The following is a 115,343-nucleotide window of genomic DNA, read 5'->3' as shown; positions in this document are numbered from 1 at the left end:
ATAAAGTAGAAGTGGCGATTTTCCAATCCAATATCTATGAACAAGTTGAAGGGAAATTTGACCATGTTATTTCCAATCCGCCTATTCGAGCGGGTAAACAAGTTGTTCATAAGATTATCGAAAAGAGCAGAGATTTCTTGAAAGATGGAGGTGATTTAACCATTGTCATTCAGAAAAAACAAGGTGCCCCAAGTGCCAAAAGCAAGATGGAAGATATTTTTGGAAATTGTGAAATTATAAAGAAAGACAAGGGATATTATATCCTTAGAAGTGTGAAAAAATGAGAGCGGTTGATTTAATTCAAAAGAAACGAGATGGTCAGGAACTGACTTCAAATGAAATCAAGTGGCTAGTAGAAGGCTATGTGGCAGGAACTGTTCCAGACTATCAGATGTCTGCCTTTGCTATGGCGGTTTATTTTAAAGGAATGACCACACGAGAGATTTCTGACCTGACGATGAATATGGTCAAGACAGGTCAAGAGTTTGACTTGTCAGCTATCAATGGAGTTAAAGTTGACAAGCATTCTACGGGTGGAGTTGGGGATAAGGTGACCTTGATTTTAGCCCCTTTAGTAGCCAGTTTTGGTGTTCCGGTCGCAAAAATGAGCGGTCGTGGGCTAGGACACACTGGTGGGACCTTAGATAAGTTGGAAGCAATTAAGGGTTACCAAGTGGAGCGCAGTCAAGAAGATTTCATTCGTCAGGTACAGGACATTGGTGTATCTGTCATTGGGCAATCAGATCAGCTTGTTAAAGCGGATAAACTTCTCTATGCCCTCCGTGATGTGACCGCAACTGTCGACACGATTCCTTTGATTGCGAGTTCGGTGATGAGCAAGAAAATTGCTGCTGGGGCGGATGCCATTTTGCTAGACGTGACTGTTGGTGAGGGTGCCTTCATGAAGACTGTCGATGAGGCGCGTGAATTGGCTCAAACCATGGTCGATTTGGGTAAGGCTGTTGGTCGAAAGACAGTAGCGGTTATTACTAATATGAGTCAACCCTTGGGACGAGCCATTGGCAATCGTCTCGAAATTCTTGAGGCAATCGAGATTCTCCAAGGAAAAGGTCGAGAAGATATCAGTCACTTTATTTGTGAACTAGCTCAGATTATGCTTAGTTTGGCAAATGTTGAGAAGACAGTGGAAGAAGTACGTCAACACCTTGAAAACGGCCAAGCGCTGGCTAAGTTTGAAGAAATGGTAGTAGCTCAAGGCGGTGATTTAGAAGATCTCTATCGCCCAGTCAAGGTGGCGCATGTAGTAGATATCCCTGCTCAAGAGTCAGGTGTCATTTCAGCCCTTCCAGCGATGGAATTTGGTCTCTATGCCATGAGATTGGGAGCTGGTCGCGCAGTCAAGTCTGATGATTTAGACTATGAAACTGGAATCGTTTTTGAGAAGAAGGTTGGTGACTCCGTTCAAAAGGGAGAAATTGTCGCAAAAGTTTATACAAATGGAAAAATTTCCCCTCAACTAGTTACAGAATTCCAAAAATATGTTAAAATAAATGATAGAGTGAAACGTTTGCAGGAAATAATTGAAATCATCTCATGAAAAAGAGAGGAATCCGAATATGAAATTAAACAAATACATTGATCATACGTTTTTAAAACAAGATGCCAGTCAAGAACAAATTGATTGTTTGCTATCTGAAGCGCGTGAGTATGATTTTGCTAGTGTTTGTGTCAATCCCACATGGGTAAAACATGCGAAAACAGGACTAGAAGGCTCAGATGTAAAGGTTTGTACAGTAGTTGGTTTCCCCTTGGGAGCGACAACTTCAGCTGTAAAAGCTTTTGAAACCAAGGAAGCTATCCAAAATGGTGCAGATGAGATTGATATGGTTATCAATGTCGGTGCCCTCAAATCAGGAAATCTTGATTTGGTTGAATCGGACATCCGTGCTGTTGTAGAAGCAAGTGATGACAGGTTAGTGAAAGTCATTATTGAAGCTTGCTTGTTGACAGACCAAGAAAAAGTTATAGCTTGTCAACTATCCCAAAAAGCAGGAGCTGACTTTGTCAAAACATCCACTGGATTTTCGACAGGTGGTGCCACTATAGAGGATGTTAAGTTGATGCGTAAAACAGTTGGACCAGATATGGGAGTTAAGGCGGCTGGTGGAGCTCGTTCATATGCGGATGCTCTTGCTTTTGTGGAAGCAGGCGCTACTCGTATTGGAACATCAGCTGGTGTGGCAATTTTAAAAGGAGAATTAGCAGATGGCGACTACTGAGTTGATTGACTTAGCAATTGAAACCAGCAAGCAAGCCTATGTACCCTATTCTCATTTTCCTGTTAGTGCTATTCTAGTGGTGAAAGATGGTAACGTTTATACAGGTGTTAATATTGAGAATGCTAGCTATTCTTTAACAAACTGTGGAGAGCGTACAGCTATTTTTAAAGCAGTTTCCGAAGGGCAAAGAGAGTTTTCAGAGTTGATTGTCTATGGACAGACTGAAAAACCTATATCACCATGTGGCGCTTGTCGCCAAGTGATGGCTGAATTTTTTGAAAAAGATCTAAAAGTGACACTTGTCGCTAAAGATAAATCGACGGTCGAGATGACGGTCGGGGAATTGCTTCCATACTCTTTTACAGACTTAAACTAGTCTGAGTCGCTCTCTGAGTGACGCGGTCCTTGTGGCCAACCAATCCATACTTGCAACATCGTTGCACATCTTATTTAGGAGGTTCAGTAATGAACAAGAAACAATGGCTAGGCCTTGGTCTAGTTGCAGTGGCAGCAGTTGGACTTGCTGCATGTGGTAACCGCTCTTCTCGTAACGCAGCTTCATCTTCTGATGTGAAGACAAAAGCAGCGATCGTAACAGATACTGGTGGTGTTGATGACAAATCATTTAACCAATCAGCTTGGGAAGGTTTGCAAGACTGGGGTAAAGAACACAATCTTTCAAAAGATAAAGGTTATACTTACATCCAATCAACAAGTGAAGCTGACTACGCTAACAACTTGCAACAAGCGGCTGGAAGTTACAACCTAATCTTCGGTGTTGGTTTTGCCCTTCACAATGCGGTTGAAGAAGCAGCAAAAGACCACTCTGACTTGAACTATGTCTTGATTGATGATGTAATCAAAGATCAAAAGAATGTTGCGAGCGTAACATTTGCTGATAACGAAGCAGCTTACCTTGCAGGTGTTGCTGCAGCTAAAACAACTAAAACAAAACAAGTTGGTTTTGTGGGTGGTATCGAATCTGAAGTTATCTCTCGTTTTGAAGCAGGATTCAAGGCTGGTGTAGCATCAGTAGATTCTTCTATTAAGGTACAAGTTGACTATGCTGGTTCATTTGGTGATGCTGCTAAAGGTAAGACAATTGCAGCGGCACAATACGCAGCTGGTGCAGATATTGTTTACCAAGTAGCTGGAGGTACAGGTGCTGGGGTTTTTGCAGAAGCAAAATCACTTAACGAAAGCAAAAATGAAAACGAAAAAGTTTGGGTTATCGGTGTTGACCGTGACCAAGAAGCAGAAGGTAAATACACTTCTAAAGATGGAAAGGAATCAAACTTTGTTCTTGTATCTACTTTGAAACAAGTTGGTACAACTGTAAAAGATATTGCTAACAAGGCAGAAAAAGGTGAATTCCCTGGCGGACAAGTTATTGTCTACTCATTGAAAGATAAAGGGGTTGACTTGGTAACAACTAACCTTTCTGAAGAAGGTAAAAAAGCCGTTGAAGATGCAAAAGCTAAAATTCTTGACGGTAGTGTAAAAGTTCCTGAAAAATAATAGATGGAAGTCATTTCTTAGGAAGCGGCCATCGGTCGCTTTTTTAAGAGTTGAGACAAAGTCATTTTGTCTCAGTAAAGCTTGCTACTAGACAAATTAGCAAGTTTTATTGAAATAAAATAAACCTCGGAAAGGAAAAGCATATGGCACACGAAAATGTCATTGAGATGCGTGATATTACCAAGGTGTTTGGTGAATTTGTTGCCAACGACAAAATCAACCTGCACCTACGAAAAGGTGAAATTCATGCGCTTTTAGGAGAAAATGGAGCGGGTAAGTCCACTCTGATGAATATGCTGGCAGGACTTCTCGAGCCAACCAGTGGTGAAATTGCGGTGAATAGTCAAGTTGTCAAACTAGATTCACCTTCTAAAGCTGCTAGTCTAGGAATTGGGATGGTTCACCAACATTTTATGTTGGTTGAAGCTTTTACAGTAGCTGAAAATATCATTTTGGGGAGTGAAATCACTAAAAATGGTGTGCTAGATATAGCTGAAGCTACTAAAGAAATCAAGGCTCTTTCTGAACGTTATGGCTTAGCTGTTGACCCTTCTGCCAAGGTGGCAGATATTTCCGTTGGTGCTCAACAACGTGTAGAAATCTTGAAGACACTTTACCGTGGGGCTGATATCCTGATCTTTGACGAACCAACGGCTGTCTTGACTCCGTCAGAAATTGATGAGTTGATGGCTATTATGAAAAATCTTGTTAAAGAAGGAAAATCAATTATCTTGATTACCCATAAGTTGGATGAAATTCGTGCAGTTTCTGACCGCGTTACAGTTATCCGTCGTGGGAAATCAATTGAAACCGTCGAAATCGCAGGGGCTACCAATGCTGATTTAGCAGAAATGATGGTAGGACGTTCCGTTTCCTTTAAAACAGAGAAACAAGCCTCTCAACCAAAAGAAGTGGTCTTATCTATTAAAGACTTGGTGGTCAATGAAAACCGCGGTGTTCCAGCTGTTAAAAATCTGTCCTTGGATGTTCGTTCTGGAGAGATTGTTGGTATTGCAGGGATTGATGGAAACGGTCAGTCTGAACTGATTCAAGCCATCACAGGTCTTCGCAAGGTTGAATCTGGTAGCATCGAGCTAAAAGGAAATTCAATTGTAGGCTTGCACCCACGACAAATTACAGAACTAAGTGTTGGGCACGTTCCAGAAGACCGTCACCGTGATGGTTTGATTTTGGAAATGATGATCTCTGAAAATATTGCCCTTCAAACCTACTATAAAGAACCACATAGTAAAAATGGAATTTTGAACTATTCAAATATTACTTCTTATGCTAAAAAGCTAATGGAAGAATTTGATGTTCGTGCTGCCAGTGAATTTGTGCCTGCAGCTGCACTTTCAGGAGGAAATCAACAAAAAGCAATTATTGCTCGTGAAATTGATCGTGATCCTGATCTCCTTATCGTCAGCCAGCCAACTCGTGGTTTGGATGTCGGTGCCATTGAATATATCCACAAGCGCTTGATTGAAGAGCGTGATAATGGCAAGGCTGTCCTTGTTGTCAGCTTTGAACTAGATGAGATTTTAAACGTCTCAGACCGTATTGCCGTTATCCACGATGGTAAGATTCAAGGTATTGTATCACCAGAAACAACCAATAAACAAGAACTGGGTGTCTTGATGGCTGGTGGAAACTTGGGAAAGGAGAAGAGTGATGTCTAAAAAATTACAACAAATTTCGGTTCCCTTGATTTCTGTCTTCCTAGGAATTTTACTTGGAGCCATTGTCATGTGGATCTTCGGCTACGATGCTATTTGGGGCTATGAAGAATTGTTCTATACAGCCTTTGGTAGCCTGCGTGGGATTGGTGAAATTTTCCGTGCCATGGGGCCTTTGGTCTTGATTGGTCTTGGTTTTGCTGTTGCCAGTCGTGCAGGTTTCTTTAACGTCGGGCTTCCTGGTCAGGCTTTGGCTGGTTGGATTCTTAGTGGTTGGTTTGCCTTGTCGCATCCAGATATGCCACGTCCCTTGATGATTCTAGCAACTATCGTGATTGCCTTGATTGCTGGTGGGATTGTCGGAGCGATTCCAGGTATTCTTAGAGCCTATCTAGGGACGTCAGAGGTTATCGTAACCATCATGATGAACTACATTGTCTTGTATGTAGGAAATGCCTTTATCCATGCCTTCCCTAAAGACTTTATGCAAAGTACAGATTCGACCATTCGTGTTGGGGCTAATGCAACCTACCAAACACCTTGGTTGTCTGAGTTGACTGGTAATTCGCGGATGAATATTGGTATTTTCTTTGCTATCATTGCCGTTGCAGTTATTTGGTTTATGCTCAAGAAAACAACTCTTGGTTTTGAAATCCGTGCGGTTGGTCTCAATCCATATGCCTCAGAATACGCTGGTATTTCTGCCAAACGAACGATTATCCTCTCAATGATTATTTCAGGTGCTTTAGCAGGTCTTGGTGGAGCTGTTGAAGGGCTTGGGACCTTCCAGAACGTCTATGTTCAAGGGGCATCTTTAGCTGTCGGATTTAACGGTATGGCGGTTAGTCTGCTTGCGGCCAACTCACCAATCGGTATTCTCTTTGCAGCCTTCCTGTTTGGTGTTCTCCAAGTTGGAGCCCCAGGTATGAATGCGGCGCAGGTGCCGTCTGAGCTTGTCAGCATTGTAACAGCTTCTATTATCTTCTTTGTCAGTGTTCATTATCTTATTGAACGCTTTGTCAAACCGAAAAAACAAGTTAAAGGAGGTAAGTAAAGATGTCTATTACAACCTTGCTCACCCTCTTGGTGTCTTCTATGCTGATTTACTCAGCCCCCCTCATCTTTACAAGTATTGGTGGTGTTTTCTCTGAACGTGGTGGTGTGGTAAACGTCGGCCTTGAAGGAATTATGGTTATGGGTGCCTTTTCTGGAGTCGTCTTTAACCTTGAATTTGCAGAACAATTTGGAGCAGCAACTCCATGGCTATCTTTGCTTGTAGCAGGATTGGTAGGGGGAATCTTTTCTATCATCCACGCAGCAGCAACAGTTCATTTCCGTGCAGACCATGTTGTCAGCGGTACTGTCTTGAACTTGATGGCGCCAGCCTTGGCTGTTTTCTTAGTGAAAGTTCTTTATAACAAAGGACAAACCGATAACCTAAGTCAGACTTTTGGACGCTTTGATTTCCCAGTCTTGGCGAATATCCCAGTTATCGGTGATATCTTCTTCAAGTCAACTAGTCTACTTGGTTATCTGGCCATTGCCTTCTCATTCCTTGCTTGGTTTATCCTCTTTAAGACTCGCTTTGGTCTTCGTCTCCGCTCTGTAGGTGAACATCCTCAAGCAGCGGATACCTTGGGAATCAATGTCTACAAAATGAGATATTTAGGGGTTATTATTTCAGGTTTCCTAGGTGGAATTGGCGGAGCGATTTATGCTCAATCAATCTCAGTTAACTTCTCAGTGACAACTATTGTTGGACCTGGGTTTATCGCCCTTGCTGCGATGATCTTTGGGAAATGGAATCCAATCGGAGCCATGCTATCTAGTCTCTTCTTTGGACTTTCGCAAAGTTTGGCTGTTATTGGCTCTCAATTGCCATTCTTACAAGGAGTGCCTGCGGTTTACCTTCAAATCGCACCGTATGTTTTGACCATTCTAGTCTTGGCAGTCTTCTTTGGAAAAGCAGTCGCACCAAAAGCAGATGGTATCAACTATATCAAATCAAAATAAGTATACAAAAAAACGTCAGTACAAAACTGGCGTTTTATTTATTAGGGTGTTGATGGGTTAGGTTCAATCCCCAAGGGACAAGATTTTCAGTTTTATTTTTGATACGTGTGATATTATCCTTGTGACGAATGATAATCAAGCTAGCAAGTGCTAGGATAATCAGAATGAAGAGAGGGTCATAGCTGCTTAGGATAAATCCAAATAGTGGAAATAGTAGGACTCCTATAACGGCTGCGGCTGAAGCAGTAACGCTGGACAAGGAAATCATACTACCAAGATAGAGGGTTCCAAAGAATACAATTGCTAGATAGAGACAGAAAACGGGAGCAAATCCGAAAACAACTCCAGCACTGGTTGCAACAGCCTTACCACCTTTAAAGCCTGCAAAGATAGGGAAGGTATGTCCAATGACAGCCAAAAGTCCAAAGATAAGAGGCGAAACACCTTGCAGATGAAACATAATTGGAAGAAGGGTTGCTAGGGTTCCTTTGGAAAAGTCAATCACAAAGGTCGCCATACCCGCTTTTTTTCCTAAGATACGGAAGGTATTGGTTGTTCCAGTATTTCCAGAACCATGCTCTCGCAGATTTATTTGAAAGAAAATTTCTCCGATCCAAAGACCAGAAGGAATCGAACCTAGCAGATAAGCTAAAATTAATAATACAAATGTCATCATATACCTATTATACCATGAAATAGTGTAGAAATGATGAGAATATCCTTTAAAATTGTGACAGCTGAACGGGAAAACTTTGCAAAATCCCTAGAAAACCTGTAGAATAGAAAAGATGAACAAATAGGAGGTTCCTTGTGTCAAAAAAGGAAATCAATATTAATAACTACAATGATGATGCCATTCAGGTGCTAGAAGGGTTGGATGCTGTCCGTAAACGTCCGGGGATGTATATAGGATCGACTGATGGGGCAGGTCTCCATCACCTAGTTTGGGAAATCGTCGACAATGCAGTTGATGAGGCCCTGTCTGGATTTGGTGATCGCATTGATGTGACCATTAATAAAGACGGGAGTTTGACTGTGCAAGACCATGGTCGTGGGATGCCGACTGGGATGCACGCTATGGGAATCCCAACAGTTGAGGTAATCTTTACCATTCTTCACGCCGGAGGGAAATTCGGTCAGGGTGGCTACAAGACATCTGGTGGTCTCCACGGGGTTGGTTCTTCTGTTGTAAATGCTCTATCTAGTTGGCTGGAGGTTGAAATCACCCGTGATGGGGCAATCTATAAGCAACGTTTTGAAAATGGTGGAAAACCTGTCACTACCTTGAAGAAAATCGGTACAGCGCCCAAGTCTAAAACAGGTACCAAAGTTACGTTTATGCCTGATGCGACCATCTTTTCTACGACAGACTTCAAGTACAATACTATTTCAGAACGCCTCAATGAGTCAGCCTTTCTCTTAAAAAATGTGACCTTGTCTCTGACAGATAAGCGAACATATGAAGCAATCGAATTCCATTATGAGAACGGGGTACAAGACTTTGTTTCCTACCTTAATGAAGACAAGGAAACCTTGACACCAGTTCTGTACTTTGAGGGGGAAGATAATGGTTTCCAAGTGGAAGTTGCCCTCCAGTACAATGATGGATTTTCAGATAACATTCTATCCTTTGTCAATAACGTTCGTACTAAAGATGGTGGAACGCATGAAACAGGGCTCAAGTCCGCCATTACTAAGGTTATGAATGACTATGCGCGTAAGTCAGGTCTTCTCAAGGAAAAAGATAAAAACCTTGAAGGTTCCGACTATCGTGAGGGATTAGCGGCCGTTCTTTCTATCCTTGTTCCTGAAGAGCATCTTCAGTTTGAAGGACAAACCAAGGATAAACTAGGGAGTCCACTAGCTCGTCCAGTTGTGGATGGGATTGTGGCTGATAAGTTAACCTTCTTCCTAATGGAAAATGGAGAATTAGCTTCGAATCTTATTCGCAAGGCTATCAAGGCGCGTGATGCGCGCGAGGCGGCACGTAAGGCGCGTGATGAGAGTCGAAATGGTAAGAAGAACAAGAAAGACAAGGGCTTGTTATCTGGAAAATTGACCCCAGCCCAGTCAAAAAATCCAGCTAAGAATGAACTCTATCTAGTCGAGGGGGACTCTGCCGGTGGTTCTGCCAAACAAGGTCGTGACCGTAAGTTTCAGGCTATTTTGCCTCTTCGTGGGAAGGTCATCAATACAGCCAAGGCTAAGATGGCAGATATCCTCAAAAACGAAGAAATCAACACTATGATTTATACCATCGGTGCAGGTGTTGGAGCGGACTTCTCTATTGAAGATGCCAACTATGACAAGATCATTATCATGACCGATGCGGATACCGATGGTGCCCATATCCAGACCTTGCTCTTGACCTTTTTCTACCGCTATATGCGTCCTCTTGTCGAGGCAGGTCATGTCTATATCGCCCTTCCACCTCTTTACAAGATGTCAAAAGGAAAAGGCAAGAAAGAAGAAGTGGCCTATGCTTGGACGGACGGTGAATTAGAAGAACTCCGCAAACAATTTGGTAAAGTCGCTACCCTCCAACGCTATAAAGGTCTTGGTGAGATGAACGCCGACCAGCTCTGGGAAACAACCATGAATCCAGAAACTCGTACCCTCATACGTGTTACAATCGAAGACCTAGCCCGCGCCGAACGCCGTGTCAATGTTCTCATGGGAGATAAGGTCGAACCACGCCGTAAGTGGATTGAGGATAATGTCAAGTTTACGCTGGAAGAAGCGACAGTGTTTTAATGAAAGAAAATAATATGTTAGTAAACTGGAAATTAGAGTCGGATGTGAATGACTATGTGAAAAAGCAGTTTGAAAATCTTGGTTTGAAAAAATTGCAGGATTATAATGAAGAATCTGCTATGAGTGCTTATCTCAAAGAGGCGCTTAAGGGAGCGGCTAAGACGCAAACTAAGACTAATTTTGGAAAACCAGATTTTCATATTGAAAAATACAAACAAGTTCCTATCTTGATTGAAGACAAACTCAAATTGTCTAAGCTAGTTGCTCAAACAAAGGACGGTATTAAGTTTGATGATAAATCAATTAGTGATTTTGCAGTGAATGGGGCTTTGCATTATGCGAGGGCAGTTATTGATAGTGGTAAATATCATGAAGCCGTCGCAGTTGGTGTTGCAGGAGATAACGAAGAAAATGTGACTATCAAAGTTTATTATGTCTTTGGTTCTGCTCCTAATGCCTATAAAGAGCTATCAAAGGTAACGACTTTTGATTTTTTGGAAAATGAGTCCACCTTTGAGACATTCTACAAAGATGCTATTTTGAGCGAAGAAGAAAAACACCAAATTCTGATTGATAGTCAAGCGACCTTGCAAGGCTATGCTAAAAAGCTCAATAAATTGATGCACAACCATAATATCACAGCTCCTCAACGGGTGCTTTATGTGTCTGGTATGCTATTATCTATGCAGGATATCGTAGATTGTAAAGGCAACAAGGTTGATGAGGGGTTAATACCTGATGATTTAAAGGGTGTACAGTCTGAAACCAAGCGTGATGGTAAGAAAGTAGTTGATCAAATCAAGGCTTTCCTAGATGAACGCGAAATCAATGAAGACAAGAAAACTCTCATGTTGGCTTCTTTCGGAGAAATTTCCAAAGATAGCCAACGAGACGAGTTAACTAACAATGACAGAGAAGTAGCCCAACTTCTCCCTCAAAAGGAAAATTCTGTTACCAAGCAAATCTTCACTTTTATCTATGAAAATATTTTCAAATCCATTGATGGTTTGGGTGGGCATATCGATATTATGGGGGAGATGTACTCCGAATTTCTCAAGTACGCTTTGGGAGATGGAAAAGAAATTGGTATTGTCCTGACCCCTCCGTATGTTACCAAAATGATGGCGCAAATTCTGGGGATAACAAGTGAGAGCAAGGTTATGGATTTGGCGACTGGTTCAGCTGGTTTCCTCATTTCAGCGATGGAGTTGATGATAGATCATGCAAATACCAGTTTTGGGAAGGGAACTTCTCGAGCCAACGATGAGATTGCAAAGCTCAAGAAAGATAATCTACTAGGAATAGAACTAAATGCAGAGATGTATACATTAGCGACAACCAATATGATTCTTCGTGGAGATGGGTCTAGTCGAATTGAAAAAGGTTCTGCCTTTAATCGTCCTGAGAGTCTATTTTCGGATTTTAGAGCTAATCGTGTCTTGCTGAATCCACCTTTCTCTTATGAAGAAAATGGTCTTCCTTTTATAGCTTATGGTTTGGATAAGATGGAGCGTGGTGGCCTAGGTGCCATTATCATTCAAGATAGTGCTGGTTCTGGTAAGGCAACAAAGACAGCTCAAGCTATTTTGAAAAAGCACACCCTGCTTGCCTCTATCAAAATGCCTGTGGATCTTTTTGTTCCCATGGCAGGAGTCCAGACTTCTATCTACATTTTTAAGGCTCATGAGGCACACGATTACGACCAGACGGTTAAATTTATTGACTTTAGAAATGACGGTTTTAAACGTGCTAAACGGGGTATTTCAGAGGTTGATAATCCTATCCAACGTTACCAAGATGTAATTAAAATTTATAAGGCTGGTACGAGGGCAGAGGTGAGTAAAGAACTTTGGGATTTGGATGCTATCTTTATCGAGGACTTTATCACTGACAAGGGTAATGATTGGAATTTCGAACAGCACCAGATCATTGATACAAAACCAACCTTGGACGATTTTAAAAAGACTGTTGCTGACTACTTAGCTTGGGAAGTGGAACAACTCCTGAAAAACAAGGGGGAAGATAGCTCAAAAAAAGCCTAAGCCCCAGACTCGCAAAGTTAGAAGATGACTTTGTCAAAGCTGGGGGAGAGTTTAAAGAATATAAAGTATCCGATTTATTTGATATTGTATCGGGGAATCAGCCGTCCCTTCGTAATCGTTTTAATGTAAAGGAAGAAGGAATGGTCAATACAATTACTGGAGCAACAACTCGAAATGGGATAAATTTTTATTCGTATAGCGATTTTAGTTATAATCATGAGTTGACAATATCAAAAGATGGTGAGTATGCAGGAACAGTTTTCTTACAGACAGAACCTTTCATTGTCGGAGGACACTGCATGGGGATTTTTGCTAGTAAAAACTATAAAACAATGTCTGATGAGAGTAAACTATATATTGCAGCTCTTATTAATAAAGTACGTCCGATGTGGGCCGGTAATGATAGACCTAGCGTACAAAAATCTCGTCTTGAAAAATTAGAACTGGAATTACCATTTTTAAATAACGAATTAGTATTTTCATATATGGAAAACTATATCAAAGCGCTCGAGGCTGAACGCATCGAGACGCTCGAGGCTTATCTAACTGTAACAAATCTTAGAGACTGTCATCTTACAAAAAATGATGAAAAAGTACTTGACAAGTTTGCAAAACTTTCCGATACTAAGAGTGGAGTAGAGGAGTCGGAGGTATTCCGACTTTCTCAGGTATTTAACTTATCCAGTAGTAAAAAGAAATTCAATGCAAATATGATTGAGTTTGGAGGAAAATTTCCTTATGTAGCTCGTGGAGATAGTAACAATGGGATTCGAGGTTATATTACAGAGAGTGAAGAATTTCTCAATTCTGCCAACACAATTAGTTTTGGCCAAGATACGGCAACGATGTTTTATCAAAAAGAACCCTATTTCACAGGAGATAAAATTAAGGTATTGCGCACTAAAGAAGTAGAATTGGATAGGTATAAAGCTCTTTATTTAATTACTTCATTAAGAAAGAGTTTCTCTACATTTAGTTGGGGAAGTAGCTCTTTTAATGAAAAAGTATTAAAAGAGACAGATGTTAAGCTTCCTATCAAAAACAATCAAATCGACTATACATTTATGTCTGATTTTATTCGAGCAGTGGAGAAATTAGTTATCAAGGATTTAGTCATCTGGGCTGACAAAAAAATTGCTACGACTAAGGAAGTAGTAGCAAGATAGTTCAGGACAAGTTGAGTTTTGATAACAGCTGTTTATTTACAACTTACAAAAAGTTTACATTGAAAAAAGTAAGAAGGAGTATCTAGTGAATGGTGAATAAGAAACCTAAAGGAGCGGCAAAGATTAGATTGTTCAAAATAAGTCATGCAGAGTATGGGAAAATACTTGATGTGTTGGATGCGAAAACATCTATTTTGGATGTAAGAAATATGATTTCTAATAGAGAGCCTGATTATGAGTATTTTATTCCTGAAGTGATATTTTCATTGGATAAAGAGGCTAAGGAAAATGGTTTCTATTTTAGCGGACTCAACGGAGATTTTGCTTACTTACCAAGGGTTACTACAGACATTGTAGAGTTTAAGTTGCCAGATGAACTGAAAGAACATATTGCTAAAGGACACCCTGTTTTCTATACAAAATGGCGTTAATAAGGGGAAAACATGATATTGAAAAATAAACTAGGCATTACAAACTCAGCCCAGCTGGCAGATGCAGAAGAAAAACTGACAAAAAACAAGCAGCCCTGCTTTTTCAGACAGGAGATTTGTTTAAGATGGAAGTTGGTACATTTTTAGGGCTGTCAGCGATTCACTATTATCTTTTTTCAGGCATCTATGATTTCGCTGGAAAGATCCGTGATGTTACTATTGCAAAGGATAATTTTCAATTTGCGCCTCGTATTTTTTAGAGCAATCCTTGCAGTATATTGACAAACTTCCTCATGACAATTTTGATCAAGTGGTTGATAAGTATGCGGATATGAACATTGCCCATCCTTTCCGTGAGGGAATGGATGTGCCATGCGTATTTGGTTAGATTGTATGCTTCGTGAGAAGCTGGGCAAAGTGGTAGATTGGAACGCCATTGATAAGGATGAGTACCTGAATGCCATGAAGCGTAGTGCAGTATCGACTGGAGAACTCAAGTATTTACTTCTCAATAACTTGACGGATAACCTCACTCAGACCAGTTTCTTTAAGGGAGTGGATGCTTCATACTACTACGAAGGATATAGCCTTTACCAGACAGGAGAGTTATAGTATAAAAGCTATCCAGTAAAAAGAAGAAGCAGATACCTAGTAACCTATAAAACGAGAAGGTACTGACATGAGAGCTGAAACAGAAATACTAGATCTGATTTTACAAACTGCCAAAACTTTACAAGTCGAAGCTGTCGCTATGTCTGGTTCGCGAGCTTGTCCAAAAGCTCCAAAAGATGAATTTCAAGACTACGATGTGGTCTATATTGTGGATGATTTTGATAATCTGACAAGTGACCTTTCTTGGTTGGATCAGTTTGGCAAACGAATCATTGAGCAAGAGGTTGTTCTTGACCATCGTCGTCTTTATCTCATGCTCTTTGAAGATGGCAATCGTATTGATTTGACTCTTTGCCCTAAAGAACACATTCAAGAATGGGTGGATAGTGAAGCTGGTTATACAGTTTTAGAAGATAAGATGGGATTGTTTGAAACCTTTTCTCCTAGTCCAGAGCGTTTCTGGATACACACAGCTAGTGAGACAGATTTTAAAGATTCCTGCAATGAATTTTGGTGGATATCGACTTACGTGGGCAAAGGAATTTGTCGCAAGCAACTTATCTATGCGACGAACCATCTCTACGGTATTTGTCAACAAGAATTGTTGAAGATTTTGGCTTGGCAAATGGCAAATGATAGGGGAGCGGTCGACATCGGAAAGAACTACAAGTATCTCTTTAATTACTTACCTGCTGAGAAGGAGAAGGTGTTCTCAAATCTTCTTGACTTCTCAAGTTTAGATAAAATCACTCAGTCGCTCTTTTCCACTATGGCTGTCTTTAATCGGGAAGCACAAAATTTAGCTCAAAAAATGGGATTTGACTACGATAAAGAAATCGCTGAAAGAATGATTTAGTATGCTGAGGAGAGATTGAAGAAGTTTGGAAATGATTAGAAAAATGAGAAAGCGAGAGGAGAAGACTCATGATTGAAAAAGTGGAACGCCTCATTACAGAGATTAATCGTATTCATCGAGAATATTCTAAAGATTATTTTGAAACGGGTAAGGTGGAGAAAATCAATCTCAAGCATACCTTTTCTAAAGTTCCGACGAAAGCGATTTTGTCCTACCGTTTGAACTTACATGAGTCAATTAATGATTATCTGATGAAGGCGGATGTCCAAGATATTGCCTATGTTTATCGTGTCAAAACTTCTGAGTCTATTTTAGATAAAATTACACGTTTTTCTGATCGTCAAGAGGGCTATCCTGTGAATTCCATTCTTAATGATATTTTTGGTGCTCGTATGATTTTAAGTTCCAAAGAGATAGCTCATGTCATGGAGAAACTAGATGATTGGCAAGAGCTGTACGGACTAAAAAACTGGTATTTACGTAACAAAGATGGCTATGTAGGTATTCATATCTATTTTAAAAATAAAAGTAATTTTTATTACCCATGGGAACTCCAACTCTGGGATAAGAAAGATGTAGATAGCAATATCGTCAGTCATATCAAGTATAAGCGAGGATTTGTGAAATAGACATTTCAAGTGGAAATGACGATACAGGAATTGGATGAAATTCACTCACCCTATATTTTTCTTTTTCCATAATATTTACTCTCCATTCTTTGAAAGGAGTTGAACACGCCTTAAATGCTGTGTGAAAAATCCTTACTAACTGATGCAACAAATTTTAAACACATTAAATTACAGAAAGGATAGTTTGGTTATTTTTAGTAACTGAACACGGGACTAATTTCTTAGAAAAAAAGATAAATCGCCTTGGGTTCATCAAACCCTACATCGATTTCCTATTTTTCTACAGAGATTTTCGGCAGACCAAAACGTCCCTTTGTATCTTATATGAGTAATATCCAAAACATGTCCCTAGAGGACATCATGGGAGAGCGCTTTGGTCGCTACTCCAAGTACATTATTCAAGACCGAGCTTTGCCAGATATTCGTGATGGCTTGAAGCCGGTTCAGCGTCGTATTCTTTATTCTATGAATAAGGATGGCAATACCTTTGACAAGAGCTACCGCAAGTCGGCCAAGTCTGTCGGGAATATCATGGGGAATTTCCACCCACACGGGGATTCTTCCATCTATGATGCCATGGTTCGTATGTCTCAGGACTGGAAAAACCGTGAGATTCTAGTTGAAATGCACGGTAATAACGGTTCTATGGACGGAGATCCGCCTGCGGCAATGCGTTATACCGAGGCACGTTTATCTGAAATTGCTGGGTATCTTCTTCAAGATATCGAGAAAAAGACAGTTCCTTTTGCATGGAACTTTGACGATACTGAGAAAGAACCCACTGTTTTGCCAGCAGCCTTTCCAAACCTCTTAGTCAATGGTTCGACTGGGATTTCTGCTGGTTATGCCACAGACATTCCTCCCCATAATTTGGCTGAGGTTATCGATGCTACAATTTACATGATTGACCACCCAACAGCCAAGGTGGATAAACTCATGGAATTCTTGCCTGGACCAGACTTCCCTACAGGGGCTATCATTCAGGGTCGTGATGAAATTAAAAAGGCCTATGAAACTGGGAAAGGGCGCGTGGTCGTTCGCTCTAAAACTGAGATTGAAAAGTTAAAAGGTGGTAAGAAGCAAATCGTTATCACTGAGATTCCTTATGAAATCAATAAGGCTAATCTAGTCAAGAAAATCGATGATGTTCGTGTTAATAACAAGGTGGCAGGTATTGCTGAGATTCGTGATGAGTCTGACCGTGACGGTCTTCGTATCGCTATCGAACTAAAGAAAGAGGCGAATACGGAGCTTGTCCTCAACTATCTCTTCAAATACACCGACCTACAAATCAACTACAACTTTAACATGGTGGCGATTGACAATTTCACACCTCGTCAGGTAGGCATTGTTCCAATTTTGTCTAGCTACATTGCCCACCGTCGTGAAGTGATTCTGGCCCGTTCACGCTTTGACAAGGAAAAGGCTGAGAAACGCCTTCACATTGTTGCAGGTTTGATTCGCGTGATTTCGATTTTGGACGAAGTCATTGCCCTTATCCGTGCTTCTGAGAACAAGGCTGACGCTAAGGAAAACCTCAAGGTCAGCTATGATTTTACAGAAGAGCAGGCTGAGGCTATCGTTACCTTGCAACTTTACCGTTTGACCAATACAGACGTGGTTGTTTTGCAGGAAGAAGAAGCAGAACTCCGTGAGAAGATTGCCATGCTTGCGGCGATCATCGATGATGAACGTACCATGTATAATCTCATGAAGAAAGAACTCCGTGAGGTCAAAAAGAAATTTGCGACACCACGTTTGAGCACTTTAGAAGACACTGCGAAAGCAATCGAGATTGACACAGCTAGTCTTATCGCTGAAGAAGACACTTACGTCAGTGTAACAAAGGCAGGTTACATCAAGCGTACCAGTCCACGTTCCTTTGCAGCTTCCACCCTGGAAGAAATTGGCAAACGTGATGATGACCGTTTAATTTTTGTTCAATCTGCCAAGACAACGCAACATCTCTTGATGTTCACGACTCTTGGGAATGTCATTTATCGACCAATCCATGAATTGGCAGATATACGTTGGAAGGACATCGGAGAGCATCTGAGCCAAACCATCACAAACTTTGAAACGAATGAAGAAATCCTTTATGTAGAAGTCTTGGATCAGTTTGATGATGCGACAACTTATTTTGCAGCGACTCGTCTTGGTCAAATCAAACGCGTAGAACGCAAAGAATTCTCTCCATGGCGGACCTATAAGTCTAAGTCTGTCAAGTATGCTAAGCTCAAAGACGAGACAGACCAGATTATAGCAGTGGCTCCGATTAAACTTGATGATGTACTCTTGATTAGCCAAAACGCTTATGCCCTTCGTTTCAATATCGAGGAGGTTCCGGTTGTCGGAGCCAAGGCTGCGGGTGTCAAGGCTATGAACTTGAAAGAAGATGATGCACTTCAGGCTGCCTTCATCTGTAATACCTCATCCTTCTACCTCTTGACCCAACGTGGAAGTTTGAAACGCGTTTCCATTGAGGAAATTCCAGCGACCAGCCGTGCCAAGCGAGGTCTACAAGTCTTGCGTGAGTTGAAAAACAAACCGCACCGTGTCTTCTTAGCAGGAGCAGTTGCAGAGCAAGGACTTGTAGGTGATCTCTTCAGTACAGAAGTAGAAGAGAACGACCAAACTCTGCTTGTCCAATCGAATAAAGGAACAGTCTATGAAATCCGATTGCAAGACTTGAGTCTGTCAGAACGTACTAGTAATGGAAGTTTTATCTCAGGTACCATTTCAGATGAGGAAGTTTTCGATGCTTACCTCAAAGAAGTTTTTAAAGAGGACAAAACAAATTCGTAAAAAGAATCAGTCCAGAGGGCTGATTCTTTTATGTTGAAAAAAATTTCAGAAAATTACAAATAATACTTGAAATTTTACTAGAAAAGTGTAGAATAAAACACATAGTTTGAATAGTATAAAGGAGAAACACATGACAGTTGCAATTGATTGGGCAAACCTTGGATTTTCTTATATGAAATTACCTTATCGCTATATCGCTCATTACAAGGATGGTCAATGGGATCAAGGAGAATTGACAGAGGATGCGACCTTGCATATTTCAGAGTCTTCTCCAAGTCTTCACTATGGACAGCAAGCATTTGAAGGATTGAAAGCCTATCGTACGAAGGATGGCAGTATTCAACTTTTCCGTCCTGATGAAAATGCCAAGCGTCTGCAACGTACCTGTGATCGTCTCTTGATGCCCCAAGTTCCGACAAAAATGTTTGTAAATGCTTGTAAAGCAGTTGCCCGCGTAAATGAAGAATACGTTCCACCATATGGAACAGGTGGAACCCTTTATCTTCGTCCTCTCTTGATTGGTGTCGGAGATATCATCGGGGTAAAACCAGCAGAAGAGTATATTTTCACCATTTTTGCTATGCCAGTTGGAAATTACTTTAAAGGTGGTTTAGTTCCAACCAACTTCTTGATCCAGGATGAATACGACCGTGCAGCTCCACATGGTACGGGTGCGGCTAAGGTTGGTGGGAACTATGCTGCGAGTCTTTTGCCAGGTAAGTTGGCCAAATCACGTCATTTCTCAGATGTTATCTACCTAGACCCATCTACACATACAAAGATTGAAGAAGTCGGATCAGCTAACTTCTTTGGAATCACGGCAGACAATGAATTTGTTACACCATTAAGCCCATCAATCTTGCCATCTATTACCAAGTACTCTTTGCTTTACCTGGCAGAGCACCGCTTGGGCTTGACACCGATTGAAGGCGATGTCCCAATCGATAATTTGGAGCGTTTTGTAGAGGCAGGAGCTTGTGGTACAGCAGCAGTTATTTCTCCAATTGGGGGGATCCAACATGGCGATGATTTCCATGTTTTCTATAGCGAAATAGAAGTAGGTCCTGTTACACGTAAACTCTATGATGAATTGACCGGTATCCAATTTGGTGATGTGGAAGCACCAGAGGGATGGATTGTCAAAGTGGATTAAATAAAACAGGCTAAGTTCCGCTGGTTTTACTCATGCTTGATTTCATCGCTTTTGTAGTCGAAAGGAATCGAAAAAAGAGGGCACAAAATCCCCTCATCTGAAAGCATTTCAGATTAAGTTCCGCTATGGTGGAAGTTAGAGTGAGACGTTTGAATGGGGTTGAAGGTTCGTTTTTAGAACCTCTGTTGAAGTAATTTAGAAGATTGACAGCCGTCTTCTGCAGGTATTTTAGAAATGCCGAGAAGCTTAGGAATCCCTTCTCCGTAAGTAAAGGCAAAGAGTTCATAGGCTGACTTTCCATTCAAAGCAGCTTGTTTGACACTGTTGACATGCGAACAGAGGAGATGGATGTCCTCTTGAATGAAGTTGTCAAAAGAAGTTCCTTTAGGTAGAAGGTCGCGAATCAGCGTGTGATTTTTCTCAATTCTCCCTTTCTGGTCAGAGCGATTAGGGTCACAAAAGAAAAGTTTACTTTCTCCTCGAATATCCATTTCGATGTCATCGCCCCTGGCAAACTCTCCACCATTATCTGTCAGAATGACGGGAAAGAGTTGGAAAAAGTCTTTGTTCGCTTCGTAAAGAGTGTTCTTAATATCATGAGGTGTTTGGTAACCGCAAGGGCAGTTTGATTCTCCAGCAGCCTAGCGAAGATAAAGTTACAGAAGGAAAGATTGAAGGTGACTAGGATTTTACCTCCCATTCTGCCCATAACCGTGTCCATTTCCAGCCATGAGTCTAGTTGATTCAGGGCTAAATAGATTTGAAAATCCTCAGAGGAACGGTTTTTTAGCTTCTTTAGGGATGGAAGGTAGCTTATTTTTCCGTCTTTCTTTAAATTTAACGGCTCTGGCTAGGTCAATAGGAGCGATAGATAGGTATCCTTTTCGGAGTCCCAGAAAGTCTGAGAATTGAGAGGAGTTCCTTCACGAGCCTCGACAAGAGTTTGTTCGTATTGTTGAGGACAAGGAAGGTTATCACATGTAGATTCTCTAACTTGTCTGTTTCGTTTGACTTCTTTTGAAACAGTAGTTGGGTCTTTTAGAATGGATTGTCCAATAGTTTTGAAGGTTTCATCGCGCTCTAAGCCTAGTTGGACATCATTACGGTCTGAAAGGGTAAGGTGTTTCTGTTTGGTCAGAGTAGATCTCATTTCTAACTCAAACGTCTCACACTTAATTCCACCATAAAAATCCGTTTTAGACGAACTTCCACTTCGGTCAGGAAAGTGGAAGTTACTTTGAGAAGTTACCAGTTTTTGAATTGTTTGAAAAATTCTAAAAATAGCCTTGACAAGTAGTTGAAAAATGATATAATTTAAACATTCAGAAAGTAATTATGCTCATTTTTAAGAGAGTCTGTGGTTGGTGAAAGCAGATAGATGAAAGTGATGAAATTGGGCTGAATGTTATTAAGAATTTGAAATCATAAAAATTCGGTGAGCACACCTTACAGTGCAATTCGTTATTGCGATAAAGAGCGATAGGGATATTTCCTATAATTGAGGTGGCACCGCGCATCGACGTCCTCACACAAGTTTTTTGTGTGAGGACTTTTTTGATGGTGAGGAAAGATATTGGAGTTTAAACGATGGCGTCGCTTGTTTTGAGTGAAAAGAGTATTATACAAGTGATTTAAAAGGAGAAAAAGTATGAAAAATAAATGTTTAATGGGAATTATCGCTGGATTAGCAGTATTGGTAGTGGCTAGCTTGATTTATTCATCAATGAACAAGCCTGCAGCTAAGGAAGAGCAAAAGGTTGCTAAGGTTGGTGTCCTTCAGTTTGTTAGCCACCCATCCTTGGACTTGATTTACCAAGGGATTCAAGATGGACTAGCTGAAGAAGGCTATAAGGACGACCAAGTAAAAATCGACTTTATGAACTCAGAAGGTGATCAGAGCAAGGTTGCAAGCATGAGTAAACAATTGGTGGCAAACGGGAATGACCTTGTTGTTGGGATTGCAACACCAGCTGCTCAAGGACTTGCTAGTGCTACAAAAGACCTACCTGTTATCATGGCTGCTATTACAGACCCAATCGGTGCTAACTTGGTCAAAGATTTGAAAAAACCAGGTGGCAACATCACGGGGGTATCAGACCATAACCCAGCTGAACAACAAGTAGAGTTGATTAAAACCCTCACACCAAATGTCAAAACAATCGGAGCTCTTTACTCAAGCAGTGAAGATAACTCAAAAACACAGGTAGAAGAATTCAAGGCTTATGCTGAAAAAGCAGGTTTGGCAGTCGAAACCTTTGCCGTTCCATCAACAAATGAAATTGCTTCAACAGTCAATGTTATGACAAGCAAGGTTGACGCTATCTGGATTCCAATCGATAACTCTATTGCTTCGGCCTTCTCAACTGTTGTATCAAGCAACCAATCAGCTAAAAAACCAATCTACCCAAGCGCAACTGCCATGGTAGAAGCTGGTGGTTTGGCATCAGTTGTAGTTGACCAACACGACCTTGGTGTGGCAACAGGTAAAATGATTGCGCAAGTCTTGAAAGGTGCAAAACCAGCTGATACTCCAGTCAATGTCTTTTCAACTGGCAAATCAGTTATCAACAAAAAATTGGCACAAGAACTTGGAATCACCATTCCTGAATCAGTTTTAAAAGAAGCAGGACAAGTGATTGAATAATTTATAACGGAGGAGTTGGGGACATCTTCTCCAATTTTTTACAATAGAAATCGTATAGAAAAGGTTAAGAAACAGATGATATTATCTATTATTTCTCAAGGATTTGTCTGGGCTATTTTAGGTCTGGGAATCTTTATGACATTTAGGATTTTGAACTTTCCAGATATGACGACAGAGGGTTCCTTCCCTCTTGGGGGAGCTGTTGCTGTCACTTTGATAACGAAAGGCGTGAATCCATTTTTAGCGACACTTGTTGCTGTAGGAGCAGGTTGTTTGGCTGGAATGGCAGCAGGACTTCTTTATACAAAAGGGAAGATCCCAACCTTGCTCTCAGGGATTTTGGTGATGACTTCCTGTCACTCTATCATGCTCTTGATTATGGGACGTGCAAATTTAGGACTGCTTGGAACAAAGCAAATTCAGGATGTTTTGCCTTTTGCTTCAGATTTGAACCAACTCTTGACAGGTCTTATCTTTGTCAGTCTTATCATTGCTCTCATGCTCTTTTTCTTGGACACCAAACTCGGACAAGCCTATATTGCTACAGGTGACAATCCTGATATGGCTAGAAGTTTCGGGATTCATACTGGACGCATGGAGCTCATGGGATTGGTCTTATCAAATGGTGTGATTGCCCTTGCAGGAGCTCTCATTGCCCAGCAAGAAGGGTATGCCGATGTATCTCGAGGAATCGGGGTTATCGTTGTGGGGCTTGCAAGTCTGATAATTGGAGAAGTTATCTTCAAAAGTTTGAGCTTGGCGGAGCGTCTGGTTGCCATCGTTGTAGGGTCTATTGCTTATCAGTTCCTCGTCTGGGCAGTTATTGCGCTTGGCTTTAATACAAGTTACCTTCGTCTATATAGTGCCGTTATTTTAGCAGTCTGCCTCATGATTCCTACATTTAAGCAAAACATCTTGAAAGGAGCCAAGTTAAGTAAATGACAGCAATTGTAGAATTAAAAAATGCAACCAAAGTCGTTAAAAATGGCTTTGATGAAGAAAAGATTATTTTAAATGATGTTTCCTTAGAAATTTTCGAACATGATTTCATTACCATCCTAGGTGGAAATGGAGCTGGAAAGTCAACGCTTTTTAACACCATTGCAGGTACCTTACCTTTAACAAGTGGAAGTATCCGAATCATGGGGGAGGATGTGACGCATTTTTCACCCGAAAAGCGGGCTAAGTACTTGTCTCGTGTTTTTCAGGATCCTAAGATGGGTACGGCTCCCCGTATGACGGTGGCGGAAAATCTCTTGATTGCCAAGTTTCGTGGTGAGAAGAGAGGACTCCTTCCTAGAAGGCTTTTAAGTCACCGCGAGGAGTTTCAGGCAACCATTGAAAAAGTGGGAAATGGCCTTGAAAAACATCTCGACACTCCTATTGAATTTCTATCAGGTGGACAACGTCAGGCCTTGAGTCTCTTGATGGCAACCTTGAAACGACCAGAGTTGCTCTTGTTGGATGAACACACAGCCGCCCTTGACCCCAAAACGAGTGTGGCCTTGATGGAATTAACAGGTGACTTTGTCAACAAGGATCATCTAACAGCCTTGATGATTACCCACCATATGGAAGATGCATTGAAGTATGGAAATCGTCTGATAGTCATGAAGGAAGGCCGTATCATCCAAGACCTCAATAAAGAGGAAAAATCTAAGATGAAAATTTCAGACTACTATCAATTATTTGAATAGATGAGTTAAATAATCATCAAAAAATAGTGAAGAAAAACTTAGAAGTCTGGAGGTGTTTCTGAGTTTTTTATCTTCCATTTCAATCTGGAAAATATAGCAAAGAGAATTCCGTAAAGCGTATGAAATGGTTTACTTTTTTTCAGAAATAAGCTATACTAGTTAACGTAAAACTATGATAAGATGGAGGTATTGTGTATGGTTGACAAGCAAGTTATTGAAGAAATCAAAAACAATGCCAACATTGTGGAAGTCATAGGCGACGTGATTTCTTTACAAAAGGCTGGACGGAACTATTTAGGGCTCTGTCCTTTTCATGGTGAGAAGACCCCCTCTTTCAACGTTGTGGAAGACAAGCAGTTTTATCATTGCTTCGGCTGTGGTCGTTCAGGAGATGTTTTTAAGTTCATCGAAGAATACCAAGGTGTGTCCTTTATGGAAGCCGTTCAGCTCTTAGGGGAGCGCGTCGGTATTCAATTAGCCATGCCTGTCCAGTCTCGTCCTCAACAGGCTTCGCCTCATCAAGCTTTATATGATATGCATGAAGAAGCTGCCCGTTTTTATCATGCAATTCTCATGACGACCAAGATGGGAGAAGAAGCAAGGGCTTATCTCTACAAACGTGGATTGACGGATGATGTTCTGAAGCACTTCCAGATTGGACTGGCTCCAGCAGAGAGAACCTATCTCTACCAACGTTTATCTGACAAGTTTGAGGAAAAGGATTTACTGGATTCGGGTTTGTTTTATCTGTCAGATGGCAATCAATTTTATGATACTTTTTTCGGGCGTATCATCTTTCCTTTGACCAATGACAAGGGGCAGGTTATTGCCTTTTCAGGTCGTATCTGGCAAGAAACGGATACTCAGACTGCCAAGTATAAAAATAGTCGTTCGACTGCAATTTTTAACAAGAGTTACGAATTGTATCATTTGGACAAGGCAAAAAAGGGAACAGGTAAGGTCACAGAGCTCTATCTGATGGAAGGCTTCATGGATGTGATTGCAGCCTGCCGTGCTGGTATAGAAAATGCTGTGGCTTCCATGGGAACAGCTTTAAGTAAGGAGCATGTTGACCACCTCAAACGCTTTACCAAAAAAATTGTTCTCAGCTATGATGGTGACAAGGCAGGACAGGCAGCGACAGCCAAGGCATTAGAGGAGTTAAAAGACTTTTCAGTGGAGGTTGTTCGAGTACCTGATGCCATGGACCCAGATGAGTATTTGCAAAAGAATTCTGCTGAAGATCTGGCTTACCTTTTAACAAAGACTCGGGTCAGTCCTATAGAGTTCTATATTCACCAGCTCAAGCCTGAAAATAGTGATAACTTACAGGCACAAATTGAGTTCATTGAAAAGATAGCTCCCTTGATCGCCAAGGAAAAGTCTATCACTGCCCAGAATTCTTATATCCACATTCTGGCGGATAATCTACCTTCCTTTGATTACCAGCAGGTGGAGCAGATTGTAAATGAAAGTCGAATTGTTCAAAGGCAGGAGAGAGTCAAAGAGGAGCAACCTCCGGCAGCGATTAGTTTACCTGTAACGCGGCAACTGACAGCAGTCATGAGAGCAGAGGCTCATCTCCTCTATAGGATGGCTGAGAATCCAGTTGTTTTGAATGATTATCGATTAAGAGAAGATTTTTTCTTTGATACCCCAGAATTTCAGATTCTTTACGAATTATTAAGTGAGCAGGGAGAAATCGGCTCAGAGGAGCTTTCTCATCAGACGCCTGAAGTTGAAAATGCTTGGTACCAAGTGCTTAGCCTGGATTTGCCAGCTGAGATGTCGCCTCAGGAGCTAGTAGAAGTCGAAGCGACTCGGAACCGAGCCCTCCTCAGCAAGGACAACTTAAGAATTAAAAAGAAAGTGCAGGAAGCTAGTCATGTAGGAGACACAGACACAGCCTTGGAAGAATTGCAACGATTTATTTCCCAAAAGAGAAGAATGGAGTAATAATGGCAACAAAACAAAAAGAAGTAACGACAATTGATGTGCAAGTAGCAGACTTTATCCGTAATCACAAAAAGACAGGAACAGCAACAGACGACGAAATCAATTCAAGTCTGGTTATTCCTTTTACCCTTGATGCAGATGGCATTGAAGACCTTTTGCAACGGATTCAGGATGCTGGAATTTCTATCACAGATAACGAAGGAAATCCAAGTGCGCGTGTGCTTAGTGCAGAAGAAGAGCCAGAACTCAGTGATGAGGACTTGATTGGCTCAACTTCTGCCAAGGTTAATGACCCTGTCCGTATGTATTTGAAGGAAATCGGGGTTGTTCCTCTCTTGACCAACGAAGAGGAAAAAGAATTGGCTCTTGCTGTTGAGGCAGGTGATATTGAAGCCAAACAACGTCTTGCCGAAGCCAACCTTCGTTTGGTGGTTTCCATCGCTAAGCGCTACGTAGGGCGTGGCATGCAGTTTCTTGACTTGATTCAAGAAGGAAACATGGGCTTGATGAAGGCTGTGGACAAGTTTGACTATTCAAAAGGGTTTAAGTTTTCTACGTATGCAACTTGGTGGATTCGTCAGGCAATCACTCGTGCCATCGCCGACCAGGCCCGCACTATTCGTATCCCTGTTCACATGGTTGAAACCATTAATAAGCTTGTCCGTGAACAGCGTAATCTTCTTCAAAAATTGGGACAAGATCCGACACCTGAACAAATCGCTGAACGTATGGATATGACACCTGATAAGGTGCGTGAAATCTTGAAGATTGCCCAAGAACCAGTATCGCTTGAAACACCGATTGGTGAAGAGGACGATAGCCATCTTGGGGACTTTATCGAAGACGAAGTGATTGAAAATCCAGTAGACTACACAACTCGTATCGTCTTACGTGAGCAGTTGGATGAAGTCTTGGATACACTCACAGACCGTGAAGAAAACGTCTTGCGCCTTCGTTTTGGTTTGGACGACGGGAAAATGCGTACTCTTGAAGATGTTGGTAAAGTCTTTAACGTGACTCGTGAACGTATCCGTCAAATCGAGGCCAAGGCTTTGAGAAAATTGCGCCAACCAAGTCGCAGCAAGCCCCTTCGTGATTTTATTGAAGACTAAGAGTGAGGAATAATATGGCTTATACAGAAGAGCAAATTGAAACGATTAAAACTCGTATTTTGACTGCCTTGGAAGAGGTCATCGACCCTGAGTTGGGAATTGATATTGTCAACCTAGGTTTGATTTATGAGATTCGTTTTGATGGTGAAACAGGTCACACGGAAATTGATATGACCTTGACAACTATGGGCTGCCCACTGGCTGACCTCTTAACAGACCAGATACACGATGCAATGACAGAGGTGCCTGAGGTAACCAATATCGAAGTCAAGTTGGTCTGGTATCCAGCCTGGACGGTTGAAAAAATGAGTCGCTATGCGCGTATCGCCCTAGGAATTAAGTAATCTATTGAAAAATTGCGAGAGACGATTGGAAAAGAGAGGGGCTCCTCCATTTTCCTCTGGTCTCTTCTTTCTTTTACTGATTTTCTTGAAATAAAATGGTATAATGAGTAGTATGGAAAACAAAAAATTGCGTATTAATATGCTAAGTTCAAGTGAAAAAGTGGCTGGTCAAGGAGTGTCAGGAGCCTACCGTGAATTGGTGAGTCTCCTTCATCGTGATGCCAAAAATCAGTTGATTGTTACGGAGAATCTTTCTGTAGAGGCAGATGTAACCCACTTTCACACCATTGATTTCCCTTATTATTTATCCACATTTCAAAAGAAGCGCTCTGGGAGAAAAGTTGGCTATGTGCATTTCTTACCTGAGACACTCGAGGGGAGTTTGACAATTCCATTTTTCTTAAAAGGAATAGTCAAACGCTATGTTTTTTCCTTTTACAATCGGATGGAACACTTGGTGGTGGTCAATCCCATGTTTATCGAGGATCTAGTTGCTGCGGGTATTCCACGAGAAAAAATAACTTATATTCCCAATTTTGTAAATAAGGGAAAATGGCATCCATTGCCAGCTGACCAAGTAGCAAAACTTCGTCAGGAAATGGATCTCGCCAAAGATCAGTTTGTCGTGGTTGGTGCGGGTCAGGTTCAGAAACGAAAAGGGATAGATGACTTTATCCGTCTTGCTGAAGAATTGCCAGAAATTACCTTTATCTGGGCTGGTGGTTTTTCATTTGGTGGAATAACAGATGGTTATGAACGCTATAAGAAGATTATGGACAATCCACCTAAAAATCTAATTTTCCCAGGTATTGTGTCACCGGAGAGGATGCGGGAACTGTATGCTTTAGCTGATTTGTTCTTACTACCTAGCTATAATGAACTATTCCCTATGACCATCTTAGAGGCAGCTAGTTGCGAGGCTCCTATTATGTTAAGGGATTTGGACCTGTATAAGGTTATTCTTGATGGAAATTATCGTGCTACAAGTGATGTCTCTGAGATGAGAGAAGCAATCCTAGAATATAAAGAAAATCCTGAGGCGTTGAAAGAATTGAAAGAAAAAGCGAAAAGGATATCTAAGCAGTATTCAGAAGAGCGTTTACTGGGAATTTGGTTAAAATTTTATCGGGAACAGGCTGATCTAGGTAAAAAGTGAGGTAATCTATGCGAATTGGTTTATTTACAGACACCTATTTTCCTCAGGTTTCCGGGGTTGCGACCAGTATTCGAACCTTGAAAACAGAGCTTGAGAAGCAAGGTCATGCAGTTTTTATCTTTACAACAACAGATAAAGATGTGAACCGCTACGAGGATTGGCAAATTATTCGAATTCCGAGTGTCCCTTTCTTTGCATTTAAGGATCGACGATTTGCCTATCGTGGTTTTACAAAGGCACTTGAAATTGCCAAGCAGTATCAGCTAGATATCATTCACACCCAGACAGAATTTTCACTTGGATTATTAGGGATTTGGATTGCACGAGAATTGAGAATTCCTGTTATCCATACCTACCATACCCAGTACGAAGACTATGTGCATTATATTGCTAAGGGGATGTTGATTCGTCCAAGTATGGTAAAATATCTGGTACGTGGTTTCCTTCGTGATGTAGATGGAGTAATCTGTCCTAGCGAGATTGTTCGGGACCTTTTATCTAAATACAAAGTGAAGGTTGAAAAACGTGTCATTCCAACCGGAATTGAGCTAGCTAAGTTTGAACGACCTGAGATTAAAGAGGAAAACTTGCAAGAACTTCGTTCGAAGTTAGGTATTCAGGAAGATGAGAAAATGTTACTGAGCCTTTCGCGTATCTCCCTTGAGAAGAATATCCAAGCAGTCCTAGATGCTTTTGCTGAAATATTGAAAGAAGAAGACAAGGTGAAGCTGGTTGTTGCTGGAGACGGTCCTTATCTGGACAGTCTGAAAGAACAAGCAGAGAAATTAAACATACAAGAACATGTGATCTTTACAGGTATGATTGCTCCAAGTGAAACAGCCTTGTACTATAAGGCGGCAGATTTCTTCATCTCTGCCTCTACTAGTGAAACCCAAGGATTAACTTATCTAGAGAGTTTAGCCAGTGGAACGCCCGTCATTGCTCATGGCAATCCTTATCTTGATAACCTGATCAGTGACAAAATGTTTGGAACCCTCTACTATGGAGAACGAGAACTTGCAGGAGCTATTCTTGAAGCATTGATCGCTACCCCTGATATGTCTGAACAAAAGTTGGCGGATAAGTTGTACGAAATTTCGGCTGAAAACTTTGGGAAACGAGTTCATGAGTTTTACCTTGATGCCATTATCTCAAATAACTTTGAACATGAATTGCATGATGGAAAACCTGTTAGTCAGCGCTTTTTGAAAACGATTTTATATCTACCCCAACAGGCTGTTACAAGTCCAGTAAAAGAGTCTAAGCGTATTTTGCGGGCTTCTCGGAAGCAATTATCCAGCATCAGAGATTATTGGAAAGATGAATTCAAATAATAGAATAAGAGGAAAATACTATGAAAAAATTAATGCGAAGTGGAAAAAACCAAATAATTGGTGGAGTTTGTGCAGGAGTTGCCCATTATTTTGATATTGATCCAACAATTGTTCGTGTTGTTTGGGGTGTTCTTGCATTTTGTTATGGAGCAGGAATCCTTGCTTACATCATTTTATGGGTGGTTGCCCCCGTTTCGACAGACTATTAAATTAGAATTATAAAGTGAAAAGGAGAAGTTATGGCTTTTGGAGATAACGGAAAACGTAAAAAAACATTGTTTGAGAAAGTGACACTTGTTGTCGTGCTTATCATGTTGTTTGTAACCCTTGCTGGTATTTTTGCGACAGCGCTTGGAGCATTTAGCAGCTTCTAAGCAAGCTGCGAGGATAGAAACAATAACTAATGACTGGGTTCTCCCAGCCTTTTTAAAGTGAGAAGAAATATGAGTATGTTTTTAGATACAGCCAAGATTAAGGTCAAGGCTGGTAATGGTGGCGATGGCATGGTTGCTTTTCGCCGTGAAAAATATGTCCCGAATGGTGGCCCTTGGGGAGGTGATGGTGGACGTGGAGGTAACGTTGTTTTTGTTGTAGATGAAGGCTTGCGTACCTTGATGGATTTCCGCTATAACCGTCATTTCAAGGCTGATTCTGGTGAAAAAGGAATGACCAAAGGAATGCACGGACGTGGTGCAGAAGACCTTCGTGTTCGTGTGCCACAGGGAACTACTGTACGTGATGCAGAAACAGGTAAAGTCATTACAGACTTGATTGCACATGGTCAAGAATTTATCGTGGCTCATGGCGGTCGAGGTGGTCGTGGGAATATCCGTTTTGCAACACCCAAAAATCCTGCGCCTGAAATCTCTGAGAATGGAGAACCGGGTCAAGAACGTGAGTTACAACTGGAATTGAAGATTCTAGCTGATGTTGGTCTAGTCGGTTTCCCATCTGTCGGAAAGTCAACTTTGCTTAGTGTCATTACTTCAGCCAAACCAAAAATCGGTGCCTACCACTTTACGACGATTGTCCCTAATTTGGGTATGGTTCGTACACAGTCAGGTGAATCTTTTGCAGTAGCTGACCTTCCAGGTTTGATTGAAGGGGCTAGTCAAGGTGTTGGTCTTGGAACCCAGTTTCTCCGTCATATCGAACGTACACGAGTTATCCTCCATGTCATCGATATGTCAGCTAGCGAAGGACGTGATCCTTATGAGGATTACCTTGCTATCAATAAAGAATTGGAATCCTACAACCTTCGTCTCATGGAACGTCCGCAGATCATCGTAGCCAACAAGATGGATATGCCTGAAAGTCAGGAAAATCTTAAAACTTTCAAGGAAAAGTTGGCAGCAAACTACGACGAGTTTGAGGAACTTCCAGCTATCTTCCCTATTTCTGGATTGACCAAGCAAGGTTTGGCAACTCTTTTAGATGCAACAGCTGAATTGTTAGACAAGACTCCAGAATTTCCGATTTATGATGAATCCGATATGGAAGAAGAGGCGTACTACGGCTTTGACGAGGAAGAAAAGGCCTTTGAGATTAGTCGTGATGATGATGCGACATGGGTACTTTCTGGTGAGAAACTCATGAAACTCTTTAACATGACCAACTTTGACCGTGACGAATCAGTTATGAAGTTTGCTCGCCAGCTTCGTGGTATGGGGGTTGACGAAGCTCTTCGTGCACGTGGATCCAAAGATGGCGACTTGGTCCGAATCGGTAAATTTGAGTTTGAATTTGTAGACTAGGAGATTGATATGGGAGATAAACCGATATCATTCCGAGATGCAGATGGAAATTTTGTATCTGCAGCAGATGTGTGGAATGAAAAGAAACTAGAAGAATTGTTTAATCGTCTCAACCCTAAACGTGCTCTTCGATTAGCACGTACAAAGAAAGAAGAGACACAGTCCAAGAAATAAAAAATTCCCGTGATTTTTTGATCACGGGATTTGTGTTATTCACCAAAGAAAAATGGTGGTGCGTATTTTTTTAAGCTTTCAAAACAAGCTCGCGCTTTTGCAGCATCTTCACAGATAATCATGCAGACATCATCTCCACAAAGCGTTGCAACGACATCTGGAAAGTCCAAGGAATCAATTACAGATCCAAACGATTGGGCTAAACCGGGTAAAGTTTTTAAAATAACTTGGTGTTGGACAGGACGCAACATAACAAGAGCATCTTCCATATAATTTTCAAGACGTTTTTCCCACTTGGAGATAGAGCCTGTATTTAGCGCGTAGTAAGAATTATCTTCTTCTCGTACTTTTGAAAGGTTCATGGTTTTGATATCGCGTGATAAGGTTGCCTGTGTAACTTGGATATCATTTTCCGCTAACAAGGCTTGTAATTCCGCTTGGGTATGGATTTTATTTTTTGAAACGAGGGCACGAATAAGTTGGTGTCTGTGTTCTGATTTGTTCATAAGTGTTAATAGCTCCTTTTATGAGGGAATAGTGATAGTGGACTGTGCTAAATCAACAGTCAAGTGATAGTCTGTATTATCTCGAATTGTAATCTCAAAATCTGTTGTGTAGAGAACCAAGCGGAGAGTGTCTCCTTCTTTAAGTTTGTAAATAGTTGGTTGGAGCTCTAGCTTGAAGTCCATCCATTCATTTGGTTGGATTTTTTCGATTGTCAAGAGATCATCTCGGTTTTGAAGATTGAGGTAGCCTTTAGTGATGACACGTTGGGCACTTGGATTGAATGGCAGTTCACAGAGATTTTCTAACATGTGGTAACGACCATTGTCAATCGTTCGAACTGATTGAACTACTGGATAGGGTTGAAGGTACTTCTGTTGTCCTAGTTGGAGGACTTGAGCAGACAATAAGCCCTTGCTTATGCTTGATTTGACACGAAGTTTCAGCTCCACTCGCCCATTTAAGTGAATATCTTGATTTACTGGAAGGTCAATGGTAATCTGATTAGCTTTTCCTTGGTAAAGTTCTGTGTTGAAAGTCTGGTAAGTCTTACCATAACGCTCAAAATCTTTTTGATCATACTGGTTTTGAATCACCTTTTCTTCAGTTCCAAGTGGGAAAGTATGCAGTTTATTCTGTTTGCCAAAGTCGTCAATGCTCTGCCATGTTTGCGGTTCAGTATTGTCCTGCCAGATGACAGTAGGAAGTTGATAGCTTGAGTCAAGTCCTAACAATTTCTTACTTAACAAGGCATTCATGGACTCGCGGAAGTCAATCGACTGCCAGTTGTTCATATAGACATGGGCGCCATGATGGAAAAAGAGGTGCTTGTTGATATGAGGTGGAAGAGCATGAAACATCTGGTAAACATGAAGAGGTTTGACATTCCAATCCTGAGAACCATGCGTAAAGACGACTTCAGCTTGAACCTTGTGAGCATTGAGCAGATAGTTGCGGTCATGCCAAAACTGGTTGTAGTCACCAGTCTTGCGATCTAATTGTTCTTTTACCTTCTCTAAGTCTGCCTGATGAGCTTCATTACCACGAATATAATCACCAGCTAGGAGATTACGGGAGTAGGTCAATTCGGCAAGTGAGTCAAAATCCTCACCCGGATAACCACCTGGGCTAGTCACCAGACCATTTTCTCGATAGTAGTTGTACCATGAGGAGATACCCGCTTCTGCGATGATGACTTCTAAGCCATCAACACCAGTGGTCGCAAGACCATTAGACATGGTCCCTAGATAGGAAATCCCTGTTGTTGCGACTTTGCCGTTTGACCAGTCAGCCTTGACTTGACGTTTGCGCGTGTGGTCCGTGAAAGCACGACAACGACCATTGAGCCAATCAATGACATTTTTATAAGCTTCAATCTGCTGGTAGTCCCCATTGGTCATGAGACCTTGGGAATCCCTGGTTCCAACACCCGATACATAGAGATTAGCAAATCCTCGTGGGAGGAAGTAGTCGTTGAGAGTGTATGAGCTATTGATATGAGCTAACTTTTCTTCAGCTTCAGAGACGAGTTCAGCTTGGTCGATAGGCTCGACTAAATTCAGCTTGGGCTCCTCAAGCTCGATGGTGTGGGCAGGTTTGACCTCAAGTTCCCCTTCCATTTTGTAGAGAGCTTTATCGCTAGCTTTGACGTTGGTCCCTTGGTGGTAAGGGCTGGTAGTCATAACTGAAGGAATCTGTCCATCATAACGCGGGCGAATAATGCTGACCTTGACTAAGTCAGGGAGACTGTCTTTATCAGTATCCACACGACTCTCGACGTACACAACTTCACGAATGACATCATGAGTAGAGAAGGTCGCCAAGCTCTTACCGTTAAAGTAGTGGTAGTGATTGTCTTCTAAAATGAGTCCGTCACTAACAAGTTGGTCGATGAACGTATTTCCTTTTTTAGTTCGCGTATTGAGCAATTGATAGAGATTTTCGATGAGATCTCCATAAACAATAGGAAATCCAGTTTCTTTACGGAATTGTTCGGCGTCCTCAAAGTCAACAAGATAGTTAAACCCTAAAAGTTGAAAAACTACCGTGTAGAAAACATCAGCAGTTAATTCACGCTCTGATTGGAAAAAAGTTAATAGATCTGTTTCGTTATCCGTAGCCAAAGTGGATAAGGCATAATCCGTGTTAGAATAAGTGAAAAAACTCCATCGGATGAAGTCCTCAAATTGCTTTTTTAAGGGCAGTTGAGGTGACAATTCCAGACCAAGGCTTGCTAATTCATCTAATTGTTGAGAACTAGAGGTCGGAAGATAGCTAAATTGATTAAAACGCATGATTCTCTCCTTTGAAAACAGACTGCATTTATTATATCAAAAAATAAGGAAAAATGGAATAAATAAACTTTAATGCAAGAAATTTCGTGAAGCGGAATACCTATTTAGTAAGTTATTATAAAACGGTGAATAAATACTATAATAAAAAGCCCTTTCTTAGAATTTTTTATATGTGAAATTGCATATAGAGTCCAACTTTATTATACTTTACTTAGTATAAAAATGTCTAAAATGATATTCAAATCCATCTTATAATATTAAAAATTAAAGGGAAGAAAGACGGAGAGGTTATAAATGCTGATGTTGAAAAGAAAGCATCCGAGTTTCTTCAATATCCAACTTAAAATGGTATAATAGTAGTAAAACGAAAGCAAGGAGGAGAAGAAATGATTGCGCAGCTCGACACCAAGACTGTTTACAGTTTTATGGAAAGTGTGGTTTCGATTGAAAAATATGTACAAACAGCTAAAGAGTATGGCTATTCTCACCTTGCTATTATGGATGTGGATAATCTCTATGGAGCCTATCATTTTTTAGAAGTTACTCGAAAATATGGAATCCAACCTTTAATTGGTCTAGAAATGAACTTGATTATAGACGAGAAGGCGATTTCTTTCCGTTTTCTAGCCCTATCCACTAAAGGTTATCAAGAGTTGATGAAGTTATCCACTTTAAAAATGACTGGACGGAAAAATTGGTCTGACTTCACCTCCCTCCTCGAAGATGTGGCCATTATTGTTCTCTATTTTAATGGAATCGAACAGCTGGATTTGGGGCATGATTATTTTATCGGTGTCAGTCCAGATACTCCTCAAGAAGTCTTTACCAGGCCGATTCTTCCACTCTATCAAGTCAACTCTTTTGAAAAAGAAGACCTACAAGTTTTGCAAATATTGTCGGCAGTCAAGGACAATGTCAGTCTTAGGGAAGTGGATGTGCATTCACAACAAGGGATTTTTTTACCTGCTTCAGATTTAGAAGCTCGATTTAAAAATCGCTTCCCTCAGGCGCTTGCCAATCTACAAGGTCTGATAGAGAATGTAAGCTATCAAATCGACTCAAGTTTAAAACTCCCTCGCTTTAATCCTGCAAGACCAGCAGTAGAAGAACTTCGAGAGAGGGCTGAGCAAGGCTTGAGTGACAAGGGGCTAACCTCAGCTATCTATCGAGAGCGGCTGAATGAAGAGTTGGCTGTGATTCATGATATGGGCTTTGATGACTATTTCCTTGTGGTTTGGGATTTGCTCCGTTTTGGACGTTCACAAGGCTACTATATGGGAATGGGGCGTGGTTCTGCTGTGGGTAGTCTGGTGGCCTACTCACTTGACATTACAGGGATTGATCCGGTTGAAAAGAACCTGATTTTCGAACGCTTTTTAAATCGTGAGCGCTACACCATGCCTGATATTGATATCGACATCCCTGACCTTTATAGACCAGAGTTCATTCGCTATGTTCGTGATCGCTATGGTAGTCAACACGCGGCACAGATTGTCACTTATTCGACCTTTGGAGCAAAACAAGCGATTCGTGATGTTTTCAAACGCTATGGCGTTCCAGAGTACGAATTAACAAATATTACGAAAAAAATCAGTTTCCGAGATACGCTAACGACGGCCTATGAAAAGAATTTGCAATTTAGACAGGTCATCAATAACAAGATTGAATACCAAAAAGCTTTTGAGATTGCTCGAAAGATAGAAGGTTATCCTCGTCAGACCTCTATCCATGCGGCTGGAGTCGTTATGAGTGACCAAGACCTAACGGACTATATCCCGCTCAAATATGGTGAGGATATGCTGATCACCCAGTATGATGCTCATGCAGTTGAAGCAAATGGCCTTCTAAAAATGGATTTCCTAGGTCTGCGTAACTTAACTTTTGTCCAAAAAATGCAGGAATTACTGGCTGAGTCAGAAGGTGTTCATATGAAAATCGAAGAGATTGATTTGGAAGACAAAGCAACCCTGGCCCTCTTTGCTGCTGGAAATACAAAGGGGATTTTCCAATTTGAACAACCTGGTGCCATTCGACTCTTGAAACGAGTTCAGCCACAAGTCTTCGAAGAGGTAGTAGCCACAACCTCCCTCAATAGACCAGGAGCAAGTGATTATATCGATAATTTTGTGGCTCGTAAGCACGGCAAAGAAAAGGTGACGGTGTTGGACCCAGCCCTAGAGGATATTCTCTCATCAACTTATGGTATCATGCTCTATCAAGAACAGGTCATGCAGGTTGCTCAGCGATTTGGAGGCTTCAGTCTTGGTAAAGCTGACATTCTCAGACGAGCCATGGGTAAGAAAAATGCTAAAGAGATGCATTTAATGAAGGAAGATTTTATCACAGGAGCTATGAAACTTGGGCATACAGAAGAAAAAGCCAACCAAGTTTTTGCAGTGATGGAAAAGTTTGCGGGCTACGGATTTAACAGATCCCACGCCTATGCCTACTCAGCGCTGGCTTTCCAGCTAGCTTATTTCAAGACGCACTATCCTGCTATTTTCTTTCAAGTCATGTTGAACTATTCCAGCAGTGATTACATTGTGGATGCATTGCAGATGGGCTTTGAAGTAGCCCCGTTAGCAATCAATAGCATTCCCTATCACGATAAAATTGCTCAGAAGAAAATCTATCTTGGCCTAAAAGCCATTAAGGGCATGCCAAGAGATTTTTCTTACTGGATCATCGAAAATCGTCCTTTTTCAAGTGTGGAAGATTTCGTCACACGTCTCCCCAAGAATTACAAGAAACTGTCGCTTTTGACTCCTTTGGTTGAACTAGGGCTTTTTGATGAATTTGACAAGAATCGTCAGAAAATCTTAGTGAACCTACCAAACTTATTTGTCTTTGTTGAGGAGTTAGGTGGACTCTTTGCAGATACAAACTATAGTTGGACTGAAGCTGATGATTTTACAGAGGCGGAGAAATTTTACAAGGAGCAGGAATTGATTGGGGTAGGTATCAGTGCCCATCCTCTCCAAACTCTTGCCAAACAAGCCCTATATCCGACGACCCCGATCGCTAATCTAACCGAGGGGGATCAAGCCACTCTTCTAGTTGAAGTGCAAAAACTAAAGGTGATTCGAACCAAGAAGGGCGAGAATATGGCCTTTCTACAGGTTCATGATAGTAAGTCTCGGATGGATGTGACTGTATTTTCGGATCAGTATCGAAAATTCGCCTCTATCCTATCTGAAGGGAAATTTTACTATATCAATGGGAAGGTTCAATCTCGAGATGGTCGTTTGCAAATGATTGCACAAGATTTGAAAGAAGCAGTGGCGGAACGATTCTGGATTCAAGTTGAAAATCATGAATACGATAAAGAGATTTCAAATATCCTAGAACAATACAAAGGCTCAATTCCTGTGATTATCAGGTATGAAGAGGAGCAAAAAACAGTTGTTTCTACACGGCATTTTGTAAAAAAAGAGCTTGCCTTACAGGAGAAATTAAAGGAAATTACCATGAAAACGATTTATCGCTAAAAATACGAAAAATAGAAGAATTTTCGATTTAAATGTGGTATAATCAGTAAGAATGTTAAAAGGAAAAGGAGCAAAAACCAAATGAAACGTATTGCTGTTTTGACCAGTGGTGGAGACGCCCCTGGTATGAATGCTGCCATCCGTGCAGTAGTTCGCCAAGCAATCTCAGAAGGAATGGAAGTATTTGGTATCTATGATGGATACGCTGGTATGGTTGCCGGCGAAATTTATCCACTTGATGCTGCTTCAGTAGGAGACATCATTTCCCGTGGTGGTACTTTCCTTCACTCTGCTCGTTACCCTGAGTTTGCACAACTTGAAGGTCAACTTAAAGGGATTGAGCAGTTGAAAAAACACGGTATCGAAGGTGTCGTTGTTATCGGTGGTGACGGTTCTTATCACGGAGCTATGCGCTTGACTGAGCATGGATTCCCTGCTATCGGACTTCCAGGTACAATCGATAACGATATCGTAGGCACTGACTTTACAATCGGATTTGATACTGCAGTTACTACTGCAATGGATGCAATCGATAAGATTCGTGATACATCATCAAGTCACCGTCGTACTTTTGTTGTTGAAGTAATGGGACGTAATGCTGGTGATATCGCACTTTGGGCAGGTATTGCAACTGGTGCTGATGAAATCATTATCCCTGAAGAAGGCTTCAAGATGGAAGATATCGTAGCTAGTATCAAAGCTGGTTATGAATGCGGTAAAAAACACAACATCATCGTTTTGGCCGAGGGGGTTATGTCTGCCGATGAATTCGGTAAGAAACTCAAGGAAGCAGGAGATACTAGTGACCTTCGTGTGACTGAGCTTGGACATATCCAACGTGGTGGTTCACCAACCGCTCGTGACCGTGTATTAGCGTCACGTATGGGAGCACATGCTGTTAAACTTCTCAAACAAGGAATCGGTGGTGTTGCTGTTGGTATCCGTAACGAAAAAATGGTTGAAAACCCAATTCTTGGAACAGCAGAAGAAGGAGCCTTGTTCAGCCTAACAGCTGATGGCAAAATCGTTGTTAACAACCCTCACAAAGCTGACCTTGGACTTGCTAGCTTGAACAAGAGCTTGTCATAATCAACTTTAACTAATCTGGTAAAATGACCATAAAAGGTCAAATTATATAAAGGAGTCACAAATCATGAATAAACGTGTAAAAATCGTTGCAACTTTGGGTCCTGCGGTTGAAATCCGTGGTGGGAAAAAATTCGGTGATGACGGATACTGGGGTGAAAAACTTGATGTTGAAGCTTCAGCAAAAAACATTGCTAAATTGATTGAAGCGGGAGCTAACACTTTCCGTTTCAACTTCTCACACGGTGACCACCAAGAACAAGGTGAACGTATGGCAACTGTTAAACTTGCAGAAAAACTTGCAGGTAAAAAAGTTGGTTTCCTTCTTGATACTAAAGGACCAGAAATCCGTACTGAATTGTTCGAAGGTGAAGCTAAAGAGTACTCATACAAAACTGGTGAAAAAATCCGTGTTGCAACTAAACAAGTAATCAAATCAACTCGTGAAGTGATTGCTTTGAACGTTGCCGGTGCTCTTGACATCTATGATGACGTTGAGGTTGGTCGCCAAGTATTGGTTGACGATGGTAAACTTGGTCTTCGTGTGGTTGCTAAAGATGACGCAACTCGTGAATTTGAAGTTGAAGTTGAAAACGATGGTATCATCGCTAAACAAAAAGGTGTGAACATCCCTAACACTAAAATTCCTTTCCCAGCTCTTGCTGAACGCGATAACGACGATATCCGCTTTGGTCTTGAACAAGGTATCAACTTCATCGCGATTTCATTCGTACGTACTGCGAAAGACGTTAACGAAGTTCGTGCAATCTGTGAAGAAACTGGAAACGGACATGTTCAATTGTTCGCTAAAATCGAAAACCAACAAGGTATCGACAACTTGGATGAAATCATCGAAGCTGCTGATGGTATTATGATCGCTCGTGGTGATATGGGTATCGAAGTTCCATTCGAAATGGTTCCAGTTTACCAAAAAATGATCATCACTAAAGTGAACGCAGCAGGTAAAGTTGTTATCACAGCAACAAACATGCTTGAAACAATGACTGAAAAACCACGTGCAACTCGTTCAGAAGTATCAGACGTATTTAACGCTGTTATCGACGGAACTGATGCAACAATGCTTTCAGGTGAGTCTGCAAATGGTAAATACCCACTTGAGTCAGTAACAACAATGGCTACAATTGATAAGAACGCTCAAACTCTTCTTAACGAATACGGACGTTTGAACTCAGATACTTTCGAACGTAACTCTAAGACAGAAGTTATGGCTTCAGCTGTAAAAGATGCTACAAATTCAATGAACATCAAATTGGTTGTTACCCTTACTAAGACTGGTCACACAGCACGTTTGATTTCTAAATACCGTCCAAATGCTGATATCTTGGCATTGACATTCGACGAATTGACAGAGCGTGGATTGATGTTGAACTGGGGTGTTATCCCAATGTTGACTGAAACTCCATCATCAACAGATGATATGTTCGAAATTGCTGAACGTAAAGCAGTTGAAGCAGGACTTGTAGAATCTGGTGACGATATTGTTATCGTTGCAGGTGTACCACTTGGAGAAGCAGTTCGCACAAACACAATGCGTATCCGCACAGTACGTTAATCTAACATTAAAACCTATCATTTCAGGCTGAACAGCTTGAGTGATAGGTCTTTTTTATCAAAATGAGATTGTATTTAGTAAATAGGAATGGGAAAAACTGAAAATTATGGTATAATAGAATGAAAAGACCTTTTTAGTAAATTTTGAAAGAGTAAAACATGAGAAAAATTGTCATCAATGGTGGACGTCCATTGCAAGGTGAGATCACCATTAGTGGTGCTAAAAATAGTGTTGTAGCGCTTATTCCAGCTATTATCTTATCAGATGATATTGTCACTTTAGATTGTGTTCCAGATATTTCAGACGTTGCTAGTCTTGTCGAAATCATAGAGATGATGGGGGCGACTGTTAAGCGTTATGATGATGTCTTGGAAATTGATCCAAGAGGTGTTCAAAACATTCCTATGCCTTATGGTAAGATTAATAGCTTACGTGCTTCTTATTATTTCTACGGAAGTCTTTTAGGTCGCTTTGGTGAAGCTACAGTTGGACTTCCTGGTGGATGTGATCTGGGGCCTCGTCCGATTGACCTTCACTTAAAAGCCTTTGAAGCCATGGGTGCCAAGGTCAGCTATGAGGGAGATAATATGAATTTATCCGCTCAAGGTAAGGGACTTCATGGCGCGAGTATTTACATGGATACCGTCAGCGTTGGTGCAACGATTAACACTATGATTGCTGCGGTTAAAGCTAAGGGACGTACTGTCATTGAAAATGCGGCTCGTGAACCAGAAATTATCGATGTTGCTACCCTTTTGAACAATATGGGGGCTCACATTCGTGGTGCAGGGACTGATATTATCATTATTGATGGTGTCGAGAAACTTCATGGGACTCGTCACCAAGTCATTCCAGACCGTATCGAAGCCGGGACCTATATTTCACTTGCTGCAGCGGTAGGAAATGGAATTCGCATTAACAACGTTCTCTATGAGCACTTAGAAGGCTTTATCGCCAAACTGGAGGAAATGGGCGTTCATATGACGGTCTCAGAAGACAGTATCTTCGTTGAAGAACAGTCTGATTTGAAGGCCATCAATATCAAAACAGCTCCTTATCCTGGATTTGCAACCGATTTGCAACAGCCTATCACGCCACTTTTACTAACTGCCCAAGGTCGTGGAACCATTATTGATACGATTTATGAAAAACGTGTTAACCATGTTTTTGAATTAGTAAAAATGGATGCGGATATTACGATTACGAATAATCATATTATCTACAACGGTGGTCGTAGGTTGCACGGTGCAAGCGTAAAAGCAACAGACTTGCGAGCTGGTGCAGCGCTTGTTATTGCTGGCTTGATGGCTGAAGGTAAAACTGAAATTACAAATATTGAGTTTATCCTGCGAGGCTACTCAGATATTATTGAGAAATTACGTAGACTCGGAGCGGATATTACACTCATTGAAGACTAAACCGTCGAGGTGATTATGAATATTTGGACCAAATTAGCAATGTTTTCTTTTTTTGAAACGGAGCGTTTGTATTTGCGTCCTTTCTTTTTTAGTGACAGTCAAGCGTTTTTCGACATTGCTTCGAACCCTGAGAATTTGCAGTTTATTTTTCCCAGCCAATCAAGTTTGGAAAAAAGTCAGTATGCACTTGCTAACTATTTTATGAAGGCTCCTCTAGGTGTTTGGGCAATTTGTCTCCAAAAAAATCAGGAAATGATTGGCTCCATTAAATTTGAAAAGATTGATGAAATCAAAAAAGAAGCAGAAATTGGTTATTTCTTAAAAAAAGATTTTTGGTCACAAGGTTATATGACAGAAGTGGTTACCAAGCTATGTCAGCTTTCCTTTGAAGAATTTGGTTTAAAACAATTATCCATCATCACTCATCTGGAGAATCAGGCTAGTCAAAAAGTAGCCTTAAAATCGGGTTTTAGTCTCGTCCGACAGTTTAAGGGGAGCGATCGCTATACACGAAAAATGAGGGATTATCTTGAATTGCGATATATAAAAGGAGAATTCAATGAGTAAACACCAGGAAATCTTGTCCTATCTGGAAGAGTTGCCAATTGGGAAAAGAGTTAGTGTTCGCAGTATCTCTAATCACTTAGGTGTTAGTGACGGCACCGCCTACCGAGCTATCAAAGAAGCTGAAAATCGTGGCATCGTTGAAACTCGGCCACGTAGTGGAACCATACGAGTTAAGCCAAAGAAAGTGGCTATTGAACGGCTAACATATGCTGAAATCGCTGAAGTCACTTCCTCTGAAGTTTTAGCCGGCCAGGAAGGGCTAGAGAGAGAGTTTAGCAAATTTTCCATTGGAGCCATGACAGAGCAGAATATCCTATCCTATCTCCATGATGGTGGTCTTGTGATCGTAGGTGACCGTACTCGTATTCAACTTCTAGCCTTGGAAAATGAAAATGCGGTCCTCGTGACAGGTGGCTTTCATGTTCAGGACGATGTTCTTGAGTTGGCCAATAAAAAAGATATTCCAGTCCTGAGAAGTAAACATGACACTTTTACAGTAGCGACCATGATTAACAAGGCCCTTTCAAATGTTCAAATCAAAACCGATATTCTGACAGTTGAAAAGCTCTATCGTCCCAGTCATGAGTATGGTTTTTTGAGAGAAACCGATACAGTCAAAGATTATCTAGACTTGGTACGTAAGAACAGAAGTAGTCGTTTTCCAGTCATTAACCAACACCAAGTGGTAGTTGGAGTTGTTACCATGCGAGATGCGGGGGATAAATCACCTGGCACAACGATTGATAAGGTGATGACGCGCAGTATCTTCGTAACAGGGTTAGCGACCAATATTGCCAATGTCAGTCAACGAATGATAGCAGAAGACTTTGAGATGGTTCCGGTAGTCAGAAGCAACCAAACCCTACTTGGTGTCATAACGCGACGAGATGTCATGGAAAAGATGAGCCGTTCCCAAGTTTCTGCTTTGCCGACTTTCTCAGAGCAAATCGGGCAAAAACTATCTTACCATCATGATGAAGTCGTCATAACTGTTGAGCCCTTCATGTTGGAGAAAAATGGTGTCCTTGCTAATGGAGTTTTGGCTGAAATCCTCAACCATATGACTCAAGATCTCGTTGTGAATAGTGGACGTAATCTCATCACTGAACAGATGTTGATTTATTTCTTGCAGGCTGTACAGATAGATGATACTCTGCGGATTCAGGCTCGTATTATTCACCACACAAGACGCTCAGCTATTATTGATTATGATATTTATCATGGTCATCAGATTGTTTCAAAAGCAAATGTTACGGTTAAAATTAATTAGAATCTAGGAGAAAAAATGATAACTTTAAAATCAGCACGTGAAATCGAAGCCATGGACAAGGCTGGTGATTTCCTAGCAAGTATCCATATCGGCTTACGTGATTTGATTAAGCCAGGCGTAGATATGTGGGAAGTCGAAGAGTATGTTCGTCGACGTTGCAAAGAGGAGAATTTTCTTCCTCTACAGATTGGCGTGGATGGCGCAGTCATGGATTACCCCTATGCCACTTGTTGTTCTCTCAACGACGAAGTTGCTCATGCTTTTCCACGTCATTACATCTTGAAAGATGGAGACTTACTCAAGGTTGATATGGTTCTAGGCGGTCCGATTGCCAAATCAGACCTTGATGTATCTAAACTTAACTTCAACAATGTTGAACAGATGAAAAAATACACCCAAAGCTATACTGGTGGTTTAGCTGACTCATGTTGGGCTTATGCTGTAGGTACACCGTCCGAAGAAGTGAAAAACCTGATGGACGTGACCAAGGAAGCTATGTATATAGGGATTGAGCAAGCAGTTGTCGGAAATCGTATCGGTGATATTGGTGCAGCAATTCAGGAATATGCTGAAAACCATGGTTATGGTGTCGTACGTGATTTGGTTGGTCATGGTGTTGGTCCAACTATGCATGAAGAGCCAATGGTTCCTAACTACGGTATTGCAGGTCGTGGACTCCGTCTTCGTGAAGGAATGGTACTAACCATTGAACCTATGATCAATACTGGAGATTGGGAAATTGATACAGATATGAAGACTGGCTGGGCTCATAAGACTATTGATGGTGGCCTATCTTGCCAATATGAACACCAGTTCGTGATTACCAAAGATGGACCTGTTATCTTGACCAGTCAAGGTGAAGAAGGAACTTATTAGAACGATAAAAGGGAGCTTAGCTCCTTTTTTTGTTCCAAATGTAGATAAAATAAACAAGCGTAGCAAACTTCTTACAATTTTTTTCTTTTATAGTAAAATAAGATTAGAATTTTGAGAAAGTAGGTAATTCGTTGGAGTCGATTATATTTCTAGTATCCGTTTTTTTAGCAGGTATTCTGTCCTTCTTTTCACCCTGCATCTTTCCTTTGCTACCTGTCTATGCTGGTATTTTACTGGATGATCAGGGAAATTCGAAAAGCTTTCGCTTTTTTGGAAGAGACGTTGCATGGTCAGGCTTAATCCGGACCTTGTGCTTTATTGCAGGAATCTCCCTCATTTTCTTTATTTTAGGATTTGGAGCTGGATTCCTAGGGCACGTGCTCTATGCAGACTGGTTTCGTTATGTTATGGGGACAGTCATTATTCTTTTAGGGCTTCACCAGATGGAAATCTTGCATTTCAATAAACTGGAGGTTCAAAAGACAGTCACCTTCAAACAATCAAAGTCTAATCACTATCTGTCAGCCTTTTTACTTGGGATAACCTTTAGTTTTGGTTGGACCCCTTGTATCGGACCAGTCTTAAGTTCAGTCTTGGCCCTAGCAGCTTCAGGTGGCAATGGTGCTTGGCAAGGTGCCGTGTTAACATTAGTATACACATTGGGAATGGCCCTTCCTTTCATTGTTTTGGCCTTGGCTTCGGGCTGGATTATGCCCTATTTTAGTAAATTAAAACCTCATATGATCCTACTAAAGAAAATCGGGGGAGCTTTGATTATTTTGATGGGATTATTATTAATGCTAGGGCAGTTAAATGTCTTGTCAGGAATTCTTGGATAAAAGGAGAAAAAATGAAAAAAGTTATTTTTGCTGGATTGAGCCTCATGTCTCTATTTCTATTGATTGCCTGTGGTGAAAAAGAAACCAAACAGACAAGCAGTCCAAAACACCCTGCTGTACAACAAATCGCAGTCGGTAAGGATGCACCAGACTTCACCTTGCAGTCCATGGATGGCAAAGAAGTGAAGTTATCAGACTATAAAGGGAAAAAAGTTTATTTGAAATTCTGGACTTCTTGGTGTGGACCATGTAAAAAAAGCATGCCTGAGTTGATGGAATTAGCTGCCAAACAAGATCGAGACTTTGAAATCTTGAGTGTCATTGCACCAGGTCTACAAGGTGAAAAAACAGTTCAAGACTTTCCAAAATGGTACCAAGAACAAGGTTACAAGGATATTCCAGTTCTATATGATACGCAAGCAACTACCTTCCAAGCCTACCAAATTCGTAGTATTCCAACGGAATACTTGATTGATAGTCAAGGTAAAATTGGGAAAATTCAGTTCGGTGCTATTAGCAATGCAGATGCAGAAGCGGCTTTTAAAGAAATGAAATAAAGAAAAAATCGCGATTGTTCGCGATTTTTTTTATAGTTTTTCATTGATAAAGCGGATAAATTGATTCCACCAAACCTTCAAAAAGAAGGCTTTTTCTACTTTCTTTTCAGAGACCATTTCAAAAGAAGGTTTTTCAGAAGTGAGATAACCTTGACCGACCAAATCCTGATCGTCATAGGTTAGAGTACCGACAACCTTGCCTTCTTCCAGTGGGGCTATTTCTGATTTTGGTGTGAATTGAAGAGCTGATGTTGTTTCACTTCCAACTCGTTGGACGATTGCAATATCTGACTTAGCAATTGCAGCTACCTTATCTTCTTTCCCATCAAGGACTGTCACTTTACTATCTTTATAGGTTTCGCCTTTCTGAACGACAGTTTTTAAAGCAAAGTTCGCAGAAACATAATCTAAAAGTGAAGAAGTTGCAGTAAAACGTGCATAAGGGTTGCTATCTTGCTGGTCTGCATTTAAAACAACCGTAATGATACGCATCCCTTTCTCAACAGTTGTTCCAACGAAAGAAGCACCGGCTTTGTCGGTAGTACCTGTTTTCAAACCGTCGACACCACCACGATAGGCTGGCATTCCTTCCAACATATAGTTGGTTGAGTGGATTTCAAGTCCAGCAAAAGTAGAAGTTGGCTTTTTGGTGATTTCTAAAACTTGAGGATAATCTCGGATGAGATTACGAGCGACGATTGCAACGTCATAGGCACTCAACTTGTTTTCATCATCTTTTTTAGAACCAGGATAGATATTATTGCCAAGGGTCTCATTATTTAAACCAGTAGTGTTTACAATAGTTGCATCTTGAATTCCCCATTCAAGAAGTTTAGCCCTCATTTTGTCTACAAAGTCTTTCTCAGAACCAGCAATCTTTTCTGCTAGCGCAATCGCAGCACTGTTGGCACTGGATACCAGGGTTGCTTCAAGCAACTCTTCGACAGTATAATTACGGGCTTCCATAGGGACGTTACTCGCCTCAGAATTGGTTGTAAGTTTGTAAGGATAGTCCGAAATATCGACAGGTGTAGATAGGCTGATGGTTCCTTGTTCCAAGGCCTCATAGACCAAATAGACTGTAACAAGTTTGGTAATAGAAGCAATTTCTACAGGCTGATTTGCATCTTTTTCGTAGAGGATTTTTCCAGTTGTAGCCTCGACAGCAATGGCATGTTTAGCAGCAACATCAAACTCCTGAGCAGAGACAGTAGAAACTGTTCCAAAAACAAAAAGTGTTATAAAAGATAGAATTATTTTTTTCATATTAGCTTTATTTTATCATAAAGAAAAAAATATTCTCGCTTTTATACTAAAGCCATCTTATCTTTTGAAGAAATATGATAAAATAAATAAAGGAGGATGCCTATGTTCCGTAGAAACAAATTATTTTTTTGGACAGCTGAAATTTTATTATTAACACTGATTTTCTATCTTTGGAGAGAGATGGGAGCGATTATTACTCCCTTCGTGACGGTTGTGAATACCATTATGATTCCATTTTTGCTTGGAGGATTTTTTTACTACATTACCAATCCAGTCGTTACTTTCTTAGAAAAGAGATGTAAGATTAATCGTCTAATTGGTGTCTTGGTCACTCTCTGTGCTTTAATTGGTGCCATCGTTGTTGGGGTAGTCTACCTCTTACCGATTCTGATTAATCAGTTGACTAGCTTGATTATTTCTAGTCAAAATATCTATAGTAGATTGCAGGATTTGGTTATTGATTTGTCGATGAACCCTATTTTCCAGAATATTGATATTCAACAAACAATTCAACAGTTAAATCTCTCCTATGTGGATATCCTACAGAATATTCTTAATAGCGTCAGCAACAGTTTAGGAAGCGTCCTTTCAGCCTTGTTTAGCACGGTTCTGATTCTCATTATGACCCCCGTCTTCTTGATTTATTTCTTGTTAGATGGACATAAGTTGCTGCCTATGTTGGAACGAACTGTCTTAAAACATGATAAATTAAATCTCTCTAGCCTCTTAACCAATCTCAATGCAACTATAGCGCGCTACATCAGTGGAATTGCAATTGATGCCGTTATTATCGGATGTTTAGCCTATATTGGTTATAGCGTTATCGGATTAAAGTACGCTCTTGTTTTTGCTATTTTCTCTGGAATCGCAAATTTAATTCCTTATGTTGGTCCAAGTATTGGCTTGATTCCGATGGTGATTGCCAATGTGTTCACAGATCCTCATCGTATGTTGATTGCGGTTGCTTATATGCTCATCATTCAGCAGATTGACGGAAATGTTCTCTATCCACGTATCGTTGGAGGGGTTATGAAAGTACACCCGATTACGATTTTGGTACTTCTCTTATTGTCAAGTAATATCTACGGCGTCATAGGGATGATTGTAGCAGTGCCAACCTACTCTATTCTCAAAGAAATCACTAAGTTTTTGGCGAAATTATATGAAAATCATAAGGAAGCTAAAGAACTGGAAAAATCAGAATCCATTTAGAATCAGGGAAACCTGATTTTTTTGTGAACATAATACCGCTAGAATGAAATAAGCTTGAATTGTATAAAGAAGCAAAAGAACAGCACTTTGTAAGATTCAGATTAATTCACAAAATATGTGTAAAACACTTGCAATTTAGCAGAAATTTGATAAAATAGTAAGGAAAGTTAGACTGTATTGCCTACTGTCTATCTATAAAATATATTTTATTGGAGGCTTTTACTCAAATGGCAAAAGAAAAATACGATCGTAGTAAACCACACGTTAACATTGGTACTATCGGACACGTTGACCACGGTAAAACTACCCTAACTGCAGCTATCACAACTGTTTTGGCACGTCGCTTGCCTTCATCAGTTAACCAACCTAAAGACTATGCGTCTATCGATGCTGCTCCAGAAGAACGCGAACGCGGTATCACAATCAACACTGCGCACGTTGAGTACGAAACTGAAAAACGTCACTACGCTCACATCGACGCTCCAGGACACGCGGACTACGTTAAAAACATGATCACTGGTGCCGCTCAAATGGACGGAGCTATCCTTGTAGTAGCTTCAACTGACGGACCAATGCCACAAACTCGTGAGCACATCCTTCTTTCACGTCAGGTTGGTGTTAAACACCTTATCGTCTTCATGAACAAAGTTGACTTGGTTGACGATGAAGAATTGCTTGAATTGGTTGAAATGGAAATCCGTGACCTCTTGTCAGAATACGATTTCCCAGGTGACGATCTTCCAGTTATCCAAGGTTCAGCTCTTAAAGCCCTTGAAGGTGACTCTAAATACGAAGACATCGTTATGGAATTGATGAACACAGTTGATGAGTACATCCCAGAACCAGAACGTGACACTGACAAACCATTGCTTCTTCCAGTCGAAGACGTATTCTCAATCACTGGACGTGGTACAGTTGCTTCAGGACGTATCGACCGTGGTATCGTTAAAGTCAACGACGAAATCGAAATCGTTGGTATCAAAGAAGAAACTCAAAAAGCAGTTGTTACTGGTGTTGAAATGTTCCGTAAACAACTTGACGAAGGTCTTGCCGGAGATAACGTAGGTGTCCTTCTTCGTGGTGTTCAACGTGATGAAATCGAACGTGGACAAGTTATCGCTAAACCAGGTTCAATCAACCCACACACTAAATTCAAAGGTGAAGTTTACATCCTTACTAAAGAAGAAGGTGGACGTCACACTCCATTCTTCAACAACTACCGTCCACAATTCTACTTCCGTACTACTGACGTTACAGGTTCAATCGAACTTCCAGCAGGTACTGAAATGGTAATGCCTGGTGATAACGTGACAATCGACGTTGAGTTGATCCACCCAATCGCCGTAGAACAAGGTACTACATTCTCTATCCGTGAGGGTGGACGTACTGTTGGTTCAGGTATGGTTACAGAAATCGAAGCTTAATTCGATTAAGTTCCCAGAAGAACAATTATTTAAGTCAGACACTAAAAGAATCTTGCCTCGCAAGGTTCTTTTTTGTTCTTGGCTAAATTCCCAAACTAAGTTCCACCGCTAGTATAAGTGGAACTTAGTCTGAAAAAATTCTAAAAGCCAGTGGAAATCCGTGTCAGGGTAAGTTCCGCTATGGTGGAAGTTGGTGTGAGAAATTACCTTTTTTATTCTTGATCTATTTAAAGTGCTCCTACTCTAGCAGTATAATCGTTTTTTTGGTATAATAAAAGTTATGGAAATCGAAAAAACCAATCGTATGAATGCGCTCTTTGAATTTTATGCGGCGCTTTTGACAGATAAGCAAATGAATTATATCGAGCTCTACTACGCTGATGATTACAGTCTTGCTGAGATTGCTGAAGAGTTCGGTGTCAGTCGTCAGGCTGTCTATGACAATATCAAGCGGACAGAAAAGATTCTGGAAGATTATGAGATGAAATTGCACATGTACTCGGACTACATTGTCCGTAGTCAGATTTTTGACCAGATTTTGGAGCGCTATCCCAAGGATGACTTTCTGCAGGAGCAGATAGAAATTTTAACAAGCATTGATAATAGAGAATAAGAGGTAGAAAAATGGCATTTGAAAGTTTAACAGAACGTTTGCAGAACGTCTTTAAAAATCTACGTAAAAAAGGAAAAATCTCTGAATCTGATGTCCAAGAGGCAACCAAAGAAATTCGCTTGGCCTTGCTTGAGGCCGACGTTGCCTTGCCCGTTGTAAAGGACTTTATCAAGAAAGTTCGTGAGCGTGCAGTCGGGCATGAAGTCATTGATACCCTTAATCCTGCGCAACAAATTATTAAAATCGTTGATGAGGAACTGACAACCGTTTTAGGTTCTGATACAGCAGAGATTATCAAGTCACCTAAGATTCCTACGATTATCATGATGGTTGGTTTGCAGGGGGCTGGTAAAACAACCTTTGCTGGTAAATTGGCTAACAAACTTAAGAAGGAAGAAAATGCACGTCCTTTGATGATTGCGGCAGATATTTATCGCCCAGCTGCCATCGCCCAGTTGAAAACACTTGGGCAACAGATAGATGTTCCTGTCTTTGCACTTGGAACAGAAGTACCAGCTGTTGAGATTGTACGTCAAGGTTTGGAACAAGCCCAAGCTAATCATAACGACTATGTCTTGATTGATACGGCAGGTCGTTTGCAGATTGATGAGCTCCTCATGAATGAGCTTCGTGACGTGAAAGCACTGGCTCAACCAAACGAAATTCTGCTCGTCGTTGATGCCATGATTGGTCAAGAAGCTGCCAATGTTGCGCGTGAGTTTAATGCTCAGTTGGAAGTGACTGGGGTTATCCTTACTAAGATTGATGGGGACACTCGTGGTGGTGCTGCTCTATCTGTTCGTCACATTACTGGAAAACCAATCAAGTTTACTGGTACAGGTGAAAAGATTACAGATATCGAAACCTTCCACCCAGACCGTATGTCAAGCCGTATCCTTGGCATGGGGGATATGCTCACTCTGATTGAGAAAGCTTCTCAGGAATACGATGAGCAAAAAGCCCTTGAAATGGCTGAGAAGATGCGTGAAAACACCTTTGATTTCAATGATTTCATTGATCAGTTGGATCAGGTACAAAACATGGGGCCAATGGAAGACTTGCTCAAGATGATTCCAGGTATGGCCAACAATCCAGCCCTTCAAAACATGAAGGTGGATGAGCGTCAGATTGCGCGCAAACGTGCTATTGTGTCTTCAATGACACCTGAAGAACGTGAAAATCCAGATTTGTTAAATCCAAGCCGTCGCCGTCGTATCGCTGCAGGTTCTGGAAATACCTTTGTCGAAGTCAATAAATTCATCAAAGACTTTAACCAAGCTAAACAGCTTATGCAAGGTGTCATGTCTGGAGATATGAACAAGATGATGAAGCAAATGGGAATCAATCCAAACAACCTTCCTAAAAATATGCCAAATATGGGAGGAATGGATATGTCTGCCCTTGAAGGAATGATGGGACAAGGTGGCATGCCTGACTTGTCAGCTCTTGGCGGAGCAGGAAGGCCAGATATGAGCCAGATGTTTGGTGGCGGGCTCAAAGGTAAAATCGGTGAATTTGCTATGAAACAATCCATGAAACGCATGGCGAATAAAATAAAAAAAGCGAAGAAGAAACGCAAATAAAAAAAGGAAAGCAGAACTGCTTTCCCTGCATATAAAAAGAACTCTGAGTCAGATTCAGAGTTCTTTTTAAGTGTGACTGGCCTATTCCCACTCAACGGTTGCAGGTGGTTTACTTGTAATATCGTAGACGATACGGTTAACGTGATCCACTTCATTTACGATACGTACTGAGATTTTTTGAAGCACTTCCCAAGGAATCTTGGCAAAATCAGCTGTCATACCATCGATAGAAGTGATCGCACGAATGGCGATGGTATAGTCATAAGTACGACCATCACCCATAACACCGACTGAACGAACGCCTGTATTGACTGTGAAGTATTGCCAGATATCGCGGTCAAGACCAGCTTTAGCGATTTCTTCACGAAGGATTGCATCAGACTCACGAACAGTTTCTAGTTTTTCTTCAGTGATTTCACCCATAACACGGATCGCAAGTCCTGGTCCTGGGAATGGTTGGCGCCACACGATGTGGTCTGGCATACCAAGCTCTGTACCAAGAGCACGAACCTCATCCTTGTAAAGAGTATTGAGTGGTTCAATCAATTCAAACTGCATGTCTTCTGGTAGGCCGCCAACGTTGTGGTGTGACTTGATAGTCTGAGCTGTATCCGTACCAGACTCAATCACGTCTGTATAAAGAGTTCCTTGAGCAAGGAATTTCACATCTTTGAGCTTGCTTGCTTCGTCATCAAAGACGTAGACAAACTCATTACCGATAATTTTACGTTTTTGTTCAGGGTCAGAAACACCAGCAAGTTTATCAAGGAAGCGTTTTGCAGCGTCTGCTTTAACAATATTCAAACCAAACTTACCACCAAGCATGTCCATAACTTGGTCAGCTTCGCCCTTACGGAGAAGGCCATGGTCTACAAAGATACAGATCAATTGATCGCCGATCGCTTTTTGGAGAAGAACTCCAACAACAGAAGAGTCAACACCACCTGATAGACCGAGAAGAACACGCTTGTCGCCTACAGTTTCACGGATTTTCTTGATCTGCATGTCGATGAAGTTGTCCATTGACCAGTCACCCTTAGCTTTACAGATGTTAAGGGCAAAGTTGCGAAGGATATCATTTCCGTATACAGAATGGCGCACTTCTGGGTGGAATTGGATACCATAGATGTGCTTTTCTGGATTTTCAATAGCTGCATAAGGACAGTCAGCAGAAGTACCAGTACGAACAAAATCAGCTGGAATCTCTGTAACAGCATCGCCATGGCTCATCAAAACAATCTGTTCTTCAGGAGTCCCTTCAAAGAGGGCAGAAGTGGTATGAGTAAGTGGTGATTGGCCATACTCGCGGTTACCAGCATCACCTGCAGGAACAACTTTTCCTCCAAGTTTATGAGTTAAAAGTTGCATACCGTAGCAGATTCCCAAAATTGGAATCCCAAGTTCAAAAATTTCTGGGTCAATATCAAATGAACCATCTTCGTATACAGAGTTTGGTCCACCAGAGAGGATGATTCCTACAGGGTTTATCGCACGAACCTCTGCAGCTGAGATTTTGTGACTTTTTAGCTCTGAAAAAACACCAATTTCACGAATGCGGCGTGAAATCAGCTGGTTGTATTGGCTACCATAGTCCAGCACGATGATTTTTTCGACATCTTGCAAATCAGTTGAAATGTTGCTCATCTTTTTCCTTTCTCGAAAGAAATATCTTTTTCAATATTTTATCACAAATAGGGGCGAATTACCAACTAAACAAGGCAAAGTTTGACTTTTTCTTAGCAAATACGGTACAATGGAGAAAATAAAGAAAAGAAGTGAGAATCATGTTACCAGCTTATATGAAAATCCACGATCAGATCAAAAAGGATATAGATGAGCATCATTGGAAAATCGGAGAGAGACTTCCAAGTGAGCGAGATTTAGCGGAACAGTTTCAAGTTAGCCGGATGACATTACGCCAAGCTATCTCACTCTTGGTTGAGGAAGGAGTTTTGGAGCGTCGTGTAGGAAGTGGGACTTTTGTCTCTAGCACTCGTGTCCAAGAAAAAATGCGAGGAACAACCAGTTTTACGGAGATTGTCAAATCTCAGGGGAAAATACCTTCCAGCCAACTCATTTCTTACAGAAGAACCATTCCAAATGAGCAAGAGGTCGCAAAGCTGGGGATTACTCCAACAGAGAATATTGTCCGCATGGAACGGGTGCGTTACGCTGACCAAGTTCCACTAGTCTATGAAGTCGCATCCATTCCTGAGAAATTTATTAAGGATTTCAAAAAAGAAGAAATCACCAGTCATTTCTTTCAAACCTTGCAGCAGCATGGCTACCGGATTTGCAAATCCCAACAGACCATTTATGCGAGATTGGCTAAGGAAAAGATTGCTCACTATCTGGAAGTTGAAAAGGGGCATGCGATTTTAGCCTTGACTCAGATTTCTTATCTTGAAGATGGGACAGCTTTTGAATATGTAAATAGTCAATACGTGGGTGAACGCTTTGAATTTTATCTTGAAAATAACTAGTTTAGAAGGGCTAGTTTTTTGTTTTCTTAAAAGATTAGAATTGTCAAAACAATCTGTCTAGGCTTGATTTTATCCATTATTTACTATAAAATGAGAAGGAAAAACGTCAAACTTTTATATTGCAAATAGGAGAAACATGACAAAAACATTAAAACGTCCTGAGGTTTTATCGCCTGCAGGGACTTTAGAGAAGCTAAAGGTAGCTGTTCAGTATGGAGCAGATGCTGTCTTTATTGGTGGTCAGGCCTATGGTCTTCGTAGCCGTGCTGGAAACTTTACTTTTGAACAGATGGAAGAAGGAGTCCAGTTTGCTGCCAAGTACGGTGCCAAGGTCTATGTAGCTGCCAACATGGTTATGCACGAAGGAAATGAAGCTGGTGCTGGTGAGTGGTTCCGTAAACTGCGTGATATCGGGATTGCAGCAGTTATCGTATCTGACCCAGCCTTGATTATGATTGCAGCGACTGAAGCACCAGGTCTTGAAATCCACCTCTCTACCCAAGCAAGTGCCACTAACTATGAAACTCTTGAGTTTTGGAAAGAATTGGGCTTGACTCGTGTCGTTTTGGCGCGTGAGGTTTCGATGGAAGAATTGGCAGAAATTCGCAAACGTACAGATGTAGAAATTGAAGCCTTTGTCCATGGAGCTATGTGTATTTCCTACTCAGGACGTTGCACTCTTTCAAACCACATGAGTATGCGTGATGCCAACCGTGGGGGTTGTTCACAGTCTTGCCGTTGGAAATACGACCTTTACGACATGCCTTTTGGTCAAGAACGTAAGAGTCTTAAAGGTGAAATTCCAGAAGAATTTTCAATGTCAGCCGTTGACATGTCCATGATTGACCATATTCCAGATATGATTGAAAATGGTGTGGATAGTCTAAAAATTGAAGGTCGTATGAAGTCAATCCACTATGTTTCAACTGTGACCAACTGTTACAAGGCGGCTGTGGATGCTTACCTTGAAAGCCCAGAAAAATTTGAAGCTATTAAACAAGACCTGGTAGATGAGATGTGGAAGGTTGCCCAACGTGAATTGGCAACAGGTTTCTACTATAGTACACCTACAGAAAATGAACAGTTGTTTGGTGCACGTCGTAAAATTCCTGAGTACAAGTTTGTCGCTGAAGTGGTTTCTTATGATGACGCAACGCAAACAGCAACCATTCGTCAGCGGAATGTCATCAACGAAGGCGATCAAGTTGAGTTTTACGGACCAGGTTTCCGTCATTTTGAAACCTATATCGAAGATTTACATGATGCCAAAGGAAATAAAATTGACCGTGCTCCAAATCCAATGGAACTCTTGACAATCAAGGCTCCGCAACCTGTTCAGGCAGGTGACATGGTCCGCGCTCTCAAGGAAGGTCTTATCAATCTCTATAAGGAAGACGGGACCAGCGTCACAGTTCGTGCCTAGAGAAGGAAAAGTGAATGATTCAAGCGCAAGGATTGTTGGTAGATGATGAAGGTAGATGTATTCATTATCATAGCGAAAAGGACATTGTTTCCCTCCAGTGTTATGAGTGTAAAAAATACTATGCTTGCTATCAGTGCCACAATGCTATAGAAACGCATTTGTTTTCACCCTACCCCTTGACGCTTGCGGAGGATCGACCGATTTTATGTGGGGCTTGTAGGGGGACAATAACATTTCAAGAATATCAAAAGCAGATAGCCTGCCCTTATTGTAAATCTCCATTTAATCCAGGGTGTAAACAACACTATTCCTACTATTTCAAATAAAATGAATCGATCCAAGTTTTAAGCTTGGATTTTTCAATTTATTTCGGAAAATATAGAAAAAGTGGAGACACATTTTTCCATAAAATGAGAAACTTATCTATACAGTGGTATAAAAATAGCAAAAATAGAAATAAATCATATGAAACGCTTCCAACGTAAGTAAAAAGTTGACAAAAACAAATTTTAGGACTAAACTAAGTAAGTAAATTTTAAATAAAAGGAGAATTCATCATGAATTTAACATTTTTCGGTCTATGTCTTGCCTGTATGGGTGTATCTCTTGCAGAAGGATTTTTGATGAACGGTTTGCTTAAATCTGCAGCACGCCAACCAGATATTATTGCTGAATTGCGTAGCTTGATGATTATGGGGATTGCCTTTATTGAAGGAACGTTCTTGGTTACCCTCGTCTTTTCATTCATCATCAAATAGACAAACGGAACGAGAAGAAAGGGGAGGATTTTAGATGGAAGAAAGTATTACTCCAACCATCTCTATTGGTCCTGTTACCTTTGATTTGACCATGTTAGCCATGACCTTGTTGATTGTGGGAGTTATTTTTGTCTTTATTTATTGGGCGAGTCGCAATATGACCTTGAAGCCCAAAGGAAAGCAAAATGTACTTGAGTATTTCTATGACTTTGTTATTGGATTTACAGAACCTAACATTGGTAAAAGCTACATGAAAGACTACTCGCTCTTTTTCCTTTGTCTATTTCTATTTATGGTACTGGCAAATAACCTCGGTTTGATGGCTAAGATTCAGTCTGCAGATGGAACCAATCTTTGGACATCTCCAACTGCAAATTTACAGTATGACTTGGCCTTATCATTTGGTGTTATTCTATTGACACACATTGAGGGTATTCGTCGTCGTGGGATTAAAAAATATCTAAAAGCCTATATCACACCTGGCTTTATGACTCCCATGAACATCTTAGAAGAGTTTACCAACTTTTTATCACTTGCCTTGCGGGTGTTTGGAAATATTTTTGCAGGAGAGGTGATGGCTAGTTTGCTGATTGGTCTATCTCACCAAGCTCTCTATTGGTATCCAGTTGCTTTTGGTGCTAACTTGGCTTGGACAGCCTTTTCTGTCTTTATTTCCTGCATCCAAGCCTATGTGTTTACTATGTTGTCTTCTATGTACCTAGGAAATAAGATAAATGATGGAGAAGAGTAGAAAGGAGTAACTGATGCACGTTACAGTAGGTGAATTGATTGGTAACTTTATTTTAATCGCTGGCTCTTTTATTCTTTTGCTAGTCTTGATTAAAAAATTTGCATGGTCAAATATAACAAGTGTTTTCGAGGAAAGAGCAGTAAAAATCGCTACTGATATTGACAGTGCTGAACAGGCACGTCAAAAAGCAGAAGCCTTAGCTCAGAAACGTGAAGATGAATTGGCAGGTAGTCGCAAAGAAGCCAAGACAATCATTGAAAATGCAAAGGAAACAGCTGAGCAAAGTAAGGCTAGTATCTTAGCAGATGCTAAACTAGAAGCAGGACGCTTAAAAGAAAAAGCAAACCAAGAAATTGCTCAAAACAAAGCTGAAGCTTTACAAAGCGTTAAGGGTGAGGTCGCAGATTTGACCATCAGCTTGGCTGGTAAAATCATCTCACAAAACCTTGACGGTCATGCCCATAAAGCACTCATTGATCAGTATATCGATCAGCTAGGAGAAGCTTAATGGACAAGAAAACAGTAAAGGTAATTGAAAAATACAGCATGCCTTTTGTCCAATTGGTACTTGAAAAAGGAGAAGAAGACCGTATCTTTTCAGACTTGACTCAAATGAAGCAAGTTGCTGAAGAAACAGGTCTGCCTTCTTTTTTAAAACAAGTGGCAGTAGACGAGTCGGATAAGGAAAAAACAATTGCTTTTTTCCAAGACTCTGTGTCACCTTTAATACAAAACTTTATCCAGGTTCTGGCCTACAATCTACAAGCAAATCTTTTTTATGATGTGCTTGTAGATTGCTTGAACCGACTTGAAAAAGAAACAAATCGATTTGAAGTGACGATTACTTCAGCTCATCCTTTAACAGATGAACAAAAGAGTCGCTTGCTCCCTTTGATTGAGAAAAAAATGTCTCTGAAAGTAAGGAGTGTAAAAGAACAAATCGATGAAAGTCTCATTGGTGGTTTTGTCATTTTTGCCAATCACAAGACAATTGATGTGAGTATTAAACAACAACTTAAAGTTGTTAAAGAAAATTTGAAATAGAAAGTGGTGTTCTTTTGGCAATTAACGCACAAGAAATCAGCGCTTTAATTAAGCAACAAATTGAAAATTTCAAACCCAATTTTGATGTGACTGAAACAGGTGTTGTAACCTATATCGGGGATGGTATCGCGCGTGCTCACGGCCTTGAAAATGCCATGAGTGGAGAGTTGTTGATTTTTGAAAATGGCTCTTATGGTATGGCTCAAAACTTGGAGTCAACAGACGTTGGTATTATCATCCTGGGTGACTTTACAGATATCCGTGAAGGCGATACAATCCGCCGTACAGGTAAAATCATGGAAGTCCCAGTAGGTGAGAGTCTGATTGGTCGTGTTGTGGATCCGCTCGGTCGTCCAGTTGACGGTCTTGGAGAAATCCACACTGATAAAACTCGTCCAGTAGAAGCGCCAGCTCCTGGTGTTATGCAACGTAAGTCTGTATCAGAACCATTGCAAACTGGTTTGAAAGCTATTGACGCCCTTGTACCGATTGGCCGTGGTCAACGTGAGTTGATTATCGGTGACCGTCAGACAGGGAAAACAACCATTGCGATTGATACAATCTTGAACCAAAAGGGTCAAGATATGATCTGTATCTACGTAGCGATTGGACAAAAAGAATCAACAGTTCGTACGCAAGTAGAAACACTTCGTCAGTACGGTGCCTTGGACTACACAATCGTTGTGACTGCCTCTGCTTCACAACCATCTCCATTGCTCTTCCTAGCTCCTTATGCTGGGGTTGCTATGGCAGAAGAATTTATGTACCAAGGGAAGCATGTTTTGATCGTTTATGATGATCTTTCAAAACAAGCGGTAGCTTATCGTGAACTGTCACTCTTGCTTCGTCGTCCTCCAGGTCGTGAAGCTTTCCCAGGGGATGTTTTCTATCTTCACAGCCGTTTGCTTGAGCGCTCAGCTAAAGTTTCTGATGACCTTGGTGGTGGATCAATTACAGCCCTACCATTTATCGAGACACAAGCAGGAGATATCTCTGCCTATATCGCAACCAACGTGATTTCTATCACTGATGGACAAATCTTCCTTGGTGATGGTCTCTTCAATGCGGGTATTCGTCCAGCCATCGATGCGGGTTCATCTGTATCACGTGTAGGTGGTTCTGCGCAAATCAAAGCCATGAAGAAGGTTGCTGGTACACTTCGTATTGACCTTGCTTCATACCGTGAGTTGGAAGCCTTCACTAAGTTTGGTTCTGACTTGGACGCAGCAACACAGGCTAAGTTGAACCGTGGACGTCGTACCGTTGAGGTCTTGAAACAACCTGTTCACAAACCATTACCTGTTGAGAAACAAGTAACCATTCTCTATGCTTTGACACATGGTTTCTTGGATACTATTCCAGTAGATGATATTGTTCGTTTCGAGGAAGAGTTCCATGCCTTCTTTGATGCTCAACATCCAGAGATTTTGGAAACCATTCGTGATACAAAAGACTTGCCAGAAGAAGCAGTCTTGGATGCTGCGATTACAGAGTTTCTCAATCAAACCAGCTTCCAATAAGAATAGAGGTGTCAGATGGCAGTATCTCTAAATGATATTAAAACAAAAATCGCCTCAACAAAAAATACGAGTCAAATCACTAATGCCATGCAAATGGTCTCGGCTGCTAAGCTAGGTCGCTCTGAAGAAGCAGCTCGTAACTTCCAAGTTTATGCTCAGAAAGTTCGCAAACTTTTGACAGATATTCTTCATGGTAATGGAGCTGGTGGTTCAATCAATCCGATGTTGATTAGCCGTCCCGTGAAGAAGACAGGCTATATCGTCATTACTTCAGATCGCGGTTTGGTTGGAGGGTATAATTCTTCTATTCTGAAAGCCGTTATGGAGTTGAAGGAAGAATACCATCCAGACGGTAAAGGTTTTGAAATGATCTGTATCGGTGGAATGGGAGCTGACTTCTTTAAGGCTCGTGGTATTCAACCACTTTATGAACTACGTGGCTTGGCAGACCAACCTAGCTTTGATGAAGTTCGTAAGATTATTTCAAAAACTGTTGAAATGTATCAAAATGAACTTTTTGATGAGCTCTATGTCTGCTACAACCACCATGTTAACACGCTAACTAGTCAAATGCGTGTGGAGCAAATGCTTCCGATTGTTGACTTGGATCCAAATGAAGCGGATGAAGAGTACAGCTTGACTTTTGAATTGGAGACAGGCCGAGAAGAAATTTTGGAGCAATTGTTGCCTCAGTTTGCAGAAAGTATGATTTATGGTGCCATTATCGATGCCAAGACAGCTGAAAATGCTGCTGGTATGACAGCCATGCAAACAGCGACAGATAATGCTAAGAAAGTCATTAATGATTTGACAATTCAGTATAACCGTGCCAGACAGGCGGCGATTACACAAGAAATTACAGAAATCGTAGCAGGAGCTAGTGCCTTAGAATAGGCTTTAGTCCAGCTCGTATGAAAATGAACTTATACTCAATGAAAATCAAAGAGCAAACTAGGAAGCTAGCCGCAGGCTGCTCAAAACACTGTTTTGAGGTTGCAGATAGAGCTGACGTGGTTTGAATTTGATTTTCGAAGAGTATTAGGACCTAGTTGAGCTAGGAACCGACAGTATCTTATATAGAATAGGAGAAGGAGATGAGTTCAGGTAAAATTGCTCAGGTTATTGGACCCGTTGTCGACGTCTTGTTCGCAGCAGGGGAAACACTTCCTGAGATTAATAATGCACTTGTCGTCTACAAAAATGACGAAAGAAAAACAAAAATCGTCCTTGAAGTAGCCTTGGAGTTGGGTGATGGTATGGTCCGTACTATCGCCATGGAATCAACAGATGGGTTGACTCGTGGAATGGAAGTATTGGACACAGGTCGTCCAATCTCTGTACCAGTAGGTAAAGAAACTTTGGGACGTGTCTTCAACGTTTTGGGAGATACCATTGACTTGGAAGCTCCTTTTACAGAAGACGCAGAGCGTCAGCCAATTCATAAAAAAGCTCCAACTTTTGATGAGTTGTCTACCTCTTCTGAAATCCTTGAAACAGGGATTAAGGTTATCGACCTTCTTGCCCCTTACCTTAAAGGTGGTAAGGTTGGACTTTTCGGTGGTGCCGGAGTTGGTAAAACCGTCTTAATTCAAGAATTGATTCACAACATTGCCCAAGAACACGGTGGGATCTCAGTATTTACTGGTGTTGGGGAACGTACTCGTGAAGGGAATGACCTTTACTGGGAAATGAAAGAATCAGGCGTTATCGAAAAAACAGCCATGGTATTTGGTCAGATGAATGAGCCACCAGGAGCACGTATGCGTGTTGCCCTTACTGGTTTGACAATCGCTGAATACTTCCGTGATGTAGAAGGTCAAGACGTTCTTCTCTTCATTGACAACATTTTCCGTTTCACGCAAGCAGGTTCAGAAGTATCTGCCCTTTTGGGTCGTATGCCATCAGCCGTTGGTTACCAACCAACCCTCGCAACAGAAATGGGTCAATTGCAAGAACGTATCACGTCAACCAAGAAGGGATCTGTAACCTCTATCCAAGCTATCTATGTGCCAGCGGATGACTATACTGACCCTGCGCCAGCAACAGCCTTCGCTCACTTGGATTCTACTACAAACTTGGAACGTAAGTTGGTACAATTGGGTATTTATCCAGCCGTTGACCCACTTGCTTCAAGCTCACGTGCCTTAGCACCTGAAATCGTTGGAGAAGAGCACTATGCAGTTGCTGCTGAAGTAAAACGTGTCCTTCAACGTTACCATGAGTTGCAAGATATCATTGCTATCCTTGGTATGGATGAGCTTTCTGATGAAGAAAAGACCTTGGTGGCTCGTGCCCGTCGTATCCAGTTCTTCTTGTCACAAAACTTCAACGTTGCGGAACAATTTACTGGTCAGCCAGGTTCTTATGTTCCAGTTGCTGAAACTGTTCGTGGCTTTAAGGAAATCCTTGATGGTAAACATGACCACTTGCCAGAAGATGCCTTCCGTGGTGTAGGTTCTATCGAAGATGTGATTGCAAAAGCTGAAAAAATGGGATTTTAAGAGGTGATCTATGGCTCAGTTAACTGTCCAGATCGTGACACCAGATGGCCTCGTCTATGATCACCATGCCAGCTATGTATCGGTTCGAACTCTGGATGGTGAGATGGGGATCTTGCCACGACATGAAAATATGATTGCGGTTTTAGCAGTTGATGAAGTAAAGGTAAAACGTATTGATGATGAAGAACACGTGAACTGGATTGCAGTAAACGGAGGTGTTATTGAAATTGCCAATAATACCATCACAATCGTTGCGGATTCTGCAGAACGTGCTCGTGATATCGATATCAGTCGAGCAGAACGTGCCAAACTTCGAGCAGAGCGTGAAATTGAAGAAGCACAAGATAAACACTTGATTGACCAAGAACGTCGTGCTAAGATTGCACTGCAACGTGCCATTAACCGTATTAATGTCGGAAAAAGACTATAAGAAAAAAATGAACTTGATAACTCAAGTTCATTTTTTATGTTTTCTTAAGGGACAAAACTGATGCAGACCGCTTCTGGAACATGGAAGTCGTTGGAAAGTTCTGCAAGACGACCAGTTTCAGGATTGCGTTTAAAGACGGTTGCATTATCTGAATCTTGGTGAACTGCAATTAGAAATTCTTGGTCAGGAGTAAGATTGAAATCGCGCGGATTTTGTCCATGGCTGGGCACAATTTCTAATAATTCCAGACTACCATCAGCTAGGATGCTAAATACAGCAATAGAATTATGACCTCGGTTTGATGCATAGAGATATTTACCATCTTTTGAAAGACGAATGGCAGCAGTAGCATTAAATCCCTCGTATCCATCTGGTAAGGTTGAAATAACTTGCATGCATTCAAATTCACCAACACCATCGTAAATCAAGACTTCAATGGTACTGCTGAGTTCACAGATGAGGTAGGCAATCTTATAATGATGATGGAAAACGATGTGGCGAGCACCTGCTCCAGCTTGGCTGTGATAAGTGTAGAGTTTACTTAGTTTTCCTTTTGGGCTAACACCGTAGGTCGTTACTTCATCCGTGCCTAGATCACATGTGACGAGATACTGGTCAGGTGTTAGATCCGTAAAGTGTACATGTGGGGAAGATTGGTTTTCATGAGGCCCTTGTCCGCTATGCTGATCTAGATCTGTTTGGATGAGGCTACCATCCGATTGACGTTTATAAACTAGAACTTGACCTTTATGATAGTTGGCCCCATAAACGAGACCACGCTTTTCATCTACTGCCACATAACAATGAGGAGCGCCTTCTTCCACCACATGATTTAATAAGGTGCCGTCGGTCTTGTAAGCAGCGATTCCACCCAAACCATCCTGGCTCCCTACGGTGTATAAGTGTTGCTGTTGGTCAAAGGCAAGGTAGGTCGGACTTGGTTCAGTAGCAAAGAGTTCAAGATTTGCAAGCTGGCCTGTTTCTGTATCAAAATCTGCCTTGTAAATCCCTTGGGAAGTACGACGTGTATAAGTTCCAAAATAAACAGTTTCTTTCATGTCCATACCTCTTCATAATGATAAATTTATTATACCACAAAATGAAATTCTTAACTGACTTTCATCATTTTTTGAAAATTACAGAAAACATCTTAGGGAGATTTATTTAGTTTTTACCTTGCTTTCAAAAATCAAAGTGATATAATAATCATATATTTGATTTAAAGGAGTGTTTTATGAAAAAACGTATTTTTCTAACGGCTGCAGTAGCAGTGTTGTCATCAGCGCTACTAGCAGCTTGTTCGTCTGGTGGTAAAAATGCCAACCAACCTGTGACTTATACTTATGTCTTCTCATCGGATCCCGCAACTTTGGACTACACAGTTTCTGGAAATTCCAGTACCAAACAAGTGACTGGTAATGTCATCGATGGTTTGCTTGAGAATGACCAATATGGAAATCTTGTACCGTCTGTAGCAGAGGACTGGAGTGTTTCTAAAGATGGTTTGACTTATACCTATAAAATCCGGAAAGGGATTAAGTGGTACACTAATGAAGGCGAAGAATATGGTGAAGTAAAGGCTCAGGATTTCGTGACAGGTTTGAAACATGCTGTCGCGAAGAAATCACAAGCCCTTTATCTCGTACAGGATTCAATCAAAGGGTTGGATGATTATATTAACGGGAAAACAAATGATTTTTCTACTGTTGGAATTAAGGCGACAGATGATTATACACTCGTTTATACGCTTAATAATCCCGAATCTTTCTGGAATTCCAAGACAACGATGGGCATTTTAGCACCAATCAATGAAGACTTTTTGGCCTCTAAAGGGGATGATTTTGGTAAACCTACTGATGTTACAAGTATTCTATACAATGGTCCTTACCTTCTGAAAGGTCTCACATCGAAATCTTCAATCGAGATGACAAAAAACCAAAACTATTGGGATAAAGGAAACGTCTTTATTGATGATATAAAATTGACTTTCTTTGATGGTCAAGATGCAGACTCTCTTGGTCGTGGTTTTGATGAAGGACACTACCCAGCAGCTCCGCTCTTTAAGAATTCTGCAAACTATGAGCGATTCAAAGAAAAATACAAAGACAATATTGTGTATGGTCAACAAAGAGGAGGTAGCTACTACATTTCAACTAATATTGACCGTGTAGCCTATAACCATACTTCTAAAACAAGGGACGAAGAAAAGACATCTACTAAGAAAGCTTTGTTGAACAAAGATTTCCGTCAGGCCTTGGCTTTTGGAGCAGATCGTAAGGCTGCTGTCTCTCAAGTATTTGGTGATGAAGTTGCCCCTCGTAAATTACGTACTAGCTTTACACCTCCAACATTTGTTCAAATTGGGGATCAATCTTTTGGTCAAGTAACAAAAACAGAACTTGACAAGTTGGATACTGCTTGGAGCGATGTTAGCTTAGATGATGCACAAGATTCACTTCATAATGTAGAGAAAGCTAAAACTAAACTTGAAGCGGCTAAGAAAACTCTTCAAGCCGACGGTGTTCAGTTCCCTATTCATTTGGATTTACCAGTTTCCTCTACTCAAACAGATTTTGTACGTCAAGCTCAATCGTATAAACAATCAATAGAGGAAGCTCTTGGAGTTGAGAATGTCGTGGTTGATATCCAACAAGTTTCTGATGATGAATTGGGAAGTATGACCGTTCTTGCAACTTCAAAAGACAATATCGACTGGGATATCAATCCAAACAGTGGATGGAGCCCAGACTATGCAGATCCATCAACCTATCTTGATGCATTTGATCCAACATCTGGACCAACTCTTCTTGGAGCACTTGGTATTGCACCAGGATCAGATAGTTCAGCCATTAAGGCAGTAGGATTGGATAAATACAAAGAATTACTTGATGATGCTAACAGTGAGAAAACAGATCTTGAAAAACGTTATTCAAAATATGCTAAAGCTCAAGCATGGTTGACAGATAGTGCTTTGATCATCCCTGTTAACTCTGATGGAGCCCAAATGCTTGTTACAAAGAAAGTTCCAGGAACAGGAGCAGATGGTTGGGTCGGTGATAAAACAGGCGAAAACAGTTATAAATATCTGAAGATTCAAGATAAGATTGTGACAAGTAAAGAGATGGAAGAATTCCGTAAGAAATTTGCTGAAGAAAAAGCAAAATCAAACGAAGAATACCAAAAACAACTATCAAGTCATATTAAAGATTAAATAAATCTCCTTAATTTGATTTGCACCCTAATAGTTAGATAGAAAAAATCTAACTTTTGGGGTGCAGTTCAATAGAGGAGGTTTTTCTTTTTGTCTATTCATGTAAGCACTTTAAAAAAGAGTTATTTTAGTCTAAAAATGGTATAATGAGAGAATGACAGAAAGGATGTATTTATGGAACATAAAGAGAAACATTTTAGCCTATCTTGGTTCTTCAAGTGGTTTTTAGATAATAAAGCTATTACTGTATTCTTGGTGACCTTGTTACTGGGCTTGAACCTTTTCATTCTAAGTAAGATTAGTTTTATTTTTTTACCAGTTTTAGATTTTCTAGGAGTTGTCATGTTGCCAGTTATTTTATCTGGTTTACTTTATTATCTCCTCAATCCGATTGTTGACTGGATGGAGAAACACAAAATCAATCGTGTTCTTGCCATTAGTATTCTCTTTGTTATAATTGGTCTCTTTATCATTTGGGGACTAGCTGTTGCTATTCCAAATCTGCAACGCCAAGTCTTAAATTTTGCGAAGAATGTGCCGACATACCTTGAAGATGCTGATAAGGTAATCAATGACCTTGTAACCAAACGTTTGCCAGATGATTTTAGACCGCAGTTGGAGCAGGTTCTTGCGAATATTTCTACTGAGGCGACGATGTGGGCGAGCAAAATCTCTTCCCAAGCCGTTAACTGGGTGAGTGCTTTTGTCAGTAGTGTATCCCAGGTTATTGTAGCGGTCATTATCGTACCTTTCATGCTCTTTTATCTTTTACGCGATGGGAAAGGTTTGCGAGATTATTTGACCAAGTTTATTCCCACGAAGTTAAAGGAACCAGTAGGACAAGTTTTGTCAGATGTTAATAAACAGTTGTCAAACTACGTTAGAGGGCAGGTCACAGTTGCTATTATCGTAGCGATTATGTTTATTATCTTCTTTAAGATTATTGGTCTCAGATATGCTGTGACCCTGGGGCTCACAGCTGGTATCCTCAATCTAGTACCTTACCTAGGTAGTTTTCTAGCTATGTTGCCTGCTCTGGTTTTGGGCTTAATAGCGGGTCCTGTCATGCTTTTGAAAGTAATCGTTGTCTTTATTGTTGAACAAACGATTGAAGGTCGCTTCGTTTCTCCGCTTATTTTAGGTAGCCAACTAAACATCCATCCGATCAATGTCCTCTTTGTTCTCCTAACTTCAGGATCTATGTTTGGTATTTGGGGAGTCTTGATGGGAATCCCTGTCTATGCCTCTGCCAAAGTCGTTATCTCAGCTATCTTTAACTGGTATAAAAAAGTCAGTGGTTTGTACGAAGAAGAGGAGGAAATCAAGAGTGAACAATAGTCAACGCATGCTCCAAGCTTTGGATGACCAAGATTTAAGCAAAGCGGATCAGTATTTTCACAAAGCCCTCGAAACAGATTCAAGTGAAGTTCTTTATGAACTAGCAAGCTATCTAGAGGGAATTGGCTTTTATCCTCAAGCAAAAGAAATTTACCAAAATATTGTTGCAGAATTTCCAGAAGCGAATCTGAACTTAGCAAGCATTGCTAGCGAGGATGGCAATGTTGAAGAAGCCTTTGCTTACCTTGAGGAAATCACATCTGAAAGTGACTGGTATGTATCGGCCTTGGCCTTGAAGGCAGACCTCTATCAGTTGGAAGGATTGACAGATGTAGCACGCGAAAAGTTACTGGAAGCCTTAAATTACTCAGATGATGCCTTATTAGTTTTTGGTTTGGCTGAGTTGGATACTGAGTTAGGAAATTATCAGGAAGCCATTCAGGGCTATGCTCAATTAGACAATTGCTCCATCTATGAGCAAACGGGTGTCTCAACCTATCAACGAATTGGCTTCGCTTATGCCCAGTTAGGTAAGTTTGAAGCTGCAACTGAATTCTTAGAAAAAGCTTTAGAATTAGAATACGATGACCAAACTGCCTTTGAACTGGCTAGTCTTTACTTTGATCAAGAAGAGTATCAAAAATCTGTTCTTTACTTTAAGCAGATTGATACCATTTCACCAGATTTTGAAGGATATGAGTATGGTTATAGTCAAGCCTTGCATAAGGAACATCAGGTGGAAGAGGCCCTTCGTATCGTTAAAAAAGGACTGGAGAAAAATCCATTTGAAACTCGGCTCTTACTAGCTGCTTCTCAGTTTTTGTATGAATTGCATGATTCTAGTGCTGCAGAGCAGCTCCTCCTTACTGCTAAGGATGATGCAGAGGATACAGAAGAAATTTTTCTTCGCCTTGCAACTATTTATATGGAACAGGAGCGGTATGAAGATATCATCGCTCTCCAAAGTCAAGAACCTGAAAATCTCTTGACCAAGTGGATGATTGCATGCTCATACCAGGAAATCGAGGATTTAGATAAGGCCTATGAGCTCTATCAGGAATTATCGCCTGACCTCAAGGATAATCCCGAGTTTCTGGAGCAGTATAGCTATCTCTTGCGTGAATTGGGATATTTTGAAGAAGCAAAGGTACAAGCTGAAGCCTATTTAAAACTCGTTCCAGATGATGTTCAAATGCAAGAACTCTTAGAAACACTTTAAAAGTTATCTCTCTAAAAACGTATCCGTCAATTTGTCAGATACGTTTTTTTGGAAGAAATAGAATTTTTTTACAATTACTCTTGCTAAATTGTTTATTTATGCTATAATAGGAACAATTATTTTTAGGAGGTGCAGTATGTCTTATATGTTTGAGATATTACCAAGTTTGTTAAACGGTGCAAGTATGACACTTCAGGTCTTTGCTCTGGTTTTAATTTTTTCAATTCCCTTAGGTATTGTCGTTGCCTTTGCTTTGCAAGTCCGTTGGAAACCCCTCCATTATCTCATTGACCTTTATATTTGGGTAATGCGAGGGACTCCTTTGCTCTTGCAATTAATCTTTATTTACTATGTGCTCCCTAGTATTGGGATACGTTTAGATCGTTTGCCTGCTGCTGTGATTGCTTTTGTATTGAACTATGCAGCCTACTTTGCAGAAATCTTTCGTGGTGGGATCGAAACCATTCCAAAAGGGCAGTACGAGGCTGCTAAGGTCTTGAAGTTTAGTCCATTTGACACAGTGCGCTATATTATTTTGCCTCAGGTTACAAAGATTGTCTTACCGAGCGTCTTTAATGAAATTATGAGTTTGGTCAAGGATACTTCTTTGGTCTATGCCCTTGGGATTTCAGATTTGATTTTGGCTAGTCGTACAGCAGCCAATCGAGATGCCAGCCTTGTGCCTATGTTTTTAGCTGGGGCGATTTATTTGATTATGATTGGTCTTGTAACCATTGTAGCGAAAAAACTTGAGAAGAAGTATAGTTATTACAGATAGGAGGATTGCTATGTTTGAATTACGAAACATTAACAAGGCCTTTGGTGGCAAACAAATCTTAACCAACTTCAGCCTATCAATTCCTGAAAAGCAAATCCTCGCAATCGTAGGTCCATCAGGAGGAGGCAAGACAACCTTGTTACGTATGCTAGCTGGATTGGAAACCATCGATTCTGGAGAAATCTACTATAACGGCGAATCGCTAGCTATAGATGAACTAGAAAAGCGCAATCTTCTGGGATTTGTTTTCCAAGATTTTCAACTCTTTCCGCATTTATCAGTTCTAGAAAACTTAACTCTGTCGCCCATAAAAACCATGAGCATAGAGAAGGAAGTTGCTGAGAAGAAGGCGCGTGGTTTATTAGAACAACTTGGGTTAGTTGGGCATGCAGATGCCTTTCCTTTCTCATTATCTGGTGGGCAAAAACAACGGGTGGCTTTAGCACGCGCCATGATGATAAACCCAGAAATTATTGGATATGATGAGCCTACATCAGCCTTAGACCCAGAGTTGCGATTAGAAGTAGAAAAACTTATCCTTCAAAACAAAGAGCGTGGGATGACCCAGATTGTTGTGACGCACGACCTTCAGTTTGCGGAAAACATTGCTGATCAGATCCTTAAGGTTGATCCAGAGTAGGAGGTGCCTATGAAGAGAAAGAAAATTGCCCTTGTACTTGCTCTGTTCTTTAGCTTCTTCCTGACAGCTTGTACTCAGAAGGTAAGTGATCCAAATCAGGATAATTGGGCCAAATATCAAAAGCAGGGTAGCATTACTATTGGCTTTGACAATACCTTTGTTCCCATGGGATTTGAGGAAAAGAATGGCCAGTATGTAGGTTTTGATATTGACCTAGCCCAAGCTGTCTCTGAAAAGCTAGGAATTCAGATTAAATTTCAACCCATCGACTGGGATATGAAAGAAACCGAACTACAAAATGGTACCATTGATGCCATCTGGAATGGCTATACAGCTACAGATGAACGGAAAGAGAAGGTTGCCTTTACCATTCCTTACATGGAAAATCAACAAGTTTTGGTCTCTAAAAAGTCTCAAAATATCCACTCAATTCAGGATATGACAGACAAAATTTTAGGGGCCCAGGCTGGATCTTCTGGCTATTTGAATTTTGAAGGACAACCCGAACTACTCAAGAACCGAGTGAAAGACCAGAAGGCTAATCAATACCAAAGTTTTAATGAAGCCTTAATTGATTTGAAAAATGACCGGATTGATGCTTTGTTGATTGACCGAGTATATGCCAATTATTATCTCCAGTCTGAAGGGATATTAAGTGACTACAATGTCTTTTCAGCTGGATTTGAAAGTGAAGCTTTTGCAGTGGGTGTTAGACCTGCTGATAAAACTTTGCTAGCTGCATTGAACCAAGCCTTTATCTCACTATACCAAGAAGGAAAATTCCAGGAAATCAGCCAGAAATGGTTTGGGGAAGATGTAGCCACCAGTCAAGTTAAAAATCAAGAATAAGAAAAGAGATTGAGTTTTTCCGACTCTTTTCTACCATTTGTCAAGTATAACAAGAGCTTTAAGTAAAAAAGAGATAAGACAGTAGCTATTCTGAGGTTACTGTCTTATTTTTACCACTTATTGCTCCATGCTAAAAAACACCTCATCTGGTATTTTTGAAACAAGGTGTTATAATAATACGGCATAGACAGCCTTATCGATTTTGGGTCAGAGAGTAATCGTAAAGTTTGTTATGCGTAATGAGGTAATACATTGTTCGAATGAGACGATGTATAGAGGCAATCGCATGTGGCTTGGTTGAAGCTATTGTTGCTTGTCTTTTTCGTTTCTCATAAAAGTCGGCGATATGGCAGGGATTGGTATGACGAGCTGAAGCGATGTTATGAATGGACTTGAACAAGATTTTTTTGGCAGAGGGATTCCCTCGTTTAGTAATGTGTTCCTTGGCTTGGCGAGAAAGTTCCCAGATTCATAGTGTCTCAGGTCAATGCCAATGAAAGCGTTGCTTTGATTGGTAGACTGAAAGCGACGAATATCTCCCAATTCGCCAATGATAGATGTCGCTGTGGTTTCTGCGATGCCAGAAATTGAACGTAAGATGTCATACTCTGGTAAAGGCTGAGCTAGAGCGACCATGTCATCTAAGACAAGCTGTCTGCGTTCAGAAAGACGAAGCAATTTTTGAGCATAGAAACGAAGCTCTTCCAGCATTGGAGAGATTTTCTTGACCGCACAAAAAGATTGTTTAGCGAGTTTTATAAGTTTATCAGTCAGGTAAGCAATAGGCTTTTCAGGGATTCGTTTGGAGGTAGATTGACGGACGATTTTCCACAATTCACTTTGAGATAGGCTTACTACAAACTCTTTGCATGGAAAAGCCATCACTAAATTCCAATATGGCTCTCCAGTTGGTGTGGATAAGAGATTTTCCAATTCAGGAAAGGTGACTTGTAAGACCTTGTGTAGACGGTTTTTAGCTCGAACAATGATTTTGATAGAAAGGACTTAAATCACGCAGGTGTTGATGCACGTAAGTTTGTTTACGATTGTGCACAAGCTGAGAATGAGCCAACTTTTCAGCGTCAATTTTGTCTGTTTTACGAACTCGCAGACTGTCCAATTGCTTCTTAGCTTCCAGAGGATTCAGCTGTGTATAAGCGTAGTCGTATTCCTCAAGAAAGGCTCGAAGACGCCTAGAATAGACAAATATAATCTCAGGGTTATGAACAGTTTTCAAGTCGTTCAAAAGACGATTGAAGCTAATGGGGTCATTGAGCCTAGTGTAGCCATGACTCTTCTCACCGTTGACTAAAATTGCCACTTCAGAACTTGCCTTACTCACATCAATCCCAAATACTGTAGGCATGATATTACCTCTTTTGTCTTGAATAATTCCGTGTTTTAGTGATTTTATTTTCAATACGCGACGTCTAGCGCCAAAGAGCCCTACGACTTTACAAGACACCTTTACTTTAACATAAAGAAAAAGTAGTGAGTACTCTCTCCCGTCGGAGATTTTCTCACTACTAATCTTAGTATGTTTGTCAACTGTAATGGGTTGAAGTCAGCTAAGAACGAGAAAGGACAAATTTCGTCCTTTCTTTTTTGATGTTGAGAGCGATGAAAATCCTTTTTTTGAAGTTTTCAAAGTTATGAAAACCAAAGGCATTTCGTTTGATGACCTTAATGAGGCTATTGGTAGCTTCCAATTTGGCGTTGGAAGAAGAACAGCCCAATACGCTTTCTAATGAAAAAGAAGATGAATAGTCCGGGGTTATGACTCAAACTTTTTTCATTGCAATTGTGCAAAAGAGAAAAAGATAGTAAAATAGATGTATGATTATTTTACAAGCCAATAAAATTGAACGATCTTTTGCAGGAGAGGTTCTTTTTGATAATATCAACCTGCAAGTAGATGAACGAGACCGAATTGCTCTTGTTGGGAAAAATGGTGCAGGTAAGTCTACTCTTTTAAAAATTTTGGTTGGGGAAGAGGAGCCAACTAGTGGAGAAATCAATAAGAAAAAAGATATTTCTCTGTCTTACCTAGCCCAAGATAGCCGTTTTGAGTCTGAAAATACCATTTATGATGAAATGCTCCATGTCTTTGATGACTTGCGTCGGACTGAGAAGCAACTTCGTCAGATGGAGTTGGAGATGGGCGAAAAGTCTGGTGAGGATTTGGATAAACTGATGTCCGATTACGACCGCTTATCTGAGAATTTTCGTCAAGCAGATGGTTTTACCTACGAAGCTGATATTCGAGCGATTTTGAATGGTTTCAAGTTTGACGAATCTATGTGGCAGATGAAAATTGCCGAGCTTTCTGGTGGTCAAAATACTCGTCTGGCTCTTGCCAAAATGCTCCTTGAAAAGCCCAATCTCTTGGTCTTGGACGAACCAACCAACCACTTGGATATCGAAACCATAGCCTGGCTAGAGAATTACTTGGTAAATTATAGCGGCGCCCTCATTATTGTCAGTCACGACCGTTATTTCTTGGACAAGGTTGCGGCGATTACACTGGATTTGACCAAGCATTCCTTGGATCGTTACGTGGGAAATTACTCTCGTTTTGTTGAGTTGAAGGAGCAAAAGCTAGCTACTGAGGCAAAAAACTATGAAAAGCAACAGAAGGAAATCGCTGCTCTGGAAGACTTTGTCAATCGCAATCTAGTCCGAGCTTCGACGACCAAACGTGCCCAATCTCGTCGTAAACAACTGGAAAAAATGGAGCGTTTGGACAAGCCTGAAGCTGGTAAGAAAGCAGCCAACATGACCTTCCAGTCTGAAAAAACGTCGGGCAATGTTGTTTTGACTGTTGAAAATGCGGCTATTGGCTATGATGGGGAAGTACTGTCAGAGCCTATCAACCTAGACCTTCGTAAGATGAATGCTGTTGCTATCGTTGGTCCCAATGGTATCGGCAAGTCAACTTTTATTAAATCAATCGTGAATCGGATTCCTTTTATCAAGGGTGAAAAGCGCTTTGGTGCCAATGTTGAGGTTGGTTACTATGACCAAACCCAAAGCAAGCTGACACCAAGTAATACTGTACTGGATGAACTCTGGAATGATTTTAATCTGACACCAGAAGTTGAAATCCGCAACCGTCTTGGGGCCTTCCTTTTCTCAGGAGATGATGTTAAAAAATCAGTCGGCATGCTGTCTGGTGGCGAAAAAGCTCGTTTGCTTTTGGCTAAATTGTCTATGGAAAACAACAACTTCCTGATCCTTGACGAGCCAACCAACCACTTGGATATTGATAGCAAGGAAGTGTTGGAAAATGCCTTGATTGACTTTGATGGGACTTTGTTATTTGTCAGCCATGACCGTTACTTTATCAATCGTGTCGCCACTCATGTTTTGGAACTGTCTGAGAACGGCTCGACTCTTTACTTGGGAGATTACGACTACTATATTGAAAAGAAAGCAGAAGTAGAAATGATTCAGACTGAGGAAGTTTCAACTATCAATCAAGCAAAAGAAGCAAGTTCAGTTAATGACTACCAAGCTCAGAAAGAAAGTCAAAAAGAAGCCCGTAAGCTCATGCGACAAATCGAAAATCTAGAAGCTGAAATCGAAGAGTTAGAAAGTCAAAGCCAAGCCATTTCTGAACAAATGTTGGAAACAAACGATGCCGAAAAACTCATGGAATTGCAGGCTGAACTGGACAAAATCAGCCACCGTCAGGAAGAAGCTATGCTTGAGTGGGAAGAATTATCAGAGCAGGTGTAAAGATGGAACATCTTGGAAAAGTATTTCGTGAATTTCGGACAAGTGGAAATTATTCTTTAAAGGAGCCTGCAGGCGAGTCCTGCTCAACCTCTCAGTTATCTCGCTTTGAGCTTGGGGAGTCCGATCTAGCAGTTTCTTGTTTCTTTGAGATTTTGGATAATATTCATGTGACTATTGAAAATTTCATGGACAAGGCTAGGGATTTTCAAAATCATGAACATGTTGCCTTGATGGCGCAGATTATTCCGCTTTACTACTCAAATGATATTGCTGGTTTTCAAAAGCTTCAAAAGGAACAGCTTAAGAAAGCGAAGAGTTCGACCAATCCCCTCTATTTTGAGCTGAATTGGATTCTGCTACAAGGTCTGATTTGTCAAAGAGATGCTCGTTACACGATGAGTCAGAGTGATTTGGAAAAGGTAGCAGATTATCTTTTTCAAACAGAAGAATGGACCATGTATGAGTTGATTCTTTTTGGTAATCTCTATAGTTTCTACGATGTAGACTATGTCACACGGATTGGTAGAGAAGTTATGGAGAGGGAAGAATTTTACCAAGAGATTGGGCGCCATAAGAGATTGGTTTTGATTTTGGCCCTTAATTGTTACCAGCATTGTTTAGAGCATTCTTCTTTTGATAATGCTAGCTATTTCGAGGCTTATACAGAGAAGATTATTGGCAAAAACATTAGTCTGTATGAACGAAATATTTTACATTACCTAAAAGGCTTTGCCTTGTACCAAAAAGGACAGTGTACAGAAGGCTGTAGTCAGATGCAAGAGGTCATGCATATTTTTGATGTGTTAGGTCTTCCTGAGCAAGTAGCCTACTATCAGGAACACTACGAAAAATTTGTCAAAGATTAATTTTCCCAAATAAGGGAAAAAATCAAAAGCTCCTTTCGGTTTTGATACAATAGTTTCAAAATTTGAGAGGAGTTTTTATATGAATCGCTATGCAGTACAGTTGATTAGCCGTGGAGCTGTTAACAAGATAGGAAATATGCTCTATGATTATGGAAATAGTGTCTGGTTGGCATCAATGGGAACGATAGGACAGACTGTTCTTGGAATTTATCAAATTTCTGAGTTGGTTACATCGATTCTGGTCAATCCCTTTGGTGGAGTGATTTCAGACCGCTTTTCGCGTCGCAAAATTTTGATGACGACGGACTTGATTTGCGGTATTCTCTGTTTAGCTATTTCTTTCATCAGAAATGATAGCTTGATGATTGCTGCCTTGATTTTTGCCAATATTGTTCAGGCGGTTGCTTTTGCCTTTTCTCGTACAGCCAATAAAGCTATTATAACTGAAGTGGTGGAGAAAGATGAGATTGTGATCTATAACTCTCGCTTAGAGCTGGTTTTGCAGGTTGTAGGTGTTAGCTCCCCTGTACTTTCTTTCATCGTTTTACAATTTGCCAGTCTCCATCTGACGCTCTTACTAGATGCTTTGACTTTTTTCATAGCATTTGTTCTAGTGGCCTTACTTCCAAAAGAAGAACCAATGGTTCAAGATAAGAAACCTTTTACTGAGAAAGATATTTTTGCGGATATCAAGGATGGCTTGCACTATATCTGGCATCAAAGAGAGATTTTCTTTCTCCTGTTAGTGGCTTCCAGCGTTAATTTCTTTTTTGCAGCCTTTGAATTTCTCCTCCCTTTTTCAAATCGACTTTACGGGGTAGAAGGGGCTTATGCAAGTATTTTAACTATGGGGGCTATTGGTTCCATTGTGGGAGCTATTCTAGCTAGCAAAGTAAAGGCAAGTGTTTATAATCTTTTGATTTTACTGGCTTTGACAGGTGTCGGAGTTTTTATGATGGGATTACCACTGCCAACTTTTCTTTCCTTTTCTGGAAATTTAGTTTGTGAATTGTTTATGACGATTTTTAATATTCACTTTTTTACTCAAGTACAAACCAAGGTTGAGAGCGAATTTCTTGGGAGAGTACTGAGTACAATTTTTACCTTAGCTACTCTATTTATGCCTATTGCAAAAGGATTTATGACAGTCTTGCCAAGTGTACATCTCTCTTCTTTCCTGATAATTGGAAGTGGTGTTATCATCTTGTCTTGTATATCGTTTATTTATGTTCGAACTCGTTTTGAAAAAGAGACATAAGTTTGCTTGGACTTCAAAAATAATTTCAAACTAAATATTTTTTCCGCCCTTCTCGTTTGTGAGGAGGGCTTGTTTTATGGTAAAATGGTTTTATGAATAAAAGAATGAATGAGTTAGTCGCCTTGCTCAATCGCTATGCGACTGAGTACTATACCAGCGATAATCCCTCGGTTTCAGACAGTGAGTATGACCGTCTTTACCGTGAGTTGGTTGAGTTGGAGGCTGCCTATCCAGATCAAGTATTAGCAGACAGTCCGACTCATCGTGTTGGTGGCAAGGTTTTAGATGGTTTTGAAAAATACAGTCATCAGTATCCTCTTTATAGTTTGCAGGATGCTTTTTCACGTGAGGAGCTTGAAGCTTTTGATGCGCGTGTTCGTAAGGAAGTGGCCCATCCAACCTATATTTGTGAGTTGAAAATCGATGGCTTATCTATCTCTCTTACTTATGAAAAGGGGATTTTGCTTGCTGGGGCAACGCGTGGAGATGGTTCTATTGGTGAAAATATTACAGAAAATCTTAAACGTGTTAAGGACATTCCGTTAACTTTGCCAGAAGAACTAGATATCACGGTTCGTGGAGAATGTTACATGCCACGTGCTTCTTTTGACCAGGTTAACCAAGCTCGTCAAGAAAATGGAGAACCTGAATTTGCCAATCCTCGTAATGCGGCGGCAGGAACTCTACGTCAGCTGGATACAGCAGTAGTTGCCAAGCGTAACCTTGCGACATTCCTCTATCAAGAAGCCAGCCCTTCAACTCGTGACAGCCAAAAAAAGGTTTTGAAGCACCTTGAACAACTAGGTTTTGTAGTTAATCCAAAGCGAATCTTGGCTGAAAATATAGATGAAATCTGGAATTTTATCCAAGAAGTAGGAGAGGAACGGGACAATCTGCCTTATGATATCGATGGGGTGGTGATCAAGGTCAATGACCTAGCAGGTCAAGAAGAACTCGGCTTTACTGTTAAGGCTCCAAAGTGGGCAGTAGCCTACAAGTTTCCTGCTGAAGAAAAAGAAGCTCAACTCTTATCAGTTGATTGGACAGTTGGCCGTACGGGTGTTGTGACTCCAACTGCCAATCTGACTCCCGTTCAGCTTGCTGGAACAACTGTTAGTCGTGCGACCCTGCATAATGTGGATTATATTGCTGAAAAAGATATTCGCAAGGACGATACGGTTATCGTCTATAAGGCTGGTGACATCATCCCTGCTGTTTTACGAGTAGTAGAGTCCAAACGAATTTCTGAAGAGAAACTAGATATCCCTACAAACTGTCCAAGTTGTAATTCTGACTTGTTGCACTTTGAAGATGAAGTGGCTCTCCGTTGTATCAATCCGCGTTGTCCTGCTCAAATCATGGAAGGTTTGATTCACTTTGCTTCTCGAGATGCCATGAATATTACAGGACTGGGTTCATCTATTGTTGAGAAGCTCTTTGCTGCCAATTTAGTCAAGGATGTGGCGGGTATTTACCGCTTGAAAGAAGACGATTTCCTCCTTTTAGAGGGTGTTAAGGAAAAGTCTGCTTCTAAACTGTATCAGGCCATCCAAGAATCTAAGGGAAATTCAGCCGAGAAACTCTTATTTGGTTTGGGAATTCGCCATGTAGGCCGTAAAGCCAGTCAGCTCTTGCTCCAACATTTCCACTCTATTGAAAATCTAGCCCAAGCAGATCCAGAGGAAGTAGCAAGTATCGGAAGCTTAGGTAGTGTAATTGCGCAAAGTCTTCAGACTTATTTTGCGACAGAAGGCTCTGAAATTCTCCTCAGAGAATTGAAAGAAGCTGGGGTCAATCTGGATTATAAAGGTCAGACAGTAGTTGCGAATGCGGCCTTGTCAGGTTTGACCGTGGTATTGACTGGAAAATTGGAACGGATCAAGCGCTCAGAAGCTAAAAGTAAACTCGAAAGTCTGGGTGCCAAGGTAACAGGTAGTGTTTCTAAAAAGACAGACCTTGTTGTTGCAGGAGCAGATGCTGGAAGTAAACTTCAAAAAGCACAAGAACTTGGTATTGAGGTTCGAGATGAAGCTTGGCTAGAAAGTTTGTAACAATGACAGAAGAAAGAAAACGTGCGCGTTTAATTTATAACCCAACCTCAGGGCAGGAAATTATCAAGAAAAATATAGCAGAAGTGCTGGATGTTTTGGAAGATATTGGCTATGAAACCAGTGCCTTTCAAACGACTCCAGAACCTCTTTCGGCACAAAAAGAAGCTGAGAGAGTAGCCAAAGCTGGTTTTGATTTGATTATCGTTGCGGGAGGCGATGGTACGATTAATGAGGTGGTCAACGGTGTTGCTCCTCTTGAATATCGTCCCAAACTAGCTATCATCCCAACAGGCACAACCAATGACTATGCGCGTGCTCTCAAGATTCCACTTGGAGATCCCGTTAAGGCAGCAAAAATTATCGGACAAAATCAAATCATTCAAATGGATATTGGACGCGCTTTTGGCGATAAGTACTTTATCAATATTGCAGCAGCAGGTACCTTGACAGAGTTGACATATAGCGTACCCAGTGAAGTTAAGACACACCTAGGCTATTTTGCCTATGTCGCCAAAGGCATTGAAATGTTTCCTCAGACTAAGGTTCGACCAGTGAAAATTATACATGATCAAGGGGTCTTCGAGGGGGAAGTCTCATTGATTTTTGTCGCCTTGACCAATTCAATTGGTGGTTTTGAGCAGTTAGCACCTAATACCAAGTTAGATGATGGCAATTTCACTCTGATTCTGGTAAAAACAGACAAGTTATTTGAGATGTTGGCCTTGTTAATACAGGCTCTAAATGGAGGTCAGCATGTGACGGATGTTAATATTGAGTACCTTAAAACTAGCAAACTCCGTTTAGAGGTCTTGGACGACGAAGAACCCTTTATGCTAAATCTAGATGGAGAATACGGTGGTGATACGCCAGTTGAACTTGAAGTTTGCCATAACCACATTGAATTTTTTGTCAATCGTAATGAAATTGCTGCTGAATCCATCAGCGCGGAAGAAAATGAATTAAATTAGAAATTAGGAAAAAATGTATAGTTACCCTGTAGTCATCCATTTTCACCGAAAAAATGGGGATTATGATGTTTGTTCATTCAGTAGAAAACAGGCGGATATTAAAGAAAATTTGTATTATGAAAATGACTATTTTGGAGTAAAACTCTCCTTTACAGTTACAAGTTCAGAAAGGCTCGATACTCTGACCTTTTCTGTCGAAATAAATGGAAAGACAAAAGACTATCTCCTACGGTTTAACCATTATCCACTGTTGACTGAGGTTTGGATTTTGGATGGTGATGAGACAGTCTATTATTCTGAAAATCCAGCCATTGCAAGTCCTTACTATAAATATCAAAACCCGTTTGCTTTTGATAAAGCCTTTCACAGTGAAAGTTTTGATCATCATTGGGGATACCAAGGAGAGTTAGGTTACAGTATCTCAGACTACCAGACAAGCTTTAAACTCTGGGCTCCAACCGCTACAGCTGTCCAAGTGGTCGTTTATGAAAATACAAGCAACGACGCGCCGGTTTGGAAAACCTTTAATCTTGAGCGTGGGAATAGTTATTCATACAGTCATAAGTACAATACCATTGGTGTTTGGAGCGTAGACATGGATGAAAATCTTGCCGGTAAAGCCTATCAGTATCAGATTGAGTTTCCGCACCACCAGACTTTGATACGAGACCCATACACTATCGCTACAAGTCCTGACGGGAAACGTTCTGTCATTCTCTCTCAGCAAGATAGACAGGTAGAAGGGTTCGAAGTCAAGCATGGGACAGAGGCTCCTTGGCGTTTGGAAAATCCATGTAAAGCCGTTATCTGTGAGTTGCATATTCGTGATTTTACAAAATCGCCGACATCTGGAGTTCCAGAAAATCTTCGAGGGACCTTCCTTGGGGCTGCTCAGACTGGAACGGTTAACCAGTATGGTCAAGCAACAGCCTTTGACTATATCAAAGAACTCGGCTGTAATTATGTTCAGCTCCAACCAATCTTTGATCGCCATAAGGAATATGATGAGGATGGAAATGTAACCTATAACTGGGGTTATGACCCTCAAAACTACAACGCACCAGAAACAAGTTTCTCTAGTAATCCAGATGATCCTGGACAGGTTATTCGAGAACTCAAAACCATGATTCAGGCTTATCATAATGCAGGAATCGGTGTCATTATGGATGTCGTTTACAACCATACCTTTTCAACGGTTGATGCTCCTTTCCAAACAACTGTTCCTGATTATTACTATCGTATGAATCCAGATGGAACCTTCCAAAATGGCACAGGTGTAGGAAATGAAACCGCAAGCGAACACGAAATGTACCGCAAGTATATGATTGACTCACTCCTTTATTGGGTGAAAGAATACAATATTGATGGTTTCCGTTTCGATTTGATGGGAATTCACGATATTAAAACCATGCAGGTAATTCGTTGGGCACTTGATGAAGTCGATCCGCGTATTCTCACTTATGGAGAAGGTTGGGATATGGGGACAGGTCTTGCACCTTATGACAAGGCCAAGAAGGACAATGCCTGCCAGATGCCAAATATTGGATTTTTCAACGATGATCAGCGCGATGCCATCAAAGGAGGAGAAGTTTATGGCTCAATCAAGGCAGGATTTGTTAGTGGTGCTGCTACAGAACCGATTGTAGCCAAAGCTATTCTTGGTAGTCGAGAATTGGGCTCATATCTTAGCCCAAACCAAGTCCTTAACTATGTGGAAGCCCATGATAATTATAACTTGCATGATTTGTTGGTGACCCTTCATCCAGATCACAGTTTAGATAAGATTATGCGCCAAGTTGAGACAGCAACAGCGATGAGCATCCTCATGCAAGGGATGTCCTTTATAGAGTTGGGGCAAGAATTTGGCCGCACTAAACTCCTTGCTACTGGAGAAAATGGCGAGCTGACTGCGGTAGATAGAGAACGGGCTATGAATAGTTACAATGCTCCAGATAGTGTCAACCAGGTCAACTGGGATTTAATCAATGAGAGACAAGAGAGCATTGACTTTATTCGCCAAATTATTCGCCTAAAAACACAGACCGGTGCCTTCTCTTATCCTACATACGAAGAAGTCTATCGCCATGTCTTCGTCCATACAGCTGCTGAAAATAGTGGGTGGATTGTTTACGAAATTCACGGTGGACCGGAGCACTTATTGGTAGTCTTTAATGCGAAAGGAACTTCCTTCTACTTTGAAAATGCAGGAAATCTTGAAATGCTGGTGTCTAATAGTCGTTCTAAAGAATCCAATGTGATTGATGATACCAGTGTCGTAGTCTTAAAAGTACTCTCGTAAATTAATGTTCTGAAAAGGTTTAGATTAACTAGACCTTTTTTGATTTTTATTGGAAAACCAATATCTAATAGGAATAAAATTCAAATAATTTTAAGAATCAAGTTTGTGAAAAAATATCAATGTTCTCACAAAAATGGTTATAATTTTCTGAAAATTTGATAAAATAAGTTTTAATCATTTTCAGGAGGAAGAGAATTTGACAAATTATCAGAATTTAGTGAATGGAAAATGGAAATCATCAGAGAAGGAGATTGCGATCTATTCTCCTATCAATCAAGAAAAACTAGGGACAGTACTCGCTATGAGCCAAGCTGAAGTGGATGATGCTATAGAAGCTGCGCGTGCAGCTCCCCCTGCATGGCGTGATCTAGCACCAGTTGAGCGTGCAGCCTATTTGCATAAGACAGCAAATATTTTGGAACGTGATAAAAAAATTGGTACAATTCTTGCCAAAGAGATTGCAAAAGGGATTAAAGCAGCCATTGGAAAAGTAGTACGTACAGCAGATTTGATCCATTTTGCTGCTGAGGAAGGTCTCCGTATTACTGGACAAGCAATGGAAGGCTGCAAGTAAAAACAAGCTAGCCGTCGTCCGTCGTGAGCTAGTTGGAGTTGTCTTAGCTATCGCACCATTTAACTACCCAGTCAACCTTTCTGGAGCCAAGATTGATCCGGCTCTGATTGCAGGAAATGTCGTTATGTTTAAGCCGCCAACGCAAGAATCTATTTCTGGTCTCTTACTAGCTAAAGCCTTTGAAGAAGCAGGAATCCCAGCAGGTGTCTTCAACACCATCACTGGTCGTGGTTCAGAAATTGGGGATTATATCATTGAGCACAAAGAAGTCAACTTCATCAACTTTACAGGTTCAACTCCAATCGGAGAACGTATTGGTCGTTTAGCTGGTATGCGTCCTATCATGTTGGAACACGCTGCCAAGCAAATCGTTGCAGGAGCCTTTAGCTATTCAGGGCAACGTTGCACGGCCATTAAACGTGTCATTGTTCTCGAAAGTGTAGCAAATAAATTGGCTACTTTGCTTCAGGAAGAAGTTTCTAAATTAACAGTCGGTGACCCATTTGACAATGCTGATATCACACCTGTTATTGACAATACTTCAGCTGATTTCATCTGGAGCTTGATTGAAGATGCACAAGAAAAAGGCGCTCAGGCTCTTACACCAATCAAGCGTGAAGGCAATCTTCTCTGGCCAGTGCTTTTTGACCAAGTTACAAAAGATATGAAAGTAGCATGGGAAGAACCGTTTGGCCCTGTTCTACCAATTATCCGTGTCACAGATGCGAATGAAGCAGTAGCAATTGCCAATGAATCTGAGTTTGGTCTTCAATCCTCCGTCTTTACAAATGATTTCAAAAAGGCCTTTGAAATCGCTGAGAAACTTGAAGTGGGAACCGTTCATATTAATAATAAAACACAACGCGGACCAGATAATTTCCCATTCCTTGGTGTAAAAGGTTCTGGAGCAGGAGTGCAAGGAATTAAATATAGTATCGAAGCGATGACAAATGTTAAATCCATTGTATTTGATGTAAAATAATCTATAAAATCAGGAAATCTTTTCCTGGTTTTATTTTCTTCAAAAAAATTACTTACAAATTGATAAAAAGCGAATGTTTTGGTATTGTAATAAAAAAATATATGGAAATCGTTTCGTATTCTATTTTCAGGATATCTTTTTTAAAATGCTCGGTAATTTTTTGAAGACTTTCATAAAAAAATATGATTTTCTTCGTAAATTACTTGAAAGTTATCTTAAAAGAGTGTATAATAAAAATATAGAAAACGCTTACAAAGAGAAAGGGGATTGGATGAATAATCAAGAAGCATTAAGAACCTTTACTACAGGTGAAAACTTTCACCTCCAGCATTATTTAGGAGCACATAGAGAGGAGAAAAACGGAGAAATTGGCTATACCTTTAGGGTTTGGGCCCCAAATGCACAAGCAGTTCATCTAGTTGGAGATTTTACTGATTGGGTTGAGAATCAGATTCCCATGGTTCGTAATGAAGCAGGTGTTTGGGAAGTCTTTACGAGTCAAGCTCAGGAAGGTCAGATTTATAAATATCATATTACGCGTGCAAATGGTCACCAGATTATGAAAATTGATCCGTTGGCAGTTCGTTTTGAAGCCCGGCCAGGTACAGGAGCTGTTCTGACCACTATTCGAGAAAAGAAGTGGAAAGATGGCCTTTGGCTAGCGCGTCGCAAGCGTCTGGGATTTTTCAATCGACCGGTTAATATATATGAGGCTCATGCAGGATCTTGGAAGAGAAATCCAGATGGCAGTCCCTATAGTTTTTCACAGCTGAAGGAAGAGTTGATTCCTTATTTAGTTGAAATGAACTATACACATATTGAGTTTATGCCTTTAATGGCTCACCCACTTGGATTGAGCTGGGGCTATCAGCTTATGGGTTATTTTGCTTTTGAACATTCCTACGGTACACCTGAGGAGTTTCAAGATTTCGTTGAAGAGTGTCATATAAATAATATTGGTGTTATAGTAGACTGGGTTCCAGGTCATTTTACTATTAATGATGATGCCTTGGCATATTATGACGGCACACCAACTTTTGAATACCAAGACCACAACAAGGCTCATAACTATGGATGGGGTGCGCTAAATTTTGATCTCGGAAAAAATGAGGTTCAGTCTTTCTTGATTTCAAGTATTAAATTTTGGATTGATTTTTACCACTTAGATGGCATTCGGGTTGACGCTGTTAGCAATATGCTTTACCTAGATTATGATAATGCTCCTTGGACCCCAAATAAGGACGGTGGAAATCTTAACTACGAGGGTTATTACTTCCTTCAACGGTTGAACACAGTGATTAAGTTAGCTTATCCAGATATCATGATGATTGCAGAAGAGAGTTCATCAGCGACAAAGATTACTGGTATGAAAGAACTGGGCGGCCTTGGCTTTGACTATAAATGGAATATGGGCTGGATGAACGACATCCTCCGTTTCTACGAGGAAGATCCGATTTATCGTAAATATGACTTTAATTTGGTGACTTTCAGCTTCATGTATGTTTTCAATGAAAACTATCTCCTACCTTTTTCACACGATGAAGTAGTTCATGGTAAGAAGAGTATGATGCATAAGATGTGGGGAGATCGCTACAATCAGTTCGCAGGGTTGCGTAATCTCTACACTTATCAAATTTGTCATCCAGGTAAGAAACTCTTGTTCATGGGTAGTGAGTACGGACAATTCCTCGAGTGGAAGTCTGAGGAGCAGTTGGAATGGTCTAATCTAGAAGATCCGATGAATGCTAAGATGAAGCATTTCACTTCACAACTGAATCAATTCTATAAAGACCATCGCTGTCTGTGGGAAATTGATACTAGTTATGATGGTATCGAGATTATCGATGCGGATAATAGAGTTCAGAGTGTCCTTTCCTTTATTCGTAAAGGCAAGAAGGACGAAATGTTAGTCTGTGTCTTTAATATGGCACCAGTTGAACGTAAGGACTTTACGATTGGTTTACCTGTTGCAGGTATTTACGAAGAAGTTTGGAATACGGAACTAGAAGAATGGGGAGGTGTGTGGAAAGAGCACAATCAAACAGTTCAGACTCAAGAAGGCTTATGGAAAGATTACGAGCAGACTTTGACCTTTACCCTGCCTGCTATGGGAGCAAGTGTATGGAAAATCAAACGTCGCTTGAAACCTACTAAAACCGTCACAAATAAAAATCAAAAAGGAGTAGAAAATGAAGAATGAAATGCTAGCTTTGATCCTTGCGGGTGGGCAAGGAACTCGTCTCGGAAAACTCACTCAAAACCTTGCGAAACCAGCTGTGCAATTTGGTGGGCGCTACCGCATTATTGACTTTGCCCTCTCAAACTGTGCCAACTCAGGGATTCACAATGTTGGAGTCATTACACAGTACCAACCTCTTGCTTTGAACAACCATATCGGAAATGGTTCGAGCTGGGGACTAGATGGTATTAACACAGGTGTTTCTATCCTTCAACCCTACTCTGCAAGCGAGGGAAATCGTTGGTTTGAAGGGACCAGTCACGCTATCTACCAAAATATTGACTACATCGACAGTATCAACCCAGAATATGTTTTGATTCTTTCTGGTGACCACATCTACAAGATGGACTACGATGACATGCTTCAGTCCCATAAGGATAATAATGCCAGTTTGACAGTAGCGGTTTTAGACGTCCCTCTTAAAGAAGCAAGCCGTTTTGGTATCATGAACACAGATGCCAATAATCGTATTGTAGAATTTGAAGAAAAACCAGCTCAACCTAAATCTACAAAAGCTTCTATGGGGATTTATATCTTTGATTGGCAACGTCTCCGTAATATGTTAGTCGCTGCTGAAAAGAGTAATGTGGATATGTCAGACTTCGGTAAGAACGTTATCCCTAACTATCTCGAGTCTGGTGAAAGCGTCTATGCTTACGAATTTAGTGGTTACTGGAAAGACGTTGGTACGATTGAGTCACTTTGGGAAGCGAACATGGAGTACATTTCTCCAGAAAATGCCTTGGATAGCCGTAACCGTCAATGGAAGATTTACTCAAGAAACTTGATTTCACCACCAAACTTCCTTGGTGAACATGCTGATGTAGAAGATTCATTGGTCGTGGATGGCTGTTTTGTAGATGGAACTGTTAAAGGTTCGATTCTTTCAACAGAAGCACAAGTACGTGAGGGTGCTGAAGTAGTAGACTCTGTCATCATGAGCGGAGCTATTATTGGTCATGATGCAAAGATTACTCGTGCTATTATCGGTGAGGGCGCCATTATTGCAGACGGCGTAGAGATTGATGGAACTGACGAAGTACAAGTAGTGGGATACAATGAAGTAGTGGGGGTAGCAACAGATGAAGATTGATAAATATTCAGCCATTTTGGGAAACACAGTTGGTTTTCATGATATGTCAACGTTAACAGAACACCGTCCGGTAGCTAGTCTGCCTTTCGGTGGGAAATACCGTTTGATTGACTTCCCTCTCTCTAGTCTTGCAAATGCTGGTATTCGTAGTATCTTTGGTATTTTCCAACAAGATAATATCAGCTCAGTCTTTGACCATATCCGTTCAGGTCGTGAATGGGGCTTGTCAACACTTCTAAGTCACTACTATTTAGGAATTTACAATACTCGTGTTGAAAGCAGCACAGTTGGAAAAGAATATTACCAACAGCTCCTCACCTACCTGAGACGTTCGGGTTCAAACCAAACCGTTTCGATTAACTGCGATGTACTGGTGAATATTGATTTGAATCAAGTCTTTCACCTGCACGATACAACAAAAGGACCTATCACTGTAGTTTATAAAAAATTACCTAAGAAAGACATTTCAGAAGTAAATGCAATCTTGGAAGTGGATGAAACAGACCATGTTCGTTCTCATAAACTATTTGATAGCAAATCTACGGATGAACTTTTCAACATGTCTACAGATATCTTTGTTGTGGATACTCCATGGTTGATTGAACGACTTGAAGAAGAAGCTCAGAAAGAATATCCTGAAAAGTTGCGCTATGTTCTCCGCGATTTAGCTGTAAAAGAAGGTGCTTTTGCTTACGAATACACGGGCTATCTAGCCAATATTCATTCTGTTCAGTCCTATTATCAAGCAAACATTGATATGCTTGAATCTAAAAAGTTCTACTCACTTTTCTCACCAAATCAAAAGATTTATACAAAAGTCAAAAACGAAGAGCCAACCTACTATGCGAATACTTCAAAAGTAAGTACTTCTCAGTTTGCTTCTGGTAGTATCATTGAGGGTGAAGTAGTTCAGTCAGTCCTATCTCGTAACATTTATGTTCACAAAGATAGTGTGGTGAAGGACAGCATTTTATTCCCTCGTGTTGTGATTGGTCAGGGTGCCCAAGTTGAATATGCTATCTTGGATAAGGGCGTTGAAGTTGCGGACGGTGTTGTCATTAGAGGAAGGGCAGAACATCCAGTTGTCGTTAAGAAAGGTAGCAAAGTAACAGAGGACATTTATTCATGAAAATTTTATTTGTAGCGGCAGAAGGAGCACCCTTTTCAAAAACAGGTGGTTTGGGCGATGTCATTGGCGCGCTTCCCAAATCACTTGTAAAAGCAGGGCACGAAGTTGCAGTTTTCTTGCCTTATTATGATATGGTAGAAGCTAAGTTCGGCGACCAGATCGAGGATGTTCTCCACTTTGAAGTTAGTGTAGGATGGCGTAGACAGTACTGTGGTATTAAGAAAACGGTCTTGAATGGGGTTACTTTCTACTTCATTGATAATCAGTATTATTTCTTCCGTGGTCATGTGTACGGTGATTTTGACGACGGTGAACGCTTTGCCTTTTTCCAACTGGCTGCTCTTGAAGCCATGGAACGCATCGACTTTATTCCTGACCTTCTCCATGTTCATGACTACCATACAGCTATGATTCCTTTCTTGTTAAAGGAAAAATACCGTTGGATTCAAGCCTATCAAGGAATAAAAACTGTTTTAACCATTCATAATTTGGAATTCCAAGGACAATTTTCAGAAGGAATGTTATGGGATTTGTTTGGAGTTGGCTTTGAACGTTATGCTGATGGCACCCTTCGATGGAACAACTGTCTGAACTGGATGAAGGCTGGTATTCTTTATGCTGATCGTGTTTCAACCGTTTCACCTAGTTATGCTCATGAAATTATGACCAGTCAGTTCGGATGTAACTTGGATCAGATTCTTCGAATGGAATCTGGCAAGGTATCTGGTATCGTGAATGGGATTGATGCTGACCTGTATAATCCTCAGACGGATGCTCTTTTAGACTATCATTTTAGTCAAGAAAATTTGTCTGGGAAAGCCCAAAACAAAGCAAAATTGCAAGAGAGAGTGGGGTTGCCAGTCCGAGCAGATGTTCCTCTAGTTGGGATTGTCTCTCGTTTGACACGCCAAAAAGGTTTTGATGTTGTTGTAGAAAGCTTGCATCGTTTCTTACAGGAGGACGTTCAAATAGTCCTTTTAGGAACAGGTGACCCGGCTTTTGAACATTCCTTCTCTTGGTTTGCTCAAGTTTATCCTGACAAGCTATCAGCAAATATTACTTTTGATGTCAAACTTGCTCAAGAAATCTACGCTGCTTGTGACCTCTTCCTCATGCCGAGTCGTTTCGAACCGTGTGGCTTGTCTCAAATGATGGCGATGCGTTACGGAACCTTACCATTGGTTCATGAAGTTGGTGGTTTGCGAGATACTGTCCGCGCTTTCAATCCAATCGAAGGAAGCGGTACAGGCTTTAGTTTTGACAATCTATCTCCTTATTGGTTAAATTGGACTTTCCAAGCAGCATTGGACTTGTATAGGAACCATCCTGACGTTTGGAGAAACTTACAAAAACAAGCTATGGAGTGTGATTTCTCATGGGATACAGCCTGCAAATCATACCTTGACTTGTACCATAGTTTAGTTAACTAATAGATAAAATCGTATGATGACTTCATACGATTTTTGGGCTATTTAGAGAGGAGAATTTATGTCCCAAGTAAAAGGCTTGTGTGTTATGGATGTTGATGGCACCTTAATCCTAGAAGAAGTGATTGATTTGTTGGGTAGAGAGACAGGTCGTGAGGAGGAAATTTCGCTGATTACAAGTCGGGCAATGAGAGGAGAGTTAGACTTTGAAAGCAGTTTACGAGACAGAGTTTCCTTGTTGGAAGGCCTTCCTATTTCGGTCTTTGAGAAAGTTTTTAACTCTATTCATTTAACGCCAAATGCCCAGGAATTCATTTCCATTCTCCAAAAGAAGGGCATCCTAGTAGGTCTGGTGTCTGGTGGATTTACACCAATAGTTGAGAGGCTAGCAAAATCCCTTAGTATTACCTATTTCTCTGCTAACCAACTTGAAGTCAAAGATGGTCTTCTAACAGGAAAATTAGTTGGTGAAATTGTTACAGCCCAAGAAAAACAAGCTACTCTTGAGAAATGGAGAAAAGACCTAAAACTTCCCAAAGAAAGAACGATTGCTATCGGTGATGGTGCCAATGACCTCTTGATGTTAAAGACAGCAGGTCACGGTATAGCCTTTTGTGCCAAAGAGGTCGTAAAATCTGAGACAGCTTGTCATGTAGATAAAAGGGATCTTTTAGAAGTTCTACCTTTGATTGATTTCTTAGAATGAGAGTGAACTATGAAAATTGTAATTGCACCCGATTCTTTTAAAGAGAGTTTGACGGCAGAAGAGGTCGTTCAAGCTATAAAAAGAGGCTTCGAACAGTCAATAGTAGCTGTAGAATGTCTGCTCTGTCCTGTTGGTGACGGTGGAGAAGGCACTGTAGATGCTATCCGACATTCTCTTGACCTAGAAGAAAAATGGATCCAAGTGACAGGACCTTTTGGCCAAAAAGAAACCATGCTCTATTTTCAAAAAGGGGAATTAGCTCTATTTGAAGTAGCTGACTTGGTCGGCCTTGGAAAAATTCCGCTGGAGAAACGAAATCCACTGCAAATCCAAACTCGTGGTATTGGAGAGTTGATTCGCTACCTCATTACTTAAGGGACTAAAGAAATCTATATTGGCGTTGGTGGTACGGCCAGTAATGATGGAGGACTGGGAATTGCTGCTGGTTTTGGGTATCAATTTTATGATAGGGATGGAAATGCCTTGACTGCTTGCGGTCAGAACTTACTAAACTTAGCTTCTGCTTCAATAGAAATTGCTATAAAATTCCTGAAGATGTTCACATTCGTATTTTAGCAGATGTCGTGAGTTCCTTATGTGGACATCAAGGTGCAATCTACAATTTTGGAAAGCAAAAAGGTCTGGATCCTACTATGTTTGAGGCAGTAGATCAGGCAATCCAAGATTTTTATGAAAAAGTCTCCCTTGCAACATTGAAAATTAAAGGAGCAGGATCTGGTGGAGGCATTGCTGGCGGTTTGTGTGCCTTTGCTAAGGCAAGTATCGTATCCGGAATTGACACCTGCCTAGACTTGATTGACTTTGATAAGAAAGTATCTGATGCTGACTTGGTTATTGTTGGAGAAGGAAGGTTAGATTGTCAAAGTTTAGCAGGGAAAGCACCAATTGGTGTAGTAAAAAGAACCCCTGTCGGAGTTCCTGTTATTGCTATTTGTGGTAGTCTCGCTGAAGATTTACCTTCCCTACCATTTGAAAATATCCAAGCCGCTTTTTCTATTTTGGAGAAAAGTGAACCTTTAGAAGATAGTCTGAAAAATGCCAGTTTCTATTTGGAGCACACAGCTACTAATATCGGTCATTTATTAAATATGAGAAAGGATTAACCTAACCATTTTTTCCAGATGGATTTTTTAGACGTTTCTGTCTTTTTCTCTTCCCAGAGGTTTGAGAAAGCAAGTCTAAGGTCTTTTTCTTCTACTTGAACAGGTTCGTTCGTGTGAATGACAAGGCCAAAAGGAGAGGTGATATGATCATCTGAAACAATAGTCGCCTGGCAGTTGCTTTCCTTTGCTTGTCTTAAGTAAAAGACCTGTTTGTCAAACTCGATATTTGGTGAGATCTTCACAAAAAGTTCCTCTACCTTTTCTTGAAAACTTTCTAAAATAGAGAAAAATCCATGTTCTAATTCAGGACTATTGGCAGTATTAATATCCGCGTAGCCAAGAACTCTTTCCTCGAAAGTGCCGAGATAGCGGCGTTGTTCGTCAGGGTTTAATTTCGATCCACCATGAGCTTTTTCTAGTAGTTGTTTTGATAAATCTGTCATAAAAATAGTATATCACAAAAATCGCTAGAAAACAGACAAAAAGAAAGCGATTACTTTATAAAGTTAAGGAAAATTTACACAAAGATAACGTTTTTTCTTGAAAAACGCTTATTTTTAAGGTATCATAGAGGTGTAAAAAATTTAACTCAAAGGAGAGTAAAAAATGTCAATTATTACTGATGTTTACGCTCGCGAAGTCCTAGACTCACGCGGTAACCCAACACTTGAAGTAGAAGTTTATACTGAATCAGGTGCTTTCGGACGTGGTATGGTTCCATCAGGAGCTTCTACTGGTGAACACGAAGCAGTTGAACTTCGCGACGGTGACAAATCTCGTTACGGTGGTCTTGGTACACAAAAAGCTGTTGACAACGTAAACAACATCATCGCTGAAGCTATCATCGGCTACGATGTACGTGACCAACAAGCTATCGACCGTGCTATGATCGCACTTGACGGTACTCCTAACAAAGGTAAATTGGGTGCAAACGCAATCCTTGGTGTTTCTATCGCTGTAGCTCGTGCTGCTGCTGACTACCTTGAGATCCCACTTTACAGCTACCTTGGTGGATTCAATACTAAAGTTCTTCCAACTCCAATGATGAACATCATCAACGGTGGTTCTCACTCTGACGCTCCAATCGCTTTCCAAGAGTTCATGATTTTGCCAGTTGGTGCGCCAACATTTAAAGAAGCCCTTCGTTACGGTGCTGAAATCTTCCATGCTCTTAAGAAAATCCTTAAATCACGTGGTTTGGAAACTGCCGTAGGTGACGAAGGTGGATTCGCTCCTCGTTTCGAAGGAACTGAAGATGGTGTTGAAACTATCCTTGCTGCTATCGAAGCTGCTGGATATGTTCCAGGTAAAGATGTATTTATCGGATTTGACTGTGCTTCATCAGAATTCTACGATAAAGAACGTAAAGTTTACGACTACACTAAATTTGAAGGTGAAGGCGCCGCTGTTCGTACATCTGCAGAACAAATCGACTACCTTGAAGAATTGGTTAACAAATACCCAATCATCACTATCGAAGATGGTATGGATGAAAACGACTGGGATGGTTGGAAAGCTCTTACTGAACGTCTTGGTAAGAAAGTACAACTTGTTGGTGACGACTTCTTCGTAACAAACACTGACTACCTTGCACGTGGTATCCAAGAAGGTGCTGCTAATTCAATCCTTATCAAAGTTAACCAAATCGGTACTCTTACTGAAACTTTTGAAGCTATCGAAATGGCTAAAGAAGCTGGTTACACTGCCGTTGTATCACACCGTTCAGGTGAAACTGAAGATTCAACAATTGCTGACATTGCAGTTGCAACTAACGCAGGACAAATCAAAACTGGTTCACTTTCACGTACAGACCGTATCGCTAAATACAACCAATTGCTTCGTATCGAAGACCAACTTGGTGAAGTAGCAGAATACCGTGGATTGAAATCATTCTACAACTTGAAAAAATAATCTAGTTCAGTGAACTATTTTATCCCGAACTTTGAAATTCAAAAGTTTGGTCGTTGATCTAACAACATTTTTAGCCCCTCGGATTTTATCCGAAGGGCTTTTTGTATGTAAAGGAAAAAAAATAGAAAATAGTTTATGGTATAATAGACAAAAGCACTTGTATTAGAAAGCAATTATGTCTAAAGAAATTGATATTGAGTATTACCACCAACTAGCACTGCAAAAGCAGAAGGAGCATCGCAAAGTGTTAGCAAATCTAAAGAAAAAGCCGCCAAAAAATTTAGATAAGATAGCTCAGCAAATTCACCAAGAAGTTTTTGCTGAGATTGATTGTACCGCCTGCGCGAACTGTTGCAAGACATTGGGACCTGACTTCAAAGAAGCAGATATTACACGTATCGCCAAGTACTTTAAGATGAAATTACCAGCTTTTGAAGCGGAATTTCTGCAGGTGGATGAAGATGGGGATAAGGTTTTCAAATCCATGCCTTGCCCCTTTCTAGGAGGAGACGATCTCTGCTCAATCTACGACGTTCGACCAAAGGCTTGCTGCGAGTTCCCTCATACAGATCGCAAGAAGATTTATCAAATTAATCATTTGACAATCAAAAATACTTTGACCTGCCCAGCAGCCTATCTCTTTGTTGAGAAATTAAAGGATAAGTTATAGAGATTTTCACCTTTAAATCTTGTACAAAGATTCTAGGGTGGAAGTATCTGATTTCTGTTAGACTATGGATAGAATTGAACATAGACTAAAAGCTATGCGAAAAAGGCAAATTTTCCTAGAACCAGAAGCTCCAGCGTCAATTTTCCTATTTTCACTTTGCTTTTAACGTCCTTTGTATCTTATGGAGGTAAGAAAAAAAGAATATGATGCATCAATTCAATCAAACCATGGATTATTTGGAGCAGCAGCTGACTGGAGAAGTGGATATGAAAAGATTTCAGCAACTATCAGGCTATTCTTACCCTCTCTTTAGCAGGCTATTTTCTATCCTGGCAGATATGGCTTTAGCAGAATACTTGCGCAATCGCAGGCTGTCAGAGGCTGTGATGGACTTGCGAGAAAGCTCTGAGAAAGTCATTGATATAGCGTTGAAATACGGCTATGATTCTGAGGATGCCTTCAGCGCAGCCTTCAAGAAATTCCATGGTGCAACTCCCTCAGAAGTTCGAAATGGAAAACCTTATCGGGTTTTTCCTAAGCTTCAATTATCCTTAAAAATCACTGGAGGAAAGAACATGGATATCAAGATTCAAAAGAAGCCTGCATTTATCGTGGCAGGCGTCCTATTGGAAGCTATTGACAATAGCAAATGCCCGTCTGCTTGGGAGCATCTCTATGCCCATCACAGCTTTGAAAGCCTAGAAAATTTAGGCAGTGGTCAATCCTTTGGCTGGCATCTGCTCGGATGTCAAAGAAGGCGAAATCATCAACTACATGGCTGCTTATGATGTGATGGATAAAGCTAAAGCAGAAGAACTAGATCTGTCAATCAAAGATATCCCAGCAGCTGAATATGCTATCGTACCGGTCAAAGACTCTGTACCAGCTAGCATTCACAATGCTTGGAAATATGTCTTGGAGGCCTTTTTCCCAAAAACTGGCTATCGCCATTCAGGTACACCAGACTTTGAAGTCTATTCCGAAGGTGATATGTCGTCACCAGACTATCAAATGGAACTCTGGATACCAGTGATTAAGAACTAGATAATTTTATAAAGATGCAAACCTAACTCTGTAGAAGATATCTTTTACAGACTTTTTTAATTTTTATAGAAGGAATTTATGAGAAGAACAATAAATATGATTTTACTTTAATTTAAGTATAAGGAATTTTTAAGCATTTACTTGTATACTTTTCCAATCATCAAAGGAAGAGGTGTAAATATGAACTATCTAGTTCTCCCAGCTTACGAACCTGATTACAATCTCATTAAATTGGTTGGAAAGATTCACCATAGGAGCAATTTTTACATCATTGTCATTGATGATGGAAGTTCGGCAGAATGCCAGGACATTTTTGCTCGAGCAGAGGACTTTGCGACGGTGCTTCACCACCCAGAGCAATCAAGGAAAAGGACAAGCTCTGAAAACAGCCTTTGAATATATTTAGTCTCTCAATAAGCCTGAGACTGTGGTCACAGCGGATGCAGATGGCCAACATAAGATCTGGGATATTTTTCGTACCTTGACTAAATCAAATGAAAATCCTAATATACTTGTCCTTGGTCTCCGTGCCTTTGCTGACAAGGTTCCTTTGCGTAAGTTGCTTTGGAAATAGCTTGACTCGTATCTTTTTAAACCGCAAACGGGTGTCGCTGTATCCGACACACAGACAGGATTACGCGTCTTTTCAACGGATATGATTCCTTTTATGCCCAAGATAGAAGGACAACAGTATGAATACGAGATGAACATACTCCTCGAAGCAAGTCGAGCCTACCCAATCCTAGAAGTTCCGATTGAAACAGTCTATATCAACGACAATGAGGATTTTCACTTTCGACCTATTCGGGATGGTTTGATGATTTATAAAAATATTTTAAAGTTTGCGCTCTCGTCTTTTAGTAGTTTTATCGTAGATTATGTGGTCTACGCACTCTCTATTCTATGCTTGAGCTTTATTCCGAATGGTTGTTTACGTGTCCTTCTTTCAAATGGTTTGGCACGTGTGACTAGCTCCATCTTTAATTTTTCTACCAACAAAAAATTGGTCTTTAAGAGTTCTAAAACAGGATCAGGCTATTTTGGACTAGCAGTTGGTTTCTTTATCTTAGACACCATCCTGATTCGCCTCTTTAATTCGGGTCTTGGAGTCAACTTGCTAATTGCGAAGATACTTGTTGGAATCATGCTCTTTATCCTCTCTTGGACAGTTCAAACCCACTATATTTTCAAAAAAAGAACTTGTAGCCCATTATGAAAGTTTTAAAGAAACCCTATGTATACGCCTCGGTCTTGGGCTTGTTTCTGACAATTTCCTTTACTTATTCGATGTTGAAGACCTTTGTACTCGCTGAAACGATTTCCACTGTATCTAATACTAGCTCAACCTCTAACACCGCAGTAGCAAGTCAGGCAGCAAAGAATGCTCAAGTGACAGATACTAGCTATTCAGATGGAAATATCAGTGTAACCCTCATTGAAAAGACTGTCAATGAAACGCAGGTCTATGTAGCAGATATACCTCTCAGTTCATCGGACTATCTGAAAACAGCTCTAGCTCAAAACTCCTATGGAACCAACGTCACAGCTAAAACCTCTGTTACAGCTGCTGAAAACAATGCTATTTTAGCAGTCAACGGTGACTACTATGGAGCCAATAGCTCTGGTTATGTTATCCGTAATGGAGTTGTCTATCGGGACAGTGTCCGTGAAGACGCTAGTAATGGCAACCTTGCCATTTATAAGGACGGCTCCTTTAAAATCATCTACGAAGACCAAGTTTCAGCCAATCAGTTGGTTCAGAACGGTGTCGATAATCTACTGGCATTTGGTCCGTCTCTAGTTGAGAATGGTGAAATATCTGTAGATACCAATACAGAAGTCGGTCAGACCATGTCATCAAATCCTCGTACAGCTATCGGGATTATAGATGAAAACCACTACATCATCATCGTTTTGGATGGTCGTACCTCTGAAAGCTAAGGCTTATCGCTTTACCAGATGGCAGAAGTGATGAAATCTTACGGAGTGAAGACAGCCTATAACCTTAATGGTGGTGGATTCTCAACTCCCTACTTTAACGGTCAGGTAATCAATAAACCAACCACAGGTGGAAGCAAGATATCAGAAAGGGCGGTGAGTGATATTGTCTACATCGGTTACTAAAATCAAAGACAAACGCCTCAAAAAGACACTCGTTGATTATAGCCTTCTCGCTATTTTCTTCTTTGTATTTAGCCGTATCTATGAGTCCTTTAGTTTTTTTGGGGCCTCGCTTCATATGCACTATCTCTTTGCAGTCCCTCTAGTAGGCGCGTCATTCTAGCATTATTGTTGAAAATCATGCCAAACTTAGGACGACTCAGTCTAAACTTGTAGAACTCGGCAGTTGCAGTCCTAACAGCTGGAATGGTCTTTCGAGGAATTGTCAATCTATCAGGTCGTTCAACGACCTTAGATCAACCCTACTGGTATGTCAGCCTAGCCTTTGCTATTTTGGCTATCGCCTCGTTTTTCTTTCATAAGAAAAACAGTCAAGAATTAGCTTAAAAATTGAAAACTGGTTGTTAAGAGAAACAGCCAGTTTTCTTATGGTTATGGTATAATGAAGTAAGAAAATACCTTAACCTACTAGAAAATGAAGGGAGAACGCCTATGCCAAGACCAAGAACAAAAGATGAGCTAGTGTTAGCCTCTAAGGAAAACTATGAAAAGTTCAACCTCTTCATCTCCCAACTAAGTGAAGATGAGCTACAGACTCCATTTGATTTTTCAAGAGACCAAAAGAAAAAGGAAGTCCACTGGAAAAGGGATAAAAATCTGCGGGATGTTTTGATCCATCTTTATGAATGGCAACAGTTACTTTTGACTTGGGTACATTCTAATCAAAAGGGTCTTGAAAGATCTTTTCTCCCTGAGCCTTATAATTGGAAAAATTATGGGGAAATGAATGTTGCTATTTGGAAGAAGCACCAGAAAACGTCTTTAGAAGAAGCGGTTAGACTACTAGAGCGATCTCATGAAGAGGTTTTAGAGTTGATGAAAGGCTTTAGCAATGACGAACTCTTTACTAAAGGTATCTATAAGTGGACGGGTGGGACAAGTCTAGGCTCCTACTTTGTGAGTGCCACTTCCAGCCACTATAACTGGGCTCTGAAAAAACTTAAGGCTCATCGGAAGAATTGTAAGGGATAGATGGATTTCTTGAAATAGAAAGAATGAATTCTTTTAAACATGAGATAAGATTAAAAGGGCTATCAAGTGATGTAGCCCTTTTGAGTTATACAAGCAAATAATTACCATGCAAAAGCTGTCGTTGGAGCATTGAGGGCTTCTAACCATTGCTTATTTTTTACAGGGCAAAGAGTTACGGATATACCCGTCATATCCAGACTGGTCATAAATGTTCCTGATTTTATAAAGGGAATAGTGACTCCTTCAATTTCTAAGAGTTGCAGGAGATCATTGATAAATATGCCCATTTCTAGGTTGGTAGTAGTGCCTAGATTATTTACAAGCAATATAAATTGATCACCACGTTTCCAATGATAGTGCAATCTTAATTTACTTATAATTTCATTTGCAAGGATTTCCGATGATTGGAATGGGACGATACGATATCCTTCTTCGCCATGTATCCCAATACCATAGGAAATATTTCCTTCATCCAAGTTAAATAGTGGAAGGGTGGTTTGGGGCAGACTAGCGGATTTCGTTGCAAAGCCAATTGTTGCGATTTCGGGAGCAAGTTGATGACCTAAGTCAGTTAGTTGCTCTATGTCGGCACCGTTTTGAGCTGCAAATCCTAGAATTTTATGAAGTAAAATTGTCCCTGCAAGCCCTCTTCCTCTAATTTGAAATCTATTGTGAGGTTCAATTGAAATATCGTCGTGTGCTAGACTATAGCCTACTTTAATTCCTTCTTTTCTTGCAGTGTTAATGGCCGAGTTAAATTCTTTGATGTCTGCTTCGAAATTTTTTACAATGATGAAGACACCGTGACCATTGTTTAAAAAACGAATGGACTCTAAGATTTCAGTTCTTGTAGGAGGAGTAAATAATTGGCCATAGATAGCAGCAGTAAGCATTCCTTCTCCCGCATATCCAATATGCGCAGGTTCGTGACCTGAACCTCCACCCGACAATATTGGAACCTGATGAGGATTACGATTTTTTTGATAGACTAATGGTAAGGTAGGGTGTTTTTCTAATTCAGGATGACTGCTGACAGTTGCCGAAATGTAACTTGAAATAATTTTCTGTTTATGATTTGAAATAAATGTCATTGTGGTCTCTTTCCAATAATTATCATGATTAGAAAGTCTGGTTGTGGAACTGGACTTTTTTTATTGACGTAAGCCTTCACGATTTCTGCTAGAGCATGTGAATGATAGTCTAACAAAAAACAAGTATAAGCAGATGAATCGATATCAATCTGACCATACTCTCTTAAAATCTTTGATACAAGCAAGCGACAGTAACTGATAAAGTAGTCATAGAAGTTATTTTGCCCTTGAATATCAAAAAGTTGAATATAAAAGTCACGCTCTTGTTCGAAATAAAAAAACAATTCTTGTAATAGTTTTTGGCCTGAAATGAAATCCAAGTTATTGGTGATATACTCGGTTAAGTCATTTTCAAATATCCAGTCGAGCAGTTCATATTTGTCAAGAAAGTGATTATAAAAGGTCTGTCTACGAATGCCAGCTGATTCCATGATATCTACAATAGAGATTTTGTCAAATTCTCTAGTAGCTAATAGGTCTCTAAATGCCTTGGCAATCCGTTTTTTTGTAATGAGTGATGATGCCATAGGAAACCTTTCTTTTACTTCCTTCATTTTACCAAAAAAATGTTTGAAACGGGTTTAAAAGGGGACAAATAATAGAATCTGTCCCTTATCAGCCAGCGATAAAAAATATATAATGAAAACGAAAACAAAGGTACATATCGAAAGGAATTTCTCATGAAAAAAATTATAAATGAACCGACACAGGTTGTTGATGAAATGTTGCAGGGGTTGTCATTCATGCATGATGACTTGGTTGAACGCTTAGATGGTTTTGATGTCATCGTTAGAAAGGCAGAAAAGACAAGAAAAGTTGGACTCATTTCAGGTGGAGGATCAGGACATGAACCAAGTCATGCTGGATTTGTAGGAGAAGGAATGCTATCCGCTGCCATTTGTGGAGCAGTCTTTACCTCACCTACTCCGGACCAAATTTTAGAGGCTATTAAGGCAGCTGATGAAGGCGCTGGGGTTTTTATGGTCATCAAGAACTATTCTGGTGATATCATGAACTTTGAAATTGCACAAGAACTTGCTGAAATGGAAGGTATTGACGTGGCAAGCGTTGTGGTTGATGATGATATCGCTGTTGAAAATAGTCTCTATACCCAAGGTCGTCGAGGTGTTGCGGGTACTATTTTAGTCCATAAAATTTTGGGTGCTGCAGCTCGTTCTGGTAAATCATTAGCTGAAATGAAGGGCTTGGCAGATAAACTTGTGTTAGAAATTAAAACAATTGGGCTGGCCTTGTCTGGAGCAACTGTTCCCGAAGTTGGCAAACCAGGATTTGTTCTAGAAGACGATGAATTTGAATATGGAGTTGGTATTCACGGTGAGCCAGGATATAAGAAAGAGAAAATGCAACCTTCCGCACAATTGGCATCAGAATTGGTTGAGAAATTATCTGAAGGTTTCCAACTTAAAGCTGGCGAACGCTATGGCCTTCTCATTAATGGTTTAGGAAGCACACCCCTTATGGAACAATATGTATTTGCAAATGATGTGGCTAAATTGCTCCATGAAAAAGGTGTTGAGTTGGCGTTTAAGAAAATTGGAAACTACATGACTTCAATCGATATGGCTGGTTTGTCATTAACGTTGATTCGATTGGCAGATGATGAGTGGTTGGATGCTTTAAATGCACCTGTTACTACACCAGCTTGGTAAAACTCAAGGAGGAAATATCGAATGAATGCTGAACAAGCTCTTGAATGGATGAAGCTTTTTAATGAAAAGATTCAAGAACAGAAAGATTACCTTAGTGAGCTAGACACTCCTATAGGAGATGGAGACCACGGTGGAAATATGGCGCGTGGAATGGCTGCAGTTATGGAAAACTTAGAAGGAAAGCAATTTGAGACCAGCAGTGATGTCTTTAAAGTTGTCTCAATGCAACTACTGAGTAAGGTAGGCGGTGCTTCTGGTCCCTTGTATGGCTCTGCTTTTATGGGTATGGCCAGGGCTGATTCAAATTCGAAATTAGAAGAAATCTTACAAAGCGGTTTGGATATGATTGTCAAACGTGGGAAAGCAGAAGTTGGAGAAAAGACAATGGTTGATGTTTGGACTCCTGTTATTGTTGCCTTGTCTGCTGGCCAATTGACTCGAGAGGTTATTGATAAGGTAGTGAATGCTACCAAAGATTTACTTGCAACTAAAGGAAGGGCATCTTATGTAGGAGAACGTTCTCTTGGACATATTGATCCTGGATCATTCTCATCAGGATTACTCTTTGCTGCTCTCTTAGAAACTGGGGTGGTTTAATGGGAAGTATTGGTCTTGTTATCGTTTCACATTCCAAACATATTGCACAAGGTGTCGTTGAACTGATTAGTGAAGTAGCTAAAGATGTTCCGATTACTTATGTAGGAGGAACCGAAGATGGAGGAATTGGAACAAGTTTTGATCAAGTAGATAGGGTTGTTTCCGAAAATCCAGCAGATACTTTATTAGCCTTTTTTGACCTAGGTTCTGCTAAAATGAACTTAGAAATGGTGGCTGATTTCAGTGATAAGAGTATCATCATCAACAGAGTTCCAATTGTAGAAGGCGCCTATACTGCAGCCGCTCTTCTTCAGGCTGGGGCAGAACTGTCAGTTATTCAAACACAGTTGTCGGAGCTTGAAATCAATAAATAAGGAATCTTCCTATCATTCCTTTTTAGGTAAGTTATTGATTATCTCTACTATCAAAGTTTAATACTCAATGAAAATCAAAGGGCAAACTAGGAAGTTAGCCGCAGGTTGCTCAAAACACAGTTTTGAGGTTGTAGATAAAACTGACGAAGTCAGTGAGCATATCTACAGCAAGGCGAAGCTGACGTGGTTTGAAGAGATTTTCGAAGAGTATAAGTAAATGATTTCAAAATCATAAAGGGATTGCTTGAGGCAGTTCCTTTTTAATTTAACAGGAATAAAGCTATGGTGTTTCTAAATTGTGAATCATTAAATACTAATTGTGATGGGATTATTCTAGCTTTAGAATCCTTCAAAAATTTAGATTTAAAGCAATCAATGGTTTATAAGAGTATGAAAACATTTAGTTTATAGGAATTCTAGACCTAGAATTGCATAGATATATATGCTGTTGGAGGGGTGTGCGATAGTTAGGATTGTTCTACTCTGAGAGATTTGAGCTATCAATTGTATAGAAAGTGTTCGAATTTTTTCAAGTCATTAAATTAGTTCAGATAATGTTCATTGCGTGAGGTGCTTTATGTTATAATGTTCTTAATGAATTTTCAGAAAGGAAAATCTCAAATTGTCCTACAAATTTCTACTCTTCGACCTTGATCACACATTGCTTGATTTTGATACTGCTGAGGATGTGGCTTTGACGCAACTTCTAAAAGAAGAAGGGGTTACAGATATTCAGGCTCATAAAGACTATTACGTTCCTATGAACAAGGCTCTCTGGAAGGACTTGGAGCAAAAGAAAATTAGTAAACAAGAGCTGGTTAACACGCGCTTTTCTCGTTTATTTTCTCATTTTGGACAGGAAAAAGACGGTAGTTTTCTAGCCCAGCGTTACCAGTTTTACTTAGCTCAACAGGGACAAACTCTTTCGGGTGCTCATGAACTTTTAGATAGCCTCATCGAGCGTGATTATGACTTGTATGCTGCGACAAATGGGATTACTGCTATTCAGACGGGACGTTTGGCTCAATCTGGTCTGGCACCTTATTTCAATCAAGTTTTTATCTCTGAACAGTTGCAAACTCAAAAGCCTGATGCTCTCTTTTATGAAAAGATTGGTCGGCAAATTGCTGGATTTAGTAAAGAAAAAATGCTGATGATTGGAGATTCCCTAACCGCCGATATTCAAGGTGGCAATAATGCGGGGATTGACACGATTTGGTACAATCCTCATCACCTCGAAAATCATACAGAAGCCCAGCCAACTTACGAAGTCCATTCTTATCAAGACTTGCTGGATTGCTTAGATAAACTGTAAAAAGTGGTTTCCATAGCCACTTTTTGCTATAATAGAGGCAGTAAAAACGAAGGAGTTGGCTATGGAACACTCGTCTTGGCATGCTTTGATTAAGGAGCAATTACCTGAAGGTTATTTCGGGAAAATCAATCAGTTTATGGAGCAGGTCTATACTCAGGGGACTACTTATCCGCCCAAGGAAAAGGTTTTTCAGGCTCTCTTGACAACACCGCTTGAAGAAGTTAAGGTGGTGATTCTAGGGCAAGATCCCTATCACGGGCCAGGTCAAGCGCAGGGTTTGAGTTTTTCTGTACCTAACTCTATCCCAGCTCCGCCTTCCTTGCAAAATATCTTGAAAGAATTGTCAGATGATATTGGTGTTAAGAAATCCCATGATTTGACGGCTTGGGCTGAGCAAGGAGTCTTGCTTCTTAATGCCTGTTTAACAGTTCCTGCTGGTCAGGCTAATGGTCATGCTGGTCAAATATGGGAGCCATTTACAGATGCTGTGATTCAGGTGGTCAATCATCTGGATAGACCAGTGGTCTTTGTACTCTGGGGAGCCTATGCACGCAAGAAGAAGGTCTTGGTTACCAATCCTCATCACTTGATTATCGAATCAGCCCATCCCAGTCCTTTGTCAGTTTATAGAGGATTTTGGGGTTCCAATCCTTTTTCCAAGGCCAATGGATTTTTAGAAGAGACAGGACAAGAGCCAATCGATTGGCTTAGATAAGGAGAAAATATGCCTCAGTTAGCGACGATTTGCTACATAGATAACGGGAAAGAACTGCTCATGCTCCACCGTAATAAGAAACCCAATGATGTCCATGAAGGGAAATGGATTGGTGTGGGTGGGAAGCTAGAGCGAGGGGAGACACCACAGGAATGCGCAGCGCGTGAAATCCTCGAAGAGACGGGACTGAAAGCCAAGCCAGTTCTAAAAGGTGTTATCACTTTTCCTGAATTTACGCCAGATTTAGACTGGTACACCTATGTTTTTAAGGTAACGGAGTTTGAAGGTGATTTGATTGACTGCAATGAGGGGACGCTAGAATGGGTTCCCTATGATGAAGTTTTGAGCAAGCCAACTTGGGAAGGTGATTACACCTTTGTTGAGTGGCTTTTAGAGGATAAACCCTTCTTTTCAGCCAAGTTTGTTTATGATGGGGATAAATTGTTGGATACCCAAGTCGATTTCTATGAATAAAGGAGAAAGCAGATGCTACTAATCAAAAATGGTCGTGTAATGGATCCCAAGTCTGGTTTGGATCAAGTGTGTGATGTTTTGGTCCAAGATGGGAAAATTATCAAAATTGCACCTGAAATCAAGGAAGAAGGAGCAGAACTGATTGATGCTACGGGTCTCGTGGTTGCGCCTGGACTCGTGGATATTCATGTTCATTTTCGTGAACCTGGTCAAACCCATAAGGAGGATATCCATACTGGTGCCTTAGCAGCTGCTGCAGGTGGTTTTACAACGGTCGTCATGATGGCTAATACCAATCCAACCATCTCAGACGTGGAGACTTTGCAAGAAGTTCTTCAGTCAGCTGCTAAAGAGAAAATCAATGTTAAGACGGTTGCGACCATTACTAAGAATTTTAATGGCAAAGACTTGACTGACTTTCAGGCACTCTTAGAAGCTGGTGCGGTTGGTTTTTCTGATGACGGTATTCCGCTTGAGAGCAGCAAAGTTGTCAAGGAAGCCATGGAAGAAGCCAAAAAACTCAATACCTTTATCAGCCTTCATGAGGAAGATCCAGGGTTGAATGGGATACTTGGATTTAATGAAAATATTGCTAAAGAACATTTCCATATCTGCGGTGCGACTGGGGTGGCTGAGTACGCTATGATGGCGCGTGATGTTATGATTGCCTATGCAACTAAGGCTCATATTCATATCCAGCATTTGTCTAAGGAAGAAAGTGTCAAGGTAGTTGAGTTCGCTCAAAGTTTGGGTGCGCAAGTCACAGCAGAAGTAGCGCCACAGCATTTCTCAAAAACAGAAGCACTTCTTTTGACACAAGGAAGCAATGCCAAGATGAATCCGCCGCTTCGTTTGGAATCAGACCGTCGTGCCGTTATCGAAGGTCTCAAGTCAGGTGCTATCACAGTTATCGCAACTGATCACGCGCCTCACCATGCGGATGAAAAAAATGTTGAGGATATCACCAAAGCACCATCTGGCATGACAGGTTTAGAAACATCTCTGTCTCTCGGTTTGACTTATTTGGTCGAAGCTGGTGAGTTAAGTTTGATGGAATTGTTAGAAAAAATGACCTACAACCCAGCCAAGTTGTATAACTTTGAAGCAGGTTATTTAGCTGAGAATGGTCCAGCGGACATCACTATTTTTGATGCTAAGGCTGACCGCCTTGTAGCCTCCCATTTTGCTTCGAAAGCAGCTAATTCACCATTCATCGGTGAAATCTTAAAAGGGCAGGTTAAATATACCATCTGTAAGGGACAAATTGTCTATCAAGCTTGATAGGAGTTAGAATATGAATTATTTTCGAAAACGTAGGGAGAGACAAGCAAAATCTAATAGCGGAATTTACTGTCCCGCAGCCAATCGTTCTAAAATTCAATATGAAACTAAAGAAAAAGCCGACCATGCAGTTCAATATGATAATGGAGGTCTAGTTAGAAGTTATTATTGTCGTACATGTGCGTGTTGGCATACTACTTCAAAATCTAATAATCCTCCGCTAAGTTTGAAAAAATATGGTCTGAAACTCTTTGGTTTAGATAAACCAGAAGAATAGAAAGAGAAGTATGTATAAGACAAAGTGTTTACAAGAGAAATTAGTATTATTTTTAAAAATTTTCTTCCCTATCCTGATTTACCAATTTGCCAATTATTCTGCCTCCTTTGTTGACACTGCAATGACTGGACAGTATAATACCATGGACTTGGCTGGTGTGTCTACGGCGACCAGTATCTGGAATCCTTTCTTCACTTTTTTAACAGGGATTGTTTCAGCCTTGGTGCCCATCATTGGTCACCATCTTGGTCGAGGGAAAAAGGAAGAAGTTGCATCTGACTTTTACCAATTTATCTACTTGGCTTTCGGACTGTCTTTAGTCTTGCTTGGCATAGTAGTATTCTTAGCACCGCCTGTCTTAAACCATATTGGACTAGAATCTCAGGTGGCGGCAGTTGCAGTTTCCTATCTTTGGTACCTGTCTATTGGAATCATTCCCTTGTTGCTTTTCAGTGTCATTCGCTCTTTGTTGGATTCCCTTGGTTTGACCAAGCTATCTATGTATCTCATGCTTTTATTACTTCCGCTCAATAGTGGTTTTAACTATCTCTTGATATATGGAGCCCTTGGTTTCCCTGAGCTTGGTGGTGCAGGAGCAGGGCTAGGAACTTCGCTAGCCTATTGGGTTTTATTGGGTATTTCCCTGCTTGTTTTGTTCAAACAGAAAAGATTAGAAGCGTTACATCTTGAAAAACCTATTCCACTCAATATAGATAAAATTAAGGAAGGTCTCCGATTAGGTCTACCAATCGGAGGAACCGTATTTGCTGAAGTAGCTATATTCTCCGTGGTGGGACTAATCATGGCTAAGTTTTCATCGCTCATCATCGCCAGTCACCAGTCAGCTATGAACTTTTCCAGCCTCATGTATGCTTTTCCTATGAGTATTTCCTCTGCTATGGCGATTGTTATGTCTTACGAGGTGGGGGCTAAACGTTTTGAGAATGCAAAAACCTATGCTCGTCTGGGGAGAATAACAGCCCTTATTTTTGCAGGTCTTACCCTGTCCTTTCTCTACATTTTTAGAGATCGTGTAGCAAGTCTATATGGGAATGACTCTCAGTTCATTAAAACAACTGCTGTATTTTTAACCTACAGTCTCTTTTTCCAGTTAGCTGATACCTTTGCGGCTCCGCTCCAAGGAATTTTAAGAGGGTATAAGGACACTATCATTCCTTTCTATCTTGGCTTAATCGGGTATTGGGGAGTAGCGATACCTCTAGGATATCTACTAGATCAAGCAACTGACTTGGGGGCATGTGCCTACTGGATTGGGTTAATTGCCAGCTTGATTGTTTCTGGTTGTTTGTATCAATGGCGTTTGAAATCCATCATGAAAAGATTGAGCTAATTTTTAGAAAATATCCTGAAAAATAACTTTGTGAAAAAACACTATAACTAAAGAAAATCCCTGTTAAAACGGGAATTTATTTTTTTACCTTGTGAAATTTTATCGGTCATATACTTTGACAGTGTTTTCTAAAAACGGTAAAATAGTAAAGTAAGTACAAAGTTAGAAAGGAAAGAAGATGTCAACTTTAGATAAAAATCTTTTGCTAGAGATGTTCCGTAAGATGGAAGAAATCCGTCGCATGGACCTAAAAATTGCACAATTAGTAAAGAAAGGGAAAGTGCCAGGAATGACGCACTTTTCTGTTGGAGAAGAAGCTGCCAACGTGGGCGCTATGTTGGCTCTCAATTCAGATGATTTGATTACCTCAAACCACCGTGGTCACGGGCAAGCAATTGCCAAAGGTATTGACCTCAACGGAATGATGGCTGAAATTCTCGGTAAATACACTGGAACCTGTAAAGGAAAAGGTGGTTCCATGCATATTGCTGACCTTGATGCTGGTAACCTCGGTGCCAATGGTATCGTAGGTGGTGGTATGGGAATAGCTGTCGGTGCAGCCCTTAGTCAGCAAATGCAACATACTGGTAAAATTGTTGTCTGCTTCTTTGGTGATGGTGCGACCAACGAAGGTGTCTTCCACGAAGCAGTGAACATGGCTTCTATCTGGAATCTGCCAGTCATTTTCTACTGCATTAACAACGGTTATGGGATTTCTGCGGATATCAAGAAAATGACCAATGTGGAGCATATCCATCAACGCAGTGCTGCGTATGGAATCCCTGGAATGTTCATCGAAGATGGAAACAACGTTATCGATGTCTATGAAGGATTTAAGAAAGCCGTTGACCATGTTCGTGGTGGTAATGGACCAGTCTTGATCGAAAGTGTCACTTATCGCTGGCTTGGTCACTCATCATCTGACCCTGGTAAATATCGTACGCGGGAAGAAGTGGAATTGTGGAAACAAAAAGACCCAATCGAAAACCTTCGTAACTGCCTCGTTGAGAACAACATTGCAAGTGCCGAAGAATTGGAAGAAATCCAAGCGCAAGTCAAGGAAGCAGTAGAAGCCTCTGTTAAATTTGCAGAAGAAAGCCCATTCCCACCACTAGAATCGGCCTTTGAAGATATTTACGCAGACTAAGGAGAAAGAGATAAAATGGAAACAAAAACAATGTCGTTCCGTGACACCATTATCCTTGCTATGTCTGAGGAAATGCGTCGCGATGAAAATGTATTCTTGATGGGAGAAGACATCGGTGTCTTCGGAGGAGACTTCGGAACTTCTGTCGGAATGCTTGAAGAATTTGGTCCAGAACGTGTCCGTGACTGTCCTATTTCTGAAGCTGCCATCTCGGGAGCAGCAGCAGGAGCAGCTATGACAGGACTTCGCCCAATCGTTGATATGACCTTTATGGATTTCTCAGTCATTGCTATGGACAATATCGTCAACCAAGCTGCTAAAACACGTTATATGTTTGGTGGTAAAGGTCAGGTTCCAATGACAGTTCGATGTGCAGCTGGTAACGGAGTTGGTTCTGCGGCCCAGCACTCGCAATCTCTAGAGTCTTGGTTTACTCACATTCCTGGACTTAAGGTTGTAGCACCAGGTACACCTGCTGACATGAAAGGACTGCTAAAATCTTCTATCCGTGATAATAACCCTGTTATCATTCTTGAGTACAAGTCAGAATTTAACCAAAAAGGGGAAGTGCCAGTTGATCCAGAATACACAATCCCACTTGGAGTTGGCGAAATTAAACGCGAAGGAACGGATGTAACAGTTGTTACTTACGGTAAAATGCTTCGCCGTGTGGTTCAAGCAGCTGAAGAATTGGCAGAAGAAGGAATTTCGGTTGAAATTGTGGACCCACGTACCCTTGTACCGCTTGATAAGGATATCATCATTAACTCAGTTAAGAAGACTAGTAAAGTTGTTCTGGTCAACGACGCCCACAAAACAAGTGGCTATATCGGAGAGATTTCAGCAATTATTTCAGAGTCAGAAGCATTTGACTATCTAGATGCACCAATCCGCCGTTGTGCAGGAGAAGATGTGCCAATGCCTTACGCGCAAAACCTAGAAAATGCGATGATTCCAACCGTTGAAAGCATCAAAGATGCCATCCGTAAGGCTTATAACAAAGAATAACGTTGCATAAATTAAATTATGTAAATTTTAGAGATTTTAACTTTAGTAGCTTGAGATATGTTTTGTATCCAAGTTATATGTAAAGTTGAGACAGTTTTTTGACGAATCGATAATATTCGACAAAAAAACTTAGTAAGTCTACTAGGTTGGCCGTCTGATAGCGACAATCGTAGCAACTTGAGATACGTGTTGTATCCAAGTTGCTTGTAGAGTTGAACACGGGCTAAAAGCTCGGAAAAAAGATAAATCTCCTTGACTTCATCGAAGCTATCGTCGATTTCCTATTTTTCAGTCGCTTTTTACGCCCTTTGTATCATGTAATTGAATTCGGACGGAGGTCTGTGAAAAAAAGATAGATTTCCTTGTGTTCATCGAACACATCGTCAATCTCCTATTTTTTCATTGCCCTCTGTGTTCTTAATATCTTATATTCGAACACGGGCTAAAAGCTCGGAAAAAAGATAAATCTCCTTGGCTTCATCGAAGCTATCGTCGATTTCCTATTTTTCAGTCGCTTTTTACGCCCTTTGTATCATAAATAGAATTGGAGAGGTCATGGCTGATGACAAGCTAAGAGCGACTCCTGCAGCTAGAAAGTTAGCGGATGATCTAGGGATCAACCTCTACGACGTTTCTGGCTCAGGTGCAAACGGTCGTGTCCACAAAGAAGACGTGGAAACTTATAAAGACACAAACGTGGTTCGCATTTCGCCACTTGCAAAACGAATTGCCCTCGAACATAACATTGCTTGGCAGGAAATCCAAGGAACGGGTCATCGTGGTAAGATCATGAAGAAGGATGTTTTGGCCTTACTTCCTGAAAATATCGAAAACGATACTATCAAGTCTCCTGCTCAAATCGAAAAAGTGGAAGAGGTTCCTGATACTATCACTCCTTATGGTGAGATTGAGCGTATTCCAATGACACCAATGCGTAAGGTTATCGCGCAACGTATGGTCGAATCTTACCTAACTGCGCCAACTTTCACACTCAACTACGATGTCGATATGTCAGAAATGTTGGCTCTTCGTAAGAAGGTTCTTGAGCCAATTATGGAAGCAACTGGTAAGAAGACTACTGTAACAGACCTTCTTTCACTCGCTGTTGTAAAAACATTGATGAAACACCCTTACATCAACGCTTCATTGACTGAAGATGGCAAGACAATTATCACTCACAACTATGTCAACCTTGCGATGGCGGTTGGGATGGATAACGGATTGATGACACCAGTTGTCTATAATGCTGAAAAAATGAGCTTGTCAGAGTTGGTTGTAGCCTTTAAGGATGTGATTGGTCGTACCTTAGATGGTAAATTGGCTCCAAGCGAACTGCAAAATTCAACCTTCACAATCAGTAACTTGGGAATGTTTGGCGTTCAGTCCTTTGGTCCGATTATTAACCAACCAAACTCAGCTATCCTTGGTGTCAGTTCGACAATTGAGAAGCCAGTTGTCGTTAATGGTGAGATTGTGATTCGACCTATCATGAGTCTTGGTTTAACAATTGACCACCGTGTTGTAGATGGTATGGCTGGTGCTAAGTTTATGAAAGACTTGAAAGAATTGATTGAAAATCCAATCTCAATGTTGATTTAAGAACAAGAGTATTCATTTTAAAGATATAGATAAAGGAAGGAAGACATGGCCTTAGAAGTAATTATGCCGAAAGCCGGCGTGGATATGACAGAAGGACAAATTGTCCAATGGAATAAAAAAGTCGGAGAATTTGTAAAAGAAGGAGAAATCCTTTTGGAAATCATGACTGACAAAGTCAGCATGGAATTGGAAGCTGAAGAAGATGGTTACTTGATTGCTATCCTCAAAGGAGATGGCGAAACAGTCCCTGTAACGGAAGTCATCGGTTATCTTGGTGAAGAAGGGGAAAACATCCCGACAGCTGGAGCAGCAGCGCCAGCAGCAAGCACCTCAAACGACGATGGTAAGAGTGATGATGCCTTTGATATTGTGGTGATTGGTGGTGGTCCTGCTGGATATGTGGCAGCTATTAAAGCAGCTCAATTAGGTAGTAAGGTTGCCCTGGTTGAGAAATCAGAACTCGGTGGTACTTGTTTAAACCGTGGATGTATCCCAACCAAGACCTACCTTCACAACGCTGAAATCATCGAAAATATCGGTCATGCAGCAAACCGTGGTATTGTCATTGAAAATCCAAACTTCACTGTAGATATGGACAAACTTTTAGAAACAAAATCTAAAGTTGTCAATACATTGGTTGGTGGTGTTGCAGGTCTTCTTCGTAGTTATGGTGTATCAGTACATAAGGGAATTGGTACCATCACTAAAGATAAGAACGTCTTGGTAAATGGTTCTGAATTGCTTGAAACTAAGAAAATTATCCTTGCTGGTGGTTCAAAAGTCAGCAAAATCAACGTTCCTGGTATGGAATCTCAACTTGTGATGACCAGTGATGATATTCTTGAAATGAATGAAGTACCAGAGAGCCTCGTAATCATCGGTGGTGGCGTTGTCGGTATTGAACTCGGTCAAGCCTTCATGACATTTGGTTCAAAAGTGACTGTTATCGAAATGATGGACCGTATCGTTCCAGCTATGGATGCGGAAGTTTCTAAGAACCTTCGCTTGATTTTGGAACGTAAGGGTATGACTATCTTAACTGACACAAAACTCCAAGAAATCATAGAAGAAGATGGTCAACTTCGTATCAAGGTTGAAGGAAAAGACGATATCATCGCAAGCAAAGCTCTTCTTTCAATCGGTCGTGTGCCAGACCTTGAAGGTATTGGCGATGTTGAGTTTGAATTGGACCGTGGACGCATCAAGGTCAACGAATACATGGAAACTTCTGTTCCAGGTATCTACGCACCAGGTGACATCAACGGAACTAAGATGTTGGCCCACGCTGCCTTCCGTATGGGTGAAGTTGCCGCTGAAAATGCTCTTAAAGGAAATCATGCTGTTGCTAAATTGAACTTGACTCCAGCAGCTATCTACACTCTCCCTGAAGTAGCTGCAGTAGGTCTGACTGAAGAACAAGCACGTGAGAAATACGATGTAGCCATCGGTAAGTTCAACTTTGCTGCTAACGGTCGTGCCATTGCATCAGATGCAGCTCAAGGTTTTGTAAAAGTTATCGCTGATAAGAAATATGGAGAAATCCTTGGTGTTCATATCATCGGTCCTGCAGCTGCAGAATTGATCAACGAGGCATCAAGCATCATCGAAATGGAAATCACTGTTGAAGAAATGCTGAAGACCATCCACGGACACCCAACCTACTCTGAAGTGATGTACGAAGCATTTGCGGATGTTCTAGGAATGGCCATCCATTCACCTAAGAAAAAATAAAATGAAGATAGACTAGGCTGGAAAGATATTTTCCAGTCTCTATCGTATAAAGGGATATCATGAAATATATTATCAATCATTCAAACGACACAGCTTTTAATATTGCCTTGGAAGAATATGCCTTTAAACACTTACTAGATGAGGATCAAATTTTCCTTCTTTGGATCAACAAACCATCTATCATTGTCGGGCGTCACCAGAATACTATCGAAGAAATCAACCGTGATTATGTTCGTGAAAATGGCATTGAGGTAGTCCGCCGTATCAGTGGTGGTGGAGCTGTTTATCACGATCTAAACAACCTCAACTACACCATCATCTCAAAAGAGGATGAAAACAAGGCCTTTGACTTTAAGAGTTTTTCAACTCCGGTTATCAATACCTTGGCTCAACTCGGTGTTAAAGCTGAGTTCACAGGCCGTAACGACCTTGAGATTGACGGAAAGAAATTCTGTGGCAATGCCCAAGCCTATATCAATGGGCGTATCATGCACCACGGTTGCTTGCTCTTTGACGTTGATTTATCAGTCCTTGCTAACGCCCTCAAGGTTTCAAAAGACAAATTTGAATCAAAAGGTGTGAAATCCGTCCGTGCCCGAGTAACCAATATTGTCAATGAATTACCAGAAAAAATCACAGTTGAAGAATTCCGTGATTTGCTACTGGAATACATGAAAAAAGAGTACCCAGAGATGACTGAATACGTTTTTTCTGAGCAAGAATTGGCTGAAATCAATCGCATCAAGGATACTAAGTTTGGAACTTGGGACTGGAACTACGGTAAATCACCGGAATTTAACGTCCGTCGAGGGACAAAATTCACCAGTGGTAAGGTCGAGATCTTTGCTAATGTCGTCGAATCAAAAATTCAAGACATCAAGATTTATGGAGACTTCTTTGGTATCGAGGACGTTGCAGCTGTAGAAGATGTCCTTCGTGGTGTGAAATATGAACGCGAAGATGTCCTTAAAGCCCTAGAAAGCATTGATATTACACGCTACTTCGCTGGTATTAGCCGAGAAGAAATCGCTGAAGCAGTAGTGGAATAAAAAGAAAAGAAGTTGGTTGTATGAGCAGCTTCTTTTTTGAACTATCATTTACATAATTTATTTTATGTATTCTACAAACTATCCAGAGCATTCTTTTGTTCATCATTGACAATATGGGTATAGAGGTCAGTAACTTGTGTACTGGAATGTCCTAGCTGATGGCTGACCAAAACTTGCGATTTAGTCGCATCATAGAGCCTAGTTGCTAGGGTATGGCGCAGTTTGTGGGGGGTTACACGCACTTTGAAGTCCTCAGAATACTTAGCAACCATCTTTTCCACGCTGGAAGCATCGATACGATTGGGAACACCTCTATAGAGTGTCAAAAAGAGGGCTGTATCTGTTTTTCCCGTCTTATAGCGTTGATTTCGAATGGCGAGATAATTCTCTAAATAAGGCTTAGCAAAGGCAGCGACATTAACCGAGTCACGTTTGCCCCCCTTACGCGTGACATCAATAACCATCATTTTGAGATTGAGGTCTCTTAGATCTAGATTAACAGCTTCAGATAAACGGACACCAGATGCCAAGAGAAAGGCGATAATAGCCAAATCACGTTCTTTATTTTTATTAAAGGAGGATAAGGCACGATTTGAGAGCTTTTGTGGGTATTCTTGGTCTATATAAGTTAGAAAACCTTCTGTTTCATCACCTAGAAAGAGCTTTTGCTTGATGTTTTCGGCTCTGGCAGCAAGGGTTTCTTTTTTTTTCTTGGTTGAAACTTTCTTCATTACATTTCGATAGAAATAAGGTTCGCCTTGGTCGTTTTCAACTTCCTCGGTTAGATACTTGTAAAGACTAGAAAGTGCTGACAAGGTCCGATTGATGGTTGTCTGAGAAACACCTTGCTT

97 protein-coding genes, 11 pseudogenes and 1 other annotated feature (2 of these 109 running past the window's edge) are annotated in these 115,343 nt (G+C 40.7%); of the genes and pseudogenes, 95 read left to right on the top strand and 13 right to left on the bottom strand.

The annotated features are described in order from the left end of the window. The 8 genes from OVN21_RS06655 to OVN21_RS06620 all read left to right on the top strand — a co-directional run. Positions 1-284, top strand: the 3' end of a protein-coding gene (locus tag OVN21_RS06655; protein WP_267247784.1) for a class I SAM-dependent methyltransferase. 307 nt of this gene lie to the left of the window's left edge; 284 of the gene's 591 nt are visible here — the last part of the coding sequence; its start codon lies off the left edge, out of view; the stop codon is at positions 282-284. Then, positions 281-1,558, top strand: coding sequence for a pyrimidine-nucleoside phosphorylase (locus OVN21_RS06650; RefSeq protein ID WP_267247783.1), 1,278 nt, complete (start codon positions 281-283; stop codon positions 1,556-1,558). The genes OVN21_RS06655 and OVN21_RS06650 overlap by 4 nt, the downstream gene beginning before the upstream one ends. Before the next feature lie 19 nt (positions 1,559-1,577). Next, on the top strand, positions 1,578-2,240 hold the full coding sequence (gene deoC, locus OVN21_RS06645) for a deoxyribose-phosphate aldolase (protein WP_267247782.1): 663 nt from the start codon (positions 1,578-1,580) through the stop codon (positions 2,238-2,240). Then, positions 2,227-2,616 carry a cytidine deaminase gene (locus tag OVN21_RS06640; RefSeq protein WP_267247781.1) on the top strand — a complete coding sequence of 130 codons (390 nt, stop codon included), beginning with the start codon at positions 2,227-2,229 and terminating at the stop codon, positions 2,614-2,616. Before deoC ends, OVN21_RS06640 begins: the two co-directional genes overlap by 14 nt. 89 nt (positions 2,617-2,705) lie before the next feature. Further along, positions 2,706-3,758: a BMP family lipoprotein gene (locus OVN21_RS06635; RefSeq protein ID WP_267247780.1), complete on the top strand. Its 1,053-nt coding sequence runs from the start codon at positions 2,706-2,708 to the stop codon at positions 3,756-3,758. A gap of 143 nt (positions 3,759-3,901) precedes the next feature. Beyond that, complete coding sequence (locus OVN21_RS06630) at positions 3,902-5,437, top strand: ABC transporter ATP-binding protein (protein WP_267247779.1); 1,536 nt, start codon at positions 3,902-3,904, stop codon at positions 5,435-5,437. Next, positions 5,430-6,488, top strand: a complete 1,059-nt coding sequence (locus OVN21_RS06625; RefSeq protein ID WP_267247778.1) for an ABC transporter permease — start codon at positions 5,430-5,432, stop codon at positions 6,486-6,488. The genes OVN21_RS06630 and OVN21_RS06625 overlap by 8 nt, the downstream gene beginning before the upstream one ends. Positions 6,489-6,490: 2 nt before the next feature. After that, positions 6,491-7,447 carry an ABC transporter permease gene (locus OVN21_RS06620; protein WP_267247777.1) on the top strand — a complete coding sequence of 319 codons (957 nt, stop codon included), beginning with the start codon at positions 6,491-6,493 and terminating at the stop codon, positions 7,445-7,447. 34 nt (positions 7,448-7,481) lie between these two features. Here the strand turns inward: OVN21_RS06620 and plsY are convergent, their stop codons facing one another. After that, positions 7,482-8,123, bottom strand: coding sequence for a glycerol-3-phosphate 1-O-acyltransferase PlsY (plsY, locus tag OVN21_RS06615; protein WP_267247776.1), 642 nt, complete (start codon positions 8,121-8,123; stop codon positions 7,482-7,484). Positions 8,124-8,257: 134 nt separating this feature from the next. Between plsY and parE the strand changes: the two genes are divergently transcribed. The 10 genes and pseudogenes from parE to OVN21_RS06565 all read left to right on the top strand — a co-directional run bounded on the left by parE (position 8,258) and on the right by OVN21_RS06565 (position 19,895). Continuing rightward, entirely contained in the window at positions 8,258-10,201 is a 1,944-nt protein-coding gene (gene parE, locus OVN21_RS06610) for a DNA topoisomerase IV subunit B (RefSeq protein WP_267247775.1), read from the top strand. 14 nt (positions 10,202-10,215) lie between these two features. Beyond that, entirely contained in the window at positions 10,216-12,243 is a 2,028-nt protein-coding gene (locus tag OVN21_RS06605; RefSeq protein ID WP_267247820.1) for an HsdM family class I SAM-dependent methyltransferase, read from the top strand. A 59-nt stretch (positions 12,244-12,302) separates the two neighbouring features. After that, a pseudogene (locus OVN21_RS06600) lies at positions 12,303-12,767 on the top strand (restriction endonuclease subunit S); the annotation flags it as partial. Then, positions 12,741-13,409 carry a restriction endonuclease subunit S gene (locus tag OVN21_RS06595; protein WP_267247819.1) on the top strand — a complete coding sequence of 223 codons (669 nt, stop codon included), beginning with the start codon at positions 12,741-12,743 and terminating at the stop codon, positions 13,407-13,409. The pseudogene OVN21_RS06600 and the gene OVN21_RS06595, both read left to right, overlap by 27 nt. Before the next feature lie 89 nt (positions 13,410-13,498). Next, the gene (locus tag OVN21_RS06590; protein ID WP_267247774.1) at positions 13,499-13,840 is read left to right on the top strand and encodes a hypothetical protein; all 342 of its coding nucleotides are present in this window, start codon (positions 13,499-13,501) and stop codon (positions 13,838-13,840) included. A 12-nt stretch (positions 13,841-13,852) separates the two neighbouring features. Then, positions 13,853-14,452, top strand: a pseudogene (gene fic, locus OVN21_RS06585) (protein adenylyltransferase Fic). Positions 14,453-14,519: 67 nt separating this feature from the next. After that, positions 14,520-15,308, top strand: a complete 789-nt coding sequence (locus OVN21_RS06580) for an aminoglycoside 6-adenylyltransferase (RefSeq protein WP_267247773.1) — start codon at positions 14,520-14,522, stop codon at positions 15,306-15,308. A gap of 68 nt (positions 15,309-15,376) precedes the next feature. Next, positions 15,377-15,937 (top strand): GTP pyrophosphokinase, encoded by a 561-nt coding sequence (locus tag OVN21_RS06575; RefSeq protein ID WP_267247772.1) that lies wholly within the window; start codon positions 15,377-15,379, stop codon positions 15,935-15,937. A gap of 324 nt (positions 15,938-16,261) precedes the next feature. Then, a complete protein-coding gene (gene parC, locus OVN21_RS06570; protein WP_267247771.1) occupies positions 16,262-18,742 on the top strand; it encodes a DNA topoisomerase IV subunit A in 2,481 nt (826 codons plus the stop codon). Between the two features lie 115 nt (positions 18,743-18,857). Beyond that, positions 18,858-19,895 carry a branched-chain amino acid aminotransferase gene (locus OVN21_RS06565; protein ID WP_267247818.1) on the top strand — a complete coding sequence of 346 codons (1,038 nt, stop codon included), beginning with the start codon at positions 18,858-18,860 and terminating at the stop codon, positions 19,893-19,895. Between the two features lie 173 nt (positions 19,896-20,068). Here OVN21_RS06565 and OVN21_RS06560 read toward each other — a convergent pair. Then, positions 20,069-21,033 (bottom strand): annotated as a pseudogene (locus tag OVN21_RS06560) (transposase). A gap of 176 nt (positions 21,034-21,209) precedes the next feature. After that, positions 21,210-21,425 (top strand) — a binding site (T-box leader). Between the two features lie 118 nt (positions 21,426-21,543). On the opposite strand from OVN21_RS06560, the gene trpX reads away from it, so the two are divergent. From trpX to OVN21_RS06500, 12 genes are all read left to right on the top strand, one after another. Beyond that, on the top strand, positions 21,544-22,539 hold the full coding sequence (trpX, locus tag OVN21_RS06555) for a tryptophan ABC transporter substrate-binding protein (protein WP_267247770.1): 996 nt from the start codon (positions 21,544-21,546) through the stop codon (positions 22,537-22,539). A gap of 75 nt (positions 22,540-22,614) precedes the next feature. Beyond that, positions 22,615-23,481 (top strand): ABC transporter permease, encoded by an 867-nt coding sequence (locus OVN21_RS06550; RefSeq protein WP_267247769.1) that lies wholly within the window; start codon positions 22,615-22,617, stop codon positions 23,479-23,481. Beyond that, positions 23,478-24,236, top strand: a complete 759-nt coding sequence (locus OVN21_RS06545; RefSeq protein WP_267247768.1) for an ABC transporter ATP-binding protein — start codon at positions 23,478-23,480, stop codon at positions 24,234-24,236. The genes OVN21_RS06550 and OVN21_RS06545 overlap by 4 nt, the downstream gene beginning before the upstream one ends. A gap of 195 nt (positions 24,237-24,431) precedes the next feature. Continuing rightward, entirely contained in the window at positions 24,432-26,192 is a 1,761-nt protein-coding gene (gene dnaG, locus OVN21_RS06540) for a DNA primase (protein ID WP_267247767.1), read from the top strand. Positions 26,193-26,194: 2 nt separating this feature from the next. Next, positions 26,195-27,304, top strand: coding sequence for an RNA polymerase sigma factor RpoD (gene rpoD, locus OVN21_RS06535; RefSeq protein WP_267247766.1), 1,110 nt, complete (start codon positions 26,195-26,197; stop codon positions 27,302-27,304). A gap of 14 nt (positions 27,305-27,318) precedes the next feature. Beyond that, on the top strand, positions 27,319-27,648 hold the full coding sequence (locus OVN21_RS06530) for a metal-sulfur cluster assembly factor (protein ID WP_000331934.1): 330 nt from the start codon (positions 27,319-27,321) through the stop codon (positions 27,646-27,648). A 112-nt stretch (positions 27,649-27,760) separates the two neighbouring features. Further along, on the top strand, positions 27,761-28,804 hold the full coding sequence (locus OVN21_RS06525; protein ID WP_267247817.1) for a glycosyltransferase family 4 protein: 1,044 nt from the start codon (positions 27,761-27,763) through the stop codon (positions 28,802-28,804). A gap of 8 nt (positions 28,805-28,812) precedes the next feature. Beyond that, on the top strand, positions 28,813-30,138 hold the full coding sequence (locus tag OVN21_RS06520; RefSeq protein ID WP_267247765.1) for a glycosyltransferase family 4 protein: 1,326 nt from the start codon (positions 28,813-28,815) through the stop codon (positions 30,136-30,138). A 20-nt stretch (positions 30,139-30,158) separates the two neighbouring features. Next, positions 30,159-30,347, top strand: a complete 189-nt coding sequence (locus OVN21_RS06515; protein ID WP_000735791.1) for a PspC domain-containing protein — start codon at positions 30,159-30,161, stop codon at positions 30,345-30,347. Positions 30,348-30,377: 30 nt separating this feature from the next. Beyond that, positions 30,378-30,512, top strand: coding sequence for a DUF4044 domain-containing protein (locus tag OVN21_RS06510; RefSeq protein ID WP_267247764.1), 135 nt, complete (start codon positions 30,378-30,380; stop codon positions 30,510-30,512). A gap of 69 nt (positions 30,513-30,581) precedes the next feature. Next, the gene (gene obgE / locus OVN21_RS06505) at positions 30,582-31,892 is read left to right on the top strand and encodes a GTPase ObgE (protein ID WP_267247763.1); all 1,311 of its coding nucleotides are present in this window, start codon (positions 30,582-30,584) and stop codon (positions 31,890-31,892) included. Positions 31,893-31,901: 9 nt separating this feature from the next. Then, entirely contained in the window at positions 31,902-32,066 is a 165-nt protein-coding gene (locus tag OVN21_RS06500) for a hypothetical protein (RefSeq protein ID WP_000502578.1), read from the top strand. Between the two features lie 35 nt (positions 32,067-32,101). Here OVN21_RS06500 and OVN21_RS06495 read toward each other — a convergent pair whose 3' ends face one another. After that, positions 32,102-32,572: an arginine repressor gene (locus tag OVN21_RS06495; RefSeq protein WP_267247762.1), complete on the bottom strand. Its 471-nt coding sequence runs from the start codon at positions 32,570-32,572 to the stop codon at positions 32,102-32,104. A gap of 18 nt (positions 32,573-32,590) precedes the next feature. Continuing rightward, complete coding sequence (locus OVN21_RS06490; RefSeq protein WP_267247761.1) at positions 32,591-34,864, bottom strand: Xaa-Pro dipeptidyl-peptidase; 2,274 nt, start codon at positions 34,862-34,864, stop codon at positions 32,591-32,593. A 386-nt stretch (positions 34,865-35,250) separates the two neighbouring features. On the opposite strand from OVN21_RS06490, the gene OVN21_RS06485 reads away from it, so the two are divergent. From OVN21_RS06485 to sdbB, 9 genes are all read left to right on the top strand, one after another. Further along, positions 35,251-38,352 carry a DNA polymerase III subunit alpha gene (locus OVN21_RS06485; RefSeq protein WP_267247760.1) on the top strand — a complete coding sequence of 1,034 codons (3,102 nt, stop codon included), beginning with the start codon at positions 35,251-35,253 and terminating at the stop codon, positions 38,350-38,352. Between the two features lie 81 nt (positions 38,353-38,433). Next, the gene (gene pfkA, locus OVN21_RS06480) at positions 38,434-39,441 is read left to right on the top strand and encodes a 6-phosphofructokinase (protein WP_000820880.1); all 1,008 of its coding nucleotides are present in this window, start codon (positions 38,434-38,436) and stop codon (positions 39,439-39,441) included. A 64-nt stretch (positions 39,442-39,505) separates the two neighbouring features. After that, positions 39,506-41,011: a pyruvate kinase gene (pyk, locus tag OVN21_RS06475; protein WP_267247759.1), complete on the top strand. Its 1,506-nt coding sequence runs from the start codon at positions 39,506-39,508 to the stop codon at positions 41,009-41,011. Between the two features lie 158 nt (positions 41,012-41,169). Continuing rightward, positions 41,170-42,429, top strand: coding sequence for a UDP-N-acetylglucosamine 1-carboxyvinyltransferase (locus tag OVN21_RS06470; protein ID WP_267247758.1), 1,260 nt, complete (start codon positions 41,170-41,172; stop codon positions 42,427-42,429). A 15-nt stretch (positions 42,430-42,444) separates the two neighbouring features. Then, complete coding sequence (locus OVN21_RS06465; RefSeq protein ID WP_267247757.1) at positions 42,445-42,996, top strand: GNAT family N-acetyltransferase; 552 nt, start codon at positions 42,445-42,447, stop codon at positions 42,994-42,996. Next, entirely contained in the window at positions 42,989-44,266 is a 1,278-nt protein-coding gene (spxR, locus tag OVN21_RS06460; protein ID WP_267247756.1) for a CBS-HotDog domain-containing transcription factor SpxR, read from the top strand. The genes OVN21_RS06465 and spxR overlap by 8 nt, the downstream gene beginning before the upstream one ends. Positions 44,267-44,281: 15 nt before the next feature. Beyond that, positions 44,282-45,142: a methionyl aminopeptidase gene (locus tag OVN21_RS06455; protein WP_267247755.1), complete on the top strand. Its 861-nt coding sequence runs from the start codon at positions 44,282-44,284 to the stop codon at positions 45,140-45,142. A 131-nt stretch (positions 45,143-45,273) separates the two neighbouring features. After that, the gene (gene ccdA2 / locus OVN21_RS06450) at positions 45,274-45,981 is read left to right on the top strand and encodes a thiol-disulfide oxidoreductase-associated membrane protein CcdA2 (protein WP_267247754.1); all 708 of its coding nucleotides are present in this window, start codon (positions 45,274-45,276) and stop codon (positions 45,979-45,981) included. An 11-nt stretch (positions 45,982-45,992) separates the two neighbouring features. Further along, positions 45,993-46,538: a thiol-disulfide oxidoreductase-associated lipoprotein SdbB gene (gene sdbB, locus OVN21_RS06445; RefSeq protein WP_267247753.1), complete on the top strand. Its 546-nt coding sequence runs from the start codon at positions 45,993-45,995 to the stop codon at positions 46,536-46,538. A 30-nt stretch (positions 46,539-46,568) separates the two neighbouring features. Here the strand turns inward: sdbB and pbp3 are convergent, their stop codons facing one another. Next, on the bottom strand, positions 46,569-47,804 hold the full coding sequence (pbp3, locus tag OVN21_RS06440; RefSeq protein WP_267247752.1) for a D-alanyl-D-alanine carboxypeptidase PBP3: 1,236 nt from the start codon (positions 47,802-47,804) through the stop codon (positions 46,569-46,571). A gap of 102 nt (positions 47,805-47,906) precedes the next feature. Here pbp3 and OVN21_RS06435 point away from each other — a divergent pair, with 102 nt between their 5' ends. From OVN21_RS06435 to ffh, 4 genes are all read left to right on the top strand, one after another. Next, on the top strand, positions 47,907-49,016 hold the full coding sequence (locus OVN21_RS06435) for an AI-2E family transporter (protein ID WP_267247751.1): 1,110 nt from the start codon (positions 47,907-47,909) through the stop codon (positions 49,014-49,016). 227 nt (positions 49,017-49,243) lie between these two features. Further along, the gene (tuf, locus tag OVN21_RS06430) at positions 49,244-50,440 is read left to right on the top strand and encodes an elongation factor Tu (protein ID WP_001040724.1); all 1,197 of its coding nucleotides are present in this window, start codon (positions 49,244-49,246) and stop codon (positions 50,438-50,440) included. A 280-nt stretch (positions 50,441-50,720) separates the two neighbouring features. Beyond that, on the top strand, positions 50,721-51,053 hold the full coding sequence (locus OVN21_RS06425) for a putative DNA-binding protein (protein WP_000402066.1): 333 nt from the start codon (positions 50,721-50,723) through the stop codon (positions 51,051-51,053). Between the two features lie 11 nt (positions 51,054-51,064). Next, positions 51,065-52,636, top strand: coding sequence for a signal recognition particle protein (ffh, locus tag OVN21_RS06420; protein ID WP_267247750.1), 1,572 nt, complete (start codon positions 51,065-51,067; stop codon positions 52,634-52,636). A gap of 81 nt (positions 52,637-52,717) precedes the next feature. Here ffh and guaA read toward each other — a convergent pair whose 3' ends face one another. Then, on the bottom strand, positions 52,718-54,280 hold the full coding sequence (guaA, locus tag OVN21_RS06415) for a glutamine-hydrolyzing GMP synthase (RefSeq protein WP_038806148.1): 1,563 nt from the start codon (positions 54,278-54,280) through the stop codon (positions 52,718-52,720). A gap of 140 nt (positions 54,281-54,420) precedes the next feature. On the opposite strand from guaA, the gene OVN21_RS06410 reads away from it, so the two are divergent. The 11 genes from OVN21_RS06410 (at position 54,421) to OVN21_RS06360 (ending at position 63,546) form a co-directional block, all read left to right on the top strand. Continuing rightward, the gene (locus OVN21_RS06410; RefSeq protein ID WP_267247749.1) at positions 54,421-55,119 is read left to right on the top strand and encodes a GntR family transcriptional regulator; all 699 of its coding nucleotides are present in this window, start codon (positions 54,421-54,423) and stop codon (positions 55,117-55,119) included. 136 nt (positions 55,120-55,255) lie between these two features. Next, positions 55,256-56,542 carry a peptidase U32 family protein gene (locus OVN21_RS06405; RefSeq protein ID WP_267247748.1) on the top strand — a complete coding sequence of 429 codons (1,287 nt, stop codon included), beginning with the start codon at positions 55,256-55,258 and terminating at the stop codon, positions 56,540-56,542. A 14-nt stretch (positions 56,543-56,556) separates the two neighbouring features. Continuing rightward, complete coding sequence (locus OVN21_RS06400; RefSeq protein WP_267247747.1) at positions 56,557-56,868, top strand: CHY zinc finger protein; 312 nt, start codon at positions 56,557-56,559, stop codon at positions 56,866-56,868. Between the two features lie 231 nt (positions 56,869-57,099). Beyond that, positions 57,100-57,300: a F0F1 ATP synthase subunit C gene (locus tag OVN21_RS06395; RefSeq protein ID WP_267247746.1), complete on the top strand. Its 201-nt coding sequence runs from the start codon at positions 57,100-57,102 to the stop codon at positions 57,298-57,300. 34 nt (positions 57,301-57,334) lie between these two features. Then, the gene (atpB, locus tag OVN21_RS06390; RefSeq protein WP_267247745.1) at positions 57,335-58,051 is read left to right on the top strand and encodes a F0F1 ATP synthase subunit A; all 717 of its coding nucleotides are present in this window, start codon (positions 57,335-57,337) and stop codon (positions 58,049-58,051) included. 13 nt (positions 58,052-58,064) lie between these two features. Beyond that, on the top strand, positions 58,065-58,559 hold the full coding sequence (gene atpF / locus OVN21_RS06385; protein WP_267247744.1) for a F0F1 ATP synthase subunit B: 495 nt from the start codon (positions 58,065-58,067) through the stop codon (positions 58,557-58,559). Next, a complete protein-coding gene (locus tag OVN21_RS06380; RefSeq protein WP_267247743.1) occupies positions 58,559-59,095 on the top strand; it encodes a F0F1 ATP synthase subunit delta in 537 nt (178 codons plus the stop codon). Before atpF ends, OVN21_RS06380 begins: the two co-directional genes overlap by 1 nt. 14 nt (positions 59,096-59,109) lie before the next feature. Beyond that, a complete protein-coding gene (atpA, locus tag OVN21_RS06375) occupies positions 59,110-60,615 on the top strand; it encodes a F0F1 ATP synthase subunit alpha (RefSeq protein WP_267247742.1) in 1,506 nt (501 codons plus the stop codon). Between the two features lie 15 nt (positions 60,616-60,630). Continuing rightward, complete coding sequence (locus OVN21_RS06370; protein WP_267247741.1) at positions 60,631-61,509, top strand: F0F1 ATP synthase subunit gamma; 879 nt, start codon at positions 60,631-60,633, stop codon at positions 61,507-61,509. A gap of 200 nt (positions 61,510-61,709) precedes the next feature. Further along, entirely contained in the window at positions 61,710-63,116 is a 1,407-nt protein-coding gene (gene atpD, locus OVN21_RS06365; protein WP_267247740.1) for a F0F1 ATP synthase subunit beta, read from the top strand. A gap of 10 nt (positions 63,117-63,126) precedes the next feature. Beyond that, positions 63,127-63,546 (top strand): F0F1 ATP synthase subunit epsilon, encoded by a 420-nt coding sequence (locus OVN21_RS06360; protein ID WP_267247739.1) that lies wholly within the window; start codon positions 63,127-63,129, stop codon positions 63,544-63,546. 44 nt (positions 63,547-63,590) lie between these two features. Here OVN21_RS06360 and OVN21_RS06355 read toward each other — a convergent pair whose 3' ends face one another. Further along, entirely contained in the window at positions 63,591-64,604 is a 1,014-nt protein-coding gene (locus OVN21_RS06355) for a lactonase family protein (RefSeq protein ID WP_267247738.1), read from the bottom strand. Between the two features lie 176 nt (positions 64,605-64,780). On the opposite strand from OVN21_RS06355, the gene OVN21_RS06350 reads away from it, so the two are divergent. The 6 genes from OVN21_RS06350 to OVN21_RS06325 all read left to right on the top strand — a co-directional run bounded on the left by OVN21_RS06350 (position 64,781) and on the right by OVN21_RS06325 (position 71,581). Next, entirely contained in the window at positions 64,781-66,757 is a 1,977-nt protein-coding gene (locus OVN21_RS06350) for a peptide ABC transporter substrate-binding protein (protein ID WP_267247737.1), read from the top strand. A 174-nt stretch (positions 66,758-66,931) separates the two neighbouring features. Then, the gene (locus tag OVN21_RS06345; RefSeq protein ID WP_267247736.1) at positions 66,932-68,095 is read left to right on the top strand and encodes an AI-2E family transporter; all 1,164 of its coding nucleotides are present in this window, start codon (positions 66,932-66,934) and stop codon (positions 68,093-68,095) included. Further along, on the top strand, positions 68,085-69,314 hold the full coding sequence (locus tag OVN21_RS06340) for a tetratricopeptide repeat protein (protein WP_267247735.1): 1,230 nt from the start codon (positions 68,085-68,087) through the stop codon (positions 69,312-69,314). Before OVN21_RS06345 ends, OVN21_RS06340 begins: the two co-directional genes overlap by 11 nt. Before the next feature lie 136 nt (positions 69,315-69,450). Next, complete coding sequence (locus tag OVN21_RS06335) at positions 69,451-70,092, top strand: amino acid ABC transporter permease (protein ID WP_000121156.1); 642 nt, start codon at positions 69,451-69,453, stop codon at positions 70,090-70,092. 10 nt (positions 70,093-70,102) lie between these two features. Next, the gene (locus tag OVN21_RS06330) at positions 70,103-70,732 is read left to right on the top strand and encodes an amino acid ABC transporter ATP-binding protein (protein WP_267247734.1); all 630 of its coding nucleotides are present in this window, start codon (positions 70,103-70,105) and stop codon (positions 70,730-70,732) included. 9 nt (positions 70,733-70,741) lie between these two features. Beyond that, a complete protein-coding gene (locus tag OVN21_RS06325) occupies positions 70,742-71,581 on the top strand; it encodes an amino acid ABC transporter substrate-binding protein (RefSeq protein WP_267247733.1) in 840 nt (279 codons plus the stop codon). Positions 71,582-71,774: 193 nt separating this feature from the next. Here OVN21_RS06325 and OVN21_RS06320 read toward each other — a convergent pair. After that, a pseudogene (locus tag OVN21_RS06320) lies at positions 71,775-72,947 on the bottom strand (IS110 family transposase). A 202-nt stretch (positions 72,948-73,149) separates the two neighbouring features. Next, a pseudogene (locus OVN21_RS06315) lies at positions 73,150-73,302 on the bottom strand (transposase); the annotation flags it as partial. A gap of 115 nt (positions 73,303-73,417) precedes the next feature. Between OVN21_RS06315 and OVN21_RS06310 the strand changes: the two are divergent. The 13 genes and pseudogenes from OVN21_RS06310 (at position 73,418) to OVN21_RS06250 (ending at position 92,035) form a co-directional block, all read left to right on the top strand. Beyond that, positions 73,418-75,319 carry an ABC-F family ATP-binding cassette domain-containing protein gene (locus OVN21_RS06310; RefSeq protein WP_267247732.1) on the top strand — a complete coding sequence of 634 codons (1,902 nt, stop codon included), beginning with the start codon at positions 73,418-73,420 and terminating at the stop codon, positions 75,317-75,319. Positions 75,320-75,321: 2 nt separating this feature from the next. Beyond that, positions 75,322-76,185 (top strand): MutR family transcriptional regulator, encoded by an 864-nt coding sequence (locus OVN21_RS06305; RefSeq protein WP_267247731.1) that lies wholly within the window; start codon positions 75,322-75,324, stop codon positions 76,183-76,185. A 79-nt stretch (positions 76,186-76,264) separates the two neighbouring features. Then, the gene (locus tag OVN21_RS06300) at positions 76,265-77,443 is read left to right on the top strand and encodes an MFS transporter (RefSeq protein ID WP_267247730.1); all 1,179 of its coding nucleotides are present in this window, start codon (positions 76,265-76,267) and stop codon (positions 77,441-77,443) included. 92 nt (positions 77,444-77,535) lie between these two features. Further along, positions 77,536-79,494 (top strand): NAD-dependent DNA ligase LigA, encoded by a 1,959-nt coding sequence (gene ligA / locus OVN21_RS06295; protein ID WP_267247729.1) that lies wholly within the window; start codon positions 77,536-77,538, stop codon positions 79,492-79,494. Positions 79,495-79,496: 2 nt separating this feature from the next. After that, a complete protein-coding gene (locus OVN21_RS06290) occupies positions 79,497-80,462 on the top strand; it encodes a diacylglycerol kinase family lipid kinase (RefSeq protein ID WP_267247728.1) in 966 nt (321 codons plus the stop codon). A gap of 13 nt (positions 80,463-80,475) precedes the next feature. Further along, positions 80,476-82,761: a type I pullulanase gene (gene pulA, locus OVN21_RS06285; protein WP_267247727.1), complete on the top strand. Its 2,286-nt coding sequence runs from the start codon at positions 80,476-80,478 to the stop codon at positions 82,759-82,761. Between the two features lie 196 nt (positions 82,762-82,957). Then, positions 82,958-84,317, top strand: a pseudogene (locus OVN21_RS06280) (aldehyde dehydrogenase family protein). A gap of 271 nt (positions 84,318-84,588) precedes the next feature. Continuing rightward, positions 84,589-86,517 carry a 1,4-alpha-glucan branching protein GlgB gene (gene glgB / locus OVN21_RS06275; protein ID WP_267247726.1) on the top strand — a complete coding sequence of 643 codons (1,929 nt, stop codon included), beginning with the start codon at positions 84,589-84,591 and terminating at the stop codon, positions 86,515-86,517. Next, positions 86,507-87,649, top strand: a complete 1,143-nt coding sequence (locus OVN21_RS06270; protein WP_267247725.1) for a glucose-1-phosphate adenylyltransferase — start codon at positions 86,507-86,509, stop codon at positions 87,647-87,649. Before glgB ends, OVN21_RS06270 begins: the two co-directional genes overlap by 11 nt. Further along, positions 87,639-88,778, top strand: coding sequence for a glucose-1-phosphate adenylyltransferase subunit GlgD (gene glgD, locus OVN21_RS06265; RefSeq protein WP_267247724.1), 1,140 nt, complete (start codon positions 87,639-87,641; stop codon positions 88,776-88,778). The genes OVN21_RS06270 and glgD overlap by 11 nt, the downstream gene beginning before the upstream one ends. Further along, positions 88,775-90,208, top strand: coding sequence for a glycogen synthase GlgA (gene glgA / locus OVN21_RS06260; RefSeq protein ID WP_267247723.1), 1,434 nt, complete (start codon positions 88,775-88,777; stop codon positions 90,206-90,208). The genes glgD and glgA overlap by 4 nt, the downstream gene beginning before the upstream one ends. Before the next feature lie 58 nt (positions 90,209-90,266). Next, positions 90,267-90,911, top strand: a complete 645-nt coding sequence (serB, locus tag OVN21_RS06255) for a phosphoserine phosphatase SerB (protein WP_267247722.1) — start codon at positions 90,267-90,269, stop codon at positions 90,909-90,911. A gap of 9 nt (positions 90,912-90,920) precedes the next feature. After that, a pseudogene (locus tag OVN21_RS06250) lies at positions 90,921-92,035 on the top strand (glycerate kinase). Here the strand turns inward: OVN21_RS06250 and OVN21_RS06245 are convergent. Beyond that, positions 92,032-92,478 (bottom strand): DUF1694 domain-containing protein, encoded by a 447-nt coding sequence (locus tag OVN21_RS06245; protein ID WP_267247720.1) that lies wholly within the window; start codon positions 92,476-92,478, stop codon positions 92,032-92,034. The pseudogene OVN21_RS06250 and the gene OVN21_RS06245 sit on opposite strands and share 4 nt — an antisense overlap. A gap of 163 nt (positions 92,479-92,641) precedes the next feature. Here OVN21_RS06245 and eno point away from each other — a divergent pair, with 163 nt between their 5' ends. The 7 genes and pseudogenes from eno (at position 92,642) to OVN21_RS06210 (ending at position 98,813) form a co-directional block, all read left to right on the top strand. After that, on the top strand, positions 92,642-93,946 hold the full coding sequence (gene eno, locus OVN21_RS06240; protein ID WP_000022813.1) for a surface-displayed alpha-enolase: 1,305 nt from the start codon (positions 92,642-92,644) through the stop codon (positions 93,944-93,946). 175 nt (positions 93,947-94,121) lie between these two features. Continuing rightward, positions 94,122-94,616: a YkgJ family cysteine cluster protein gene (locus OVN21_RS06235; RefSeq protein WP_267247718.1), complete on the top strand. Its 495-nt coding sequence runs from the start codon at positions 94,122-94,124 to the stop codon at positions 94,614-94,616. Positions 94,617-94,819: 203 nt separating this feature from the next. Next, positions 94,820-95,660 (top strand): annotated as a pseudogene (locus OVN21_RS06230) (AraC family transcriptional regulator). A 180-nt stretch (positions 95,661-95,840) separates the two neighbouring features. Beyond that, positions 95,841-96,876 (top strand): annotated as a pseudogene (locus OVN21_RS06225) (glycosyltransferase). Then, positions 96,873-97,784, top strand: a pseudogene (locus OVN21_RS06220) (phosphodiester glycosidase family protein). Before OVN21_RS06225 ends, OVN21_RS06220 begins: the two co-directional pseudogenes overlap by 4 nt. Continuing rightward, positions 97,759-98,168, top strand: a pseudogene (locus tag OVN21_RS06215) (hypothetical protein). Before OVN21_RS06220 ends, OVN21_RS06215 begins: the two co-directional pseudogenes overlap by 26 nt. 105 nt (positions 98,169-98,273) lie before the next feature. Further along, positions 98,274-98,813 carry a ClbS/DfsB family four-helix bundle protein gene (locus tag OVN21_RS06210; RefSeq protein ID WP_267247717.1) on the top strand — a complete coding sequence of 180 codons (540 nt, stop codon included), beginning with the start codon at positions 98,274-98,276 and terminating at the stop codon, positions 98,811-98,813. 101 nt (positions 98,814-98,914) lie between these two features. Here OVN21_RS06210 and dhaQ read toward each other — a convergent pair whose 3' ends face one another. Together dhaQ and dhaS are read right to left on the bottom strand one after the other, a co-directional pair. After that, positions 98,915-99,904, bottom strand: coding sequence for a DhaKLM operon coactivator DhaQ (gene dhaQ, locus OVN21_RS06205; protein ID WP_267247716.1), 990 nt, complete (start codon positions 99,902-99,904; stop codon positions 98,915-98,917). After that, a complete protein-coding gene (gene dhaS / locus OVN21_RS06200) occupies positions 99,901-100,431 on the bottom strand; it encodes a dihydroxyacetone kinase transcriptional activator DhaS (protein WP_267247715.1) in 531 nt (176 codons plus the stop codon). The genes dhaQ and dhaS overlap by 4 nt, the downstream gene beginning before the upstream one ends. 153 nt (positions 100,432-100,584) lie before the next feature. Between dhaS and dhaK the strand changes: the two genes are divergently transcribed. From dhaK to OVN21_RS06125, 15 genes are all read left to right on the top strand, one after another. Beyond that, positions 100,585-101,574, top strand: a complete 990-nt coding sequence (gene dhaK / locus OVN21_RS06195; protein ID WP_267247714.1) for a dihydroxyacetone kinase subunit DhaK — start codon at positions 100,585-100,587, stop codon at positions 101,572-101,574. Between the two features lie 21 nt (positions 101,575-101,595). Next, positions 101,596-102,171, top strand: coding sequence for a dihydroxyacetone kinase subunit DhaL (dhaL, locus tag OVN21_RS06190; protein ID WP_267247713.1), 576 nt, complete (start codon positions 101,596-101,598; stop codon positions 102,169-102,171). Beyond that, positions 102,171-102,545: a dihydroxyacetone kinase phosphoryl donor subunit DhaM gene (gene dhaM / locus OVN21_RS06185; RefSeq protein ID WP_261091437.1), complete on the top strand. Its 375-nt coding sequence runs from the start codon at positions 102,171-102,173 to the stop codon at positions 102,543-102,545. Before dhaL ends, dhaM begins: the two co-directional genes overlap by 1 nt. 67 nt (positions 102,546-102,612) lie before the next feature. After that, positions 102,613-102,762 carry a hypothetical protein gene (locus OVN21_RS06180; protein WP_267247712.1) on the top strand — a complete coding sequence of 50 codons (150 nt, stop codon included), beginning with the start codon at positions 102,613-102,615 and terminating at the stop codon, positions 102,760-102,762. A 405-nt stretch (positions 102,763-103,167) separates the two neighbouring features. Beyond that, positions 103,168-103,860: a YjjG family noncanonical pyrimidine nucleotidase gene (locus tag OVN21_RS06175; RefSeq protein ID WP_267247711.1), complete on the top strand. Its 693-nt coding sequence runs from the start codon at positions 103,168-103,170 to the stop codon at positions 103,858-103,860. Positions 103,861-103,921: 61 nt separating this feature from the next. Next, the gene (locus OVN21_RS06170) at positions 103,922-104,575 is read left to right on the top strand and encodes a uracil-DNA glycosylase (RefSeq protein ID WP_267247710.1); all 654 of its coding nucleotides are present in this window, start codon (positions 103,922-103,924) and stop codon (positions 104,573-104,575) included. 9 nt (positions 104,576-104,584) lie between these two features. Continuing rightward, positions 104,585-105,049, top strand: a complete 465-nt coding sequence (locus OVN21_RS06165; protein ID WP_267247709.1) for an NUDIX hydrolase — start codon at positions 104,585-104,587, stop codon at positions 105,047-105,049. A gap of 12 nt (positions 105,050-105,061) precedes the next feature. After that, positions 105,062-106,330 (top strand): dihydroorotase, encoded by a 1,269-nt coding sequence (locus OVN21_RS06160; protein ID WP_267247708.1) that lies wholly within the window; start codon positions 105,062-105,064, stop codon positions 106,328-106,330. A 13-nt stretch (positions 106,331-106,343) separates the two neighbouring features. After that, positions 106,344-106,607 (top strand): hypothetical protein, encoded by a 264-nt coding sequence (locus tag OVN21_RS06155; protein ID WP_061372736.1) that lies wholly within the window; start codon positions 106,344-106,346, stop codon positions 106,605-106,607. Positions 106,608-106,617: 10 nt separating this feature from the next. Continuing rightward, entirely contained in the window at positions 106,618-107,958 is a 1,341-nt protein-coding gene (locus OVN21_RS06150; RefSeq protein WP_267247707.1) for an MATE family efflux transporter, read from the top strand. A gap of 178 nt (positions 107,959-108,136) precedes the next feature. Further along, on the top strand, positions 108,137-109,105 hold the full coding sequence (locus tag OVN21_RS06145) for a thiamine pyrophosphate-dependent dehydrogenase E1 component subunit alpha (RefSeq protein WP_267247706.1): 969 nt from the start codon (positions 108,137-108,139) through the stop codon (positions 109,103-109,105). A gap of 15 nt (positions 109,106-109,120) precedes the next feature. Then, positions 109,121-110,113, top strand: coding sequence for an alpha-ketoacid dehydrogenase subunit beta (locus OVN21_RS06140; protein WP_267247705.1), 993 nt, complete (start codon positions 109,121-109,123; stop codon positions 110,111-110,113). 555 nt (positions 110,114-110,668) lie between these two features. After that, positions 110,669-111,712, top strand: a complete 1,044-nt coding sequence (locus tag OVN21_RS06135) for a dihydrolipoamide acetyltransferase (RefSeq protein WP_267247704.1) — start codon at positions 110,669-110,671, stop codon at positions 111,710-111,712. A 45-nt stretch (positions 111,713-111,757) separates the two neighbouring features. Further along, on the top strand, positions 111,758-113,443 hold the full coding sequence (lpdA, locus tag OVN21_RS06130; RefSeq protein ID WP_267247703.1) for a dihydrolipoyl dehydrogenase: 1,686 nt from the start codon (positions 111,758-111,760) through the stop codon (positions 113,441-113,443). Between the two features lie 59 nt (positions 113,444-113,502). Continuing rightward, positions 113,503-114,492, top strand: coding sequence for a lipoate--protein ligase (locus OVN21_RS06125; protein ID WP_267247702.1), 990 nt, complete (start codon positions 113,503-113,505; stop codon positions 114,490-114,492). Between the two features lie 71 nt (positions 114,493-114,563). Here OVN21_RS06125 and xerS read toward each other — a convergent pair whose 3' ends face one another. Further along, positions 114,564-115,343 carry the 3' portion of a tyrosine recombinase XerS gene (gene xerS / locus OVN21_RS06120; RefSeq protein WP_267247701.1) on the bottom strand. Its footprint extends 291 nt past the window's final position, so the window shows 780 of its 1,071 coding nt (coding positions 292-1,071); its start codon lies beyond the right edge, outside the window; the stop codon is at positions 114,564-114,566.

Source organism: Streptococcus sp. Marseille-Q5986 (genome assembly GCF_946902915.1).
GTDB lineage: Bacteria > Bacillota > Bacilli > Lactobacillales > Streptococcaceae > Streptococcus.
The sequence above is the reverse complement of the archived record's forward strand: the minus strand, read 5'-3'. Positions and strand labels throughout refer to the sequence as shown.

Coding starts and splice junctions, on each gene's coding strand:
- OVN21_RS06545 (WP_267247768.1), top strand. CDS start 23,478: ATGACAGCAATTGTAGAATTAAAAAATGCAACCAAAGTCGTTAAAAAT.
- pyk (WP_267247759.1), top strand. CDS start 39,506: ATGAATAAACGTGTAAAAATCGTTGCAACTTTGGGTCCTGCGGTTGAA.
- OVN21_RS06465 (WP_267247757.1), top strand. CDS start 42,445: ATGAATATTTGGACCAAATTAGCAATGTTTTCTTTTTTTGAAACGGAG.
- tuf (WP_001040724.1), top strand. CDS start 49,244: ATGGCAAAAGAAAAATACGATCGTAGTAAACCACACGTTAACATTGGT.
- OVN21_RS06625 (WP_267247778.1), top strand. CDS start 5,430: ATGTCTAAAAAATTACAACAAATTTCGGTTCCCTTGATTTCTGTCTTC.
- OVN21_RS06550 (WP_267247769.1), top strand. CDS start 22,615: ATGATATTATCTATTATTTCTCAAGGATTTGTCTGGGCTATTTTAGGT.
- serB (WP_267247722.1), top strand. CDS start 90,267: ATGTCCCAAGTAAAAGGCTTGTGTGTTATGGATGTTGATGGCACCTTA.
- OVN21_RS06490 (WP_267247761.1), bottom strand. CDS start 34,864: ATGCGTTTTAATCAATTTAGCTATCTTCCGACCTCTAGTTCTCAACAA.
- plsY (WP_267247776.1), bottom strand. CDS start 8,123: ATGATGACATTTGTATTATTAATTTTAGCTTATCTGCTAGGTTCGATT.
- OVN21_RS06335 (WP_000121156.1), top strand. CDS start 69,451: ATGTCTTATATGTTTGAGATATTACCAAGTTTGTTAAACGGTGCAAGT.
- OVN21_RS06135 (WP_267247704.1), top strand. CDS start 110,669: ATGGCTGATGACAAGCTAAGAGCGACTCCTGCAGCTAGAAAGTTAGCG.
- OVN21_RS06170 (WP_267247710.1), top strand. CDS start 103,922: ATGGAACACTCGTCTTGGCATGCTTTGATTAAGGAGCAATTACCTGAA.
- OVN21_RS06210 (WP_267247717.1), top strand. CDS start 98,274: ATGCCAAGACCAAGAACAAAAGATGAGCTAGTGTTAGCCTCTAAGGAA.
- pulA (WP_267247727.1), top strand. CDS start 80,476: ATGTATAGTTACCCTGTAGTCATCCATTTTCACCGAAAAAATGGGGAT.
- OVN21_RS06270 (WP_267247725.1), top strand. CDS start 86,507: ATGAAGAATGAAATGCTAGCTTTGATCCTTGCGGGTGGGCAAGGAACT.
- OVN21_RS06140 (WP_267247705.1), top strand. CDS start 109,121: ATGGAAACAAAAACAATGTCGTTCCGTGACACCATTATCCTTGCTATG.
- OVN21_RS06510 (WP_267247764.1), top strand. CDS start 30,378: ATGGCTTTTGGAGATAACGGAAAACGTAAAAAAACATTGTTTGAGAAA.
- OVN21_RS06125 (WP_267247702.1), top strand. CDS start 113,503: ATGAAATATATTATCAATCATTCAAACGACACAGCTTTTAATATTGCC.
- ligA (WP_267247729.1), top strand. CDS start 77,536: ATGAATAAAAGAATGAATGAGTTAGTCGCCTTGCTCAATCGCTATGCG.
- pbp3 (WP_267247752.1), bottom strand. CDS start 47,804: ATGAAAAAAATAATTCTATCTTTTATAACACTTTTTGTTTTTGGAACA.
- OVN21_RS06640 (WP_267247781.1), top strand. CDS start 2,227: ATGGCGACTACTGAGTTGATTGACTTAGCAATTGAAACCAGCAAGCAA.
- OVN21_RS06530 (WP_000331934.1), top strand. CDS start 27,319: ATGGCTTATACAGAAGAGCAAATTGAAACGATTAAAACTCGTATTTTG.
- OVN21_RS06425 (WP_000402066.1), top strand. CDS start 50,721: ATGGAAATCGAAAAAACCAATCGTATGAATGCGCTCTTTGAATTTTAT.
- OVN21_RS06470 (WP_267247758.1), top strand. CDS start 41,170: ATGAGAAAAATTGTCATCAATGGTGGACGTCCATTGCAAGGTGAGATC.
- dhaL (WP_267247713.1), top strand. CDS start 101,596: ATGAATGCTGAACAAGCTCTTGAATGGATGAAGCTTTTTAATGAAAAG.
- OVN21_RS06605 (WP_267247820.1), top strand. CDS start 10,216: ATGTTAGTAAACTGGAAATTAGAGTCGGATGTGAATGACTATGTGAAA.
- OVN21_RS06635 (WP_267247780.1), top strand. CDS start 2,706: ATGAACAAGAAACAATGGCTAGGCCTTGGTCTAGTTGCAGTGGCAGCA.
- OVN21_RS06435 (WP_267247751.1), top strand. CDS start 47,907: ATGTTCCGTAGAAACAAATTATTTTTTTGGACAGCTGAAATTTTATTA.
- OVN21_RS06630 (WP_267247779.1), top strand. CDS start 3,902: ATGGCACACGAAAATGTCATTGAGATGCGTGATATTACCAAGGTGTTT.
- OVN21_RS06650 (WP_267247783.1), top strand. CDS start 281: ATGAGAGCGGTTGATTTAATTCAAAAGAAACGAGATGGTCAGGAACTG.
- atpD (WP_267247740.1), top strand. CDS start 61,710: ATGAGTTCAGGTAAAATTGCTCAGGTTATTGGACCCGTTGTCGACGTC.
- dhaS (WP_267247715.1), bottom strand. CDS start 100,431: ATGGCATCATCACTCATTACAAAAAAACGGATTGCCAAGGCATTTAGA.
- OVN21_RS06355 (WP_267247738.1), bottom strand. CDS start 64,604: ATGAAAGAAACTGTTTATTTTGGAACTTATACACGTCGTACTTCCCAA.
- lpdA (WP_267247703.1), top strand. CDS start 111,758: ATGGCCTTAGAAGTAATTATGCCGAAAGCCGGCGTGGATATGACAGAA.
- sdbB (WP_267247753.1), top strand. CDS start 45,993: ATGAAAAAAGTTATTTTTGCTGGATTGAGCCTCATGTCTCTATTTCTA.
- OVN21_RS06500 (WP_000502578.1), top strand. CDS start 31,902: ATGGGAGATAAACCGATATCATTCCGAGATGCAGATGGAAATTTTGTA.
- OVN21_RS06300 (WP_267247730.1), top strand. CDS start 76,265: ATGAATCGCTATGCAGTACAGTTGATTAGCCGTGGAGCTGTTAACAAG.
- OVN21_RS06590 (WP_267247774.1), top strand. CDS start 13,499: ATGGTGAATAAGAAACCTAAAGGAGCGGCAAAGATTAGATTGTTCAAA.
- obgE (WP_267247763.1), top strand. CDS start 30,582: ATGAGTATGTTTTTAGATACAGCCAAGATTAAGGTCAAGGCTGGTAAT.
- OVN21_RS06350 (WP_267247737.1), top strand. CDS start 64,781: ATGAAAAAACGTATTTTTCTAACGGCTGCAGTAGCAGTGTTGTCATCA.
- deoC (WP_267247782.1), top strand. CDS start 1,578: ATGAAATTAAACAAATACATTGATCATACGTTTTTAAAACAAGATGCC.
- rpoD (WP_267247766.1), top strand. CDS start 26,195: ATGGCAACAAAACAAAAAGAAGTAACGACAATTGATGTGCAAGTAGCA.
- OVN21_RS06180 (WP_267247712.1), top strand. CDS start 102,613: ATGAAAATCAAAGGGCAAACTAGGAAGTTAGCCGCAGGTTGCTCAAAA.
- OVN21_RS06290 (WP_267247728.1), top strand. CDS start 79,497: ATGACAGAAGAAAGAAAACGTGCGCGTTTAATTTATAACCCAACCTCA.
- OVN21_RS06235 (WP_267247718.1), top strand. CDS start 94,122: ATGTCTAAAGAAATTGATATTGAGTATTACCACCAACTAGCACTGCAA.
- OVN21_RS06380 (WP_267247743.1), top strand. CDS start 58,559: ATGGACAAGAAAACAGTAAAGGTAATTGAAAAATACAGCATGCCTTTT.
- trpX (WP_267247770.1), top strand. CDS start 21,544: ATGAAAAATAAATGTTTAATGGGAATTATCGCTGGATTAGCAGTATTG.
- OVN21_RS06360 (WP_267247739.1), top strand. CDS start 63,127: ATGGCTCAGTTAACTGTCCAGATCGTGACACCAGATGGCCTCGTCTAT.
- OVN21_RS06515 (WP_000735791.1), top strand. CDS start 30,159: ATGAAAAAATTAATGCGAAGTGGAAAAAACCAAATAATTGGTGGAGTT.
- spxR (WP_267247756.1), top strand. CDS start 42,989: ATGAGTAAACACCAGGAAATCTTGTCCTATCTGGAAGAGTTGCCAATT.
- OVN21_RS06160 (WP_267247708.1), top strand. CDS start 105,062: ATGCTACTAATCAAAAATGGTCGTGTAATGGATCCCAAGTCTGGTTTG.
- glgD (WP_267247724.1), top strand. CDS start 87,639: ATGAAGATTGATAAATATTCAGCCATTTTGGGAAACACAGTTGGTTTT.
- OVN21_RS06145 (WP_267247706.1), top strand. CDS start 108,137: ATGTCAACTTTAGATAAAAATCTTTTGCTAGAGATGTTCCGTAAGATG.
- OVN21_RS06370 (WP_267247741.1), top strand. CDS start 60,631: ATGGCAGTATCTCTAAATGATATTAAAACAAAAATCGCCTCAACAAAA.
- parC (WP_267247771.1), top strand. CDS start 16,262: ATGAGTAATATCCAAAACATGTCCCTAGAGGACATCATGGGAGAGCGC.
- pfkA (WP_000820880.1), top strand. CDS start 38,434: ATGAAACGTATTGCTGTTTTGACCAGTGGTGGAGACGCCCCTGGTATG.
- ffh (WP_267247750.1), top strand. CDS start 51,065: ATGGCATTTGAAAGTTTAACAGAACGTTTGCAGAACGTCTTTAAAAAT.
- atpB (WP_267247745.1), top strand. CDS start 57,335: ATGGAAGAAAGTATTACTCCAACCATCTCTATTGGTCCTGTTACCTTT.
- OVN21_RS06325 (WP_267247733.1), top strand. CDS start 70,742: ATGAAGAGAAAGAAAATTGCCCTTGTACTTGCTCTGTTCTTTAGCTTC.
- OVN21_RS06455 (WP_267247755.1), top strand. CDS start 44,282: ATGATAACTTTAAAATCAGCACGTGAAATCGAAGCCATGGACAAGGCT.
- OVN21_RS06395 (WP_267247746.1), top strand. CDS start 57,100: ATGAATTTAACATTTTTCGGTCTATGTCTTGCCTGTATGGGTGTATCT.
- glgA (WP_267247723.1), top strand. CDS start 88,775: ATGAAAATTTTATTTGTAGCGGCAGAAGGAGCACCCTTTTCAAAAACA.
- atpF (WP_267247744.1), top strand. CDS start 58,065: ATGCACGTTACAGTAGGTGAATTGATTGGTAACTTTATTTTAATCGCT.
- guaA (WP_038806148.1), bottom strand. CDS start 54,280: ATGAGCAACATTTCAACTGATTTGCAAGATGTCGAAAAAATCATCGTG.
- OVN21_RS06620 (WP_267247777.1), top strand. CDS start 6,491: ATGTCTATTACAACCTTGCTCACCCTCTTGGTGTCTTCTATGCTGATT.
- OVN21_RS06575 (WP_267247772.1), top strand. CDS start 15,377: ATGATTGAAAAAGTGGAACGCCTCATTACAGAGATTAATCGTATTCAT.
- OVN21_RS06520 (WP_267247765.1), top strand. CDS start 28,813: ATGCGAATTGGTTTATTTACAGACACCTATTTTCCTCAGGTTTCCGGG.
- OVN21_RS06495 (WP_267247762.1), bottom strand. CDS start 32,572: ATGAACAAATCAGAACACAGACACCAACTTATTCGTGCCCTCGTTTCA.
- glgB (WP_267247726.1), top strand. CDS start 84,589: ATGAATAATCAAGAAGCATTAAGAACCTTTACTACAGGTGAAAACTTT.
- OVN21_RS06400 (WP_267247747.1), top strand. CDS start 56,557: ATGATTCAAGCGCAAGGATTGTTGGTAGATGATGAAGGTAGATGTATT.
- OVN21_RS06405 (WP_267247748.1), top strand. CDS start 55,256: ATGACAAAAACATTAAAACGTCCTGAGGTTTTATCGCCTGCAGGGACT.
- dhaK (WP_267247714.1), top strand. CDS start 100,585: ATGAAAAAAATTATAAATGAACCGACACAGGTTGTTGATGAAATGTTG.
- OVN21_RS06410 (WP_267247749.1), top strand. CDS start 54,421: ATGTTACCAGCTTATATGAAAATCCACGATCAGATCAAAAAGGATATA.
- OVN21_RS06155 (WP_061372736.1), top strand. CDS start 106,344: ATGAATTATTTTCGAAAACGTAGGGAGAGACAAGCAAAATCTAATAGC.
- OVN21_RS06525 (WP_267247817.1), top strand. CDS start 27,761: ATGGAAAACAAAAAATTGCGTATTAATATGCTAAGTTCAAGTGAAAAA.
- OVN21_RS06580 (WP_267247773.1), top strand. CDS start 14,520: ATGAGAGCTGAAACAGAAATACTAGATCTGATTTTACAAACTGCCAAA.
- OVN21_RS06165 (WP_267247709.1), top strand. CDS start 104,585: ATGCCTCAGTTAGCGACGATTTGCTACATAGATAACGGGAAAGAACTG.
- OVN21_RS06330 (WP_267247734.1), top strand. CDS start 70,103: ATGTTTGAATTACGAAACATTAACAAGGCCTTTGGTGGCAAACAAATC.
- OVN21_RS06345 (WP_267247736.1), top strand. CDS start 66,932: ATGGAACATAAAGAGAAACATTTTAGCCTATCTTGGTTCTTCAAGTGG.
- dnaG (WP_267247767.1), top strand. CDS start 24,432: ATGGTTGACAAGCAAGTTATTGAAGAAATCAAAAACAATGCCAACATT.
- eno (WP_000022813.1), top strand. CDS start 92,642: ATGTCAATTATTACTGATGTTTACGCTCGCGAAGTCCTAGACTCACGC.
- dhaM (WP_261091437.1), top strand. CDS start 102,171: ATGGGAAGTATTGGTCTTGTTATCGTTTCACATTCCAAACATATTGCA.
- OVN21_RS06150 (WP_267247707.1), top strand. CDS start 106,618: ATGTATAAGACAAAGTGTTTACAAGAGAAATTAGTATTATTTTTAAAA.
- OVN21_RS06305 (WP_267247731.1), top strand. CDS start 75,322: ATGGAACATCTTGGAAAAGTATTTCGTGAATTTCGGACAAGTGGAAAT.
- OVN21_RS06245 (WP_267247720.1), bottom strand. CDS start 92,478: ATGACAGATTTATCAAAACAACTACTAGAAAAAGCTCATGGTGGATCG.
- dhaQ (WP_267247716.1), bottom strand. CDS start 99,904: ATGACATTTATTTCAAATCATAAACAGAAAATTATTTCAAGTTACATT.
- OVN21_RS06310 (WP_267247732.1), top strand. CDS start 73,418: ATGATTATTTTACAAGCCAATAAAATTGAACGATCTTTTGCAGGAGAG.
- OVN21_RS06485 (WP_267247760.1), top strand. CDS start 35,251: ATGATTGCGCAGCTCGACACCAAGACTGTTTACAGTTTTATGGAAAGT.